This is a genomic window from Chryseobacterium urinae (genome assembly GCF_030518295.1).
Taxonomy (GTDB): Bacteria; Bacteroidota; Bacteroidia; order Flavobacteriales; family Weeksellaceae; genus Chryseobacterium; species Chryseobacterium mucoviscidosis.
Genome location: NZ_JAULSJ010000006.1, coordinates 57,672 through 169,161 on the forward strand (window position 1 = coordinate 57,672; position 111,490 = coordinate 169,161).

A 111,490-nucleotide genomic window follows, 5' to 3' on the forward strand; every position below is an offset into this window, starting at 1 on the left:
CATCTTGATCACCAATGTTTTCAAACAGGTTGTGAATTGCTTTCAAAAATTATTATCTTCGTGATGAAGAACAACTAAATAACAATTTTTTTTTTAAATTTCTTTGTTGTGAATTGCTTTCAAAAATTATTATCTTCGTGATGAAGAACAACAAGTCTTCCACATTTAATAACACCAGATGGGTTGTGAATTGCTTTCAAAAATTATTATCTTCGTGATGAAGAACAACCTCTTCAGTGTAGTTCTTTTGAGTGACAATGTTGTGAATTGCTTTCAAAAATTATTATCTTCGTGATGAAGAACAACCCAGTCATACCAGTGATAAACGTTTTCATAGTTGTGAATTGCTTTCAAAAATTATTATCTTCGTGATGAAGAACAACATGCTTACTGCGATGGCTCTTACAAGAGCAGTTGTGAATTGCTTTCAAAAATTATTATCTTCGTGATGAAGAACAACATGAAAATAAAAAACCAATTAGACTTCATAGTTGTGAATTGCTTTCAAAAATTATTATCTTCGTGATGAAGAACAACAAAATTTCAACAAATGAAAAAATCCGGGAAGTTGTGAATTGCTTTCAAAAATTATTATCTTCGTGATGAAGAACAACTTATTAAAAAAAAAAAAAAAGTTTTTGTTTGTTGTGAATTGCTTTCAAAAATTATTATCTTCGTGATGAAGAACAACTAAAGGTACCTTAGTCGGCATTGCTCGGATGTTGTGAATTGCTTTCAAAAATTATTATCTTCGTGATGAAGAACAACAAGTGTGTTTAAAGAAGTTGGTGTGCCGTCGTTGTGAATTGCTTTCAAAAATTATTATCTTCGTGATGAAGAACAACGGCTGCTCCCATATTTATTTAGATTTAATTGTTGTGAATTGCTTTCAAAAATTATTATCTTCGTGATGAAGAACAACGCAAGAGTAAGGGTAGGAAGCTCTTTAGTTGTTGTGAATTGCTTTCAAAAATTATTATCTTCGTGATGAAGAACAACATTAGGAGTAGTAGGTTCATCACCATTAGCGTTGTGAATTGCTTTCAAAAATTATTATCTTCGTGATGAAGAACAACACACGAGGGTTGCAGTCCATAAATTGGGGTGTTGTGAATTGCTTTCAAAAATTATTATCTTCGTGATGAAGAACAACTAACTAAGGCAAAAGTAGAAAATGAGAAGCGTTGTGAATTGCTTTCAAAAATTATTATCTTCGTGATGAAGAACAACCTACACATAGTACTCGCTTTGACTCTCGAGGTTGTGAATTGCTTTCAAAAATTATTATCTTCGTGATGAAGAACAACAAGAGTATTTAAAGAAGTTGGAGTACCATCGTTGTGAATTGCTTTCAAAAATTATTATCTTCGTGATGAAGAACAACAGTACCATCTTTGACGTCAAAGTACTTAAGGTTGTGAATTGCTTTCAAAAATTATTATCTTCGTGATGAAGAACAACCTCAAAATCTAATCCATTGGTTTTCAATGGATTTTTTTTATATTTTAAAAATAACAAAATCTCTAAAAGTTAATTATAATCTATCTCTAATTATCTTTTTTGATTTTCTATTTGGGAATTGCTTTGACTCAGCCAAATCGAATCCAACGCTTTTCGTCGAATCCGCCCACGCTTATCCGGCTGCGGATTTCAAAATTATTATCTTCGTGATGAAGGACAACCTCAAAAAATAATCCATTGGTTTTCAATGGATTATTTTATATTTTAAAAATAACAAAATCTCTAAAACTTAATTATAATCTATCTCTAATTATCTTTTTTGATTTTCTATTTGGGAGTTGCTTTGACTCAGCCAAATCGAATCCAACGCTTTTCGTCGAATCCGCCTACGATTATCCGGCTGCGGATTTCAAAATTATTATCTTCGTGATGAAAGACAACCTCAAAAAAATAATCTACTGGTCTTCAGTAGATTATTTTTGTTTTCAGGATTTAAAATTCAGAACAATTCGAGCTGTTGGAAGGTCGGTGGCGGTTCTTCTTTATTTCTGGCAAAAAAGATTTCGATGTCTCCAAACTGTTTATCGGTAATGCACATAATGGCTACTTTTCCGGCTTTTGGAAGCATAAATTTCACTCTTTTGATGTGTACTTCTGCATTTTCCCGGCTCGGACAGTGACGCACGTACATCGAAAACTGGAATAAAGTGAATCCGTCATCAATCAAAGCCTTCCGAAAACGGTTTGCATCTTTCATATTCGCTTTCGTTTCGGTCGGGAGGTCATATAATACTAAAACCCACATAATTCGGTATGCATTAAACCTTTCGGCGTTCATTTTTGGTGACTATTGTTTGTTTATCGTAACGTTTGCAGCCCGACCTGAGTGGAGCTCTTTTTGCAGATTTTTATCCTTCGACACCGCTCAGGATAAACTACAGGCGGATAAAGCTGCCATAAAAAAATTACATCAATTCCGGATAAGAAATCAGCCGCTTTTCTCCTGTGTAGCATTTGTAAAGCGATGATGTGGTCATTTTTACAGCAACCAGCAACGGTCTTGTTTTGTCATCAATATGCACATCTTTGGTCGCAATCTGGAGAATATGCGCTTTAAATTCTTTCGTCAGTTCTTCGGTATCCGGATGAATTTTCAGCCATTGCATCACAAGCAGATCAACAAACGGACGATAAGGTTCCATTAAATCATCGGCAAGGCAATACGGATTGTATTTATTTTTATGAAAAATGCCGAGAACAGGCAACAGTCCGGTTTCTACAATGGCTCTTGCCACAATGCTTCTAAGCACGGCATATCCAAAATTAAAAAACTGATTGGGTGAATCTCCAAAACGCTGTCTCAAAAAGTCCAGACTGATGAGGTATTTCCAGTAATGCTGCGCCGCAATCCCTTCCATATTCGTTATATCGCCGGATTTTACGTTTCTCTGATATTCAATCATCGGTTCGTAGTAATTCCCCAGTTTCATCAGTACATTTTTCTGGTTTTCGATCTTACATTCTACTGTCTGTTTCCAAAGCTGTTTTTTCAGCGGTTCACTGGCTTCCAACTGATCTTTTACGCGATCGGAATGCTCGGTATGCCCATACAGCGGAAGCATTATTCCGTGCGGTAAATGATGGGAATCACAACTCACCACCACGACATTATTTCCCATCATTTTCTGAATCAGATGGTGCGAAATGGTAATCTGATAATGATCCAGCATCAATAACCCCAAATCTTCCACAGGAACACTCCCCTTTTCCGTTTTGGTTTCCGGACAGAGAATTTTTAATTGCTCGTCTTTGAGTTTAAGATAAGCAGGATTGCCGATGTAGATGGAGCGGGTGATCATACTATAAATGTTTTAATATTCTCCTATTTGAACTATCTTACCTAAATGATTAAGCCTTACTTTTACAATAGATCTCAAATTATTAGAGCTTTGAATTACTTTATATGACGTACCTCTTAACACAGAATTTACATCTACACTTGTTTCTAAATGATGTCTAAACCAAAATCCAGAAAGCAATGATCCGAACTTCTGCACTCTAAAAAGATTTTTAGAAATCAAACTCAGGTTTTTATCATCAAACAAATCAACTTCTTTCGGATCAAAATCTTCTGAAGGAAATAAAAACATTTCATTCTGTTTCATTGTAAATAAGAATTTCCAACCTAACTCAGAATTATATTCTTTGTCAATAATTGGTAAATTTTGATTTACTCTTTCAACAGCTTCATAAAAACTCACAACTTTCTCCTGTAGGTTTCCATTTTCATCTTCATAAATTGCAACGTGATGATTATTTCCTGTACTCACGAAATCAACAGCTATCCTTTGACCATTTTTATCTAAAATTTCTCTTCCTAAATGATCTTTTTTATAATGTAAAGCTTCGGCATTATTAATTCCCGTAATAGTAACGGTCTTTATTGAAATTCCCTTTGATTTGTTAAGCCAGATCGGATTCTTTTCCAAATCTGAAAAGGCTTCTTTAGAGTTTCCGTTAAATTCTTTTAATCTTTCAGTTAGAATATCACGAACTCCTTTATCAATAACTTTTTCAATATTTTTGAAATCTTTAAAATTATCTGGATTAACAACTTTTCTGATGGTATAACCCGTTTCATACCAAGCTAAAGTTACGGTTTCAGGTAATTGCTCCGTTTTTTCAGCATTAAGAAATATTGGATTTTTAGAAATAACATTTTTTCCGGTGAATGCTTTTTTAGAATCTCCGCCAAACTCCTGCAATCTTTTTAACAGAGCATTTCTGTATTTTTCATTTTGAACTTTCTGAATCGTTTCTAAATCAGATTTCCCAGATATTTTTTCTTCTTTTGTTTTAAGAAATTTCGAACTTCCGTAAATTGTTTCTTTATGAAGTTGTCCTCTCGGAGTAAGTTCTGTTTTTGTAATTATACTTCCTTTTTTCTTAATTTTATTGATATTTTTGGTAACTACTTTATTTTTAGTTTTATGGGAAATCAAGACTTCTTCCAATTGTTTTTTTGCTTCAGTACGGAAATTTTTAATCGGTAATTTGAATCTTCTTTCTTTTGATCCGTTTTTCTTTTCTACAATTTCTGTAATTAAACTTTCAATAGCAAAAATATTTTGATGTTCTTTGTGTTTTTCGTTACCTCTTGCATTCAAATAATTCAGATATTGGATGTGACTGTGGGTGGTAAAAGCAACCGTTAAAGCATCCATTGCGTGATGGCGATGGTCATTTCTCTTCGTCCAATCAATGATTCTTTCTTTTTCCTCTCCTTTGGAATTTGCAATTAATTCCGTTAAACCTAATTTTCTGTACTTTTCGATATTAAGTTCTTTCATTGTGTTGACAAGATTCCAGTCTTCCCGAAGTTTATCGGTAATTCTTCCCGAAGTGGAAACCACAGAATTAGTAATTCCGAAAAGAATTTCTTTTGCTTTTTTAGCGATATATTGTGTATTTCTTAAATCTCTTTCAATGAATCCCTCTCCTATTTCAGAACCTTTTTTTTGTAGCTTTTCATATTTCGCTTTGGTTATAATACTTTTATCATAAAGATCTTTTATGACATTAAGAAATTTCTCTAATTTTTCCTTTCCTTCATTCTCAAGATAGTCGAAAGCCGTAAAATTTCCTTTTTTAAGATTAGCACTTCTCGGAACTAAAACTTTATTGGAAAAACTGTCATCAAAAAATCGAGATTGAGGAATGATGTGGTCAATATCGTATTTATCTGTAAATAAATTTTCTCTTTCAATTTTTACATCTGTATACAGATCTTTAAAGCCGTTATTTGCCAGTTCCAAGTATAATTTATAGCGAATAATATCATTTCTTGAAGGACTTTTTATGCCAAATTCTCTTTGCAAAACTTCTGCATATTTCTGATGCTGTATAGTCGCTTTGTTAATTTCAGAAGTCATCTTAGCGCGTTCTTCCGCATTAAGTTTGAGTTCTCGCGCCAATTCAATTCTTACTTCATCTGGTTTTCCGTATTCTTTGATTATTTCATTGACCAGATTGATCATTTGATTCAAAATCTTTTCAACGACTGGATTTCGTAAAGAATTTTTAGGAAGAATATCTAATTGTTCTTTCAAAATCCGGTTCTCCAATTGCTCCTTGGTCAAAGAATTTTTAGAATGATTGTAACCTGCATAATTACATGCTACGCTGTATTTATGTTCTTTAATGTAAGGATAAATCTTTCGCATTGCCTTAGAGCTCAAACTTCCATAATCCTGAGAAAAACTAATTTCAGCTAATATTTTGGAATGTTCTTTTTTGAAACCAAATTTCCTCTCCAATAATTCATACAATTTTTCGTTTCCGGAAGGAGAATCATCGCCTTCATAGGAATATAATAAATGCCATAGCTGATAAGAAGCCTGTTTTTCAAAATTACTTCCTTCCAACTCCGGATTAAAATCCAGAATAGATGTATCGATTCCTAATTCTGAAAGCTTTTCTCTGACAAATAATTTTATGACTTCTGCCGAAGCATTTATTTTAGAAACTTTAATTTCGTCATCAATGGTTAATTTAAATTCTTTTGGAAATTCTATCCCTTCACTCGCAATAATCTTTAAAAAAGCAGTATATAAATTTTCATTAGTATAATTTCCTTCAATATCTTTGAAATTAGTTTTCCATTCTTTTCCTGAATATCCAACAAGATCTAAAACATCTTTTGCAGAAAGCTTTCCTTTGATATTCACCTCATCAAAAATAGATTGCTTGAAATCTAAATCTACTGGGAATATTTCCTTTGTATCTAAATTTTGAAATTGTAAATTATTCAGAACCTGCCAGATTTTAAATTCCTGAAACAAAGGAGATGATTTTGGAGCAACTTTTAGCCCAACGGTTTTCTTTTTTGTTTTTCCATTTTCTGTAATTTCAATTTCCCTGTTTTCAAACTCACAGATACTGATTAATCCTTTCTGAGATTTGAGTTTCCTTTGATAGAAAATGATAATATCCCGAATTTCTTCCTTTAATTCTTTCGTTAATTCTTTATAATGTTTTGATTGAGTTTCCCATATCTTCTCAAATTCATCTAAGTAATCCTGTCTGTAGAAAACCTGATTTTTAAGCTTTGTATGAGGGTTTTCTTTCAACTGCTGAAATAAATACTCTCCAACTGTTTGATTATGAAAATAAAGCTCTTTACTTCGATCACTAATCGCACCTAAATAACCGCTAGAATTATTCAGATTGCTGTTAATTTCCTGAAATACAACAGCCAGACTTTCAAAATCCAATTGCTTTTTTACCGCTTCGCTTCTCCAAAAGTATTTTTCAACTTTCTTCTCCTGCATTGTTCCGGTTTGCTTGATTCCAACGAGAGAAAATGGCTCTTTCAGAATTGCCCAAGTTGCATTTTTATTTTTGCCTTGTAATTCTTTATAAAGGTCATCGGTTAAAATTTCTGAATAATATTGTTTCTGAAAATCCCATACTTTATTAAATTCAGCCTGTAAATCTGAACGGTAAAAATCTGGCAACTGTTTTTTCCCCTGCTGTAAAAGTTGATATGAATATTCTCCAGGTGTTAAATTTTCTTCATACAATTTTTTGGCAACAGCCATTCCGTCTACAATCTGTCCTTCATCTTCATTTTTAGCTTTGCGGCTGCTTTTATACCCTCTTTTTTTATTGATAAGAAGCAAAACTCTAGCAAATTCTGAAAGTTCTATTTTTTCTTTTGCTGCTTTCGCTCTTAATTCATGAGTTTGGAATGTTGAATTTTCACCAACTTCGGCAAGTAAGTCAGATTCTTTAAGAATATTATTTTTCTTTAAAACATCAATAAGATTGGCTCTTCTTAACTTAAATCTCTGAAGATTCCTTCTTGCACTTCTGGCTAAAGTTCTTCCCGCATTAGTTGTAATTGGTTTTCCTTTTTCAAAATTTAGTTGTTCATCAACAGTTAATGGATTTACACGAACTCCCAATTTGATAATTTTACTGTTTTCTAAATTTTCAGAATCCTCCTGAACGTAAGCCCAGCCAATTGATGAAACTCCTAAGTCCAGTCCGAGTATATTTTTAATCATAAGTATCAGTTTTTTGAAGTAAATAAAAATAGTAAGAAAAAAAATATTAAAAATGAGGTTTTCCGTAAACCATTCAAAGAAATTTTCTTTTATATTTGTACCAATAATTTTGAAAGCAATTCACAATAAGGATTATTCCGTTGTGAAAACATTTAAGGCGGGGTAACTCGCCTTCTTTATTTTATAACAAATCGTACAATTTTAGTATATTTGCAAAACAATTAGGCAGCTAAAAAAACTGCCCAATTGAAATATTTTTATTTACGCTTTTTGCAATAAAAACAGAAAGGCTTAGATAGATGAACTATCTTTTTGCTTCGCCAATGTCTAAATGAACGAAAGCAAATAAGGTTTTTTAATTCCATTTCAATAAATTAAAAAATTAAACATTTAATTCTAAGTTACAATCCTTTGATGCGCCAACATCGAGGGATTTTTCGTTTTATCCATCTCCAAATTATGGAGGTTATCATTCTTAATAATTTAAAAGCAAGTCACAACCGATTCAATCAGCCTAATGAAGTAAGTTATTGAATCATTGGAATTACAAATATATAAAAAAATTAAATACATACAACATAAGGCTATTGAATCGGAAATTATAAAAAAGCAACAGTTATAAAATAAACTATATTATAAAAAAAGCCGCCTCAAAAAAGGCAGCTTTACAAGTCTGAAATATCTAACAATATTATTTTTTAGCTATTACGTCTACAGCGATTTCGATGTCTTTGCTGATCATCCATTCTGCAGGATCCGCTTCGGAAGTTCCGAATTTAATTCCCCAGTCTGCTCTGTTCACCGTGAATTTAGCCTGGATTGCCGCTGAATTTTCCGTTACATCCACTTTTGCAGGGAATGTTACATTCATTGTTTTTCCGGATAAAGTAAGGTTTCCGCTTACTGTTTTGTTAGCTCCTGCTACTGCATCTTTTGGAGCATCTTTAAGATCTGCTACGCTTGTAATTTTGAAATCAGCCGTCGGATTTTTTGCCGTGTCGAAGAAATCAGGGTTTTTAAGGTGCGCTTCAAGGTCTGCCGGTTTTTTATCTTTTTCCGTTACAGAAGCCGGATCTACTTTAATAGAGTTCATATCGATTACAAAGTTTCCTGCCGTTACGCCTCCGTTTTCAATGCTCAAATCTCCCGATTTTACCATTAAAGTTCCCCAACGCGGAGCCATTCCCCCTTTGTGGAATGCTTTCCAGTTTACCACAGAACCTACCGTATCTACAGGCAAAACTTCTCCTTTGCTTTCTGCTACTTTCTGCTCAGTAGAAGTCGCTGCATTTTCAGCCGATTTTTCTTTGTTACAAGACGCTGCAAGCAATCCTACTGCAACCAATGCAATAACACTTAGTTTTTTCATATTATTTAAATTGTTTAAAGTTTATTCTGAATTCTAAATTCCGGAACCAAAAATAGAAAACATCCCACACTTTTATCTTATCATACATCAAGAAATCAAATTTCAGGGTTTCCATTACTGACCTTTCCGCTAAAATAAGAATTATTAAATGTACATGATACATTTAAAATCTTTGTATCAGGTTTAAATTTATTTTTACCATTAAGGAATTAAGACTTTTTAGCTAAAAAACTAAATAAAAATAAACTTATTAATTACAATTAACTGAACTAACTGAAATTCTTAGTGTTAAAATTAAGAAAAGCTATAAAAACTTTTATTTAGCAATATTAAATGAGCTCTTAAAGTAAAGTTGTTTAAAGTAAAATGGCAGAAAACTCTATAGAGTTTTATCTGTGTAGACCCCATATTCGCAAGGCGTTCTGCGTTCCGTAGGAACGCTATCTTTAGAAAATTTATCATATTTAAGATATCAATCCTATGGATTGATTGATGGATTTATTCTTATTTCCACACAGATTCTGCTCCTAAAGGAGCAAACTCTTTTACTTTAAACAACTTCATAATGTAGTTAAATTTAAAATGTGTTTACAAAATACATTTTGATTATTTTAGCCGTTTAAAATTTACAATGAACACAACACAATACATACAGCAATCCCTCAACATATCCGAAAAAAGCATCAATGCCACTTTAGAACTATTGGCGGAAGACTGCACCATCCCTTTCATTTCCCGCTACCGAAAGGATAAAACCGGAAACCTTGACGAAACACAGATTGAACAGATTTCGAAACTCAGTAAACAGTTTGAAGAAATTGCAAAAAGAAAAGAATCGATCTTAAAATCGATTGAAGAACAAAATGCCTTAACACCGGAACTGAAACAGAGAATTGAAGAAAGTTTTGATATTCAGGAAATTGAAGATCTTTATCTGCCTTTCAAAAAAAGAAAGAAAACCAAAGCCGATGCCGCGAAAGAAAAAGGGCTGGAACCTTTAGCGAAAATGATTATGAGCCAGAAAGTTCAGGATCTGCAGTTTTTGGCTTCAAAATACCTGAACGATCAGGTTGCCTCCGAAGAAGAAGCTTTGCAGGGCGCACGAGACATCATGGCAGAATGGATCAACGAAAATATGTATGTGAGAAAAAATCTCCGCCGATTATTTCAGCGAAAAGCAATGGTTACTTCAAAAGTAGTGAAAGCCAAAAAAGATGAAGAAGAAGCCCAGAAATTCTCGCAGTATTTCGAATGGGAGGAAAACCTCAACAGAACACCTTCTCACCGCCTTTTAGCCATGTTAAGAGCCGAATCCGAAGGTTTTGTGAAAACCAATGTCGGAATTGATAAAGAGGAAGCGATTGAATTTATTGAAAAAGCGATCATTAAATCCAACAACGAAACATCGGAACAGATTTCACTGGCAATCAAAGACAGCTACAAAAGATTACTGGAACCCGCAATCTCCAATGAAACCTTACAGGAAGCGAAAGAAAAAGCTGATAAAAAAGCCATCGAGATTTTCTCTGAAAACCTCACGCAGCTTCTTCTCGCGCCGCCTTTGGGAGAAAAAAGGATTCTGGCAATTGATCCGGGTTACAGAAGCGGCTGCAAAGTAGTATGTTTAGACGAAAAAGGCGATCTGCTCCACAACGAGACCATTTATCCGCACGCTCCGCAAAATGAAAGCGGAATGGCAATGAAAAAAATCCGCTCTATGGTGAATGCCTATAACATTGAAGCCATTTCCATCGGAAACGGAACCGCAAGCCGCGAAACCGAGTTTTTCATCAAGAAAATTGCATTCGACAAACCTTTACAGGTTTTCGTTGTTTCAGAAGCCGGAGCTTCGGTGTACTCTGCAAGTAAAATTGCGCGTGAAGAATTTCCAAGCTATGACGTGACGGTTCGAGGATCGGTTTCTATCGGAAGAAGACTGGCGGATCCGTTGGCAGAACTGGTAAAAATAGATCCGAAATCCATCGGAGTCGGACAATATCAGCATGACGTAGATCAGACTCAGTTAAAAAATGAACTGGATTCTACGGTGATGAAATGTGTAAATTCTGTAGGAATCAATCTCAATACAGCGAGTAAATCTTTATTAAGCTATGTTTCGGGAATCGGCGAGAAAATGGCAGAAAATATAGTGAACTACCGTACAGAAAACGGAGCTTTTGAAGATAGAAAACAACTTAAAAAAGTTCCGAGACTGGGAGAAAAAGCTTTTCAGCAGGCAGCCGCATTTGTAAGAATCCATAATGCCAAAAATCCGCTGGATAATTCTGCCGTACATCCCGAAGCCTACGGAATTGTTGAAAAAATGGCAAAAGATTTAGGCATAAAAACCAATGAGCTGATCGCCAATAAAGAAAAAATTGCAGTGATAAAACCCGAAAACTACATCACAGGAGACATCGGAATTTTAGGAATCAAAGACATTTTAAAAGAGCTGGAAAAACCGGGACTGGACCCAAGAAAAGCGGCTAAAGTTTTTGAATTTGACCCGAATGTAAAAAGCATCAAAGATTTAAAAGCAGGAATGATTCTGCCCGGAATCGTCAATAACATCACTGCCTTTGGCTGTTTTGTAGATCTGGGAATCAAGGAAAGCGGATTGGTTCATATTTCCCAGTTAAAAGACGGCTTTGTTTCTGATGTGAATGAAGTGGTAAAACTGCATCAGCACGTTCAGGTAAGAGTAACGGAGATTGATGAAGCGAGAAAAAGAATTCAGCTGAGTATGGTTTTGTAAGAATGATTAAGGTTTTAAATTCAAGTCTGTTTAGATGGTTATTTTATTTACGAAATTGTCATTTTGAGCGAAACGAAGTGGAGTCGAAAAATCTAAAATAACTGAATTTTAAATGATTTTGCCTTTATCATTACTAATAAAATTCTGTTCAGCATAACACAAAAGGTTTAAATGGAAACACATGGTAAGATGAAAATTTCAGAGCTTAAAGAAAATAAGACAACAAGAAGGGCAACCCGAAATTTTGATTCGGAAGGAAGACGCATCTATGAATTTTTTGAATATGAAATCTCTTATGATACTACCTACGAAAAGAACCGCAGGGACAGATTCTGTTCCAAAATTATAGACATGATTCCCTTTACCCTGCTTTTTGTTTTCATATTGCATAAACCTCTGATTGTCGCTGTGATTCTTTCAATTCCGTGTGCAATTGTTTTAGGATCAGTAACAGAACATTTTTTCGGGTGTACTCTTGGCAAAAAGATTTTTAAAATAAAAGTGATTGATGATTACGGTAACTATCCCAATATTCTGAAATCATTTGCAAGAAATTTACTTTGTCTGGCAAATCTTTTCTTTTTTTGGATCAATTATGAACATCCCGAAAATGAATCATCAAACAAATCCATGCGGATGGATTTTCATATGCATTTCAACAACGAGATCTGTAAAACCTACATTGTAAAAGAAATAAAAATGGAAGAGATCAGAAAGGTTCTTCATAACCGGTTTTCTCTAAATAAAAAGTGACTCATGAATTGAGTCGCTTTTTTTATTATAAAAATTTTGATTGTCCGTTTATTAACCTAAAGCTTCGACAGGCTCAGCTTGACATCGCTAGAAATCAAGCATTTAGCATTAGAGGTGTCACACTGAGCTTGTCGAAGTGCCTGTTATAAATAATTGATTTTCATATCAGTGCATAGTAATAGGTTGTTTAACGGATATTCAATTAAAAATTTAAAGTAAAAAAGTTTTGCTCCTTTAGGAGCAGAATCTGTGTAGAAATAAGAATAAGTCTATCAATCCTACGGATTGATATCTGTAATTCTCAATAAATTTTCTAAAGATAGCGTTCCTACGGAACGCTGAATGCCTTGCGAATATGTTTTCTACACAGATAAAACTCTATAGAGTTTTCTAACTTTTACTTCAACTTTATTAATAATCTTTAGAATCTCTTACCGCTTTTCTCACTTCCGGCCATTTAGTAATCTGTCCTTTATCGTCCAGAGGCATTGCTCTTTTTTCCCGGTTCGAAAATTCGGGATCTTCTGAAGCCATATACGCTAAAGTTGCCGTTAGAATCACATTGCTTTTCACCTCATCAAAAATGATTTTGTCGTACGTATCTTTTGTCGTATGCCATGTGTAGCCAAAATATCCCCAGTTTAAAGAACCCAATCCGAATGACGGAACTCCCGCTGCCACGAAAGAAGCATGATCAGAACCTCCTCCACCCGGAGTTCCCGGAAAGTCTGTTTTAATCTGGCTTTTAATATTTTTAGGAACCGCATTCAGCCATTTCCCAAGATAATCGTAAGCATGTACAAAACCCTGTCCGCCGATGTTTACTACTCTACCCGTCCCGTTGTCCTGATTGAAAACCGCCTGAACTCCCTTTACAATCTCCGGATGATCTGCTACAAAACTTCTCGATCCGTTCAGTCCCTGCTCTTCACTTCCCCAAAGTCCGACAATAATCGTCCTTTTGTTATCAGGATAATATTTCTTAAGAATTCTCATCGCTTCCAGCATGGTTAAAACTCCCGTTCCGTTGTCTGTAGCACCTTGCGCGCCGTCCCACGAATCCAGATGCGCAGAAAGAATGACGTACTCATCAGGTTTTTCTTTTCCTTTAATCATTCCGATGGTATTGAACGATTTGGCTTCGGGAAGGATCTTTGATTTCAACTCCATCCTGATCTTGGGTTTTGCGCCGTTTTCTGCCATTCTGTACAACATTCCGTAATCTTCAAGCTCAATATCGAACATGGGAATATTCTTCGTTTTTGCCTCAAAAATTCTGTTGGCTCCCATAATTCCTGTCCAGTTGGAAATCGCAATTCCTGCCGCTCCTGCTTTTTCCAGAGCTTCGGGAAGCGTTTCGTTATTATAGCCAATGCTTTTTATATAATTCTGATACTCTTTTGAAGCCTGTTCTTTCTCTTTTTTAAGCTTTTCATACAGTTCAGGCGTGGCAAATTCTTTAATCTGATCGTCGGAACGACCGATTTTCTGGTATTGTGCGATCAAAACAACCTTTCCTTTGACGGAAGAAATCCATCGGTCAAACTCAGCTTTGGAAGAAACTTTCGGGAGAATAACAACTTCTGCTTCCACTGCTTTTTTGGTTGCCGGACTCCATGCTAACTGGGTTGCCGATAAACTTTTCATCCGCGGAAACATCATATCCACATGAGTAATCCCTCTTTGCCATCCTTTCCATGTTCCAAACTGTTGCAGACTGGCTTCAATATCCCATGATTTCAGTTTATTTGCCGTCCATTCATTGGCGGCAAGCATTTCCGGAGTTCCGATCAGACGCGGACCTATTCCGTCCAAAAGTTCATATGCCATCGTTTCAAGCTGGGAACTATTGTTTACCTCATTCACGAAATTCTGAACAACGGGATTAAGTTTTTCCTGAGGAACGGCATTCTGAGCCAAAGAAAATTGAGTCATTGCCATCATAACAGGCAACGTAAGAAATCTGTTTATCTTCATATTAATCATTGATTCGTTAAAGATAAAGAGATTCTGGAAAATGGGAAAATGCAGAAAGGATTTGGTGATGGTGAATTGTTGCTGTGAATGGTGAAAAAGTCAATGGTGAATGTGAGATTCGTTTTTGATTTACAATCCACAAATCAAGACTGTATGAAAGTGATGATTTTAAAAACTGAATTTCTTATTTAAAATTCAAATAAAAAAAACCGACTGAAAGCCGGTTTTGGGAACAACTATTTTTTTGATTCTTCAACAGAAACTTTTCTGAATTCCTTGAAAAGCTTGCTTAGTTCCAAAGCTGCTTTACGAGCTCTTGTTCCGGCTGCCTTGTTTCCTTTTTCTGCTTGTTGGTTTGCTTCAGTTGTGAAAGCTTCAAATTCTGCGTTGATTTTTTCAATTAGTTCTTTCATTATTTTTAAAATTTAGGCTGCAAATATAGCTTTTATGGTGATTCCAGCCTAATAGTGATGAAAAAATTTCCAAGAATTCACAAATAATTTCAATTTTACTACAAAATGCCTGAGATTACTGTAAAATGTAGGGATGTAAAAGATATCAGGGATTGCAAAAGCAAGTTATGATCAACCAATATAATTAAGTAAAACTACTGAGTTTTTTGTTTCTTTAACTCATTAATTTTGGATGCATAAACTGATGATTCCGAAAAGATTCAGAACTCTATTTTGAAGTTTGAATCATTTTCCGAATCAAAAAACTAACCATTACAAAAACGAAATTACCATGCTGAAAAGACAAAAAGAAAGTATTGAGCAGGAAAACCTGTTTCTGAGAACATCCGCAGACAGTTCTCAGGGTCTTCTGGAAAACCTTATGAAAGGGTATTCCAAACTCACGATTGATGATCCGCTGATTCCTTTCAGAGAAAAAAATCTGAACCAGATTGTAGATAATGTAGACTATGGAATTTTAAAGGCTCTGGACGGAACCTGGGTGAGCTACAACGCCGATTACAATAAAAATATCGACAGAACAATGAACGGAAGCGGCGTTCATACCACGATTATGCCTTCACCGGGAACCAATTCGGGAACAATTCCGGGAAAGTTCAGCTTCGAATGTGAAGAATACATTGAAAAACTGGTTTTTTCTCTTGTTCCGGGAGGTGTGCGCAATCGTGGCGGGGCAAATGAGCTTTTCTGCGGGGCTATAAAGTACGAGCAAAGCATTAAAAGTGTAAATACCCAAAAAGATAATCCGGATTTGCTGTACACGCCTATTCATGAAGAAAACGGGATGTATCTCTGGCTGAGTGATGTCTACAATCACGCAGCTACAAAGGAATCTATAGAAAGAGACCGCGGAATTCATGCTTTTGATGAGGAAGATTACAAAAACTACGGGTACAAAGGCGAATACAGAAACGAGCCTTTGGTTCAGGTGAAAGATGAAAACGGAAATCCTCAGTATATTCTGATGAGTGAACTGAAGGAAGGACAGGAATATTATGAGATCATTCCGGCAAAAGAACTGAAACCGGGAGCGGGTAATCGCGGACCGTATTTTATTCCGGATTATTCTATTTCACGAAGCGGAGTGATTCCTCACGGAAGCACGATTACTTTACTGGGCGACATCGTGCCATCCCAATCCAATTATCTTGTTCAGGGAGCTCCGCAGTTTCCGGAAGGCGATAAGGCATGGAATTACGATTTTCTATCTGTTTCGCCAACGATGGGAGGAGCAGGAGCGAGTGAAACGCATCCTATCAATCTGGATGAGCCCGCTCCGGCTTGGGTTCACGAAACGCTGAATGACCAAAATGATCCGGGAGAAAATAAAATTTATACGCAGAGAATTCTTGCACACGATCTTTATCCTTATTCGGTAAGACCGGATCTGAGATTAAGAGATACGCTCAGCGGACAGGAAGTTAAGAATTATGTTTTTCTTCAGATGTCTTCCAAAAACAAAACCGGCGCACAAGGCGGGATCTTAAATGTTCCTTTCGTAAACCGTTTTGTTCCGACAGTAGAGGTAAATTTCAGAATGTGGATCGAAACGGTGGTGGAAAACGGAAGAGAGATTCTTCAGCTTCAGTATGAGCAGATTATTCTTTTCGAATTCCATTTCGGAGATGATGGCGGAACGACAAGCTGGCCGCATATTCAGGTGAATACGCTTCGAAAACTGGAGGATATCCCTGAAGAGCAGAGAAAAATTATAGAAGAGCAGTTTTTTGAAGGAACAAAAACTCCGGAAAATATATCCTTAAATACTCCGGCTGCGACATCAGGCTGTCCGTATCACAAAGGATAAGTAAATATTTATACTATGGTTTTAAAGAAAGCAGCGACGGCACAAGTGCCGTCGCTGCTTAATATATGCAATACCTATTTAAACAATTATTAATTTAACGATAAAATTAAACATCAATTCTTTATTGAAAATCTTTGATTTTCTTGCGCCTTAAAGATTTGAGACTAATAGAAATCTTGCGTCTTTGCATTTTCCAACAAGAATATTTTTGTTTTAAAAAACTTTAAAAAATCTTTATTAACTTTAACTACAGCAGCTCAATCTTTTGTCCTTTTTTGTGGTTCAGATAAAAAGTTTAAAAAAGTTTAAATTTAATGATTATCCTTTTGCTTTTTCGTCTGTGAAAAGTTCTACACAATCTCTTTTTTCAATGAGCTGCATCGGATACTGTTCGGGATTGTAAACCCCGTTCAAAACTTCATTCAGAGCGTGTTTTTTGCTTTCTCCAAAGGTGACGATTAAAATATTTTCAGCGTTATTGATGACTGGAGCTGTAAGGGTAATTCTGAACATTTCCTGAGGTTTCAGATAATACGCATCGACCCACTTTTCCTTTTCCCAAAGCACTTTTTCTCCCGGAAACAGTGATGCTGTATGTCCGTCGTCTCCCATTCCCAAAAGAATAAAATCAAAACGTCCGTCATTTCCCAAAACGTTTCTGATCTGATTTTCATATTCCGCAGCAAATTCTTCCGCAGAAACTCCGTCTTTATACATTGGGAAAATGTGATCTTTATGTACGGAAACATGATCGAGAAGTGTATCGAATGTCATTTTAGCATTGCTTTTCTCGTCATTCAGCGGAACCCATCTTTCGTCTACCCAGAAAAAAAAGACTTTGCTCCACTCTATTTTATCTGCATATTTCCCGGAAGCCAACAGCTTAAAGATAGCTTTCGGAGAAGAACCTCCACTTAGCGCCACCACAAAACGTTCGTGATACTGAATAGACTTTTCAGCCAAATCTACAAAACGGTCTGCTGCTTTTTTATATAATGTATCTAAATCGTTAAATACGGTAATCTTCATTTTTACTTTTTTCTTTATTAAATTTTAAACCCAGTGATGTCCCTGTCTTTCTACCAAAGCAGTGCTTTCTTCAGGACCCCAACTTCCGGCTTCATAATTCGGGAAAGAGCTGTCTTTTTCATTTGCCCACGCTTCCTGAATGGTTTTCACCACATCCCATGCTTCTTCCACCTGATCGGAACGCATAAACAGGGTTAAATCTCCTAAAAGAGCATCCAGCAATAAGGTTTCGTACGCTTCCGGAGTGTCTTCCTGACAGGCAAAATTATCAAAAATCATTTCTACAGGTTTTAAAACCAGAGAAAGTCCCGGTTTTTTTGCCATAAACTGGAGTCTGATATCCATTAAAGGCTGAATATTGATAATCAGTCGATTGGCAGACAATTGTTGCGAGCTTTCTGAAAACGTAGAATGCGGAAGCGGCTTAAACTGAATGGTGATGTAAGAATGTTTTTCTTTCATCTTTTTCCCTGTCCTTACGTAAAACGGAACATCCTGCCATCTTTCATTATCGAGATAAAACTTTACGGCGGCAAAAGTTTCTGTGTTGGAATCCGGCGCAATCCCTTCTTCCTGCCTGTAACCTTTCGCTTTTTCGCCATTTAACTTTCCTTTTCCGTACTGTCCTCTTACGGCATAATGGTCTACTTTTTCCGCAGGAATTCTTCGGATAGATTTCAGGACATCTACTTTACGATCCCTGATCTCTCCGGATTCCAGTGAAGCAGGCGGTTCCATTGCAACCATACAGAGAATCTGCAAAAGATGATTCTGAACCATATCTCTGAGCGCACCGGTCTGCTCGTAGAAGCTTCCTCTGGTTTCCACTCCTACTTCTTCGGCTACCGTAATTTGTATAGATTCGATATGTTTATTATCCCATAAAGGTTCAAAAATAGAGTTTCCAAATCTGAAGGCAAGAATATTCTGTACGGTTTCTTTTCCCAGATAATGATCGATTCTATAGATCTGCTCTTCTTCAAAAGCATCTGCCAAAAGGCTGTTCAGTTCAATCGCAGACTGTTTATCGTGTCCGAAAGGTTTTTCGATGATAATGCGGTCTTTTTTAGGATCTGAAGCAAGCGATGCATTTTTGATATGATTGGAAATGGTAGCGACAAAATTAGGACCTATTGAAAGGTAAAAAAGTCTGTTCCCTCTTGTTCCGTAGACTTTGTCAAAACTTTCCAGTTTCTGATTAAGATTTTTATAGGAACTCTCTTCATCAAGCTGATGCTGTACATAGGTAATATGTGCCTGAAAACCCGCCCAGTCTTCCGAAGTTACTTTTTTTCTGGAAAAGCTGTTCAGGTTTTCTCTGATGTAATTTTTAAAATATTCGTCGGAATTATCTGCTCTTCCCAAAGCGATGATGTTAAAGCCTTTCGGCATTCTTCCATCTATATACAGGTTGTAAAATGCAGGAAAAAGTTTTCTTTTTGCTAAATCTCCTGTTGCGCCAAAAATGATAATTGTGGTGGGCTGCAAAACTTTATTTTCGCTCATTTCTGAATTTTAATGATTAAAACTTTCCCAGTTGGTGTGAAAAACTCCCTCTCTGTCGGTTCTCTGGTAGGTATGCGCTCCGAAATAGTCTCTCTGTGCCTGAATCAGATTCACCGGAAGAGATTCCGTAGTATAGGCATCGAAATATCCTAAAGCCGTCTGAAGTCCTAAGCTTGAAATACCGTTTGAAACTGCAAAAGCTGCTGTTTTTCTCAATGAAGAAACCTTTTCTTTAACGATAGCTGCGATATTTTCATCAAGCAGAATATTGGAAAGCTGAGGATTTTTTGTGTAGGCAGTATAGAATTTCTCCAATAAAACAGAACGGATAATGCATCCTCCTCTCCAGATCTTTACTACATCTTTCAGAGGAATTTCAAACTGATATTCTTCAGAAGCTTTTACCAGTAAAGCCAGACCTTGTGCATAGCTGATTAGTGTAGATAAATACAGAGCTTCTCCCACTTCTTTAATGAAAATTTCTTTGTTCTCAGGAGTTACAACCTCACTGTGAGAATATAGTTGCGACGCTTTTATTCTTTCGTCTTTATAAGCTGATAAAATTCTGGACGTTACCGCAATATCAATCGTCGGAATTGAAACGCCGATTTCCATTGCCTGTTCGGAAGTCCATTTTCCGGTTCCTTTTGCACCTGCTTTATCTAAAATCTGATCAACAAGATAACCATCGGTTAAAGAATCTTTCTGCTGGAAAATGTCTCTTGTAATTTCGATCAGGAAAGAATTCATCTCTCCGTTATTCCATTCTTTAAACACTTCATAAAGCTCATCATTTGTAAGCTTTGCTCCTTTTCTCAGCAAATCATACGCTTCGCTAATGAGCTGCATAATGGCATATTCAATCCCGTTGTGAACCATTTTCACATAATTTCCGGCAGAACCTTTTCCCATGTAAGCGGTACACGCATCACCATCTACTTTTGCAGCAATGGCTTCCAGCATCGGCTGTAAAAGTCCGAATGCTTCCTGATCTCCGCCCGGCATAATGCTTGGTCCCGTTCTCGCTCCTTTTTCGCCTCCGGAAACTCCCATTCCCATAAAATGAAGCTTTTGGGAAGCCAGATCTGCCACACGTCGGTCGGTATCTTTGAAATAAGAATTTCCGGCATCTATTACGATATCTCCTTCGCTCAGAATCGGTTTAAGATTTTCTAATACCGCATCTACCGGTTTTCCGGCAGGAACCATCAGAATAATTTTTCGCGGTGTTTCCAACTGCGATACAAAATCTTCCAGAGAAGGTATTCCTTTGATATTCATATTGGAAGTTTTCTGTTCTTCCAAATCTTTTATTTTTTCATGATCAAGATCAAATCCTGCAATAGAAAATCCGTGATCGGCGATGTTGTACAGGAGATTTCTCCCCATAACTCCCAGTCCGATCATACCATAACTGTATTTTTCCATTATGATGATGTATTAGTAAATGTTTAAACGTTTAAAGCTTTAAAATTAAGCATTATGAAAGTGATATAGAAATAAGATTAATAAAAATTTTCTATCTGATGTTTAAGGCAATATTTAAAATTTGCTTAAAAATATAATCCTCAATTGTTTACTACAGAAATGTCATACAAAAACTGGCAACACGTTTATGTGCTGCCAATTCTTAAAAAATAATCGGATCAAGAAATTTTTCCTGCCAGTCTTCTTACCATTCCTTTAAAAATAATTCCGTGAAACGGCAAAACAGAATACCAATAGAGTCTTCCCGTTAATCCATGAGGTCGGAAAACCGCTTTTTGCCAGAGTTTTCCTTTATACACTTTAAACATTAACCACGCTTCTCCGGGAAGCTTCATTTCTGCGAAAAGAATCAGTTTTCCTTCTTCTTTGTTGGCATACAGAACACGCCAGAAATCCAGCGCATCACCTTCGTGAAGTTTATCGGGATGCGTTCTTCCGCGTCTTAGTCCCGGTCCGCCAACAAGCAGATCCATAAATCCGCGGATCTTCCAGAGACTTTGACCGTACCATCCGTTTGCACCGCCCAAAGAAAAAACTCTGTGGAGACATTTTTCACGGTCATCATATTCTTCAGTTCTTAAATCTACAAAACAGCCGTATTTCGGGACATCGAGATAATCTTTCAGACTGGAATCGCTTCTGCTGCTGATAAAGCTGTCTTTCCAGCTTGAAGCAATTTCATTGTCCTGAATTTTAGCCAAAGTTCTTCTTAACGCCGTATCATAAGAAAAAGGCTGAACTCCGGTAATCTGTTTAATTTCCGCAAGGCTTTCCGGTCTGCAGATGACTTCAATCTTCATACTTCCGACCAAAGCAGAAGCTAAATTATAGGATGTTGAAGTAATAAAATACAGCCAGTACGAAGACAATTTCGGAGTCATTACGGGAACGGTAAAAATTTTTCTTTTCAGTCCTCTGATTTTAGCAAATTCCAAAAGCATTTCTTTGTAGGTCAAAACATTATCGCATCCGATATCAAAATTTTTATGATACGCCTGTTCTTTAAATAAAGTAAAAATCAGAAAATCCAGAACATTGGCAATTCCAATCGGCTGACATTTTGTGTGAAGCCATTTCGGAGCCACCATCACCGGTAATTTTTCTACCAGATCTCTGATGATTTCGAACGATGCACTTCCTGAACCAATGATGATTCCAGCCCTTAAAACCGTTGCCGGAACTTTACATTTCATCAGGATTTTTTCAACTTCAAATCTTGAACTCAGATGTTGTGATAATTCTTTTTCATTTGCCAGACCCGAAAGATAAATGATGTGTTTACAATCGGTTTTTTCAATATAATTTGAAAAATTAACGGCGCATTGTCTTTCAATTTCTGCATAATCGTTGCTGTTGCTCATCGAATGCATCAGGTAATACGCTCCGGAAATATCCTTTGGAATATTTTCCAATGTTTCAGGTTTCAGAAAATCCACTTCCACTACTTCAATCTGGGCATCATCAATATCCACACTTTTAGAAAAACGATTTTTGTCTCTGCAGCAGCAGATTACCTGATAACCTTGTGCAGCGATTACGTTTATCATTCGTTTCCCGATATATCCGGTAGCGCCGGTAAGCAGAATTTTTTTCATAAGATTGGTTTTGGTGACTGGAATTTGTTTCTCAGCGTAATGAGAAAATTATACCTTTTCTAAGAGATGTCCAAAATAATCTTTCTTTTTTGAAAGATAACTTTCATTCACTTCGTTAGATTCTATTTCCAAAGAAACTCTGTTATTGAGAATAATTCCGCTGTTTTCCAGAGATTTAAGCTTATCCGGATTATTGGTCAGCAAATTAATTTCTTTCACATTCAGAATCTTAAGCATTTCCACCGCTACATCAAAATTTCTTCCGTCTGCGGGCAAACCCAGCTTTAAATTGGCTTCCACCGTATCAAAACCTTTTTCCTGAAGTGCATATGCTCTTAACTTATTAATGATTCCGATATTGCGCCCTTCCTGTCGAAGATAGATAATCATTCCGCCGTTTTCCGACATATATTTCATTGCAGCGTCTAATTGCTGTCCGCATTCACATTTTTTAGAATGAAAAATCTCGCCTGTAATACATTCCGAGTGAAAACGCACGTTTACCGTTTTGCTGAAATCTGTGTTTTCTGCTACCCAAACCAAGTGCGGATTCCAGTCTTCTTCGTGTTCTGAGAATGCATAAACAGTAAACATCCCAAAATCTGTAGGTATATTCGATTGTGCCTGTATTGTCAACATAATTCAAAAATTAAATGGTTTATATAGTACAAATTTATACTTTATTTTAATTAAATGTAAATTTATTTACTAAATTTGTCAATAAATAAATTCTATTATGCAAGAACAAGCCAATATCACGCAGGAAAAAATATTTGAATTATACGGAGATTATCTTTTGAATCACGGAGAAAAACCGAAAAATGTTTACCTTTTTGCGAAAGAAAACAATTTTGAGGAGAAAGAATTTTACCACTATTTCTCAGGATTCGAGCAAATCGAAAGAGAAATATTGAATCATCTTTTCACGAAATCTCTGGAACTCGCTTCGGAAGTAAATTCCTCGAGCGAAGTGACAACCAAAGAAAAACTCCTGAATGTGTATTACATTTTCTTTGAAAATATGACGATGAACCGTTCTCTGGTATTATCAATTTTGGGAAGTAATAAAATTCAGAATATCAAAACGCTCCAGAATCTTAGGGAAACGCACAAACAATTTGTCAACACGCTCGATTTCAACGAATGGGAAATGATTGAAAAAGCGAAAGAAGACATCCGAAAATTCAACGAAAAATCGAGACAGGAAGCACTTTGGCTGCATTTGATTTCTGCCATTGATTTCTGGAAAAAAGACACTTCTCCGGATTTTGAAAAAACGGATATTTTCATCGAAAAAACCATCGATACGGGTTTTGAACTGATGGACAACGAGCCATTGAGAAAAGTTTTCGACCTTGGAAAGTTTCTTTGGAAGGAAAAATTTAAAATGAGTTGATGAATGGCGATTGGCAATTGGTTTTTGGTTTCGAATAAGCTAATATTTATTTGGGCAGCTATTTCCGCTCGAAGTTTATCCTGAGTCTGTCGAAGGATTCCCGCTTTTTTGTGCCAATGCTTTTCCTAGTCTTACAAAAAGAGCTCCACTCAGGTCGGGCTGCGAGATTCGCCGATTCAAGAAGTAAAGATAAAAGAATGAGGTAATTCGGCTGCGAAAATGAATGAAAATAATCTAGAGAATAGTGCGCTCCGTAGGTGCGGAATCTGTGTAGAAATTATGAATAATCGTCTTGAAGAGAACTCCGAAGGAGTTTAATCTTAAAGTGGAAAAAAAGAGATTGCACTCCTACGGAGTGCCTTAAAATGGAAAATAAATTCTTTTTCTACACAGATAAAGCTCCCAAAGGAGCTTTGATTACCAAACAAATAAAAATAAGATTTAAAAATGAAAACATTAGATAAAATTCCAACAGGAAAAATTGAACGGACAAGCAGCCTGCTTAAAGCAGGAGCGAAAGTCGGTGTCAATTACCTGAAATATTACGGAAATAAAATCACGAAAGATGAAGATGAGGCACGTAAAATTCTGAACGAAGACAATGCAGCAGACATTTACGATTCGTTAAAAGAATTGAAAGGTTCTGCTTTGAAAGTTGCCCAAATGCTGAGTATGGAAAAAAATATTCTTCCGGTGGAATATGTGGAGAAATTCTCGCTTTCTCAGTTTTCCGTTCCGCCTTTGTCGGGTGCCTTGGTGAAGAAAACATTCAGAAAATATTTCGGGAAAAATCCGGAAGATATTTTTGATGAATTTTCCGCAGAATCGGTTAATGCCGCGAGTATCGGACAGGTTCATACTGCAAAAAAAGACGGCAAAAAACTGGCTGTGAAAATCCAGTATCCCGGCGTAAGAGAAAGTATTTCGAGCGACCTTAAAATGGTAAAACCGATTGCTATGAAAATGTTCAACATCAAAAAAGAAGGTTCGGAATCTTACTTTCAGGAAGTGGAAGACAAATTGTTTGAAGAAACTGATTATAATCTGGAACTGAAACGAAGTCAGCATTTTGCAGAAGAATGCAGTCATCTTCCGAATGTAAAATTTCCGCATTATTATCCTGAATTTTCGTGTGAGAAAATCATCACAATGGACTGGATGTCCGGAATTCATTTCTCTGAGTTTACCAAAAAACAGAATTCGCAGGAGGATTTGAATAAAATAGGACAGACACTTTGGGATTTTTATATGTATCAGATGCATATTCTGAAAAAAGTTCACGCCGATCCGCATCCGGGAAATTTCCTGATTTCGGAAAACAATGAATTATTGGTTATCGATTTCGGCTGTATCAAGGAAATTCCGGAAGATTTCTACATTCCGTATTTCGAATTGGCAAAAGAAGAAAATCTGAAGAATCCTGAGATTTTCCGTGAGAAATTATTCACGTTGGAAATTCTTCGTGAAGACGATTCACCACAGGAAAAAGAGTTTTTTGCTAAGCTGTTCTATGAATTACTGGAACTGTTTACAAGACCGTTTAATCAGGAAAAATTTGACTTTTCAGATGAGTCGTTCTTTCAGGAAATTGCCGATCTGGGACAAAAATATGCGAAAGCAAGTGATATGAAAGGAATGAATACCAACCGCGGTTCCCGACATTTCATTTACCTGAACCGAACATTTTTCGGATTGTATAATATGATGCACGATCTGAAAGCGAAAGATGTAGCAATTAATAATTTTAAAAATTATTGTAAGTGATATTTAACCGCAAATCGAAGATTCGACGGAGTCAAAAGTCACAAAAGATTTTGATGAATTACAGGTTATTAAAAGAGCTGAAAGGTTTGAAAACGATTTTGTTGGAATAAATGAATCATTAACAGGTCGCTCCTACAGAGCTCCTGCTTACATAAAATGGTTTCCTATTAACAGTCAGCTCCTATCGGAGCGTTATAAAATTCCGTAGGAATGTACTGTTAATAGAAAATAGAAAGCCGTAAAAAGGAAGCTCCTTAGGAGCGACCTGTTAATATTACAATTGTATTTGAATTAAAGTTTAATATAAAAAATATGCCTTCAGGATTACCTTCCAAAATCTGTGAAGTCTGCGGACTGCCCTTCAACTGGCGGAAAAAGTGGAAAAAAAACTGGGACGAAGTAAAATATTGCAGCGAAAGATGCCGAAAAAACAAAAAATCAACATCCTCTGGTTCACCAAAGATTTAAGAACAAGAGATTCAGAATCCTTATACAATGTGATGCAGGAAGAGTTACCTTTTGTTGCGGTGTATGTTTTTGACGCTGAATTTTTTGCTCAAAAACAGTTCGGCTTCAGAAAAATCGGAAAATACCGTGCAAAATTTTTGCTGGAAAGTGTAGAAAATTTAAAGCAAAATTTAGCGAAACAGAAGATTCCTTTTTTAGTTAAATACGGCAAAACGGAAGACGTTTTTAAAGAAATTTCTGAGGAATTTGAAATTGTGAAGATTTTCTGTCAGGAAGAATGGACTAAGGAAGAAGTTGATTTACAAGCTAAAATTGAAAAAATAATTCCAAGCGCCATTTGGGAAAAATCGTATTCACAGTTTTTGGTTCATCCGCTTTTTGTTTTTAAAACTTTGGATAAAATTCCGATGCTTTTTAGCGCTTTCAGACAAAAAATTGAAAAAAATCTGCTGATCCGCCCTGAATTTGAATCGGAAGATTTGATGTACGATAAACCGGAAATTCATTTTAAAAGTGATACCATTTCGTTAAAATCGCTCGGTTTTGAAGATTTTGAAACGGACGAAAGAACTGCTTTTCCCTTTTCGGGCGGAGAAAATGAAGCATTGAAAAGATTGCATCATTATTTCTCGGAAACACAGAATCTGAGTCAGTACAAGCAAACCCGAAACGGTTTGATGGGAACAGATTACAGTTCGAAATTTTCGGCTTGGCTGTCGGATGGAAGCCTTTCTGCGGTAACCATTTACCACGAGATAAAAAAATATGAGGAAGAATTCGGAGCCAACGATTCAACGTATTGGTTGATTTTTGAGCTGCTTTGGAGGGATTTTTTCAGATATGTTTCTTTACAGTATAAAGATTTGATTTTCTGGAAAAGCGGAATTAATCATCAAAAATATTTCGCGGAAAAAAATAAAACATTGATTCAAAAATGGAAGGATGGAGAAACGGATTCCGATTTCGTGAATGCCAATATGCTCGAACTGAAAAATACAGGCTGGATGAGCAATCGCGGTCGTCAAAATGTAGCTTCCTATTTCTGCAAAATTGTGAAACAGGACTGGAGAATTGGAGCGGCTTATTTTGAGGAAATGCTGATTGATTACGATGTTCACAGCAATTATGGCAACTGGATGTATCTCGCCGGAGTCGGAAATGACAACCGTGACCGAACTTTCAACCCTGAAAAACAGGCAGAAATGTATGATTCTAACCAAGAATTCAGAAAATTATGGCTAAAACAGTAAAACATACCGCCCAATTGATTTTTCCGCATCAGCTTTTTGAGGATACGGATTATCTGGATAAAAGTCAGCCTGTATTTTTGATAGAGGAATTTTTGTTTTTTAAGCAGTATTTATTTCATCAACAGAAGATTGCGTTTCACCGTTCGACAATGAAATTTTATGAAAGTGAATTAAAAAAGGCAGGTTTTGAAGTTGAATATGTTGAAAGTTCATCGAAATTCAGCGACATCCGAAATTTAATTCCGAAACTTGAAAAAGAAAATTTTACAACGATAAAAACAACGGATGTTTGCGACAACTGGCTGGAAAAAAGATTAAAGGAAACAAAACTGGAACTCGAAATTTTGGATAGTCCGCTTTTCATCAACAGCAAAGAAGACCTGAAAGATTATTTTGAAGGTAAAAAAGCCTGTCATCAGACTGATTTTTATAAGCAGCAGAGAATTACCCGAAATATCCTGATGAAAGCCGGAAAACCTTTGGGCGGAAAATGGACGTACGACACCGAAAACCGGAAAAAATATCCGAAAAATAAAAAAGCGCCCGCGATTCATTTCCCAAAAAACAATGAATTTTACGAGGAAGCAAAACAATATACCGAAAAGCATTTTGCAAAGAATTACGGAACGCTTACGGATGAACAGCTCTACCCGACTACTTTTAAGGAAGCGGAAAATTGGCTGGAACAGTTTCTTGAAAACCGCTTTCTGGAATTTGGCGTTTACGAGGACAGCATCGTGGAAAAGGAACATTTTCTGCATCACAGTGTGCTTTCTCCATTAATGAACGTCGGACTTTTAACGCCTGAAAATGTGCTGGAAAAAGCGATTTCGTTTGCAAAAGATCACGATATTCCGGTGAATTCTCTGGAAGGTTTTGTCCGCCAGATTTTGGGTTGGAGAGAATTTGTTCGCGGGGTTTATGTTTATCAGGGAACGTATCAGCGGAATAAAAATTACTGGAAACACAAGCAAAAACTTCCGGAATCTTTTTACACCGCGAAAACAGGAATCCGCCCGATTGACAGTTCGCTCCAGAAAATCCTGAAAACCGGCTATGCCCATCACATCGAACGACTGATGATTTTTGCCAACTTTATGAATCTTGCTCAGTTCGATCCTGATGAAGTGTACCAATGGTTTATGGAAATGTTCATCGATTCTTACGATTGGGTGATGGTTCCGAATGTGTATGGGATGAGCAGTTTTTCAGACGGCGGAAAGATGAGCACGAAACCGTACATCAGCGGAAGCAATTATATTAAAAAAATGAGCGATTATCCGGATGGAGAATGGAATGAAAAATGGGATGCTCTGTTTTGGAACTTTATTAATAACCATCAAGATTTTTTTGCACAAAATCCAAGATTGGGAATGATGCTGAGAACACTGGAGAAAATGCCGGAAGAAAAACGAAAACAGCATTTTAAAACGGCGAAGGAATTTATTGAAAATCTGAAATGATATTTTAACCACAAAAGACACAAAAGAATTGATTGGTAAAAAGTTTTCAAAAGAGCAAAAAAGATTCTATAAAAAGACTTTGCTGAGTGAAACGCCTTTGCGAACAAAAAATATTTTCAAAGTTTTAAAGAAAAATCTTTGCGGACTTTGCGTTAAAAATCAAAAAAAATGAATAAAAACCTCAACATAAAAGAGATCGACAGAATCATAGAAATGGCGTGGGAAGACCGAACGCCGTTTGAAGCGATAAAATTCCAGTTTGGAATCAGTGAATCGGAAGTAATTGAACTGATGCGTTCAGAACTGAAGGAATCGAGTTTTAAGCTTTGGAGAAAAAGAGTGAATTCGAGAGTAAGCCAAAAACATCTGAAAAAAAGAAGCGAAGAAATCGATCGCTTTAAATGCAGCAGACAGAGAATTATCAGCAATAATAAAATCTCGAAAAGGTAGTTAATTTAACCGCAAAAGACACAAAAAAATTGTTTGAAGATAGAGTGTCTTCAAAAGAGCAAAAAAGGATTCAATATCAATAAGAACGGGTTTTAACCCGTTTACAAAAAGAAAAAAATTGATTGGCTTTAGCCAAAATTAATAATAAATTTCGGCTAAAGCCTTTTGAAAATACAACTTTTCATCGGGCTAAAGCCCGACGCAATTGAATTTACAGCTTTGCTAACTGAAATCGAAAATTCAATGTAGTTAAAAGAAACAAAAGAATTAATTGGTAAAAAGTTTTGCAAAAAAGCAAACAAGCTTGGTATGACAATGCGGAAATACTTCTTTGAGTGAAACGCCTTCGTGAAACTTAAAACAATTGTAATAAAAAAAACTTAGTGAGCTTAGTGTTCAAAAAAATAAAAATTATGAAAAATATCGTCATCATCGGTTGCGGAAAGGGAATCGGATTAGCAACGGCAAAAATTCTTGCAGAACAACACAAAATCATTGGAATTTCCAGAACGGAAAATCCTGAACTGAATCATCCGAATATTGAATTTCATGCAGTGGATATTCTTTCGGGAAATTTAGATGAAATTACTTTCCCTGAAGTGGTGGATGGATTGGTTTATGCACCGGGAAGTATTAATTTAAAACCTTTTAACCGGCTTTCTGTGGATGATTTTAAGAATGATTTTGAGATCAATGTTTTGGGAGCGGTTAAAATTATTCAGAAACTGTTGCCGAATCTTAAAAAGTCGGAAAGTGCCGCTATTGTGCTTTTCAGTTCCGTTGCGGCAAAACTGGGGATGCCTTTTCACGCTTCGATTGCGGCGAGCAAAAATGCAGTGGAAGGTCTTACGAAAAGTCTGGCGGCGGAATTTTCGGCTCAGAAAATCAGAGTGAATGCGATTGCACCTTCTTTAACGGATACGAATTTAGCATCACAGCTTTTAGCAACGCCTGAAAAAAGAGAAGCCTCTGCAAAAAGACATCCGTTGCAAAGAGTGGGAACGGCTGAAGAAATTGCGGAAATGACGGCTTTCCTTGTTTCGGATAAATCTTCGTGGATCACAGGACAGGTTTTCGGAATTGATGGCGGAATGGGAAGTGTTAAGCTTTAGGGTTGGAGAGTTTTAGGGGTTTTAGGGTTGGAGAGTTGGAGGGTTTGAGAGTTGGAGCGTTGGAGGATTTAGATTCTTAAACCTCTTTATTAGATTATAAAAAATATTTAAAATACTTAGATTAAATTTGCACTATGAATACTGATTTTTTCATTGATTTGCTGCATCAGGTTAAAGAATTTGAAAATTCCGAAGCTTATAAACCTCACTCTACGGTCGAGGATTTCCGTCTTTGGCTGAATGATAAAAAATACAGAAAAGAGAGTCCGACCAAGCTTTTTAAAAATGAACAGCATCAGGTTTCTTTCACAGAAAATGAAATCTGCAAACAGGTTCTGCTTTTGGGACGATATTCTAAACAATTAATTAGAAAGGGACTGAATGATTTTCCTGAACTCGCCAATGAAGAATTTACCTATCTCTACCGACTGAAAGATGAACCGAATCTGACTAAAATTCAACTCATTGAAAGAAACGGGCACGAAAAACAGACGGGAACCCAAATCATCAAACGTCTTCTGGAATATGGCTTAATCGAAGAAAAGAACGACAGCGAAGACAAAAGAAGCAAGCGTCTCAACATCACCGAAAAAGGTGAAGATTATTTCCACCGTTCCGTTGAAAAGGTAAATATGACGTCGAGAATTCTTGCCGGAAAACTGGAAAACAAAGAAAAAACCGAACTTCTGGAATTGCTCAGAAAACTGAATGATTTTCATTCGCACGTATACTCGGAGTACAGAAATGAAGATATTGGAAAAGTAATGGATTTGGTTGCCCAAAAAAGGCATTCATAAATATATTCTACCAACAAACTTTAAAATTCGTAAAAACTTTCAGACATTTTTGTTTTGTTTGAAAGTTTTATGCGGAGTTATACATTCACATAGAAAAAATAAATGTCTGAACCTTAGCATAATTTTCCCAATCAGATAACAGAAATTGTGATATTCTTTATAATGGTACGATTTTTTTATTTTTAAATTTAATTAATCCGCTTCCGCCAATACCATTATCATCACAAAATCTTATATATACTAATATCAGAAGAACTTTTACTCCACTATGGCGCAGAAGAAGAAACTTTCGATCGCCATCAAACCATTTTTAATGAAGGGGAAAAACCGAAGTATTATTATCAGGTTGTAGAAGGCAGAATAAAACTGAACCATTATAATGATGAAGGCAGGGAACTTATTCTTGCCATTCTGGACAAAGGACTGAGTGTATGCGAACTTTTGCTGTTCATTGATCAGACCTATCCAGTAAATGCCGTTACTTTTGAAAAATGTACTGGATTAAGACTTTCAAAACAAAATTTCGTAAAGCTTCTTGACGAAAATCCTGAAATTTCAAGAGACATCAACAAATTCTTGTCCGAAAGACTTTATTACAAATATATTATGCTGGAAAACAATTCGTCTCTTCGTCCGGAAACACGAATCGTAGGCGTTTTAGATTATCATAAAAGTTTTTATGAAGACCAGTCGAAATATTCCTACGAAGTTCCGCTAACCCGACAGCAAATTGCCGCTATTACCGCCTTAAGAGTTGAAACAGTGGTGAGAGCTGTGAAAAAGCTGGAAAAAGAGGAATATCTGAAAATCATCAACAGAAAAATCTTTGTCTGATCTTTTCATACCACAGTTGTGTGTTTTGAGCCAAAGTGGTCTTATAGTTGCAGATTCACCAGCAACCAAACACTAAAATATTATATTATGGAAACAAAAACCGCAACTAAAAAAACACCTGCGAAAAAATCAGCACCAGCAAAAAACGCAGCAAAATCAAATGCCAAAACTCCAACAAAGGCAACCTCGAAAACTTCAACAAAAGCAACCTCTAAAACTCCGGCAAAGAAAAACGCGGCAAAAGAGCTAAAAGATCTTTTTGAAGATTCTTTGAAAGACATTTACTGGGCAGAAAAAGCTTTACTGAAAGCGTTGCCTACCATGATGAAGAATGCAACGCATGAAAAACTGAAAAAAGCAATAGAAAATCATATAGTTGAAACCGAAGGTCATGTGGAAAGACTGGAAGAATGTTTCAAAGCTTTAGGCAAAAAAGCTCAGGCTAAAAAATGTGATGCGATGCAGGGTTTACTGGATGAAGGAAAAAGCATTATTGAAGAAACAGAACCGGGAGCTGTAAGAGATGCCGGAATTATTGCCGCAGCACAGAAAGTGGAACATTACGAAATTGCAACGTACGGAACTTTGGCAGCCTTCGCAAAAGTATTGGAAGAAAAAGACTGTCTTCAGCATCTTTTAAGTACTTTGGAAGAAGAAAAAAAGTGTGATGAGCTGCTTACAAAAGTTGCAGATACCAATCTTAACAGCAAAGCATTGTAAAATATTTTACGGAAGGTAAAAGAACTTTTAAATCAAATAAATAGAGCTTGATCATTCAGGCTCTATTTATTTTTACTTGCTATGAAAACAATATGGTTAATAAAAAGCAGCCCTGAATGACTGCTTTCTGACACTCTATTGAATTTCATTAATTTTTACGAGATACTCTCCAGACGATTCCTCCTACATCATCTGCGACCAGTAAAGATCCATCTGCCATCTGCAAAACACCAACCGGTCTTCCGTACACATCTCCTTTTGCTTCATTTGCTATAAAACCTGTAAGAAAAGGCTGATATGAACCGGAAGGTTTTCCGTTTTTAAAAGGGACAAAAGCAACCTGATAACCTACCAAAGATGAGCGGTTCCATGATCCGTGCTGTCCTATAAAAGCTCCGTTTTTATATTTTTCCGGAAACTGAGAACTTGTATAAAATGTTAAACCTAAAGATGCGGTATGGCTTCCCAAAGGTACATCTGGAACTATTGTTTTCTGTACAAGATCGGGTCTTTCTCCTTTTCTTCGCGGATCTTCGTTTTTACCGAAGTAAGAATACGGCCAACCGTAAAAAGCATTCTGTTTTACACCGGTAAGATAATCCGGAACTAAATCGTCTCCCAATTCATCTCTTTCATTTACAACAGTCCAGAGATCTCCAGTTACAGGATTCCAACTCATCCCGACAGGATTTCTGAGACCTGCTGCATAAATTTTCTCACCGCTTCCGTCGGGATTTACTTCTAAAATATTGGCTCTTCTCACCTCTTTATCCATTCCGTTCTCCCCTACATTGCTTCCCGATCCTACAGAAATATAAATTTTAGACAGATCTTTATTGGCAATGAGATTTCTTGTCCAGTGATTGTTGTATCCACCCGCAGGAAGATTTACGATCTTTTTTCCCGGTTTTGTAATCTTCGTATCTCCCAGTTTGTAAGGATATACCCATAATCCGTCTGTATTGGCAACATAAAACTGATCATTAATGATGAGCATTCCGTATGGCTGATTTAAATTGGCTAAAAATACGCTGGAAGATTCCGGAATACCATCTTTGTTGGCATCGCGGTAAAGGATTATTCGGTTGGCAGATTTTCCGTCTACTTCAGCATCACTCTTACCACTGATGTCATTTTTAATTTTCTCCGAAACAGTACGTTCAGAATTAGACAACACCACAAATACGTCTCCATTCTCAGCCTGAATCATATTTCTGGGGCTTTTAATATTTTCTGCAAATCTTGTCACGGTAAATCCTTCAGGAGCAACAGGCGCTTTTCCTTTAGACCATCCCAATACGTTGCTGAATTTTGTCTTGCTGTTTTTTTCATCCGGTGCAGGAAGCTTCAGCGTATCGGTTTTGGTAACGGCAGTATTGCCCTCTGTTTTTTCTGTTTTATTTTCTTTGCAGCTCAACGTGAGTAAAGCTAAAATGGGTAGAATGTAGTTTTTCATATACTTTAAGTTGTGATTTTCTGTCTCAGAGATTACAAAAAGTATTCCTTTAAGAAAATAACTTATATCGATGAATATTGTTAATCAATTTATTCCGAATCAGATAAAATTGATCTTCAATTTTTCATTAATTTAAGATTTCGTTTAAGATTGGCTTTGTTTTTGCGATGCAACGGATATGAAAACAATTTTTATCGTTGAAGATGAGACAGGCATCAGAGATGCATTGCAGCTACTCCTGTCATTTGAGAATTATGACGTTCGTTCTTTCGCCAATGCTGAAGCATTTAACAACAGAGATCAATCCGTAGTTCCCGATATTTTTATCATGGATGTGAAATTACCGGATGGTTTGGGAACAGATTTATGCAACCAGATCAAAGAAAATCCCGCAACCTCTCATATTCCCGTAATGATTATCAGCGCTCATGCAAAAGCGGCAAACGTTGTAAACTCATGCAAAGCGGATGTTTTTATCCCAAAACCTTTTGATATTGATGATGTTATTTTGAAGATTGAAGATTTGATAAAACAGCCTAACCTTCAATAAATTAACATTGCCTTACTATAAATAGATCCTCCAAATTTAAATTTTGGAGGATTTTTTAATTGATAATATTATGAATTTCCGTAAACAGATTTGGAAAATTTAACATTTAAATAATTATAAAACCTGGTGAGTTTAAAAATAAGTACTTGTAATATTGATTATTTTTAAATTTTAGAAAATTTAACTGGCAGTAAAATTTATTCTCAACTGCTTTTTTTAACAGATTTTATGTTCAATAAATCAACAAAAAGGCTTTAATTTTAAATAAGTTAAAATACTTTATATTATTTATTTATGATTTTAATTTAGTTGTACAATTTTCTAAAAAATCGTAATTTTACGAATCTTTTTTACAAACAAAATCTAATAAATAAAAATGAATACAGAACAGTTTGTGAGCCGTCACATTTCCTTAAATGAAGCCGATAAACAGGCAATGCTGGAAAAAGTTGGCGTTTCAAGTATCGAGGAGCTTCTCTCTCAAACCATCCCTTCTTCTATCCGTTTAGAAAAAGATCTTGAAATCTCAGAACCGCTTTCAGAATACGAAATGCTGATCCATTCTAAGGAATTAGCATCGAAAAACACTGATTATACAAGCTACATCGGGTTCGGATATCACAACACGTTGCTGCCATCGGCTATTCAGAGAAATATCTTTGAAAATCCGAGCTGGTACACCGCTTACACTCCATATCAGGCGGAAATCGCACAGGGAAGACTGGAAGCTCTTCTTAATTTCCAGACTGTTGTGTGTGATCTTACAGGTTTTGCTCTGGCAAACGCTTCATTGCTGGATGAATCTACTGCGGCTGCAGAAGCAATGCATATGTTCTTCAATAACAGAACGAAGGATCAGAAAAAAGCGGGAGCAAACAAGTTCTTCGTTTCCGATCTTGTTCTTCCTCAAACGGTTTCTGTATTAAAAACAAAAGCAGAAGGTCTTGAGATCGAAATTGTAGAAGGAGATCACAAAACGCATGAGTTTGACGGTTCTTACTTCGGAGTTTTATTACAATATCCCGGGAAAAACGGAATTGTTTTAGATTATACAGAAAACATCGTAGAATATAAAAAATTAGATCTTCAGGTAGTTGTTGCCTGTGATCCGATGGCTTTGGTGAAGTTAAAATCTCCGGCTTCAATGGGAGCAGACTGTGCAGTGGGAACAACGCAGAGATTTGGTATTCCATTGGGTTATGGCGGTCCTCACGCAGCATTTTTCTCTTGTAAGGAAGATTATAAGAGAGATATTCCGGGAAGAATTATCGGGGTTTCTCAGGATATGTACGGAAAACGTGCTTTAAGAATGGCTTTACAGACGAGAGAACAGCACATTAAGAGAGAAAGAGCGACTTCAAACATCTGTACCGCCCAGGTTCTTTTGGCAGTTATGGCAGGAATGTACGCTGTTTATCACGGTCCGAAAGGATTAAATTATATCGCAGATCAGATTCATTTCAAAGCCAACGCTTTGAAGGGAGGTCTGAAAGCTTTAGGATATGAAATCGTGGAAGAGCCGATCTTTGATACGGTAAAAATCACGATGAATGAAGATGAGAAAGGAAGACTGATGAGAATGATGCTTGATCACAAATTAAACTTAAACTACTTCACGGAAGGGGTTGTAAGTATTGCGATCAACGAAAGTACAACATTGGATAAGTTAAATTATCTGATGGCTTCTTTTGCCCAGTTCAAAGACAAGCAGACTTTCAAATTAGAAATTAAAGAAGGATACAGCATTCCGGAAGAGAATTTAAGAAAAGACGAAATTCTTACGGAAGAAGTATTCAACAAATACCATACGGAAACGGAATTGATGCGTTACATCAAGCGTCTTGAAAGAAAAGATTTATCATTGACCCACTCAATGATTTCTTTAGGTTCCTGTACGATGAAACTGAACGCCGCAACGCAGATGTTACCGCTTTCATGGGACAATTGGGGTTCTGTTCATCCGTTTGTACCGGTTGACCAAGCGGGAGGTTATCAGGAAATGATCCGTGAACTGGAGAAAGATTTAGCTGAAATTACAGGTTTCGCAGGAACTTCTCTTCAGCCAAATTCCGGAGCTCAGGGAGAATACGCAGGACTGATGGTCATCAGAGAATATCACATTTCAAGAGGTGAAGGTCACAGAAATGTGGTTTTAATTCCTCAGTCTGCACACGGAACCAACCCTGCTTCTGCGGCAATGGCAGGAATGAAAATTGTTGTGGTTAAAAACCTTGAGAACGGAGAAATCGATTTCGAAGATTTAAAAGCAAAAACAGAACAGCATTCTGAAAATCTTTCCTGTGTAATGATCACATATCCGTCTACATACGGATTCTTCGATGCCAACATTAAAGAAATTACAGCTTTGATCCACGAACACGGAGGGCAGGTTTATATGGACGGAGCGAACATGAACGCTCAGGTTGGATATACAAGTCCCGGAAACATCGGAGCAGACGTTTGTCACTTAAACTTACACAAAACTTTCGCAATTCCTCACGGAGGAGGAGGTCCCGGAGTTGGCCCGATCTGTGTGGCTAAACATTTGGTTCCTTTCTTACCTTCCAATGCCAATATCAGAATCGGATCTAAAGACGCGATTGAAGGTATTTCAGCAGCGCCTTACGGTTCAGGTTTAATTCTGAATATTTCTTACGCCTACATTAAAATGCTAGGAAATTCAGGATTGAAAAAATCAACGGAGCACGCTATTTTAAATGCTAATTATTTAAAAGAAATTTTAGCAGAACATTTCCCGATTTTATATTCAAACGAAAACGGAAGAGTTGCCCACGAATGTATCGTAGATTTCAGACAGTTCAAATCTTTAGGAATTGAAGTTGCCGATGTAGCGAAAAGATTGATGGACTATGGCTTCCACGCTCCTACCGTTTCTTTCCCGGTTGCAGGAACTTTAATGATTGAACCGACTGAATCTGAAAGCAAATCTGAAATTGACCGTTTTGCTGAAGCTTTAATTTCAATCAAACAGGAAATTGATGAGATTGCAAACGGTGAAGCAGATGCAGCTAACAACGTATTGAAAAACGCTCCTCACACGGAACAATTGGTAATCTCCGATTCTTGGGATAAACCATACAGCAGAGAAAAGGCAGCTTATCCTTTAGATTGGGTAAGAGACCACAAATTCTTCGCTACAGTTTCCAGAGTGGACGAAGCTTATGGAGACAGAAACTTAGTTTGTACCTGTGAGCCGATTGAAGCTTATATGTAATTAAAAGTTTTAGATACAGTAAATCCCTTTCAGTGATGAGAGGGATTTTTATGTCATTGCGAGGAGCGAAGCGACGAAGCAATCTCGTTATAATTTAATAAGACTGGAAACCAGATAAGTAATCTATATTTTTATCTGACAATTTGGAAGCGCTTTTTGCAATTTATCCAATTCATTTTTTTCTATATTATTCCCTTTCAAGTCTAATTGTCTTAAATTTAATAGATTAAAAAAATTATCCGGCAAATGGGTTAGTTTATTATCTCTCAATTCTAGACGATGTAATTTTTTCAAATTACAAATTGATATTGGTAACCATCTAATATTATTTTCACTTAGTAATAAAGACCTCAAATTACTCAGGTTTCCAAACTCTTCAGGAAGTGATTCTAATTCACAATTAATTGCTGCAAAACTTTCTAAATTATCGCACTCTGTAAGCTCAATTGGTATTGATCTTATAGGGTTATCGTTTATCGTTAAAATTTCAAGTTCTTTTAATAAACCTATAGATTTTGGGATTTCTTTAATTCTATTATTATTAATATAAATTTCCTCAAGTTTCAATAAACTTCTAAAAATACTATCCGGTAAAGTCTCAAATTTATTATAACCAATTTCAAAACAAGTAATATTTATATACTTCTCCATATCCTCCGGTAAGTGAGACGAATTTCCTGTCCAATTTTCATCATTTCCCAAGTCAAATGAAAAATGATCTTCAGGTAAAATATTCACATTGATGATATCTCTGAATTGTTATTACTAATAATTTTTACATAAAATATATTACGTATTATTATCAATTATTTCACACAAAGCCGTCACCACTTCGCGATACTTTCCATCCGGATAGTTTTCCGAATAGTTTTGCTTCAATGCCGAAGAAGTATGATTATTCTTTTCCTGCAATTCCTTTGTCAAATTAAAAATGTAATTGAGTTCTTTAGCTTCATCAGCATATTTTCCATTCGGGAAAAGATTTTCGTATTTTTTAATTAAATCATTGGCGGCAATAAATTCGTGCGTGTCTTTAATCATCAGTGAGCAGAAACCTTCTTCACTGTCGATAAGGAATTTATAAGAATCTACCGCAGATTCCCAGATATTATCTTCACATACATCCGCATCAAAAACATATTCTAAAGCTTTGGTATAGTTCGATGTTGCGCCCCAGTAATCATTCTTGGAAAGATAGATCATTGCGCCGATCTGGTTATGGTAGACCGCTTTATTGCCAGGAAATCTTTCAAGTAAATTTTTAGAAAGATTTAAAGCTTCTTCATAGTTTCCTGCCTGAATGGTATTAGAAAGTTCCCAGAAACCGTTTTTCTCTTCTTCTGATGCAAAATTGATTGCCATGGTATTAGTTTTAAATTTAGAGCCCTAAAGTATTAAAAATGTTTAATTTCAGCTATTATTTAATGAAAACTTTTATATAATTCTAAGATTTTCAATTTATCGTGAAGGTATTTCAGATGATTTTTTAATCGCATCTCCTAATTTGGTCTTTGAATGATTATTGCTGGAAAAATGTACAAAATAACCTCCTCTTTCTCTCAAGCCGTGGAGATTTAAAGTTAAAGAAACATAATCAGTAAAGCTCATTGTTGAATGGTCTGTAAAAGAATTGCCGTAGTTATCTCCTTTATACACGGTTGGATCGTCATCAGAATTAAGATCTAAAGCAATCATATTGTACTCCGAATAAAAATCAAATATTTTCAGGTCATCATCCACATCGAAATGCTCTTCCCATTTTTCAAACAAAACCGTTTTTAAAGGCAGTATCTGAATGGAGCCGATGTGATTATCATAAGCATCTAAATTCCAAGCTTTGCCCGCTCTTACTCTTCTGTCCACGTAAGGTTCCTTATAATCCCATAAAATTTGAATGTGACCGAATAGGCTGTAAAACTCTTTGACAGCCGAAGGAATTTTCCGTTTTAATTTTTTCTCATATTTTTCAAAATCCTCATTGCTTAGAGGTTTTCCGATCGAAAAATAGTGGATGTAAAGATCTTCACGCTGAAGCAGACTTCGGATCATGTTGTAGAAATCTCTTTTAAGATTCGGGAAAAAGCTGAGTGACAAGTGATTTTCCAGCAGTTCATCTTCAAAAAGATAGTTGCGGTTGATGTAACTGTAATTACCGGAAACAAAAAAATCCCGACCAATCAGCAAATAAATATCCTGCTCTTTATTAAATTTTTTCACTACGGCTCCATAATTCTCAAGCCTATTTTTAACATCACCTTTCTTACCGGCAAGGATAAATTTTTTCGATTCTGTATATACTTCAATCTGTCTTCCTTCGGTTTCTTTTCTGATCAATTTCAATTCCATTCCGCTATTTTTTTTCAGTTATTGAGTTTAGAGTGAATTTTGCAAGCTCAATGTTGGCTGTGGTAGCATCAGATGAAAAAATCAGATGTCCTAAAAGGTTTTTGGCTTCTTCCTTTTTTCCATTTTGGTCTAATAAAATTGCCTTATTTATTTCCAGAATTCCTTTGGTATCTGCATCAGGATTTTTTAACAGACCTTGTTCAATAGCGTTAAACTTTTCTGCTTTGTTATCCATAAGATTAGCAAGCTCTTTCCATGCAGGAGCAAAATCAGGAACTTTTTCGGTCAGGGTTTTGGTAATTTCTAATTTCTGTTCCTTATCATCCGTCCATTCTATTTGCAGATAAGCTAAATAGATACCTTTAGGAAATTTTCCCGACTGTTCACCCTGAAGAGTGTATAAAGCTGTTTTTGTAGTGAAAAATCCTTTGGGTGAAAGATCATCAGTTTTTTTATAAAATTTTAAAGCATTATCGAAATCCCCTTTTAAAAGATATGTAAAAGCAAGATCATAGATAGGATATGACCAGTCGGGTTGAATTTTTATGGTTTCTTCAAGTTTCGCAATGGCAAGATCATACTTTCCTGACTGCCCGAGTTCTCTAGCTTCTGTATGCAGTTTTCTTGCTGTTGGATCAATATTTTTATTATCCATAATTTCATAATTTATTTTTCCTGTTGTATTTTTTAATTCGCTTTTCGTAATCATGTGACCTGCTTTATCTTTAAAAACAATATCAATTGTCGCAGATTTTGCTTCCTCTGATTTATTTTGGCAGGAATTGAAAATTAAAAGAACATACCCGAAAATAAGGATTGTTTTTTTCAACATTTATATTATTTTTTACTGTAGAAGCTTAACAATTTCTGCGTTATTTTTCTCTTTTGCCATATCCAAAGCTGTTTTGCCGTCCTTATTTTTAATTGTTAAATCAGGCTTATATTGAAGCAGAAATTTTACCGTTTCCAAATTTCCACCCTGAGCACAGTACATAATCGGGGTTTCATGATCAGCATCGATATTATTAATATCAGCGCCGTTTTTTATAAGATATTCCGCGATATTTAAATAGCCTTTGCTGATTGCGCTTGCGAAAGGTGTTGCAAGATCTTTTGCTCTGGAGTCTACCGTAGCTTTATTTTCGACTAGAAGTTTTACCACCTCAAATCTGTTATTTCTTGTGGCAAAACGTAATGCAGTCCATCCGTTAACATCCTGGAAATTTGGATTTGCTTTATTGCTGAGAAGTAATTCTACAATCTTTACAAATCCTTCCTGAGAAGCAAAATTCAGCGGAGTTGCGGTGCTTTCTAAAGGCGTATTAACATCGGCGCCTTTTTTTATTAAAAGTTCAACCAGTTTTACGTTTCCTGTTCCTACTGCAGAATATAAAGGCGTTAAACCATCTTCTTTTGATTTTTGGTTTATATTTTCTCCTTTCTCCAATAATTTTGTTACCTTTTCGATGTCCTGACTTTCAATAGCATTAAAGATTTTTTGAGAAAATACAGAGTTGAACGTAAATAGAGATAAAGCGACAAACAGGCTTTTGGTTTTCATAAGGTTAAAGTTTTATTTGAAATTTAAATTTATAAATTCCAAATATAAAACAATATCTTATTAATCAACGATCATTGCCGGATCAAAAATTCTTTTCCTATTCATTAAAATAGAATCAAAATTTATTTTCTCAAAAGAATCATTTCTGTTATAATATTCAAATTTATACTTGTAGATTTCAATAATCTTATCTTTGATTTCCTTAGTAGGTTTCCGATCGTATTCATAACACAAACAAAGTGCTAATTCGCGCAAAGCAGACTCATACTCCCATTGATTTGTAACAGCTTCATCATTAATTTTTCTTTCTTTTTCCTCATCATGTAAAGGATAGTTGACTTTACAGTTTTTAAAAGTAATTTCTCCACTATATTTTTCAGAGCACGAAAGCAAAAACATCAGAAAAACTGAAAAAAATCCTGATTTCATTTAGCACACTATATCTTTTCCGTTTTAGCTTCCAATGATTTAATCAAATTCCCTTTCACCAACGTAAAAGCATGATCTTTCGCCTCAGCAAAAGAAACATCATATTTCCTGTCTATATTTCTTAAATCTGCCGGAAACTTCATCAGTAAATCGCCATAAAAATCATCTAAAAATTGTTTTGAAGGCAGTGCATAATCTATTTTAAGCTGAAAACGTCTTAATAAAGCCGTGTCAATGATTTCAGGATGGTTTGTCGCACACAAAAGCAGGGCGTTTTCCGGAAAATAATCAATCAACTGAATAAGAGTATTTACGAGACGTCTCATTTCGCCAACATCTTTATCATCGCTCCCTCTTGCTTTCCCGATCTGGTCGAGCTCATCAAGGAACAGGACGGATCTTTCTCTTGCCGCTTTATCAAAGATCATTTTAATATTCTGGGAAGTTTCCCCGATTCTGGAGGAAACGATATTGCTTAAATTCAGGATGATGATGCTTTTTCCCAAAGCATTGGCAACGGCTTTTGCGGTCATTGTTTTTCCGCAGCCAGAACTTCCCTGAAGAAGAATTTTGTTGTTTACCGGAAGTCCGTATTCCAGAAGCTCTTTGGAAAATGTATTTTCTTTAATAAGCTGTACAAGCTGTTCTTTATTTTGGGGATCAAGGAAAACATCATTAAGGCTAACTTCTTCTTTGTCTTGAATAATAAGATTGTACAGATTCATTTTGCTGAAATTATATGCAAAGATAAAGGTTATCCAACAAAAAAGCCGAACAAATGAATGTTCGACTTTCTATCGGCTATTATAAAAATTAAAATTTGTCTTCCTTAGTGTAAAATCTTGTGCTATGTTTTTTGTGCCCTTTTACTCACGCTGAGTAAAAGAGCAGTCAATCTTTGCAGATTGAAAACATATAACAATATAATTTCGTCTTTTTGTTCAGGAACTGAATTTCTCCAGATCAGAACTTTCTAAATTAGTTTCTTTCTCTTCTTGCTGCTGCAAAATAAGAGGCGAATACTACTAAACATGTTGCAATTCCGATGTAAGTGATCATTTTGTTTAATTTTTAATTATTTGACTATTTATTATCAATTTTACATTTGCAATATTACGACTTTCCAACAACGTTCCAAAATAAATAATCATGATGTATATCAGTGTTTTAAGCGGTTTTTGTTTAAGATTATGATAAAAATAGTTTACAAATAATTAATATAAAAATGAAAAAATAATACGGCTTTTTTTGATTTATGTGTAAAAATTTATTGATCTGTTAATTATTTCACAGCTTGTATTTAAAAGTTGATAATCCAAAAAAGAAAAAATGCAATACATAATAACATTTTCGGGGACAATAATATCTCACTTATTTTTGATATCTAACCTCCGGAATATTAATAAATGTTAGCATAAAAACTCTACAAGGCACATTTTCGAGTATTTTTTTTGAATAAAAATTTTTAGAGCAGAACAAAAAGATGTTTTTTGGTATGAAAAATCAATGCTGCTTTTAACAATTTAGTAAGAATTCATTGTCATTTTTCAAGAGAAAATATATATTGTTTAGAAATTCATGGAGTATAATAAGAAATTCAGATTTTTAACTGGAAAAATTTAAGTACATCGACAACAATTAGATTTTACAAGTATATGATTTGAAATAATTCATATTATTAAGAATTATTTTTTAATTTTAGGTTTTAATTAAATGCTGCTAAGAGAAACTTACAGTCGAAAATTCAAACCAAATCCATCATGAAAAATTTGAAAAAATTAAAAAGAAAAGAATTGAATGAAATCTTGGGAGGAGATAAAGTTTTACCTCCTGTAGACCAGTGTACCGGACAATATCCTTACGCAATTCCACCCAGTAATGGAGGCTGCCCTTCAGGCTATATCTATTGTTCATTCCCCAATTGCTGCTTTAAATCCGGGCAGATTATCGTTTGTTACGATTAATAGAAAATAAACCCTTTTCCGGTACTGTTTCTATAAAGAATTCTGTACCGGAATTTTTCAGTTATCTAATACAATTTCTGATCTTTTTCACAGAAAAAACTCGTCCTTTTCCCTTTTCCGGTTTCTTTTTTTACAATTTCAAGACCACATTTCGGACACTTTTCCTGATGATATACCTCAAAATGTTTTCTCAGAATATTCGCTTTTTTCCATTTCTTAAAATCGAAACTGTAATTTCTGGCTTCTGCAATCAGTTCCTTTAATTTTTTTGAAGATAAATTTTTAATAAAAGTTTCAGGATGAACTCCAACTCTGAACAAAGCTTCATTTTTAATAATATTCCCTACTCCCGCAAAAATATCCTGATCCATCAAAGCATCACAAACCATCATTTCAGGATTTGCTTTCAGCCTTTCTTCTGCCTTTTCGGGATTCCACAGATCACTCATTACATCGGCTTCCCAATCGATATCTTTTAAAAATTTATCTTTTACCGTTTTTACATTGCAGGTATAGAAATACATTCCGCCGTTCTTAAACGTTAAGCCCAGACGAAGATTCTGCGCCTGATCTTTTCTTTCAAACAAGCTGTAAGAACCAAACATCAGCAAATGAATTCGGATATTTGCTTTATCAAAAATTAAAAACGTCTGCTTTCCGAAGGTTTTGATTTCGCGTAAAAAATGGTCTTTAATTCCTGTAGTTTCAGTAATCGAATTTCCTTTTACCTCCATTACTTTTTCGCCTGCAAATTTCTGCAGATCTTCTTTCATCAGAACAATTGGTGGACCTTCGGGCATATTTTAAATTTTATATTGCAGGTCTTCAAAAATAGACCATTTTTCATTTTTAAATTCTGCAATTATTCTGCCACCGCTTGATTTTTTAGAATAAGGAATATAAAATGTTCATCGAATCCTTTTTTTATTCTGCCATAAAAAGTGCCCAATAAGCCTCTGTAATCATCGTTAAATTGATATGCTTGAGTTTTTGAGAGAATCAAAACTCTTCTTTTCTGAGGATTTACTTTTTGAAAATATTCACAATCCGAATCGTATAATTCAAACAAATAATGATTTTCCGAATTGCAATAAATGCTTGCATCCAGATCAATAATTTCTTCGTAAAGACTTATAAATTTACCTTTTTCAGATTTATGCAGAGGATTTAAATCCTCAAAATCAGAAATTCCATCACCATCAGTATCTTTAGATTGTGGATTTAAATAAATTAATTTTTCAAAAAAATCATTGTATCCGTCGTTATCCGAATCTTTTTTTATATCATCAAGATTAACTTCAAAAGTTAGATAATCTTTTACGGCTTCCATTTCTACAAACCGAATTTTTGATTTCACAGTAAGGAAACTTCCATCCAGATAAAGTTTATTATCCTTTATGAATCTTTCTTTTTGATTTCGATTGATATAAGTATTCTTACTGAATCCAATATAATATGCTTTCGATTTTTTATTCTTTATTTCCAAAAGCCAATATCCAAACTCATTTTTTGCAACAGCATATAATGAATTTTTATCTTTCTGAAACTGAATGTAGCTAAATTGGTTATTAAAAAAAGAACTAAATTTTTCCTTTCCTTCCTTATTTTCTGCCTGCTTTTTAATAGATAGTTCCTGCGAAAGTGAGTCACCCAAACCATACATTTCATCATTTTCATAACTCGTATTGTTTCTGTTTTCCTGAAACTTTACATGTGAAGGATTATTAAACAGAATAGATTCCAGTGTATCTGTACTATTTAATAAACCCATTCCTGATCGGTAATGTTTTTGCCCGTCATCAAAACAGTTTTCCTGAGAAAACAAACAGACTGGAAATAACAGCAAAAAGATTTTCTTCATCAATTAAAATTTAGAACAATAATATTGATAAATTTTTTATTTATGCAATTCATTAAACATTTCAACATATTTTTCTTTGAAAAGCTTTTCGGCATTTTCAGGGAAACGGAAACCATCCGGTCCTACGTAAATTTGTTTTGAATTAAAATCTTTATCCAAAATTCTTGTTTGATTGTATTTCGTTAACCACACATCGAAATGTTCGATCAGTTTTGTGGCTTCGTCCAGTAATTCAGGAGGCAAAGCATGACCGTTACTGATGAGCAGATCTCTGATGTGCTGATTGGATTTTAAAATAATTTCATCTTCATAAAATCTGTCATATTCCTGTATTTTAGAATATTTGTTCTGAAAAGCAAGCTTTAAACGGTTCAGATGGATGTAAACCTGTCCCAACAATTCTACGGTATTTTTCCGCCATTCAAAATAAGCCGTATCTTTTTTTGATAACGCTTCAAATTCCCTTTTCAAAACGGAATTGTATTTTTCTGTTCTTTTGTGAAAGAAATAAGCGATTACTGCGGTGAAAAATCCTGTAACAATCGTGCTTCCAAGGATTTGTTTAAAAAATTCGGACATGATTTCAGTTTTTTGGAGTTAGTTCCTTTAAAATTACGATGAAAATCTGCAAAATTTCACAGGTATTTTACGGAAAAACTAAAGCGGGAAACACGATATTTTTCAGAAAAATTCTTCCGATTAGTTCGTAAAAAATAAAATTTGAAGTAATTTTGAAAAATGATGAACTTAAACCAGATTTTCACGAATCAGCGTACCGGAAACAATCCACATACAAAGGCTTCAAGAACGGATTTTCAGAGGGATTTTGACAGAATTATTTTCTCTTCAGCTTTTCGCAGACTGCAGAATAAAACGCAGGTTTTTCCGCTTCCGGGAAGTGTTTTTGTACACAACCGTTTAACGCATTCGCTTGAAGTTTCTTCTGTCGGAAGAAGTCTGGGAAGTGTAATGGGTGAGTTTATTCATGATGAATTTAAAAATGATCTTACAGAAGATTCCAAAAACTTTTACCTTCACAATTTAGGCAACGTTATTGCGGCGGCGTGTCTGTGTCACGATGTCGGAAATCCTGCTTTCGGGCATTCCGGAGAAGATGCAATTGCGAGTTATTTTGAAAGAAACGAATCTGATCTAAAACCGAAATTCAATGAAAAAGAATGGGCGGATCTGGTGAATTTTGAAGGAAACGCCAATGCAATAAGGGTTCTGGCGCAGCAACAGCAGGGAAAAGATGCGGGAGGAATTCAACTTACCTTTTCTACTTTGGCAAGTATCGCCAAATATCCGTGTGAAGCCATTGCTAAAAAGAAAGGAATCATTCACCGCAAAAAGTTCGGATTCTTTCAGAACGAAAAAGATATTTTCCTTGAAATTGCAAAAGGCACGAATTTAATTTCAGAAAGCGAAGAACCTTATATTTTTAAACGACATCCTTTTGTCTGGCTGGTTGAAGCTGCGGATGACATCTGTTACAATATTATCGACATGGAAGATGCGCACCGATTGGGAATCGTTTCCACGGCGGACTGCAAAAACCTGTTTTTTGAACTGGTAAAATCTGAAACCGACGATATAAACAGAGTAAAAGACAAGCTGGATTCCATCGGAAATGAAAACGAACAGATTTCTTATTTAAGAGCTAAAGTAATCAATGCATTAATCAACAAATCGATTGAGCTTTATAAAAATAACTTTAATATCATTCTGGAAGGAAATTTAGAAAAAGGTCTTCTTGATATTTATAAATCTGAGAATAAAGCTTTACAGGATATTGAATCTTTTTCGATAGAAAAAATCTACAACCATAAAGCGGTGGTGGAAATTGAAAATGCAGGTTATAATGTAATGTACGAATTGCTGGATCATTTTATTCCCTCCATTCTAAAATCACATGATGAAAGAAAATCTTACGACAAAAAAGCGTTAAAACTATTACCTAAACAGTTTGTATACGACGATGGAACCGATTACCAGAAAGTTTTGGGCGTAATAGATTTTGTTTCAGGAATGACGGATAATTACGCAACCGATCTTTACCGTAAAATTAAAGGAATCGACATCGGAATGACGGTGTAATTGCTTTTTAGTTATACAAAAACGACTATCAGGATTTAAAAAATCAGGAACTTCTTCAATTTAAAATTGTTGAAGTTTTTTTATGCCCTAAACTCACCGTAAATTTCTTTTTTCTCTGTGCATATCAACTGTTGATTGTCATAGCGTAACGTTTAAATTATTTTTTATATATTTAAACAAACACAGATAAGTGTTTTTCAGTTAATTAAAAAATTTACACCCCATAAAAAAATCAAATTATGACATATTTAGGAATTATTGTTTTTATCGGATTGGTAACCTTATTTGCTTCTTTTTTCACAGTGAAACAGGAAACTGCGGCAATTGTAGAGCGACTCGGAAAATTTCACTCCGTCCGTCATGCAGGTTTGCAGCTTAAAATCCCTTATCTGGACAGAATCTCAAAAAGGATGAACCTCAGAATCCAGCAACTGGATGTAATGATTGATACGAAGACTCTGGATAATGTTTTTGTGAAAATGAAGATTTCCGTTCAGTTTCAGGTCATCAGAACTCAGGTTGCCGATGCTTTTTACAGGCTGGAAAGTCCGCACGACCAGATTACATCATATGTTTTTGATGTCGTAAGAGCCGAAGTTCCGAAATTAAAACTGGATGATGTTTTCTTAAAAAAAGATGATATTGCCATCGCTGTAAAAGCAGAACTTCAGGAAGCCATGCAGAGTTACGGATATGATATCATCAAAGCTCTGGTTACAGATATCGATCCGGATGAGCAGGTAAAACACGCCATGAACAGAATCAACGCTGCCGAAAGAGAAAAAACAGCCGCAGAATACGAATCTGAAGCCCAGAGAATAAGAATTGTAGCCGTGGCAAAAGCCGAAGCAGAATCCAAAAAACTGCAGGGACAAGGTATTGCAGACCAGAGAAGAGAAATTGCAAAAGGTCTGGAAGAATCTGTAAGAATGCTGAACAACGTTAATATCAATTCTCACGAAGCATCTGCTCTTATTGTTGTTACACAGCATTATGACACGCTTCATTCTGTAGGAGCAAGCAACAGAAGCAATCTTGTTTTACTGCCCAATTCTCCTACCGCAGCAAGCGGAATGCTGAACGATCTGGTTGTTGCCATGACTACCGCCAATACTGTAGGAGAAGCAACCAAAGGAAATTATCCCAAACCGCCGAATGATCACGATCACAATACAAACAACAGCAGATAAAGCAAAACCTCCGGAAATTCCGGAGGTTTTATTGTTTATTTTTTAGTTTTAGATATTTGCTTTACCAAAGTGTATCTTATGGAAGATCCGTCTGCCGGAGGATTTTCTATTTTTTCTGTTTTTACTTTTAAAACATATTCATAACCCGGTTCATAAGTGAAGCCTTCGATATTGGTATAAAAATTCGTCCATGAATCTGAAGCATTTTCTTTTACCTGAAGGCATTTCATGGGTGCAACTCCGGTGCAGTCTGCGGTTTCAGGACCTACAATAAATGTCTTTTCATTCGCAGAAGAAACGTTGGAAGAAGTTGTACATTGTGTAAGAATCATAACAAAAATTGCCGAAAACGTTACTTTTAAAAATGTTGTGAAATTTTTCATAAATAAAATTTTAGGACAGGGTTGCAATTACTGTGCCGTGAAATGATCTTAAAATTTACTTTTCAGCAGTTTTTTTATCTGAAACTCCCCAAAATTTCTGTCTCCCGATCAACAGTTCGAAAAACAGCCTGAAATCTGAGATCAGCGACCAAAGCGGATATTTGAAGGTTGCAGGTCTGTTTTTTTCAATCACTGCATGACTGAACCATGCAAATCCGTACCCAAAGATCGGGACGTACCAGAGAAACCGTTCTTTTCCGGAGCTGATAACATATCCTATGACGAAAAAGACAAGCAAGGTTCCCAGAAAATGAAAGATGCGGGTTCCTGTTTTACTGTGTTCCGTAAGATAAAACTCATAGAACTCTTTGAAGGTTTTAATTCTTTCAGACATGATTATTTGTACTTTAAAGTTCCAATCATAAAAGTTTCAGAAGCATTCAATGCACGTGAATTTTTAGTCAGTTCCTTTATTACCCCTTCATTCTTAATGTAATTGGAATGAATAAAATAAGTGTCTCTGTTTTCGCGGGTAATGTAACCTGTATGAAAATCCAGTCCAACAATATAAACCTGATTTTTATTTTTCCCTAAAATATAATGCTCCAGATCCTGTCTTTTGCTGAAATATTTTATCTCTGTACAAAGCTTTTTAATCATTACAGAAGAAGCCTGCTGCGCAAGATACGTTCTGTTGATATCAAAACCGTAATCCGATAAAGTATTCGTTACAAAATATCCGCAGGCAATACTTCCCTTCTTCGGCTCTCTGGAAGTTCCTGCAAAAGACCATGGCGTTTTTGCCCAGAATTGAGGAACATCATTATTGATAAATTTAAAAAAATACTGCTTTTTCTCTGCTTCTGTCTTTTGATGAATTGCTGTTAAACATTCCTTATAACTCCGTTTCACTTCTGTACGGTTTCTTTGGGAATTGCCTTCATGATCAGATGTCTTTTTACAGCCTCCCAATATCAGAAGCGAAAAAACAAGCAGATATTTCATCATACAATTAAGCTTTACCCAGTTTGCTGTTTCGATATCCGTAGCAGAAATAAATTACTAAACCTATAGCAAACCACAGTCCAAACCAGAACCAGTTGTCATGGCTCATTCCGGTAAGAAGATATAAACATGAGCTTAATCCGATTAACGGAATCAGAGATAGATTTTTAACAAATGCCAATACACAAAGCAGTAAGTTGACCAGAATAAAAAAGAAAATAGAAGCTCTGAATTCTCCTTCTTTAGGATCTTTCCAGTCCATTAAATTATGGAAAAAATCAGGCTGCCAGAAATAGAAAACCACTAATCCGCCAATAAAAATAAGAGGAAAAATAATCTTTCCGTTGATGTAAGGCAAGTGAAATCTTCCTTTGATCTTTTCTTTTGCCGGAAGCATTAAAACTCCTGCACAAACCAAAACAAACGCGAAAATAGTTCCGATACTTGTAAAATCGAGGATGAAAGATTTATCGGTAAATAAAATCGGAATTCCGACAACAATCCCTGTAACCAAGGTCGCAAACGAAGGTGTTTTATATTTGGGATGTACTTCCTGAAATTTCTGCGGCATCAGTCCGTCACGGCTCATGGCGTACCAGATTCTCGGCTGTCCCATCTGGAAAACCAAAAGAACGGTTGTAATCGCTACAATGGCTACAAACGAAACGACAAGTTCCATCCATGCAACATTGGCATTTCCTTTTTCAAAAATAAAGGAAAGCGGATCTCCAACACCGTCAAATTTTCTGTAATCCACCATTCCGGTAAGAACCAACGTTAAAGCAATATAAATAAATGTACACAATACCAGAGAAATAATCATTCCCTTCGGAAGCGTTTTCTGAGGATCTTTTGTTTCTTCCGAAAGCACACTTAAGGCATCAAACCCGATATAAGCGAAGAAAACTCCCGAAACCGCACTCATTACGCCTGCAAAACCATTCGGCATGAAAGAAGTAACCTGAGTTTCCGGATTTAAAGGCGTCCAATTATCTGTATTGATGTAAGCAAATCCTACTAAAATCACCAAAACAATCACCGCTAATTTCAGGATTACCAAAGCGTTATTGAAGTTTTTACTTTCCTTAACTCCTACATAACACAGCCATGTAATCAATCCGTTGATGACCAAAGCCGGAACATCAACGATGAATTTTAAACTTCCTATTAACGGAGCATTCGTCCATGCATTAATAAGTTCTTTGTTTTCGGAACCGCTCATAAAAGCTTTCTTAGCTTCGGTATAACTGCACGTAAGATAATCAGGAATATGCATTCCTAAACGGTGCAGTAAACTTGTAAAATAATCCGACCACGAAAATGCGACGTAGATATTTCCGAAAGAATATTCCATAATCAGCGCCCAACCGATGATCCAGGCAATTAATTCCCCGAAACTTGCATACGCGTAAGTATACGCGGAACCCGCTGTCGGAATTCTGCTGGCAAATTCTGCATAGCAAAGTGCAGTAAAACCGCACGCAAAACCACAAATCAAATATAGTAAGATCACACCGGGACCTCCTCTGAAGACGGCTTCGCCCAAACTGCTGAAACTTCCGGCTCCGATGATGGCGGCAATACCAAAAAATACGATGTCCCAAACACCCAAAACCCTCAATAAACTCGTAGATGTGTCTGTATCTGAATAGATTTTTCTTCTAAAAAGTTGATTCATTCAATTCTATATTTGATTCGAAAAAAGCAAATGTAATTATTTCTCCGAAATAATTTTTATTTTCTTAATCTTTCTTATCAAAAAGTTAAGAAGTCTTAAAAAAAATTTTGGTTACTAACAATGTGTTAAAACGCTTGCTTATACAATATCTTTTCAATATTTTCGTTGATAAATTGTGGATAAAAATTCCCGTAATTTTAAATATCTGAACCTGATTTTCAGGCTTCTTCATGTTAAAATTTAAAATTAATGAAATCGAAAAAAATACTTTTAGCGGCTGCTGTAATGTATTTCGGGATCTCCGATGCGCAACAGTCTCAGTACTTTACCCAAAAAGAAAACTACAGATTCAATCTCGCTGAAAATCTTTATCAGACCAAAATATACAACGCTTCACAATACGAATACGCCAGACAATACTTCTACAATCAGCATTTGTCGCGTTCAAGAAAAGAGGCTGCGCAGTTTTTTGATAATGTGATCGGCGTTATTCTTCAGAAAAATCATGCGGAAGAAGGATTAACCGCTTTCATGAAAGAGTATCCGAACTCTGCGTATTTTGCACAGGCAAATTTACCGTTGGCTGATTATTATTTGGCTAAAAAAGATTTCGCCAAAGCTCTGGAAACTCTGAAAAAAGTAAACCAGTATCAGCTTTCAAAAGAGGAAAATACACAATACATTCTGAAATTAGGATATGCCAAATTCATGATGGGCGATTCCAAAGGTGCAACAGATGCACTGGAAGAAGCTTATAAAACGGCAGACCAATCTCAAAGAGGCGATATTGCTTATATGTTGGGACATTTGTATTATTCCAACAGACAGAATGATAAAGCGTTCCGTTATTTTGATTCCATTAAAGAAGAGCCGAAATATTCTAAACTGGTGCGTCCTTACTATGTTCAGATGTACTACAATGACAAAGATTATGATAAAGCGATTTCCGAAGGAACTGCTTTACTGAATGAAGATATTTCGGAATCTTACAAAGCAGAAGTTCACAAGATCATCGGTGAAAGTTATTTCATGAAAGATGATTACACTTCTGCATACCCACATTTGAAAGATTATCTGAGCGTTCAGCAAAATCCATCTGAAAATGATCTTTATGAGATGGGATTTGTAGCGGCTCAGCTTAAAAAATATGACGAAGCAGTTTCTTATTACAATCAATTACTGAACAGCAATTCTGCATTGGCTCAGAATGCTTATTATCAGCTTGGAAATGCTTATCTGGCGGTTGGTAAAAAACAGGAAGCACTTTCGGCTTTCCGTTCTGCGTATCAGATGAATTATGATAAGAATGTGAAAAAGCTTGCGCATGAACAGTACGCCAAATTAAGCTATGACATCGGAAATCCGTTTGAAAGTGCTTCAACGGTAATTCAGAATTATATTAATGAAAACCAAAACGGCGCGAATGCTTCGGAAATGAGATCGCTTTTGGTGAAATCCTATTTATATTCCGGAAATTATAAGGAAACGCTGAACGCGATTGACCGTTTACAGAGCTCAACGCCGGAAATCAATAAAATCGATCAGGAAGTTTCTTATCTTTTGGGAACGGAAGAATTCAACAAAGGAAATTATGATGAAGCGGAAAATTATTTCTTAAGAAGTTTAGGATTCAACATCAATAAAGAATTCAACAACAGAGCTTTATATTGGTTAGGACAGGTGTATTATCAGAAAGGAAATTATCCTTCCGCAATCGCCCGCTATGAAAAATTACTGGGTGAAAATTTCCCTGAAAAACAACAATTACCTTATGATTTAGGCTATGCTTATTTCAAATCTAAAAAATTTGATCAGGCGGAAACGTATTTTAAGCAATATTTAGCAAATCCGAAACCTGAGTTTAAAAATGATGCAGAACTTCGTTTGGCAGATATTAATTACGCAAACAATAACCTGAACGAAGCGATTGCCATTTATGATAAAAATGAAGACGCAACAGATTATACACTGTATCAGAAAGCAATGGCTTTAGGATTTAAAGGTGATACTCAGGCGAAAATTACCAACCTGAAAAACCTTTTATCCAAATATCCGGATTCTGATTATTATGACGATGCGCAGTACGAAATCGGGACAGCTTACGCAGCACAGGACGATTTCACTAACTCGAATGATTACTTTAATAAAGTGATTAAAACTTCATCTGATAAAGATTTGGTTGCCAATGCATCGATTTACAGAGCACAAAACTACATTGACCAGAACCAGAGTGATAAGGCTTTATCTGAACTGAGATCGCTTGGCGAACAGTACAAAAATACAGCCTATGCTGAAAAAATCGTTCAGGCTGCAAAACCGATCTTTACAAAGAACGGAGATGTTTCCGGTTACGAAACTTTCGCAAGAAATTTAGGAGTTAATATTGATGCTTCAGAAATTGATGAAATTAATTTATCGACTGCAAAACAGTATTTCACGAAAAAAGATTACAAAAACGCGATTTCTTACTACGAAAAATATTTAACGCAGAATCCTACCGGAGAAGGGCTTTATCAGGCAAAATATGAGCTTGGTGAAAGTTATTATCAGACCAAAGATACTACAAAAGCATTGTTGGTTTTACAGGAAGTTGCCAATGTTCAGAACGATTATCAGGATGATGCACAAACCCGTTTAGCACAAATCTTTGTCAATCAAGGGAATACGGCTGAAGCTAAAAAATATCTTGAAAATATTAAAAACTCATCAGACGTCAACATTAAAAATTACGCCAATGTTGAACTGATGAAAGTTTATGCCGATGAAAAAAACTTCTCTCAGGCTGAAAAATTAGCCGATGCGGTGATTGCAAACAATAAAAACTCCGCGGCGGTTATTGAGACGGCAAAAGTAATTAAGGCAAGAAGTCTGATGAATTCAGGAAAAGACAAAGACGCACAGTCGGCTTACGCTTCTCTTGAAAAATCATCAAACACCTCGGTTGCCGCAGAATCTCTGTACGCGAAAGCTTATTATCAAAACAAAGGAAAAGCGTTTAAATCCTCTAATGAAACGATCTTTAAATTAGCCAATAATTATGCTTCCGAAGAATATTGGGGAGCAAAAGCGCTTGTTCTGATGGCGAAAAACTACGTTGGTCTGAAAGACAATTATCAGGCAAGTTATACCTGTGATCAGATCATTGAGAACTACAAGGATTTCCCTGAGATTGTTGCAGAAGCGAAGGAAGTTAAAAAGCAGATTAAAAAGTAAAAATATATTTAATGTATCAATTTATCAATGTAACAGTTTACCAATCAAACTATACATTGCCAGATTGCTGCATTGATAAATTGGTACATTATTAATACAAAAAGTAATGAATAAAAGAATTCAATTATTATCCATCATATTTTTAGGGGTTTCGTCGGTAGCGTTTTCCCAGATCAAAGAAGAAAAACTGATTCTCAATAAAAAAAGGGAACCGGAAGTAAAGAAGATCGAAAAAAAGAAAACTTCGGTAGAAACCATTAAAAATTATCCGCCGGAAGAAAAATCTCAGAATCCAGTACAATACAATATTACGGATGTTCCTGCGGTTTCGGATTTTAAAACGTCAACCATTCAGGGAGCAGATGTGACCCCGAAATTCGAAGGTTCGGCGCAAAACAACTACATCCAGTTCGGAATGGGAAATTTCGGTAAAATTCTGGGCGATGCAAATATTTCGAAAACGCTGGAAAATAAAATTGAGGTTGGAGTGGATGCTCATTTTCTCTCAACACAGGGTTTAAAAAAGGAATACGACTGGGATTCTAAGCAAAGTTCAACCACTTTAGGAGCTTTTCTGAATTCTTACGGAGATAAAGGAAAATTCAATCTGAATGCGGAATATGGTTTGAACAGCTATAATTATTACGGAATTTATGCGCTGACTCCGAGCAATGATGTTGATCTGGATCAAAGAGTCAATCTGTTTAAAGTAAACGGTTATTATGATTTTTATTCGAACGAAATTCTGAATGATGTAAGGGTAAAATCTTCATTCTTAAAAGATCATTTTGATGCTCAGGAAAATCAGGCTTCCGTTTTGGCGAATTTCTCGAAACATGGGGTTGAAATCGGCAAATCAGGTATCAGCTTAAATGCTGATTTAGGCGTCGGTCTGGAAACGGTAAAAACTGAATTTTCAATCAGAGATAAAAATTCGTCCAACTTTTTCAATACAAGTCTGAGCCCGAAAGTTACTTTCAGAAAAGGGGATTCTTACCTGAAATTAGGATCTCAGTTCGCGTTTCTGAATGGTAAAAACCAAAATGATCTGATGGCTGAGCAAATGAAAAACAATAAAACCTATTGGTTTCCGGAAGCGGAATTTCAGGTTGCTGCCGCGCAGGAATTTAAATTTTACGGAGGAGTTGACGGAGGTTTAAAGCTGAATACGTATTCGGATTTACTGCAGCAGAATCCTTTCATCGTTTCTGACCAGTATTTAAGACCAACTGAAACAAAATATCATTTTTATGTAGGTTTAAGAGGAGATATTGATGAAACTTTTAAGTATGATGTTTCCGCAGGGTACGGAAAAATGAGAGACATTATGTTCTTTAAGGCGAATGATCTTTTTGACACGAATTTCACCCTGAACCGTTCTGCCTATAACTTCGCAAATACTTTTTCTGCGGTGTATGATGACGGAAATGTAGGAGACATCAAAGGTAGTTTACAGTATTTTCCTCTGGCAAATTTAGTGTTGGACGGAGAAGTGAAATTTACTAAGTTTGATCTTAAAAATTACGAAAATATCTACAATGTACCCTTAGTTACGGCAACAATCGGAGCAAAATATACGATGTTGGATCAAAAATTATTATTAGGTTTTAAAGGGATTTTTGCCAGCGACAGAACTACCAATTCATTTATGATTCAGGGAGTTGGAAGTCCCATGTTCTATCAGTCTACAGAGAACACCAACGATAAAGTGGGAGGTTATGCAGATTTAAATTTATCGGCAGAGTATAAAATTCACAAAAATTTCAGTATTTTCGCGCTTGGAAATAATCTTCTGAGCTCAAAATATCAAACTTACAAAGGCTATAAAGTTCTGGGTGCACAGATTTTGGGAGGCGTGAAGATTACTTTCTAGAGTCTTAGGGTGGGAGATTTTTTGTGTTTGAGTGTTTATTTATTCAGATTTAAAACTCTCTTAGTCTCAAACTTTTCGACTCAATACGGCTGCATAGTTTAATGGATAGAACTTCGGATTTCGGCTCCGACAGTGAGGGTTCGAATCCTTCTGCGGTCACTTTTAAGGACAGACATTTGATGTTTGTCCTTTTTTATTGATTATCATTGCTAATCATTTTAGTCTCTTTGATATATATCATTAATTTTTTGTCAAATTTATTATCTGGATTTATTCTAAATTAATATATTTGCATCATGAATATGATCATTCCTTTCAAAGTAGCTCCATTGGCTCCTGCTTTTTCAATGAATACCGAAGAAATGTACTGCGGCGACAAGAAATCATGTTGCAAAAAATTTAAAAAGGGAAAAAGATGTAAAAAGTGCCCGGGAAGAAAGAAAATAGCTTAATTAAAGCTTTTTAACAGGAAATAGACCGCCAGAATTAATAAGACAATCCCGATAATAATTCTCGCGATTTTTGGCTGTCCATGAGGATTTGCAACAGTTCTTGGCTGTGACTTAAATAATTCCTCTGCCTTATCTTTAAATTTTTCCGAATTGTTTTCGAAAACTTCGGTAATCGTAATTCCCTGAACGGCTGTTTTGTGCAGTAGTGAATTCGTAGCGTGAAGCAAAATCTGGAATTTACCGTCTTTAAATTCTGTTATTTTAAAAACTCTTTCTCCATAAGGTTTTGCCAGTCCGAAAGGTAACACTTTCACCACATCGGCATTTTGAGTCTGCCAATTAATGATGATCTCCTCCCCTTTTTTCGCATGAATTTTGTTTGCCGTAAAAGTCTTGATGGATGGCGGAATATTGTACCTGAAGCTTTTCTGATGACTTTCTAAATTCTGATCGTAAGAATGTCTTCTGCTTTTGTCGCTCAATGTTTCGTAAGCTTCCTGAATTTCACGGAACCGGTCTGCAAAAAAGTCATCGTTATCATTTTTATCAGGATGATATTTTAAAGATAATTTTCTATACGCTTTTTTGATGTCTTCTTCCGAAGCATCGTGAGAAATCCCGAGAAAATAGTAGTAATCTTTCATTAAGCTATGCAAAAATAAGGATTTTATTTTCTTTTTTAAACGCAAATGGCACGAATAATTTCACAAATAGCCCGAATAATGTTGTGTTATGCTTTTAATTTTTTTCTTTTAAAACAAAAAGTCGTATAAAGTAAAATTCCTAAAAACTCTTTGGAGTTTTATCTGTGTAGAAATCATATTAAGAGGACGTTCGGCGTTCCGTAGGAACGCTATCTTTAGAACATTTATCAAAATATCTCAAGCTTGCTTGTTTAAATCTTTTTGAGGTTTCGGTTCAGGCGGCTTTGCCGCCTGAACCGAAACCTATTTCCGAGATCGTTTCTTCGTTTTGCTTATTGCAAAGAATGTAAAAAATTCCGGCTCGGGAAGCGAAGCTTCCCGAGCCGGAATTAAACAATTTCAATTGAGTTACTTTTATTATGCTTCTGCGACGTTTTCTTTTCTTTCGAAACCTCTGTGGCGGCATCTTGAAGCGAATTCTTTTTTAAACTTACCTTTCAGCTCCTGATATTGCTCGTCGTTCATTTCTCTGATTTTATCCGCCAATCCGAAAGGAGATTTTTCTTTGATTCCGTATTCCTCAAAAATACCCTTTACAAATCTTTTTCTCTGCGCTGCTTTTTTAACAACTGCTGCAACTCCTACTACGGCTAAAGCTGCCAAAGCGCCTTTTAATACTGAATTTTTCATTTTTCAAAATTTTAAATTTTACTACTTCTTGTTTTTTTATATAGACGAATAGATTTCCATTTTACTTTACTACTTCTAAAATTTTTACTATTCGTTGGTTCTGTTGTGCCTGTTGAAAAACCCTGCTGAACAACGGTCTCTCCAAACTTCTTTGAATTTTTCTCTTTCTTCGGGTGTAAGATGCATCATTTTTTCTCTCATTTTCTTTTCTTTAAAATCTCTCATCCCTTTTCCGAAATGGAAACCTCCGAAAAGAATTTTACTAAGAATAAGAATTCCCATTGCCTGCCAGAAAGTAATAGATTTTACGCCCAAAATTTCAGGGAGAAGGCAATTCCAGAGCGCCATCACGATCCATGTAACGCCTAAAAAAATCAATGGCGGACAAAGAATCAGAAAAATCCAGCCTTTTTTATGTTTATAATTCATATCTTTTTATTTACTAACTGTTTAAATCTTCGTATAATTTTTTCAATCGGTTTCTTAAATGTTTTACGGCGTAATTTTTACGGCTGATTATCGTTTTAATGTTTTCGCCATGCTCATCCGCAATTTCCTGAAGGGTTTTGTCATTGAGTTCGTTTTCCACGTAGACCAGTCTTTGCTTTTCCGGCAGTTCATCCAGAGCTTCAAAAAGTTTTTTCCAGATCTCATCCTGAAACATTTTGATTTCGGGACCTGCGCTTTCATCCATGAGCAGAATATCTTTAATGGAAAAATCGCCGTCCTCATCTTCGTACACGAAATCTTCAAGATTCTCAGTTTTCTTCTTGCGGTATTTGTCCGTGATTTTATTTGCCGTTACTCTGTACAGCCAACCGCCAACATTCACAATCTCGGAAAGATTGGTAAGACTACTGAACTGATACCACACTTCCTGCAGAATATCCTCCGCATCCTCCGTATTTTTCACTTTCGGACGAATGTACGACATCAGCTTTCCTCCGTACTTTGAAACGGTCTGTGAGATGATATTTTCCTTCTCCTTCTGTGGCATTGTTATTTTTTCGACAATCTCCATATTGCTATGACGATTGAAAATTTTGTTTTACTTTAATAAATTTAAAATAATTTTTGAGAAATTAAGATTTTGTTTTACTCATCAGTATTTTGAAACACGAATAACACAAACTTTTTTCGCTAATTACACAAATTATCCAAGATATTTTCTTTTCTGATTGTGAAATTCGTGAAGCAAAATTTGGTCATGACTAATGTTTTAAAAAAAAACGAAAAGCTAAGCCTTCCGTTTCTATTTCAAATGATATGTTTTAATTCAGATAAATTCCGAAGTACCAAGTCCAGAGAATTAAAATAATCTGCATCGGAATTCTTTCTTTATACAGATAAGTCATTCCGGGACCTGTGAAATCCGCTTTAAAAATATTGATCTTTTTTCGGGATGAATTAATATTGGCAATGAATACCAAAACGTAAAAAACTATCAATAAAATGGCAGTCAGTTCACGAATGGAAGGAATCATCAATCCGATTCCGGCTGCAACTTCAATAATTCCTGTAAAATAAACCCAAAATAGTTTTGCAGGGATAAAATCCGGAATCATCATTGCCATTCCTTTCTGGAACTTAAAATGAGAAAATCCTGTAAATATGATGAAAACAGCCATTCCCAAATTTCCTGAAAACAAAAAATTCCAGTCGCCCTGAAAAATTTTGGTTGCTACTAAAGACAAAACGAATGTTGTAAAAAGAATGGTGAGTAATTTCATAAGATGTCTTTTTGTTTTCAGTAGATAATTTACACTATGATTAATCGTAATTTTATAGCCAGTAAATATAACTTAAAATAATTAGACAATCATCGAAAATAATTATTTTTCAGCAAGTTCTTTTACAATTTGCAAACCTTTTGTAAAACCTGTATTCATATGCTCTTCCCAATCTTTTTCAGTCTGTACTTCGGCATGAAGTTTTGTTTTGCCATCAAAATCGATTAAAAAATATTTTTCAAAGCAGCCGCTCCACTGTTTCACCTCCATGCTTTCTGTATCTTCGTTACCTGCTTCATCTCGCATTCCCAAATGTTTAAAAACAATCTGATCCGGCTTTTCCAGACTGTCTATTGTAGAAACCGTTCCTGCTCCTTCTGCATTTGTAAAATAGGTTTTCCCGTTTACTTTCCAGTCAGATTTCATGAAAGAAGCAGAGTTCGGATTAAAAAATTTTGTCCACTCACTGTATGTATTTTCATTCCACAAAACGTCCCAGACTTTTTCTTTGGAAGCGTTGATGATGATTTCATATGATAAAGTTTCCATAATATTTTTTTAAAGTTTAAAGCTGATTTTCAGACAAATGCTTTACATTAGATAAGGCATCAGGAAATTTTTCTTCAAAAAAGCTTTTAAACTCTTCTGAAGTCTGGATTTCGACCTGAAGATGGGTTGTATTTTCATCTTCAGTCAAAATGTATTTTTCCGTGGCTTCACCCCAGTTCTGCGGTGCTTCTACTCCATTGTAAATCTCACCGAGATGGAGAAATTTAATTTCCTGATTGGGAATTAATGCAACAATTTTACTGAACATCCCGTTGTTTTGGGGATCCAGAAATTTAATGATCTCATTTTCTTTTAAGTTTCCCTGATAAAAAGAGCCTTCCGTAAATGCTGAAGTCCACTGTCTGAAAGAAAAATCATCCCAGAGCACACTCCACACTTTTTCCGGTTCAGCATTGATCTGAATATCAAAATGTAATTTTTCCATAAAAAATATATAAACTAGCTGTTATTTTAAATACTACGTTACCCGCCTACAAAATCTCCTCCGTTAATATGAATAATTTCTCCCGTAATAAAACTTGAATCTTCCGAAGCCAGAAAAACATAAGCGGGAGCAACTTCCGATGGCTGTCCTGCTCTTTTTAACGGATTGTCCTTTCCAAAAGTTGACAGATCGTCGAAAGTTTCCTTCACAAGAGGAGTCCAGATTGGACCCGGAGCAACGCCGTTGACCAAAATTCCATTTTCAGCAATATTTACCGCCAGAGAACGGATGAAAGTGGCAATCGCACCTTTCGTAGCTGAATAATCAATTAAATGATCGCTTCCGCGGTATGCTGTTACGGATGTGGTACAGATAATTCTCCCCCCTTTTTTCATTAATGATAAAAAATCTCTGGTGAAAGCAATCATAGAAACAATATTGGTATCAAAGGTTTTCCGGATCTGATCGTCTGAAATCTTTTCAATATCATTTTTAGGAAACTGAATTCCCGCATTGTTTACAAGAATATCCACTGTTTTCCAGTCTTTTCTGATCTTCTCCAGACATTCTGTTCTGAAAGTTTTTTTTGAAACATCCCCTTTCAGCAAAATACATTTTCGACCTTCTTTTTCTACGAGTTTTTGTGTTTCTTTCGCATCCTTGTCACTTTCTTTATAAATAACTGCAACATCGGCTCCTTCTCTCGCAAAATGAACCGCAACTGCCTGTCCTATTCCACTGTCTCCTCCGGAAATTACCGCTTTTTTATTTTGAAGTTTTTTACTTCCCAAATAGCTTTTCCGTATAATTTCGGGATAAAGTCCGTCTTTAGGAACTTTAGATTTTGAGTCTGACTTGTTCTGTGTCTTCATAAGCAAATCTTTTATGAATACCCATCAAACAGCAAGCCGAAAAGGAAAATTAAGAATTTGAAGAAGATAAGCAGAAAGTTTTTAAACGGTTAAAAAGCTTCAAACCTTCTGCTTTCTTATTTTATTTGAATACTAAGAATTATAAGCGTCTTCCAGATCCTGAATAACAATTTTCTGCATTCCCATCATCGCCTGAAATACTTTTTGCCCTTTTACCGGATCTGATCCGTTCATCAATTCAAGCAGTCTTTTGGGAACAATCTGCCAACTGAAGCCAAATTTATCTTTCAGCCAGCCACACATACTTTCCCTTCCTCCGTCAATCGTTAAGGCATTCCAGTAATGATCGGTTTGTTCCTGATCATCAGTCATTACAACCATTGAAATTCCTTCATTGAAATCGAACTGATGATCGTAAGAATTGTCCATGCAGAAGAAACTATAGCCATCAATTTCAAAATGAGCATGCTGAATATTTTCAGCAGGTTCGGGAGCAGGATGACCTTCGCTTCCATCACCGTATCTTAAAATATTTCCGATTTTAGAATTCGGGAAAACTTTAGTGTACAATTCCATCGCTTCTATTGCTTTACCATTATTTTCATGGATAAACATCAAAGTAGGAATAATCTTTTGGTCGCTTTGCTTTTCGCCTAAAAATATTTGCCAGGTTACGTCATATTTATCTTTCAGCCAGCCATATTTTTTGCTCCAGGAATAAGAATCCAAAGGCATTAAAGCCGTTCCGCCTTCCAATAACTGATCCCAGTATCGTCGTACCTCATCTTCCGTTTCGCAAATGACCATAAAAGAAACCGAAGCATTTTTTTTGAAATGAGGACCGCCATTCAGGAGCATCATTTTCTGCCCAAAAAGTTCGATGTTCATCACCATCGGAGTATCTGTGGTAATTTTTCCGTCAAATATTTTGCAGTAAAAGTCTGCAGATTCTTTCGCGTCTCCGTCGTACCAAAGACACGGGAAAATATTTTTGTTCATAATTTTAAATTTATTTTTTTGTCTTAAACACGAGTAGCTGCAAATATTTTTCACGAATAATCATCAATAGTTCAACAGAATCTGTACTATCGATGAAGCATTTAATCAAAATTTAGAGTGAAAATTTTGTAGATCCCGGTATAATTTCTATTCAGTATCAATTTTAAAAGAAACGTGGTTTTCTTTCATATAAGCTTTCAGTTTCTGCATTGCATTTTTTCCAAAACCGTGAAGCTGCATGATTTCCTTTTCAGAATACTCTGAAAGTTTTTCAAGAGAATCAATCTTTTCTTTTGCCAATGCTCTTTGCGCAGGAGCGGCCAGAATTCCCTGTAAAAAAGTTCCGTTAACTACATGACTCACCGCGCAAATGGAACTTAAACATTTTGCCATTATCACTAAATTGATCATGATTCTGAAAATTAAAATCGTTCTTAATTGTTTTCTACATACTTATGAAAATTGTTCAGAATTGCATACCATCCTTCTCGTTGCATTTCGACAGGATTCTGTGTTTCCGGATCGAAAATAATCTGTACGCTGGTTGTATTTTCGTCCATTTTATCAAAAGTTACTTCTGCATTTCTTCCGTCTTCCATATGATACCTGATCTTCTCATACGGAATCACTTCATCATAAGTTCCCACAAAATCGAATCCGAAGCTTTTATCTTTGGCCTCCATCCTGTTTTTGAACTGTCCTCCGACTCTGAGATTGTTTTCTGAACTCGGGCATTCCCAGGATTCGTGGGCAAAATTCCATTTTGTAATATGTTCAGGTTCGTTGTAATAGTCCCAAACTTTCTGAACAGGCGCCAGAATTGTAATATCGATGTGAATTGGTTCCATATTATTATTTTTAAAGGTGTAAAAGGCAACCAAAGTTCAGTTGCCCTTTCAATATAATTCAGTTTAAAGATAAGTCTATTTTACGTATTCTTCATTATAATTGATCATCCAGTGTACACCATATTTGTCCTGAAAGCTTCCGAAATAATCTCCCCAGAACTGGTCTTCGATTGGCATTTCTACATTTCCGTCCTCAGAAAGCCCTTTAAAAAGTCGGTCGGCCTCATCTCTGGAATCCGGAAAAACAGAAACATAATTGTTATTTCCCACATTCAGTTGTTGTCCGAAACTTGGAACGATGTCTGAAGCCATCAGTAAATCTCCGCCTATCGAAAGTGCAATATGCATTACCCTGTTTTTCTCTTCTTCCGATAAATGTTCAGTTCCGGGAGCATTGCCCATTCTGTAAATTTCACCCACGAATTCTCCGCCGAAAACGGATTTGTAAAAATTGAAAGCTTCTTCCGCTTTCCCGTCAAAATTTAAGTAAGGATTTAATTTAGCCATGATTTTTTTTATTTTTTTTAGTTAAACACTGATAGCACTAATTTTTTCACTAATACCACGGATAATATTTGTGGAATTTGTGTATTAATATTTTAAACACAAATAGCTCTAATATTTTTCACAAATAACACGAATGTTATTTGTAGAGCTTGTGGATATATTTGTTTAATGATGTTTTTAAACACAAATTGCTCTAATATTTTTCACGAATAACACGAATACTATTTGTGGAATTTGTGTAGAGCGTTTGTGTGATTAGTATTTTTATCAAACGTATAATTGTCATTCTGACGAAGGAAGAATCTATTTTATCATTTTTTTAATATCAGATCATTCAAGAGAATTTCTGTTAAAAATGACAAAGAAATATCCCCACAAATTTTATTTTACCAAAATTTATGTAAGAATTAATTGTATTGATTTAAATTTTACTCTTTAGGCATTTGGGAAGGATCTGCAAACATTACATTCCAGCCATGTCCGTTGATATCCCAAAAAGAATTATGATACATCCATCCGTAATCCTGCGGTTCTTCATGCTGTGTTGCACCATTCGCCACAGCGGTATTTACCATCTGATCTACCTGTTCACGGGTATCTAAACTGATGGCGACCAAAACCTGCGTTGTATCTCCTTTCGGAACCGGTCTTTCTAAAAAAGTCTGGAAAAATTCTTCCGTTAAAAACATAACGTAAGTATTATCGTTCATAACAACACAAACGGATTGGTCATTTGACATTTCATCATTAGTTGGGAAGCCTAATTTTGTCCAAAATTCTTTGGTTTTCTGTACATCTTTCACCGGAAGATTCACATAAATCTGATTGATTTTCATTTTGTTGTTTTTTTCTGTTAAAATTATACTCAAAGTTATCAAGTTAAAATAAAAATCAACTTGCCATAAGACAAGATTTAAATTTTCTTCGGATGGGAAACCAGTTCTTTACGAATTCTGCTTAAGGAAGTATCTGTAATTCCCAGAAATGAGGCAATCTGCTTTAAGGGAGCAAACTGTACTACATGCGGCTTCTGTTCTAAAAGATTGAGATAACGTTTGGTTGCGGAAAGAGTAAACATCTCTACGGAACGCTGTTTCCCTATGAAAAGCTGCTGCGACATCCAGGCTCTTCCCCATTCTCTGAGGTTCGGAATTTTATGAAACAATTCCTGAAAAGTCTCAAAATCAAATTTCCAGCATTCGCAGTCTGTAATGCAGACAATATTTTCCTGAGTGGGAATTCTCTGAAACAGTGAAGAAACTTCGATGATGATTTCATTTTCAACAAAAAAGTTGATCGTTACTTCATTTCCGTTAAAATCGTTGACAAATGAGCGAGCCAGACCTTTCTCCAGAATATAATATTCGTTGGCGGTTTTTCCTTCTTTCAGTATAAAATCTCCTTTATGAAAAGAAACTTTTTCATGTGCCTGAAATATTTCCTCAAGCTCATCATCCAGAAAAAAAGGAAAATCGTAGCAGATTTCTAAGGCTTTATTGCTCATCAAGTGAATGTTTTTCAAAGCTTTAAAAATAAAATTTTTATTGGAAATGATGAAGTAAATCTCTAAGAAAATAACATTTTGTGGGATGATCTACTAAATTAAACGTTGAATTTCATTGTTTCCATTTAACCCCAAATAAAAACGTAAAGATTACTAAAAGATTTTAAAACAACGAAAGCTGGATCGGTTTTGGATTTGTCGGTTTCTTAGCATCACCGAAAACAGTTTTCCCTCCAAAACGCCAGGAATTCTGTCTTTCTTCTTCAATTACTTCCTGAATATCAAAATCGGGAGTAAAATCTTTCTCAGTCGATTCGATAATCTGATGTAACTTGTTTAAGGTTTTTAACTTGTCTGAATTGCCAAGTTTAGATTTTTCAATTCCTGATTTTAAAATCTGTAAGCTTTCATCATAGACTTTGGTAGGAACAGGAAACGGATGACCGTCTTTTCCGCCATGAGCAAACGAAAATCTCGCAGGATCTTTAAATCTTGACGGCGCACCATGAATGACTTCACTTACCAAAGCCAAAGACTGCATGGTTCGCGGACCAACGCCTTCCAGCATTAGCAAATCTTCGAAATTTTGTGGCTGCTGTTCTCTGGTTACATATAAAAGAGCACCAAGTCTTTTCAGATCAACATCCGAAGCCTGAACATCGTGATGATTGGGAAGAATTAATCTTGAAAAATCGCTCATGATTTCCGCGGAATCGGTGTGGGAAATTTCCAGAATTCCTTTTCTGTTTCCGGAAGCTTCTGCATCTGTAAGGTTTAAAATGGTTCCTCTTGAAATTCCGTTGATTCCGGTGTGAGGCTCTTCTACAAAGGATTTTATATTTTCCGAATGCCAATGATAGCGTCTTGCCGTTCCGTCCGATTCGTGCATTCCCTGCTGAACAACACTCCAGTTTCCGTTATCCGACAGAATAAAATTATGCAGATAGAGTTGATATCCATCCTGAATTGCGGTGTTATCTACTTTCGCCGAAAGTTTGCTGGCTTTTACAAGATCATTTCCGTTTAAACCCGTTTTATCGGCAATCTGAAGGAGTTCTGAAGGTGTTTCGCGGGAAAATTTTCCTTTTCCGCCACAAATATACAATCCTAACGACTGGGAATTCGGATTGATGGAACGCTTCAAAGCACCCATTACGGAGGTTGTAATTCCTGAAGAATGCCAATCCATTCCCATCACCGCGCCAAAACTCTGAAACCAGAAAGGATCTGCCAGTCGGCGGATAACTTCGTCTTTTCCATACTCCATGAGAATAACCTCAACGATAGAAAGACCGAGGATCGACATCCGTTCGTAAAGCCAGGGCGGCACTTTGCCATAGTGAAGGGGTAAATCTGCGGTTCCGGAACGTTTCATGATGTAAAGGTAAGCGGAAAGTTTTTAATTTTTAATGATTGTGATCAGGAATTTTATGGAAAATAGGAAAGAAAAAAGTCCTGCAGACTGTGCAGGACTCCGATTTTTTATGGATCGGTTTTTACTTCAACGCAGCTAATGCAGCCTCATAATCCGGTTCATCTGCAATTTCTGAAACCTGCTCTGTATAAACCACTTTATTGTTTTCATCTGCTACAATAACCGCACGGCTTAAAAGACCTTTCATCGGAGAGTCTGTAATCGTTACTTCGTAATCGTCTCCAAAACTGCTTCTGAAATCGGAAAGGGTTTCTACATTGTTCAGACCTTCCGCAGCACAGAATCTTCCCAAAGCAAAAGGTAAATCTTTAGATACATTAATAACGACTGTATTTTCTAAAGCTGAAGCTTCTTCATTGAATTTTCTTGCAGATGATGCGCAAGTCGGGGTATCGATACTCGGGAAAATGTTGAACACTTTTTTCTTTCCTTCAAAAGTTTCCAGAGTTTTCACATTCAGTCCTGCATCTAAAAGAGCAAAATCTTTGATTGTACTTCCTACTGACGGAAGGTTTCCTATTGTGTTTACCGGGTTTCCTTTTAATGTAATACTTGACATAATTTATTTTTTTGTTTTTCAAATTTAGCTAAAAAAGAAAACTTTTCCCATCAAATAATGGTTAAAAAATAATTAAACCGGAAATAAAATAACATAAGTCTGAAAAACCTTTTTGTAATGGAAAATTTATTTATATTCGCAGTCCTTAAAAATGATTAACCATGAGAAAAAAAATTACTCTACTTTTATTCGGAGTGCCTTTTTTTGGTTTTGCCCAGTCTGTGGTAGGAAATATCAATTCAGGAGCGGTTTCTGCTGATAACTTCACGCATTCAGTGGGAGAAATTTATGTGATTCCTACAGATCCGGACAAAGCCAATTCCGGAACAATGGGAATGTTTTACCAGTCTGTTTTACAGGTTTTGGGTGTTTCAGAACTTGAAAAAGACGATGTGAAAATTTATCCGAATCCTACTGCTGATTTCATTTACGTTAAACTGAATTCAAAATCGAAAATCGAAGGTGCAGAAATTTATGATCTTTCCGGAAAACTTGTTTTTAAAACCAAGTTAGATGCTGAACAACTGGATCTCAGATCGCTTCAACAGGGAGTTTATATGATCGTTTTCAAAAACTCCGACATCAAACCTATTAAAATTATCAAAAAATCTTAAAAAAACTATTTGAACATGAAAAAGCTTTACGCAACTATAGGATTATTTTTAGCAAGTTTAGCAAGTTTAGTAAGTGCGCAGGTTCCGCAGGCTTTCAGCTATCAGACGATTGCTTTCAATGCAGCAGGAGCTCCGATTGCTAACGGAAACGTTTCTTTGAGAATCAGCATCCTGGATAATGCAGCCAACGGAACGGTTTTATATACAGAAACTCAAAACAAAACTACCAACGCCAAAGGTCTGGTAAACCTGAACATCGGACAGGGAACAGCTACGACAGGAAATTTCGGGGCGATCAACTGGGGAACCAACGCCAAATTTGTTAAGGTGGAAATGGATCCTGCAGGAGGTTCTAATTATACGAATGTTGGGGTAAATCAGCTAATGAGCGTTCCTTATGCACAAGTGAGCAAGACAGTTGTAACGGGTGCAGGACAGGGAATTACGCTAACTTCTCCTAATGGAACAAGTTATATTTTGGGAGTTGATAATTCGGGTAATTTAAATTTGCCTGTTGCGTCTGGATCATCAAATACTACATTTCCTGCAAATCTATATATGTTCGGAACTTATAATAATTTTAACGCCTCTTCTGCTGAATTACTTAGAAATAGTTCTTCTAATCAGAAAACAGGATACAAATATTTTCCAGCAAATACACAAATTAAATTCATAGCTGGACAAAATTCTTCTGCGCAGGTTTATGGATCAGATAATCAAAATAATTTAATAGCGAATGGAAGCAGTTTTAATATCACCTCTAATGGATTTTATAGAATAGGCCTTTCTAATTATGGAATGTATTCTATCGTTTCAACAGAGAATATAAATCCTTCAACGAGTAATCTCAGTTCGTCCATTATTGTATCTAACACTACTTACAATACAGCAACAAATAAATTTACCATAACATTTTCCGGAGTTACTTCATCAAATTTCTCAGGATTTGTAATTACTTTAAATAATGGTGAACAATTAGGCGATAATCTTAGTGATGGAAGTTTTGATGTAAATGGAAGCAGTATAACAATTCCAAATTTAACGTTAACACCTAAAAATTTCAAAATGGAATTCAGTATCAATTTCGATGCAACAGGAACATACACAATCACACAAATATAAGCAAGAAATTATCTATTCATAATTTAACAGAAGCTCCTTTCATAAAGGGGCTTTTTCTATTTAAAAATTACTTTAAAATATGAAAGGTAAAAACAAATCCTCCCGAAAATGAGAGGATTTATTATGAAAACTATGTCGTAGAAAATTTAAATAAAAAGTCTGTTTAAACTTTTATTTAACCGCAAAAGTCACAAAAGATCTACTATTTTTTTATTTAAAGCTGATCATTATAAATGAAAAAGCTCACAATAGTTTTTAAAAATCTTTGATTTTTATTCTTTTGAGCGCTTTGATTACTCTGGAAATTCGTTTTAAATTATCTTTTGTCCCTTTTGCGGTTAATTCTGAAATTAGTTTAAACAAGTTTAAATATAAACTTTTAAGCATGAGCTTTTCTAAATTTAATCATGCTTAAAATAAACAGTCCTAAAAGTCCCAGAATAAAATAGCCTTCCGCAACCTGAAGCTGAATCTGAGGTTTTATGAATGCGGCAATTCCATAGCTTAATGCTGAAGTAATAATGAAGGCTACTCCACCCGTTAAACCCCCTGCAATTCCGGCAGAATTGGGAAATCTTCCGATACAGTAGGAAAAATAATTGTTGAAAATAAATCCTGCTGTTACGTGAATTAAAAAAGCAAACGCAACCAGACTGTAAATATTATTGGAGAAATACGAAGCGGCAAACATAACAGCAATCAGAAGCAGTTGAATAAAGTTAGCGTTTCTTATTTTCGGTAAAAAAGCTTTGTTAATTAATGCTTTTCCTAAAAATCCGCCCGTCATCCATGCAAAACCGAGAATGAGAGAAACATATCCTGCCACAACTTCGGAATAGCCCATTTTATGCTCAATAATAAAGGAACCACAAAGATTAAAAAACATAATCATTGAGTAGCTCAAACCGCACATAATCATTCCGTAGAAAAAATCTTTAGCTTTGAACATGGAATTGTATTCTTTAATCAGGAATTCCACATGAAAAGGATTTCTCTTTTTTAATGTTTCACCGGAGAATATAAATTCAAGAATCAGCAATAACAAACTGTACCCTGCCAAAACGTAGAAATTTGACTGCCATCCAAAGTTTTTCTGCAGATATCCTCCGATAAACGGTGCAACAATAGGTCCTACCGACCAGACAATCGTCATGATGCTGAGATAATGTTTCCGCTCTTCTCCTTCATAAACATCCACAAAAAAAGCTCTCTTGGCAACGACAGCAAAGCCCGATAAAACTCCCTGCAAAACACGCATTGCATAGATCACAAAAATGTTCTGCGTTGTAGCGGTAATTAAAAAAGAGGCGACAAAAAGTGCCAGAGAAATCATGGAAACTTTATATCTTCCGAAAGAATCTACAATACTTCCGGCAAAAAACTGGGTAAGGCCGTAACTGATTAAAAATATGGATAAAGTAAGCTGGATATTACTTTCCGTCTGGTGCAGTTCCGTTGCCATACTCGGCATAGAAGGCAGATAAATATCCGTTGCCAGTCCGGACATCGGAATAACCGCAAATGCCAAAACTGTAGCAATAAATTTGTTTTTTTCTTTAAGGATAACCATTGCTGATGTTAAAAATTATCAATTGAAAATCCAGATTTCCGGAAAAATATGAAAAACTGGATTGATGCAATTTTAATTATTGACTAATTTCATTGATCCTTCGCTGTATCTTTCACCAACGTCGGGATATTTTTTTAAGATAGAATCTATTGTTTTTAGATCAGATTCTGAAAGCTCAATTTTGGCTGCTCCAATATTTTCTTCGAGATATTGGATGCGTTTTGTTCCCGGAATCGGAATGATATCCTCACCCTGATTCAAAATCCACGCTAAAGCAAGCTGAGTTCCTTTTACGCCTTTTGAAGCCGCAAAATCATTGATTTCCTGTGCTAAATTTCTGTTATTTTCAAGATATTTTTCCTGATAGCGAGGTAAAGATTTTCTGAAATCTCCATCCGTAAAGTTCTGAGCTTCATTAATATTTGAAAAAAGTCCCCGTGCTAAAGGTGAATAAGGAATTAAAGTGATTCCCAGTTCACGGATTACAGGCAGAACTTCACGCTCCACATCTTTCGTAAGCAGGGAATATTCTGACTGCAGCGCGGTAATCGGATGAATTTTATGTGCTTTTCTGATCGATTCCGCAGAAGCTTCGGATAAACCTAAATACTTTACTTTTCCAGCCTTTACCAAATCCGCCATTGCTCCTACCGTTTCTTCCACAGGAATATTCGGATCTACTCTGTGCGCATAATACAAATCGATTTCATCAATTTTGAGGCGCTGAAGGCTTAAATCCACTGCCTTTTTAATCCATTCCGGTGAACCGTCGAAATACGTTCCCGGAGCGCCGCTGTGACCGGCTTGTCCGTCTTTAAAACGGAATCCGAATTTGGTTGCGATAAAAATTTTGTCACGGTTCGGAACCAAAACTTTTGAAATCAGTTTTTCATTTTCTCCGTTGGCATACATATCGGCTGTATCCCAAAAGTTGATCCCAAGATCCAACGATTTATGGAGGGTTTTGATGCTTTCCTGTTCATCTGTGGGTCCGTAAGCAAAGCTCATTCCCATACATCCTAAACCGATAGCCGATAATTCTACACCTGTGTTTCCTAATTTTCTAAATTTCATGATAGCTTGTGATTTAAAAGTTGCAGTACAAAATTATAACAGCCGCTGAATGATTTCAATATAGAATTCAAACGAAGAATTATAAAATTCAAACAAGCGCAGTTCTTACCGCATTGGGTGTCATTCCGGTTTGTTTCTTGAAGTAATTGGTAAAATAGGCAGGTTCTTCAAAGCCTAATCCGTAGGCAATTTCAGAGACATTCCAGTCGGTATGCTTTAATAAGGCATGAGCTTCCTGAATAATTCTTGCCGCAATCTGCTGACTTGTCGTTTTTCCCGTAATTTCCTTTACGGAGCGGTTTAAAGAATTGACGTGAATGGAAAGGCTTTCGGCATAATCTACCGGACTTTTCAGTTTTAAAAATCTTTCGGGACTGTCAATGGGAAATTGTCTTTCTAGCAATTCCATGAATAAGGAAGCGACTCTCTGCGAAGCATTCTGATAGGGTTCAAAATTTTCCGCAGGATGCATTTTCATCGTTTCATGAATCAGAAGATGAAGGTAAGCGCGCAGCATATCATATTTATGAAGATAATCGGACTGTATTTCGTTCATCATTTTAATAAAGATATCGGCAACGGTTTTCTGCTGTTCTTCATTGATAAAGAAGACAGGAGTTCCGCCAATTTTGAAGAGCTGGGAATCCTGAAGATTTCCCAGACGGTTTCCGTCATGCACAAAATGATCTGTAAAAAGGCAGAAAAAACCTTTCTGATCATTATCTTCTGCTTCCCATGAGTAAGGAATCACCGGATTTGAAAAGAGCAAAGCCGGCTCATCCACATAGATCCATTTATCGGCATAATGCAGTTTTCCTTTCCCGATAATCAGAGAAATTTTATAATAATCTCTTCTGCTGTACGGTGTAATGAGTGAGCAGTTTTCGCGTGAAAAGACATTAAAATGTCCTACTCCGAGAGTTTTGATACATTCCAGACCGACGCGCTGGTAAAATCCTTTTACGGTTTCATTAGATTCCATTTTTCAAAATTATAAAATTCAAACAGAATTTCAGTAATGAAATAACAGCGATAGATAAAATAAAAACGACTGATCTTCCGACCAGCCGTTTAAGATTGAATATAATTGATTAATTGGTTTTAATGATGTCCTCTTCCGTTGCCATGATTCTGTTTGTAACCTTTGGCTTTTTTATCCATGGGCTTGTAGCGCTTATCATTGTTTTTATTTCTGTTGTAAACTGCTACCGGATTCTGCCCTTTGTAATATCTGTTTTTAAACTTAACATATTTATCCCTTCCTAAAATTCTTTCCAACTCTACATAACGGTCATTTCTCCATCGATCAGGATTATTATCATATACTCTGTTCCAGGAATCGTAATCTCTGTAACGGTCATTCAGCGCATAAATCTGGTTTGCCTGTGTTGTTGAAAGCACCAGATCTGAAATTACACTCTGCCAATTGACATCGGTAATACTTCTTCTGTAGTCGTTATAATAGTCTGTCTGTGCGTAGGATAAACCAAAAGTTCCTACCAGCATCATTGTTATGATTAACTTTTTCATCTTTCATTCAATTTAAATTTTACTGTACAGAAATTTTCAATTTGAATGCCAAAATATTTTTATCATTTTTAAAGATCATCAAACCATATATAAATCATTGATTTCCTTACATTTATAATCTATTCATAAATTTTTCTTAACGGTTTTAAAAATCCTTAAAACTTTCGCAGATTTCAGTTTTAATTTGTAATTTTAAAAGAAGAAAGTTTTCAATACTTCTTACTCACCAAAAATCTCAATCGTATGGAAAATATAAAATTTGAAGTATCTCCTTATCAGGATGAATTGCAGATACTTATTGACGGAAAAAAGTCGGGCTATATGTCCATTGAGATCGATGGCAGACTTTTAATTGTCTACTACACCAAACTTGAAGAGGAGCACGAGGGAAAAGGCTACGCCAAAATGCTTCTGGATGAACTTGTTCGCTATGCCGAAGAAAAAGATCTTCTGGTAGATCCAGAATGTGATTTTGTAAGACAGCAGTTTGAAAATCATCCAGCCCGTTACAAAGACATTTGGCACGCGTAAATTAATCTTTCCACCAGACTCTGAACTTATTATCTGAAGCATTTAGATCAACAGGTTCGCCGATCATGGGTGTTAAAATATTAAGATTTTTATCTTTTCCGAATTTTGTTACTTTTTCCAGCGGTTCGTTCCATGCGTGGAGCGCCAATGCAAATTTAGACGAATGTACCGGAATGATATTTTTCGCCTTTACATCAATACTTGCGTGAATAACATCTTCCGGCAATGCATGAATGTATTTCCACGCTTCATTATACTGTCCGTTCTCCATAAACGCATAATCGAAAGGTCCGTATTTCTCACCGATCATTTTGAAGTGGCTATCGTAGCCGCTGTCACCGCCTAAAAACAGTTTTTTTGTAGGAGTTTCCAAAACATAGGAAGTCCAGAGTGTAACATTTCTTTTGACTTTTCTTCCTGAAAAATGTCTTGCAGGAGTATAAATTATTTTAAGACCATTCTTCAAAACAACTTCACTTCCCCACTCTTCTTCGACAAGCTGTTCCGGTTCATAACCCCATCTTTCCAGGTGTGAACCGACTCCCAATGGCAAAATGACCTTTTTTACTTTATTTTTAATGGTTTTTACCGTAGGATAATCCAGATGGTCGTAATGATCGTGGGTAATCACTAGATAATCAAGCTCCGGAACATCTTCGGGCTTAAAAATATCGGCTCCGGAAAAGGCTTTATTGAAAAACTTAAACGGCGAACCGTAAGAACTTAGCACCGGATCTATAAGAAATGAAACGCCATCAGTCTGAATGTAATACGAAGAATGTCCCAACCATACAAAAATATCTTCCTTTTTAGGAAGATTTTTTAAATCTGTATGAATGGATAGAATATTTTTCAGTGGCTTTAAAAGCGGATTTTTTTTAGCAAAGAAGAAATCAAACATAACTTTCGGCATGGAATATCCTTCTGCAAGAGAGGGTGTTTCACTGAGATTTTGAAACTGACCGTCTCTGTAATGAGCGGACTGCTGCATTCTTTTTAACCTCTCTCCTTTTGCTTCCGCGCCAAAGACTTCCTGCCCTGTAATTACAAAATATAATAAAACCACTAAAACTGCGACTGCAATAATTGTATAAACCATTTCTTAAAATAATTGTCAAATGTATGACTTTATAAGCTATGACGATTTAAAACTGAAATTCCTTTATTTTTTATCTGAATAATTTTTAGTAATTGTTTTTAACGTCAAATTCGCAAAGTTTTTTTTCGGAGTTTTTGTGAATGTTTTTTGTTCGCAATTGCGTTTGATTTATTAAACTTATCTAAACTTTTTTACCGCAAAAGATGCAAAAAATTGTAACACTTTAGTTGTTCAAGTTGAATACGTAAATGGAAAAAAAGAGGAAGAATTCAATATCAATTATGAAGAAAATAAAAATACAGACAGGGTTTCGCCTGTCTGAACGGGATAAACAATAGTTTTCCCAAAAAATAGTTTAAACAAATTTAAAAAATAATTTGCATATTAACATACCTTTTGAGGTTAAATTTAAAATGAATTTAAACGACTTCATTTTAATAATAAGTCTGTTTAAACTTTTATTTAACCGCAAAAGTCACAAAAGATCTACTAAATTTTTTATTTAAAGCTGATCATTATAAATGAAAAAGAACACAATAGTTTTTAAAAATCTTTGATTTTTATTCTTTTGAGCGCTTTGATTATCTTAGAAATTCGCTTTAACATCATCTTTTGTCCCTTTTGCGGTTAATTCTGAAATTAGTTTAAACAAGTTTAATACAAACTGGCGAAATCCAAAATGCTTTATTTAATTTGAAATATGTTAAAATTTTAAATATTTTGATTGTTTTTGGTAAACATAAACAATTCATTGTGTTAAAGTAATTATTTTAGCGTTGGTAAAATTTAAAATGCGCCTTAGAAATTATTTCATATTACTATTAATTGTCTCGCTATGCTCTTGTGTGTCTGTAAAAAAGCACAATGAGCAGCAGAAAGTATGTATTTCCCCCGAAAAGCTGAAAGAGGATGTTGATTTTGCTTATTCCAAACTGAAGGAAACGCACCCAAATCTGTATTGGTACATCACCAAGGAAACACTTGATTTTAAGTTTGACAGTCTTAAACAAACGCTTCGGGAGCCGCTTACGCCGCTTCAGTTTTATTTTAAATTGCAGCCTGTAATTGCCGAAATCCGTGAAGGTCATCTTTCGCTGAGAATTCCGTCTAAAAGAATTAGCAAAAAGGAAATTAAAACGCTGGAAGGAAAGAAAGGAATGTTCAGCCGTTTTGAATATTATGTGAAAAACGACAGGCTTTACATTAGCGAAAATAAAGATTCGATCCAAAATATAAAGCCGGGAACAGAAATTCTCTCGATCGATAAGGTTCCTGTTTCTGAATATATTAAACGGTATAAAAAACTAATCAGCAGTGATGGTTTCAATACGACTTTTCAGCCTTATTTCCTGAAGGATGTTTTCTTCAATTATTATGTTGCGGAAAAAGGCTACGAAGACCACGCGACTCTGGAAACGGTTTATAAGGGAGAAAAAAAGACTTATGAACTCACAAGAGAATCAAAATCTGAAGAGGATCTTAAGAAAGACAAGGAAAACAAAAAGCGGACACAGGAGAAAAAAGTGAATGATTACGTTGCTTTCAGCAATTCTTATAACCGGAATTTTAAATTTTTAGATAAAGACAATTCGATTGCTTACATTCAGGTGAAAAGTTTTTCGGGGGTTTTTTCTTCGAAGTTTTATAAGGAAACGTTCAGAAAGATTAAAAAAGCAGATGCAAAATATTTAATTATTGATATTCGGAACAATTACGGCGGTTCGCTTGAAGAAATTAATAATCTGTATTCTTATCTTAGTTCTGAACCTTATACTTTGATAAAACCGTCACAGGTAATCTCGAAATCGTCGCCTCTGAAAACCAATTATTTCAGAAAATCCAGTTTTTTGCAGTATGCTTTCAAAACATTGATGTATCCTGCATTTTTCTTCGGACAGACTTTCAGCACGTATAAAAAAGACGGCAAATTTTATTACAAAACGAGAGCCGACAAAGTATCAAAACCCAAAAATGATGTTTTTAAAGGGAAAGTTTTTGTACTGATTAATGGCTCGAGTTTTTCAGCATCTTCTATTTTAACCTCAAAGCTTAAAAATGATAAGAAAGCAGTTCTTGTAGGAGAGGAAACAGGAGGAGCCAATGACGGTACGGTTGCCGGATTTTACTCTTATCAAACGCTGCCTAATTCCAAGATCGATCTGCCCATCGGTGTTCTTTTGGTACAGCCCAATATTACGTTTACCGATACTAAAAAGGGGGTTGTTCCGGATGTAAAAGTTTCTGAAACCATGGAGGATATTCTTGAGAAAAAAGATCCGCAACTGGATTGGATCATGACAGAAATTGAAAAAGAAAACCACCCATAACTGATGCAAAAAAGTATTTTAAAAATCTTAAAAATCATAATTACGGCTCTGTTTTTATGGTTCGTCATTCACTCCATTTATATTGTTACCGATGGTCTTTCTGATCAGGGAAAACGTGCCGATCTTGCCGTTATTCTGGGAAATAAAGTGAATGAAGACGGGACTTTATCAACAAGGCTTGAAAAACGTCTGGAAACCGGAATTGCGTTGTATCAGCAACACAGAGTCCAAAAGATTCTCGTGAGTGGCGGATTGGGAAAGGAAGGATTTTACGAAGGGGATAAAATGAAAGAGTTTCTCCTTAGCAAAGGAATTCCTGATTCTGTAATTATTGTTGATAATAAAGGAGATAACACAAGATTAACCGTTGAAAACACGCTTAAACTTGAACCAAAATTACATTTTAAGAGCATTATCGTTGTTTCCCAATATTTTCATGTTACCCGAACCAAAAAACTGTTTGAAGATCAAGGTTTTGAAAATGTAAGTTCAGCAAGTCCGGCTTATTTTGAATGGCGGGATCTGTATTCGATTTTGCGTGAATTTCCGGCTTATTATACGCAGTAAAGGTTTTCGGCGGCTTCGCCGCCGAAAACCAATCAAAATTTATTTTTTCAGTTCAGAGAAAAGCGTTTCAATCTGTTTAATATATTTTCCGTAGAAACCATTGAACCAAACTTTCCCAAGTAAAAACAGCAAAGGCATCGTGATGATCATCGTGGAAATCAGCGTAATGGCAATCTGCGTATCCGTTAAAGGAACCGGTCGCGGAATAAATTCCAGAACGATAATAAGTTCGCACACCAAAAACGGAACAAAAGCAAGGTAAAAAGACAGATAGTACTGCTTATTCAGGTTAAACTGATGCAAAAGATCCTGCAGACTGTCATAGGTTTTCATCATCGTTTCGCTCATGTTTTTATACAGCTTAAAAAACTGACTGTAAAAGAAAAACGTTACAAAAACCATAGATCCTATAAGAATCGTGATGTAAAATTTAAACTTAAAAGATCCTGCACAGACAGCAATTAAGGCAAAAGCAAAAACGAAAATAGCCACGGTGGACCAAAATTCCATCCGCATATTTTTACGGATTTTTTCCAGCGGAAGATGGATTCTGTTTTTCTGCTCAATGCTTATTTCAGGGGTTTCGTCGAAAGAATGATCTTCATTCCATGTATTTTTAAGGTCGTCTATATTCATGATGTCTGATTTAAATGTTATTGTGTATTTGCGTTTAAGATATCTTTCAGCTTGTTTTTGGCGCGGTTCATTTTTACCCTTACATTTCCTTCGGAAATCCCCATCTGTTCGGCAATCTGCTTTCCGGAAAAATCTTCGAGATAATAGAAAATAAAAGCTTTATCAATAGGATTCAACTGATGAATGGCTTTGTACATGGCATTCAGTTTTTCTTCTTTTTCATGATCAAATTCTTCCTGAATAATTTTATATTCCGAAAAATCTTCATTTCCTATAAAACTCCTTCTTTTTTCGTTTTTAAGAAAAATAATGGCTGTATTCAGGGCAATTCTGTACAGCCAGGTCGAAAATTCGCTTTCTCCTTTAAATTTGGGATACGCTTTCCAGACCTGATAGGTGATCTCCTGAAAAAGATCATCGCGGTCTTCTTTTTCGTCCATGTACATTTTAGAAATCTTAAAAATGATTCCTTTATGCTTTTCTATTTCTCTTAAAAATTCGTGTTCTAATGAGGTCATAATTTTACGCTCTATAGAATTAGTTTGCCCTTCATAAAAATGTTACAGTTTTTTTATTTAAAAACAGCGTAATTTCATCATGAAAAGCTTTAAAAGCATTTAATATTCAAATGATTGCATTTTACTAATTGTATCAGACTTCTGTTTGATGTAAAGATTCCAAATCAAAATGAATTTATGTTTTGGCTGCAGCTAAATCTTTCTGATTATTAAAATGGATTAAAGCCCATTTCTATTAATATTTCTAAATGCTACATTTTCTTACAATAATTGTTTTAAATTTTTACATACCACATTGTTATTTATGGCTTAATATTTGAAATTCATTAGTAACACCAAAAATATAAATATGCCTTACATTACAAAACAGGACGATCAGAACGTTCAGCTTTACTATGAAGATTTCGGATCCGGACAACCCATTATTTTAATCCACGGATGGCCGTTAAGCGGAAAATCGTGGGAAATGCAGATTCCGATGCTTTTAAATTTAGGATATCGCGTGATCGCATACGACAGAAAAGGTTTCGGAAAATCTTCACCAACTTATGACGGATACGATTATGACGGACTGTCAAAAGACCTTCATGAAATCATCTCACAGTTAGATCTCAAAAATGTTATCCTCTTCGGATTTTCTATGGGAGGTGGAGAAGTCGTGCGTTATTTAACGAATTATGGTTCAGAAAATGTAGACAAAGTCGCTTTAATTTCATCCATCATTCCGATTGTAAAACAGAAAGAAGACAATCCGGACGGAGTTCCGCAGGAAAAACTGGACGAGATCATGAATGCGCTGAAAACAGACCGAATCACTTTCCTTGAATCTTTCCACAAAGATTTTTATAATTTCGGAATGCTTTCAAAGCCTGTAAGCCAGAAACAACTGGATTTCGACTGGGCAATTGCTTCTTTCGCGAATCCTATTGCCACCATAAAATGTGCTGAAAGCTGGGCAAATACAGATTTCCGTCCCGAATTAGCCAACGTTAACGTAAGAACACTGATTGTTCATGGAGACTCGGATAATATTGTTCCGATTCATACTGCGGGAAAACAGGCTGCACAGGGAATTGCCAATAATGAATTTGTTATCATTGAAGGTGCGCCTCACGGTTTAAATGTAACCCACGCAGATGATTTAAACAGTATTATCAGCAGATTTTTAACGGAAAAATAACTTTTCTTCCAAATATATGTTTTTGATTTTTACTAATCAAATAATCCGCAGTCCTTTCAGATTGCGGATTTTGTTTTATGGTCTTTATTTAACTAATTTCAAATTAAACCCCAAAAGGCTCAAAAGATAATGACAAAGCTCAATTTCAGAGTAATGAAGACGCTCAAAAGAATAAAAATCAGAGATTTTTTAAAAACTATTGTGCTTTTTTCTTATTACTTTTATTAACTTTAAGAAGTATCAAAATCTTTTGTGACTTTGTGGTTAATTAAAAGCCTTATTAATTTATAAAAACTATCATCTTTGAGCGGAACAAAGTGGAGTGAAAAAATCTCAGATTAATAGATTCTTCATTGCATATTGCTGTGTAAAATTATATTCAGAATGACAGATTTTTTACTGTTTTAAAGTAAAACACATAAGTCACATGAGTTTTTATTTTAAATATTAAAAGATCACATGAGAAGAAAATCAAAGATTTTCATAAACTAATGTGTTCTGATATAAAGTTTAGAAATTATTATAAAATCTTATGTGACTTATGTGTTTAAAAAAAACTCTTAAGCCTGTTAACTTTTAATAAAGTTTCAAAATCAGGTTAAAAGATCAGAAACTAAAAAATATAATCCGTACTCAGGAAATTAGAATCATGATCTCTTACAATCGTGTTCAGGAGATTTTTATTAGAATCTGTAACTTTTGCAGCAACCAGAGAACGGATTGAGAACGAACGAAGCGCATCAAAAACAGAAAGCGTTCCTTCCGCACTGTCTTTTCTTCCGGTGAACGGAAAAACATCCGGTCCGCGCTGAGCCTGACAATTGATATTCACTCGGCTTACCAGATTCACAAAAGGATCGATTAATCTGGAAACTTCCATCGCATCTTCACTGAAAATACTCACCTGCATTCCGTGATCTGCATGAACCTGATAATCGATGGGTTCCTCGATATCATCAAAAGGAACCACCGGAATTACAGGACCGAACTGCTCTTCATGATACAGCTTCATTTCATGATTTACCGGATAAACGACTGCCGGAAAAACAAAAGATTCTTCTGTAAAACCACCGTTTTCATTTAAAACTTTAGCACCTTTCGACAGCGCATCATCTATACACTCTTTCAAGTAAGAAGGCTTATTCACTTCCGGAAGCGGAGTAATTTTCACATCCTTTTCCCATGGAAGTCCCGGTTTCATTGCCGAAACAGCTTCCGTTAATTTGCGGGTAAATTCTTCTGCCACTTCTTTCTGAACGAAAATTAATTTTAAAGCGGTGCATCTCTGTCCGTTAAAAGAAAGAGATCCCAAAATACATTCACTCACCGCAACATCCAGATTGGCGTGTTTTGTAACAATAGCCGCATTCTTAGCATCTAAACTTAAAATCGCTCTTAAACGATTAACTTTCGGATGAAGTTTTTTCAGTCCGTTCGCAACTTTACTCGATCCGATGAATGCAAGAACATTCACCTTTCCGCTTTCCATAATCGGCGTAATAATTTCAGAACCTTTTCCGTACAACGTATTTACAGTTCCTTTCGGGAAAGCTTCTTTAAAAGCATTTAATAAAGGGTAATGTGCTAAAACACCATGTTTTGGAAGTTTAAACAGAATCGTATTTCCCATAATCAACGCAGGAATAAGCGTCGTGAAGATTTCATTTAAAGGATAATTGAAAGGTCCCATGCTTAACACCACACCAAGCGGCGCTCTTCGGATCTGGGCAATCGTACCTTCCGCCTGCTGAAAACGGGAAGATTCTCTGTCGAGATCTTTCAGCGCATCAATCGTCTGGTTGATGTAATCCACCGTTCTGTCGAATTCTTTGGTTGAATCTGCTAATGTTTTTCCGATCTCCCACATCAGCAATCTGATCACAAGATCTCTCTGCTGAATCATTAAGTATACAAATTTCTGCATACATTTTATTCTCCCTTCCACAGACATTGTTGGCCACTCTCCCAGTCCGTTGTCATATGCTTTTACACAGGCTTCCAAAACTTTCATGGCTTCATCGGGACCGATATTCGGGATACTTCCCAACAGTTTTCTCTCCAGACCTTTTTCTGTACGAATACAGACAGGGGAATAAATATTCTGCACATCGCCATTCCATTTCACCAGTTCTCCGTTGAGAAGATATTCACGCTGATGAATTTCAGGAACTTTATATGCTTCGGGAATTTCGTTTTCGGATTTGAATATTTCATGAAATAACGGTCTGTTTGCTGAACTCATAAATCTTTTATTTTTTTAATATTGGTAAGGTTAAAATTTGTCTATACTAAAGGTAGACCTAAAAATTGGTTTTAAAATACTCCGTGTAATAGATTTGCTCTATTTAAAACAAAAATTAACATTCCGTTTCCAGATTAAAGAAACCTATCATTTTCTTTTTGTGTGATCTTGTAAGTATTGAAAATAAAAACTCATGTGATTGATGTGTTACATCTTGAAACAGTAGAGTTACTCCGTTATTCAGAATGGAATTTTCCGGAGCTTGATGCAATGAAGAATCTCTTAAAATACAGTTGTTTTAGATTTTTCGACTCCACTTCGTTGCACCCAAAATAACAGCCTTGCAGGTTGATGAGTTTTTAAACACTTAAGTCACATAAGATTTTAAATAGATTAAGCATTATATTAGAACACATTAGTTTATGAAAATCTTTGATTTTCTTCTTATGTGATCTTTTAAAATATTTAATTAAACTAAACTTATGTGACTAATGTGTTATATTTTAAAACAGTAAATCTGTCATTCTGAATGGAATTTTGCGAAGCATTATGCAATGAAGAATCTTTTAAAATGTAGTTTTTGAGATTTTTTGGCTCCGCTTCGTTGCGCTCAAAATGACAGTGTTGCAGAGTGAAATATAAAAGTTTTTAAACACATTAGTCACATAAGATTTTAAATAATTTCTACACTTTATATCAGAGCACATTAGTTTGTGAAAATCTTCGATTTTCTTCTTATGTGAACTTCTAATTATTTTATTAAACTAAACTTATGTGACTAATGTGTTATATTTTAAAAAAGTAAAACTGTCATTCTGAAAGGAATTTTGCGAAGCATTATGCAGTGAAGAATCTCTTAAAATGGAATTATTTGAGATTTTTCGACTCCACTTCGTTACGCTCAAAATGACAGCCATATCAATTAAAAATTTTTGATTAGTATAGTATTTTGCTATTATTATTTACATTGAAAAAATCATTTCGTCTTTACCAGAATAACTCCGTTTTTTCCTTTCTCACCATAAATTGCAGTTGCTGAAGCTCCCTTCAAAATATTCATTGTTTTTATGGACTTCTGGTCTAATTTCCGGAACTTCTTTTCACTGATGATCTTTCCGTCCAGAACATACAAAGGTATGTAATCATCAATTTTGACGGAATGAATTCCTCCGAGAATCAGCCTATCCGAATGAATTGTATCACTTATCTTTACACCAGAAGTCATTCCTCTTAATTGAGCTGCAGATTTTTCAGCCGGATGTTCTTCAGAAGTTACTGTTGTAATACCGGTAACCATTTGTTTACATTCTTTCTTGGTAGTAAATCCTGTGAGAATAACCTCATCTATCATTTCCGCTTTTACAGAATCATTAACCATTTTCTTCTGCGCATTCAGTGCGACAAAGCCCGCTGTTGTAAAAACAAAGCCTACTGCAAATTTGGTAAGGAGCGAATTGAGGTAAGAATACTGCAGATCTCTGTCGAGTTGAGATTCGTTGAAATTTCCACAGATATTTTCTGATGTGGTGGAAAAAACATTGATGATTTCTTCATCCGAAGCGTTGGTGAAGTCTCTTACGGTTTTTGAACAGACTTCACAAAATCGTCCTTTGTCTTCGGGTGTCATCAGTTCCCAGTTTTCGTGACATGGTTTTGGTATCGTGATTTTCATACTGATCTTTTCTTATAAAGATGCATGGTTTGATGAAAAGGTTGGAAAAGGGAATGATTTTTTTAAACCGGATCAAAATTTTCATTAACAGCAAACCGACGGTTCAAATAATGAAGACAATAATCTAAGTTACATTTAAGCTAAAGATAAAGAATACATAAGCTTTAAAAATCTTTGATTCATGCTTTCGAAAACTTTGATTATGCTGACAATTTTTTTATGAAATTATTTTGTTGTTAAATTTAAACTGATTCAATTTATATCAATCTACTCAAAAAATTTTACGATATTTCGGAACCCAAAAACAGGACAATTATTTATTGATTTTTAATTACCATGAAGGAAGAAAATATAGAACGGCTCAATTCTCTGTTTTCCAATTTAAAAACGGAAGAACAAAAACTGCAGGAAAGTCTTGCCAAGAAGAAAAGCGAGGAAGATATGTTTATTGAAGGGTTCAGAACGCTGAGTAAAAACCTCATCGAACCCAAAATGCAGGAATTCAGAAGGATGCTGAGAGAAAACGGATTTGGCTGTAAAGTAACTTTTAATGAAGAAAATAAAAACGGTTTGGGCATTAATTCACAAACCCATATGAAACTTCAGATTTCCAGAAATGTGGAATCTAATTTTTACGCGAATGATAAATTTCCGCACATCATGTTCGTTGCCGATAAAAATCTGAAACGCATCGGAATTCATCAGGACACCATCTTCCAAAACGGAACAGGAACCGCTGCTTTTAAGGAGCAGAAATACACTCTGGAAACAATTACCGAAGAAAATATTGAAAAAGAAATTTTAGAATCGATTGAAAATATACTGATGAACAGATAAAAATAAATTGCCCGTCAATTATTTTATCATAAACCTTCTACAGGCTCAGTGTTACACCGTTGAAAATAACAGTCTGCACCGGAGAAGTCATGCTGAGCTTGTGGAAGGATCTTTTTACTTAAAAAACACTCTAAAATTTAAGTCAAAAACTCTAAAAATTTTTGGTATACCAGAAAACAATGGCTGTAAACACAAAGGTGAGAATAAACCAGACAAAAGCCGTCACTACAATTCCTGCTGCACCATACAGAATAATACTGAAGGTTTTGTTCGCGGTTCCTGAATTTTTCAACAGGGTATAAGTTTCGCCTTTAAAGAAACGAACCGCTAAAAATATCAGAATTCCAATACAGCTAACCGTAGAAAACAGCCCCCCCATTAAAGGCTCAAAAACAGATCCGCAAGATAAAACAGTCATCATTTTCATTAATTATTTACATTCAGGTGAAAATATCTCGGATCGGGATAATGAAATTCAAAATTCAGCTCTTCCATTAATTTTGCAGGGGAAATTATTCTTCCGCTTGTTCTTCTCTCCCCTTCATAAGTCAGACCTTTCTGCGCATTGATTATTTCTTCTTTGTTGGGATGAATCGGAGCAACAATATTATAAACTTTAGCCTGAGATTTCTGGTCTAACATTTTTTCAACAACCGAACAGATGTCTGCATAATGAATATGATTCACCAACTGATCCAGATGAGAGATATTGTAGTTTTTCAGCAGTCTTTCACCGCCCATTAAACCGCCTAATCTCAGGATATTGGTTTGAGGAAATTTCTCCAGAATAAAGCTTTCGCTTTCCACTTCCGCTGCCGGAAGATCATCCTCTGTAAATTCTTTTTCGATATCCGGATAAACGCCTGTGGAACTTGTATAAAAAATCTGACGGTTAAAATTTCCTATAAAACGAAGCAGATTTTCCCTTTTCCCCGTCATCGGAATTCTGGAACCTCTGAGTCCAGAAAAAGGAACGGCAACAATAATGGCGTCCAGTTCAGAAGCTGTTTTCCACGGTTTCATGTAAGCATCAATTTCATCGGAAAATTTTACCAGATCCACATGATATCCTTTAGATTTCAGAATATCCAGTTTTGATTCTGTTGTAGTGGTCGCAAAAATTTCATAGTTTTTAGACAGATGCTCCGCCAAATGATTTCCCAACCAGCCACAGCCGATGATCCCGAGTTTCTTCATATTTTTTATTTGCCGAAAATTACAATTTTATTATGGTTTTTCAGCGCTGAAAATTGTAAAAAACAAGCTAAGTATAATCATCAAAATTTCAACTTTTTATAGATAAAATATTCTTTTTGGAAAACGCAAGGACGCAATATTTTTATTCGTCTCAGATCTTTAAGGCGCAAGAAAATCAAAGATTTTCATAGACTAATGTGTTCTGATCTAAAGCGTAGAAATTATTATAAAATCTTATGTGACTGATGTGTTTAAAAACACTGTCATTTAATCTGCAACACTATCATTTTGAGCGCAACGAAGTGGAGTCGAAAAATCTAAAATAACTTCAGACTAAAGATTCTTCATTGCATAATGCTTCGCAAAATTCCATTCTGAATAACCGGAATAGTTTTGAAATGTAACCATGAAGTATTTGTATTAAATTAAAAATTTAAAAGGACCTTTCATTCATTTCCCTTCTCAACTTTTCATTACATTTGTTTCTGCAATTCAATAATCACGAAACTGCTTTCTTATTCTATGCAAAAAATTGTCATTCTGTTGTTTTTCGTTTTATCGGCATCTGTTTTCGGTCAGGACTATTTAAATAAAACCGAAAAATATGATGTGGAACTGTTTAATTATTTAGACAGTTTGACGGTGGAACGTAAAGTTCCTCTGGAGGAGTATCTGAAGTTTTCAAAGCCTTTTTCGAAATGGGATATCCGACCTTTGCAACATGAGAAAATCTATGCGCTCGATTCTGTACGCACATCAAGTGAAATCTCCAATTTCTTCTGGGGTGGTTTTTCTCAGCGGTATGAACTGACGGAAAAGGAAGCAGCAGACAAACCGAATCAGTTTTTAAAACAAGGCATGATTAACGAGGACAGGCATATTCAGTTTCTGAAGGATCATCTTCCGGAGTTTAAAACACTGGCTGCACTAGTGGGGAAAAGCAGAAATTTAATTTATGTAAACCAAAGTTCTCTGCAAAGGGTAGATGGTATTTTTAAAGAAAACAATGGATACTGGTCTTATTTGATTCCGCAAAAATCGCCTTTCCCGATCTCGGCAAAAATAAAAGCGGAAGGGAACTACCGTTTCAGCTCGTTGCAGCAACAGATCCTTGAACAGATGAAGAAAGTAAATATTTATTCGATTGTAAAAACAGACTTGGGAATGTTCTTTCTTCTGGACGGATTTTCAGATAATTCTTACGGCTATTATTTTTCTCAGTCGGGAATGCTGGAAAACAACAATCACTTGTTTGAGATCATGAGTTCCCGGAATATCAGCGACGGATTTTACTATTATATTGCGAATTAGGGAGGATTCTACAATTGAGAGATAAAAGATACGGTTTTCGACTTTGGATATGTGATCTGTAATGGCGAAGATGATAACGGAAACACTGTTGATTTTGACAAGGAATATAATAAGATATTATCGAAAGTTTTAAAAAACAAAGATTACTCTAGATAAAAAAACTGCCTAATGAAAGGCTTCTTTTATATTATGTTATCATAAAGCACGAAATATTACGTTTGGCATATTGAAAAACTCTTCATTATCCCTCCTCATAATTGAAGCAGAAAATGCACATCAGATTGTTTCTTTAAAATAATCCACTATTTTCTGAATAACAGGAGGTTGAAACCAGAAAATATCTCCATGTCCCGCATCTTTTACCATAACAAGTTTAGCATCGTTATTTTTTGCTTTCAATTGCTCGAACAACTGGATACTCTGTACAGGAGAAACAAGCTGATCTTTGGTTCCGTGCATGATCATAAAAGGAGGATGTCCGGATTTAATATGTCCTACAGGACTTGCAAATTTTGCTTTATCCAGATCCCCGAATACAGTGTTGCCCGGAGAATTGTAAAATGCAGGACCATGAAGCAAAAGAGCCTCCGTAGAAGCCGGTGAACGGTGAAATGCCTTTAGTTTTTCTTCATATCCTTCTCCAATATTAGTAAGATCGCTTATGCCAAACATAGATACAACAGAAGCCACATCGCTATTCTCATCAAGGTACTCTCCTTCTTCGAAAAAAGTTTCGCCCATTGTGGTTCCAAGCATCTGAACGAGATAGCCTCCCGCAGAATCGCCGAGAAGCCCTATCCGTAATGGATCAATTCCAAAATTTTCAGCATGTGCCTTTAGATATCGTATCGCTGCTTTACCATCAACCACAGGCGCAGGAAAAGTATCGGGAATGGTTCTGTATTCTGCTCCTGCAACTACAAAACCTGCCTGAGCTAATGCGTGTCTGATTTCATAAAACTTATTATAATCTGCTGATGTAAAACCACCTCCGGGAAAATAGAGAATAGCCGGTTTCGGTTCGTCGTTTCGCGGAACAAGCACCGTCATCTGCAATGATTTTACAGAACGCTGAGAAATAATCTGGCGGTAAACGATTCCGGTAATCATATCAATCTGTCCGTTGCTGATCTCGACACAGATTTCTTCTTTATTCTGGCTGCTCATCTTTAAGGTTTTTAGAGTTAAAAAAAGAATTAACAGATGTCCTGTAATTTTCAAATTCTTATATCAGGAGTTACTCTTGTACACTTAAAAAAGTGCCAAACTTAAAATGATATTGATTTAATGATAATTCTGGTACTGTTATCCGATGTAATTTAAAAAGGAATGTTTTGGTTTTTAGCAACTCCAACCACATAAACTATTAAAAACAGACCATTAAAACCCTTTACTTTAGCTCAGAATTTTGTTCAGAAGCCTTACATTTTAGTTCAGAATGAAACTTTTTGAAAGTCTCTGAATAAAAAAACCGGTTTTGAAGCCGGTTTGTTGTGAAACTTTGTCAAAGTTCTTAAACTTTGACAAAGTTGATTTCATTTCTAAATTAAAAAAGATTTTCATCCACAAAATTAGGGAGCGTTACTTTCAGATTCGGTTCCATTTCCATGGCTCTTTTGATGGCGAAAACAGCACCTTCATTTCTTGCCCAGCTTCGTCTTGAGATTCCGTTGTTCACGTCCCAGAACAGCATGGATTTTAATCTTCTGTCGGCATCATCGCTTCCGTCCAGCAGCATTCCGAAGCCACCGTTGATGACTTCTCCCCATCCTACTCCGCCTCCGTTGTGGATCGAAACCCAGGTTGCCCCACGGAAACTGTCGCCAATCACATTATGGATCGCCATATCTGCCGTAAATCTGGAACCGTCATAAATATTGGACGTCTCTCTGTACGGCGAATCTGTTCCGGAAACATCATGATGATCTCTTCCCAAAACTACCGGTCCGATTTCTCCGTTTTTAATGGCTTTATTGAAGGCTTCTGCAATTTTCATTCTTCCTTCGGCATCGGCATATAAAATTCTTGCCTGCGAACCGACCACCAGATTATTTTCCTGTGCTCCTTTGATCCACTGAATATTGTCTTTCATCTGCTGCTGGATTTCTTCAGGGGAATTCTGCTGAATTTCTTCTAAAACCGCACAGGCAATATCATCCGTTTTCTGTAGATCTTCCGGTTTTCCGCTCGTACAAACCCAACGGAAGGGGCCGAAACCGTAATCAAAACACATCGGCCCCATAATATCCTGAACATACGAAGGGAATTTAAATTCTCTTCCCAACGTAGGATTTTCCGCCATTACATCGGCTCCTGCTCTGGAAGATTCCAGTAAGAAGGCATTTCCGTAATCGAAGAAATAGGTTCCTTTTGCAGTATGTTTGTTGATGGCTTCTGCATGTCTTCTTAAACTTTCCTGAACTTTATCTTTAAACAGTTCCGGATCTTCCGCCATCATTTTATTGGATTCTTCAAAGCTCTGTCCCGCAGGATAATATCCTCCCGCCCAAGGATTGTGAAGCGAAGTCTGGTCTGAACCGATGTCGATTCTTAAATTCTCCTGATCGAATTTTTCCCAAACCTCAACAATATTTCCCAAGTACGCTAAAGAAACAGATTCTTTATTTTCCTGCGCCTGTCGAACTCTTGCAACTAATGCGTCAAGATTTTCATGAATTTCGTTCACCCACTTCTGCTCATGGCGGATTTTGGTAATCTTTGGATTGACTTCGGCACAAACGGTAACACAGCCTGCAATATTTCCTGCTTTCGGCTGCGCGCCGGACATTCCGCCTAATCCTGAAGTCACGAACAGTCCGCCTTTCGGATCTTTATTGATTTTTCTGAACGCGTTCAGTACCGTAATGGTTGTTCCGTGAACAATTCCCTGCGGACCGATGTACATATAGCTTCCCGCAGTCATTTGTCCGTACTGTGTAACGCCCAATGCATTGAATTTCTCCCAGTCGTCCGGTTTGGAATAGTTGGGAATCATCATTCCGTTCGTTACCACTACTCTCGGCGCATCTTTATGGGAAGGAAACAATCCCATCGGATGACCTGAATACATGACCAAGGTCTGCTCGTCCGTCATTTCAGATAGGTATTTCATCGTTAAAAGATACTGCGCCCAGTTGGAAAATACTCCCCCATTTCCACCATACGTAATCAGTTCATGAGGATGCTGCGCTACGGCATAATCCAGATTGTTCTGAATCATCAGCATGATGGCTTTTGCCTGCTCCGATTTTCCGGGATATTCAGAGATTGGTCTCGCTTTCATCTCATAATCCGGACGGAAACGGTACATATAAATTCTTCCATATTTCTCGAGCTCTTCCCTGAATTCCGGCAGTAATTCGGCATGAAATTCTGGCTCGAAATAGCGCAAAGCATTCTTCAATGCCAATTTTTTCTCTTCTTCTCCTAAAATTTCTTTACGCTTCGGCGCATGATTGATGTTGGCTTCGTAAGGTTTCGGCTGTGGCAAACGGTTGGGTATGCCCTGCTGTATCTGTTGTTGGAATGTCATGTATTTGTTGATCGTTGTTAGTTTAGTAGATTTATTTTTGTGGTTTTAAAGATATTCAAATTAGAAAATCCCTGCAACTTATGTGATAAAAATTGAAACAGCATGAAAGATTCCCCTCCTCTGGAGGGGTGGCGAAAATTCTGAAGAATTTTTGACGGGGTGGTTTTAATAATCACGAGTGATGTTTTTGTCTATGATTTTACCACCCCGTCTTCTCCCTTTGGTCGAATCCACCCCTCCGGAGGAGGGGAATTTTGTGATGAATATTTTACTTGTATTTATAATGTTCAACAATGAAATATTCTAAATCTTTCATCACAACAGACAAATTATGTCGTACATCAAAGTCTGTTATCCTGAATATTGTCAGACCTAAAGATTCCAGATATTTCTGCCTTGCCTCATCATCAACTTCTTTTCCTTCGTGGCTCCAGCCGTCAATTTCTATAACTAACCCCAGCGTTTTCACATAAAAATCAACAATGTAATTTCCGATGATTCTCTGTCTGTCAAAATCAATGTTATGAAATATTCTTGCGCGAACCTGTTTCCAGAAAATGACTTCACTCAAAATTCCGGCTTTACGTTTTCTGTGCAACAGAGGTTTTAATTTTGGATTGTAGGGAAGATTTTCCACAAAATTCCTTCGAACAGGAACTCCATTGATGATGGTAAGGATTTCTTTCATTATTTGTTGTTTTTATTGTTTTGTGTTCTTCAATTAAACCACCCCGTCAAAAATTTTCATCAATTTTTGCCACCCCTCCAGAGGAGGGGAATTTCCATTATGGAAATTTCGAAGGTTTAAGATTTTCAAAAATAAAAAACCTCACTGAACATTTCAATGAGGTTTAGTATGAAAGGATTTTTTAGATTTAATTATGATTTTTCACCACAACCCAGCCGGTAAATGTTCTGCCGTCCGGTATGGTAATTACATACCAGTAACTTGCGGTTGGAAGCACTCTTCCTTTTATCATTCCGTCCCAATAGAACTGGGTATTTGAATTCTGTTCAAAAATCAGCATCTGATAACGGTCGAAGATTTTAAGGTTAGACATTTTTGTTCCGAATACCTGAAGATCTTTAATTATCCAATGGTCATTAAGTCCGTCACCGTTTGGTGTAATTGCATTGGTGATATCCAATACCAGACCGTCTTTTTTCACAATACAGTCGCTGTCGGCAAATCTCACGTAGAATGTGGTAATTCCTGTAGGTAAATTATTGAAGCTGTTGCTTACCTGCCAATTGATACCGTCGATAGAATACAGTATTGATTTTGAACCTGTAGCATAAATAATTACATTATTGCCATTAAACTGAATGCTTGTAATAACGGGAACTTCATAATGTTTGATTTCGAAAGTCTTGGTGTAAGAACATCCGTTGTCTGCCGTCACGGTTAATGAATAAGTTCCTACTGTGTTAATTCCTGTAATCGTATTCGTTGTAGAGATGGTCTGCCCTGCAGGATTAGTCCACTGATAGCTTACAATGGTATAGTTGGTAATGTTTACAGTATAACTGCTCAATGAGCCTTCCGGACAGAAATACAATGTCGGGATATCGAAAATAGGCGTTTTCTTCAGTGAAAGCTGAATCTGAACAAGATTCGAGCAAAATCCCGGAACGCTTACTTTTACATAAATGGTACTGGAACCTGAAACCTGATTATAAAGATACGCTGAGGGATTGGCAATGGCATTGGTTCCCGCATTAAGATCTGCTAATGAAGCATAATACGTAAAGGTAACATTTGCCCCGTTATAAATCTGTGTCTGGAACTGTGTTAAATTGACCGTTTCAGATCCGTCATTTCCGATATCACAGGTTGCTAAAGGGAAAGGTCCGTTGTTCAGTAGGGTTACTTTATTTCCGTAAGTAAAGGTTATGGTTGCAATATCGTTACAGCCCGGAATATTCTGCACATTCACCCACATCTGTGCAGGGAAAGGATTGGCGGTAAAGTTGGAAGGATTGGCAATAGGATTGGTTCCGTTCTGCGCATCCAGAAGTGTAAGATAGAAGGTAAATGTATTTGCAGGATTCGGTGCATCAACCATTAAATTGGTAAAATTCAAAAGGTTCACTTCATAACTTCCGTCGAGATTTTCATCACAAACTGAAATGGTAGAATTGATGGCTTTCGGAGGGAAATACGTATTCAGCTCAATTGACGCTACGGAGTAACATCCCGTTGTATTCACCTGAAATCTTGCCCAGACCTGAACGGTAGATATATTGGTTGTAACGGTATTTCCGATCTGGTTGGCAGGATTTCCTGCGTTGGCTTCCGCCTGTGTATTATAATAAGTAACGGTGATATTCGATAAAGGATAGGTGTTCTGAGCAGGAATAAACATCTGAGAAGTAGCATCACTCAACTGGAAAGTTTCACTTAAATTAAAATCTTCATCACATTTGTTTAATACCGCATTATTAAGAACTACAGGAGGTAAGAATGACATCTGAATGGTTAATTTAACGGCTGAAAAACAATCGTTGTTATTAAATTTAACCTTTACATAAACTGTTGCAGTTCCTCCGGTAACTACAAACTGGGTAGGGTTTGTAATTTCATTGGTGAAAATGTGTGTCACCGGATCATAGTTCAGATAATACGTGAAATTCACATTGGAACTTGTTGTAATCTGGCTTTGTGCCTGTGTAAGATCATAGATTTCCGTATTGTCATTATTGTTGTCACAAATATTGGTCAGGTTAACTGTTACCTGAGGATTTACGGCAGGTGTAGAAGTTAATCCTACGGTGAAAGGATAAATCTGCTCACAGTTATACGAGTTGATTTTCACAAAAAACTGCTGTGTTCCGGTGAAGGTAACGTTATTCACAGGATTGTTTCCACTTGCAGCGTCTGCAGCAGTAAGGTAGAAAGTTACCGCAGCATTCTGGCTTCCAATCATCGCAGATGAAAATTGAGACAACTGTACATTTTCTGTATTGTCATTATTAAAATCACAAACCGTAAAACTGGACTGTTCGATCACCGGATGAACCAAATTGATCGTGATAGGTCTTATGGTATAACACGAATCTGAAATTTCGAAACGTACATAATAGGTCTGCGTAACAAAGTTTCCGTTGGTCGTGATGATCTGATTCGGGCTTATAGGATTTATTCCGAAACTTGCATCGGGATAATTTGAATAAAACTCTACCACAGGAACTGTTGCCGGAGAAACCAGCATTCCGTTTGAAAGGGTATTTAAATTGATACTGATGTCATCCGTTCCGTTAAAGCAGATGTATTCTGTTTTAGAATTCACCACAATTTTATTAAACGTAATATTCAGATTTACGGTAGCAACCGCAATACATCCGTTCGGAATCTGAACTCTGATAAAAATGGTATAAGTTCCTTCATGCACAGTACTTAAAACTCCTCCTGAACCTGTAAGTGCCTCATTGTAGGTGGCGTATGCGGTAAAAACAGCTCCCGGTTGTGATGAAATCAGCGGTCCGAAAGTTAAAGGAAAATCAAAAGGCTCTGCATCATCATTGTTGATATCACACGTTGAATAGTTATAGTTAATCGGAGAATTGAGATTAACTCCCGGTTTGAACTGGAAAGTGACCGGACCTAAAACATAGGTACAGTTTCCTTCCTGCAATCTTACCCAAACCGTTGTTCCTGCCGTTACATTGATGGTGCTGATTGCATTGGTGTTGTTCTGAGCATTTGCCTGTGTTGCAAAATAAGAAATTCCTGTAGTTCCGGGTGGGAAAAGTTCAGGATCCAGAAACGATAAATTATAGTTCGCTTCTACTCCATCGTTATTGGTATCACAAATCTCAACTGTATTTTTGAGTAAGCTTTTCGTCTGTAAATTTAACGTTAAAACAGCAACCCGGTAACAGCCCGGAACATTGGGATTCTGAATTCTTACATATAAAACCGTACTGGCTGTTAAAGTATAATTATTCGGCAGCGGACTGACGTTATTTTGGGCATTCTGCAAGCTTGTATGAAAGCTGAAGACAAAATTCGCCGGATTCTGTGTGGTTACATTTCCCTGAAAGCTGCTTAAAGTAAGGTTTACGGGATTGTTTCCGCAGTAATCCTGTGTGAAATTTTTAGCAGCGGGATAAGTAGGATCAAATGTTAAAGGAAAATCATCTGTTAAAGTTAGGGTGCTGGTTCCGCAGGTATTAAATACCGCAGTTGCCGTATACACTTCATTCTGGGTAGGGCAAATTGTTGCCTGAATTCCTGTAGCAACCGTCTGACCTGCGGAATTCGTCCACATTACATCCGGTTGAATGGCATTTCCAAGCGGATTAAATCTATATCCTTCCTGCAAAGCCTGCCAAACGCCCGTATTTCTGTTGGGAGGAGAAACACCGAGTGTTCCGTCTGCATTAATTACGCCTATTAAAGCATTTTCAAATTTTCTTGTCGGACACGGCGTTGGTTTTTTATCCACGAAAACCTCAATCACATTCGTGGTTTCATGCAAAACAATCTGCGAAGAAACTCTTTCTGTACATCCTGCAATTCTTCCTTCATAAAAACTGATTACGAATTTTCTGTAGGGAGCCGTTCCGATGGTGGAATAATATATTTCGGAGGGATCATTTGCAGAAAAAACCATGTCGTTGTACACTCCGAAAATAGAATTTTTGGGAAGACTGACATTGGGATTCTGCCACTGAACATTGGGATAGTTAATGTTTCCCAACTGGCTCAGATCAAAAGTAACCATTCCGTTCGAGCCGACAACCAAGGCATTGAAATTCTGATTGTAAAAACAGAACTGAAAAGGCAGATCCAGTTTGGTAGGAAAAGCATCATCATAATTAGCATTAAGCGGAGTTCCCTGATTCAAAGCAATGGGAGGGGCAAAAGCCTGTGAAACGACTTCATAATTTGTGGTCTGCTTAATGACAGGATACTCCACATGAAGATCAATACAGCCGTTTGCATTAAGACCATTGGTACAGGTAACATTAAAGCTCTCGTTGCCGACTGCGTCTTTGATGATGATATTTCCGGGAGTTTGGGCAAGCCCGAAAACACTCATCCATACAAGGATAAATTGTAAAGGTTTTATCATAATCAAGCTTTCTTTTTAATCACTATTTATTGATAAATTTACCATTTTTTATGACACAATTATCAATTGTAAACAATTATTTACATGGTATTCATAACAAATTTTTAAATAAGTTCATAATATAATAATTTACAATATAAATATAGACAAAAAAAACCTTGCCTGAACAGCAAGGTTTACAATTATTTGATACTGAGTTGATATTATCTTAAAACATCGTCATTTTCCTCTTCATGATCGTCATCATTATCACTCAGACTCCAGTAGTTATTTTCTTCATCTTCACTCCCGATTTCTTCCATTTCATCATCATCTTCCACTCCGGGAATATCCAATCCTTTATCCAGTTTGTCATCATCATTTTTTTCATTAAAAATTGGTTTTCCGTTTCCGTCTAAGGAAATATGCTCTTCCTGATTAAAAATATCTTCACTGGATTTATACTCTCGTTGTTCCAGTCTTCTTTCCTGTTCCTGTTCGCTGTTTTCGGGTATCATAATGCTATTTTTTTGGTGTTACTTATCATTAAACAAAAATAGTTCCAAGATATTAACCGTAAATTTCCGGATTTACACAGGCAGGCATTTTTTCTCCTTTCGAAAATGCGATAAGATTTTCAGCCGCCAGTTTCGCCATACCATTTCTTGCTTCTTCCGTCGCAGAGCCAATGTGAGGAAGCACACAAACGTTAGAAAGTTCTAAAATAGGATCATCTTTAAAAATAGGTTCAGGATTAGTAACATCAAGTCCTGCTCCCCAGATTTTGTGTCCTGAAAGTGCATCGTAAAGATCTTTCTGATGATGAAAGCCTCCTCTTGCGGTATTGATGAAGATTGCATTCTTCTTCATTTTATCGAAAACAGAAGCATTAAAAAGCTCTTTCTGCTCTGTTTTGAAATTGGCATGAATGCTCAAAACATCGGCTCGTTCAATAAGTTCGTCAAAAGAAACATATTGGGCTCCCAAATTCTTTTCTGCTTCTTCATTGCGGTGACGATTATGATAAATAATATCCATATCAAAAGCAGCTTTGGATTTTTTTGCCATTTCGTACCCAATTCTTCCGAGACCGAAAATACCTAAAGTTTTTCCGTATAATTCCTGACCTAAAGCTTGGAGAGGATCAAAATCTCCCCAGTTTCCGGATTTTACTTTTTCAAAATTATAACTTGCTCTTCGGGCAACCGACTGCATAAGTAAAAATGCAACATCTGAAGTTGCCTTGCTTAACACATCGGGTGTATTTCCGACTGGAATCTTTCTTACATCGGCTTCCTTAATATCCACATGATCAAAACCTACGGAATATAAAGCGATCGCCTTAATATTCGAGCATTCGTTGAAGAAGTCTTTATCGAATTTAAACTCTCCTCCCACGCTTAAAATGGCATCATTGCTTTTGCAGTAACTCAGCCATTCTTCATGTGAGAGGTTTTCATGTTCAGGAATGAACATTTCAAGATTTGCGTCTTTAAGAAGCTGCATTCCTGCTTCAGGAATTTTTTTGTTGATGAATATTTTCATATTTTTTTGTGATGGTTAAATGATTTCTTCAAGTAAAAAACCTCACTTTTCGCAAGCAAGGTTTTTCAACTTTAATATTAAAAATTATACATTAAATTTATTTTTTCTAAGATTCGGATGCCAGTTCTTCTATTTCTTCCCAGATTTCCAGTGCAGATCTTCTTACTTTTCTTTTCGGTTCCGACTTTTTAGCTTTGAAATCCTTTATCTGAAGATTATTTTCGGATTCTTTTTTATCCTGATTAACTTCTGCTCTGTTTCGGAAATTCATTTTAAAACTGTTCTGAATATTACTGAAATCTTGTAATATTTTAAATCTTTTGGTATTCATCATATTAAGATTTTAGTTAATTAGACAATTATGACTATTCAATTTTCGTTCCGAATTTTGAAGAAATGTTTTTTTTGAATTAAAATTAATTCACCTTTCCTCTTCACTATATTTTTATAATCCCACTGAATGGTTTTAGATTTTTTTAAAGCTCTTTTCAGATCTTCTTCATTAATTTCTGAGACACTATTATAAAAAACAGACGCATCCTGAAATTTTCCTCCATGAACGTTCAGAAATTCTTCATTGAAAGATTTGCCGCTCCAAAACATAAGTCTTATTCCATTTTTTTGTTTGCTATATCCTGCAATCGGATTTCCGTCTAAAAACCAGACAGGATGAGAATGCCAGATTTTAGATTCAGCATCAATAAGATTCTCAGAGAGAATTTCAGAAAGTCTTTCGCAGATTTCCCGATCGGATTCCGCTTGAGAACTGTTATATTTTGAGATTTCAGAATTCATTTTTATTTTTTAACTCTTTAAAATTAAAAAATTTATTCTGTTTTATTTTATGTGTTGAAGCAAGTTTGGGCTAAAGCAAAATTGAATGAATTTTTACTGTCCGAAAAGATATTCTTCAATTTATTTCTGAAAACGGTCTTACCCTTCATCCATCCCAATTAAACAAACATCACTGATTTGTATTTCCAAGCATCGGAACAAATTTATAAGCCCCGAATTCCTCTTTTTCAAATTCGGTCTGTGAGATTTTTGTAAATCTGTATAAAACCTGCTCATCGGTTGGTCCGAGAGGAATAACCATTTTTCCTCCGACTTTAAGCTGTTTCAGAAGTTCGGTTGGCAAAACGGAAGCGCCGCAGGTCACGATAATTTTATCAAACGGAGCAAAAGTAGGAAATCCGGCAAAGCCATCTCCGAAACTCTGAAATTTTGGATATAAATTCATTTCACGAAGTTTCTTTTTGGAAAAATCGAAAAGATCTTTTTGTCGTTCAACCGTATAAACATGGGCTTTCATTGCCATTAAGACGGCGGTCTGATAGCCACAACCGGTTCCTATTTCCAACACTTTTTCTCCTTCTTTCACCTGCAGAAGTTCAGACTGTTCGGCAACGGTTGAAGGATGCGAAATCGTCTGATGCGCAAGAATAGGAAAAGCTCGGTCTTCGTAGGCAAAATCTTCGAAAATACTTTCAATAAAAAGGTGTCTCGGAACTTCATTCATCGCTGAAAGTACGTTTTCATCCGAAATCCCGATTCTGTTTCGGAGATATTCCACTAAAATCTTTCTTTTTCCTTTATGTACAAACGAATCTTGCGCCATTATAGATAGTAGTTATTAGGTTGCAGGTAACAGTTTGCACAAAAATATGAAATTTTGTCGGGGGTTAAAAACTGTTGCACGCAGTTTTTAATTTTCTGATAGGGGTCTACGTACAACCAACAACAAATTGTTATATTTACAGAAATTTAATACAGCTATGTTGAAAGCAGGTTTGGTAGGAGCCGGACATTTAGGAAAAATACATTTACGACTTTTAAATCAGTCAGATAAATACGAATTCATCGGTTTCCACGATAAAGACGTAGAAAACGGAAAAAAACTGGAAGCGGAATTCGGGTATAGATATTTTGAGAATTTTGAGGAATTGCTGGAGCAGATCGATATGCTGGATATTGTAACGCCCACCATTTATCATTACGATTATGCGCTAAAAGCAATTGAAAAAGGTCTGCATTTTTTCATTGAGAAACCGGTTACCCAAACATTGGAACAGGCGGAAGAAATTCTTCAGAAATGTCAGGAAAAAGGTATCAAAGCTCAGGTAGGACACGTTGAAAGGTATAATCCTGCGTTTATTGCAACGAAAGAGTATATTAAGAATCCAATGTTTATCGAGATTCACCGGTTAGCAGAATTCAATCCGCGCGGAACAGATGTTTCTGTGGTTCTGGATCTGATGATTCATGATCTGGATATTTTATTAAGCATTGCTAAATCTAAGGTTAAAAATATTCACGCAAGCGGCGTTTGTGTGGTTAGCAAAACACCGGATATTGCGAATGCGAGAATTGAATTTGAAAACGGATGCGTTGCGAATTTAACGACTTCCAGAATTTCGATGAAAGCGATGAGAAAGAGCCGTTTCTTCCAGAAAGACGCTTATATTTCCGTTGATTTTCTTGAGAAAAAAGCGGAAGTGATCCGCATGAAAGATGCACCTGAACACCCTACTCCATTCGATATGATTATTGAAAACGCAGAGGGAGAGAAAAATCAGATTTTATTTGAATATCCGAATATTCAGCCGAATAATGCCATTTTGGATGAACTGAATTCTTTTGCAGACTCTATTACAGAAGACAAACACGTAGAAGTTTCTATTGAGGACGGAACGGAAGCGCTGAAAGTGGCTTTGGAGATTATGAAGTTAATTTCTTAAATTTTTTAACACAAACCGCACAAATATTTTCACGAACAACACGATAATTTATTGATAGAAACGGGCTAAAAACCCGTTTTTTTATGCTCAATCGGCTTTAACCAAACTTAAAGAGCCTATTTCCATTTCATCGAAACAGCACTAATTTTCTCATTCTTCCCGATCCGGAGGTGCACCACACAATATTCGTAATCATCATTATTTTTTTCAATTCAATTTCTGTTTTTAATATTATTCAACATATTTTAAATATATTTGCCATTATTCAACAATAATTTCTTTATAACAATCCCTTAACAATTCAATAATTAAAATCACTATGAAAAGAGCCATCCTATTATCCGCTTTTTTATTGTCTCAATTTGGGACATCACAACTTTTAAAAACACAAGGTGAAAGAATTATTAATGATAAAGGTGAAAATATTCAGTTGCGAGGTCTCGGCTTGGGAGGCTGGATGCTTCAGGAAGGATATATGCTGAAAACAGCCGACTTTGCAGGTCCGCAATACAAAATCAAGGAGAAAATTGCTGAACTTATTGGTGAAGACGGAATGAATGAGTTTTATAAGGCTTATCTGAAAAACGGAATTACCAGACAGGACATTGATTTTCTGAAAAAAGCAGGATTTAATTCGATCAGACTTCCAATGCATTATAACCTGTACACTCTACCGATTGAAAAAGAATCTAAAAAAGGAGAAAATACATGGCTGGAAGAAGGTTTTAAAATGACTGATGATCTTCTGAAATGGTGCGCGGACAATAAAATGTACCTGATTCTCGACCTTCACGCAGCACCGGGCGGACAGGGAAATGATGTGAATATTTCTGATAACGACAAATCGAAACCTTCTCTTTGGGAAAGTGAAGAAAATCAGAAAAAAACAATTGCACTATGGAAGAAACTAGCCGAAAGATACAAAAATTCTCCATGGATCGGTGGTTACGACTTAATTAACGAACCGAATATCAATTTTACAGGAAAAAATATAAACGGAACGGATGAAATGTCGAATGCTCCGCTTTGGAAACTTCAGAAAGAAATTACGGAAGCGATCCGTACTGTTGATAAAAAACACATCATTATTATCGAAGGAAACGGATGGGGAAATAATTATAACGGTTTAACGCCGCTTTGGGACGATAATATGGTCTTCAGTTTTCATAAATACTGGAATAATAATGATGACGCCACGCTGAAATTTGCACTGGATTTAAGAGAGAAACACAAAATCCCGATCTGGCTGGGCGAAACAGGCGAAAATTCAAATGTATGGTTTACAGAGCTGATCCGGCTTTTAGATAAACACAACATCGGTTACGCATTCTGGCCAATGAAAAAAATCGATAATATCGCAGGAATTACCAACGTAAAAATTACTCCGGAATACCAGAAATTATTGGATTATTGGAAGAACGGAGGTGAAAAACCATCTAAAGAATTCGCCAGGAAAGCTTTGATGCAAATCGCCGAAAACTACAAATTCAGCAATGTTGAAGTTAAAAACGATGTGATTGATGCGATGTTCAGGCAGACAAAAGACGGTTCCACAAAACCTTTCAAGAATCTTCAGGCTCCCGGAAAAATCTTTGCAACCGATTATGATTTGGGAAGAATGGGTTCTGCTTATTCGGATAAAGATTTCATTAATCTTTGGGTGAGCGATCCTGCAAAAAGATCGGAATGGAATTCAGGAAATCAACTGAGAAATGACGGTGTTGATATTTACAGAACAAAAGACAATGAATATTACGTCGGAAAAACGGAAAGCGGAGAATGGCTTCAGTATACCATCAACTCAAAAGCAGATAAAACGTATACTTTCGACATAAAATATGCCAGTGAAAACGATGTGAAAATACGGATTGAGGATGCTTCCGGAAAAAAATTAGCTTCAGTTTCGTTGGCTTCAACAGGCGGAAATGAAATTTGGAAAACGGCTTCTGCAAAAGGAATTCATCTTAAAAAAGGAGAAAATAAAATCAGAATTTATTTCGAAAATGATGGGGTTAATCTGAATTATTTTGAAGTGAGATAAAGAAAAAATCATAAATTGCAAATCCCTTTTAGTTTCTAAGAGGGATTTATTTTTAAAACTATTTTAAATTTTATTTTAACCGCAAAAGAAGGAAATTTTTAACACTTTAGTTATTTTAAGTTCAATACTTAAATAAAAAAAAGAACACATAAGTTTAAAAATCAAAGATTTTTATCCTTTACAAACTTTTGATCAACTAAAAAGTATTTAAACATTACAGAATTTCTTTTGCTTCTTTTGCGGTTAATAAAAATATGATTAAACAAATATTATGAAAAAAATCACCTTATTATTTCTTTTGATTTCGGCCTTTGTTTTTGCCCAGAAATCCTCTTTAGAAACGCAAATCAACTCCATTATTAAAAATAAGAAAGCAACGGTCGGAATTTCCGTTCTGGGATTCGAAAACGGCTTTACGTACAATAAAAATGCTGATAAAAAACTTCCGATGCAGAGTGTTTTCAAGTTTCATATTGCTGCTGCGGTTTTAGATTATGCAGATAAAGGAAAACTTTCTTTGGATCAAAAAGTTACCCTTAACCAATCGAATTTACATGAAAATACATGGTCGCCTCTTCGCGAAAAATATCCAAATGGCGGTACTGTTCCTCTAAGTGAAGTTATTGAATACACCGTTGCTAAAAGTGACAATAACGGCTGTGATATTCTTTTAAAATTATTAGGCGGAACGCAGGTTGTTCAGAAATTTATGAATGCTAAAGGGGTGAAAAACTTTCAGATCAAATACAATGAAGAAGCGATGCATAAAGACTGGAACGCACAGTATGAAAATTATAGTACAACGAATTCCGCGGTTGATGTGCTGAAAAAGTTTTATGACGGAAAATTATTATCAAAAAAATCGACCGATTATCTGATGAAAGTAATGCTTTCCACTTCCACAGGAACAAATAAATTAATTGAGCAGCTTCCGAAAGATACACCTGTAGCCAGAAAAACGGGATCTTCCGGCAAGAATAATGCAGGTTTAACGGGTGCTGAAAATGAAATTGCGATCATCACTTTACCGAATGGCAAGCATTATGCAATAGCTGTATTTGTCAGTAACTCAACGGAAACAACCGAAGTGAACTGTAGAATGATTTCAGACATTTCAAAAACAGTCTGGGATTATTTTAATAAGTAAAAATTTAAGCTTAATTTTAAAACCATTAAAAATGAAAAAAATAGTATTAATAATCGGGTTATTCACTTCCGCAGTATTTTTTGCACAGAAAAGCGAAAATTATCTGCAGGTAGGCTATCACAGTATTTGCTGCGGAACACCATCGGATAAACCTGTGATGAATTTTATTAATCAGTTTCAGAAAAAAAACAAAATAAAAAATTTCGAAGTGTACAAACAAAGCGGTTTGGGAAGAGAAGGTGAATTTAACATTTATATCGGAACAGATACATTCTCCAGAACCCAGAAAACCAAATTTGTAGAAGGACTGAAAGCTGCCATCAATACTCAGAACCAAATGAAAAGACCTAACAGAGACGGGAATGTAAGTTTTGATGAAACGTTGATGGTAAAAAAAGCAGATCTTTCCAATGCACGAAATTTAACTTTAATCAACAGCAAATAATTAAAACTTAAATAAGGAAAAATGATCAAAAACATTGTAGTTATCGGAGCCGGAACCATGGGAAATGGTATTGCGCACACATTTGCACAAAGCGGTTTTAAAGTAAATCTTGTAGATGTATCTCAGGAAGCTTTAGACAGAGGTCTTAAAACCATTACCACCAATCTCGACAGAATAATTGCAAAGGGAAACCTTACCGAAGAACAAAAAGCAGAAACTTTAGGAAACATCACCACATTTACAGCACTTCAGGATGCGGTAGGTTCTGCGGATCTTATTGTGGAAGCAGCAACGGAAAATCAGGAATTAAAACTGAAAATTTTCGGACAGATGGATGAGTTTGCTCCTGAAAACTGTATTCTGGCAACGAATACTTCTTCTATCTCAATCACTAAAATTGCGGCGGCTACAAAAAGAGCAGATAAAGTAATCGGAATGCACTTTATGAATCCGGTTCCCATTATGAAACTGGTTGAAATCATTAAAGGCTACTCCACTTCCAAAGAAACGTTCGACGCGATCTATGAAATGAGCAAAACGCTTGGAAAAGTTCCTGTAGAAGTAAACGATTATCCCGGATTTGTAGCCAACAGAATTTTAATGCCGATGATTAATGAATCTATCGAGACATTGTACAACGGCGTTGCTGGTGTTGAGGAAATCGATACGGTAATGAAACTGGGAATGGCGCATCCGATGGGACCGCTTCAACTTGCCGATTTTATTGGTCTTGATGTTTGTTTAGCGATCTTAAACGTAATGTACGATGGCTTCAAAAATCCTAAATATGCTCCGAATCCATTGTTGGTAAACATGGTAATGGCAGGAAAATTAGGCGTAAAATCAGGAGAAGGTTTCTATGATTACTCCGAAAGCAAAAAAGCAGAAAAAGTAGCGAAAATGTTTTCTAAATAATTTTTAAGTTGTGAATTATAAGTTATAAATTTAGACTCTAAATCTGCAATCTATAACCTAATAACTGCAACCTTGATAAAATTTAAAGAAAAAAATATTCAGATATCAATGGTCATCATTACTTTAGTGATGACCATTTTGCGTTTTCTGCTTAATGAAAAAGGGCGTGTAAATCCGGATTCCATCCGTTATATGAGATTTGCGCACGTTTTCCCGACGATCGACAATACCACGACTCCTTTAGGATATCCTTTAGCAATAAAATTTTTTACGTTTTTCGGGTTTGATGAATTCTGGGGAAGTAAAATCGTAGGAATTTCCGCATTTTTCTTCATTCTTTTTTTCACCTGGAAAAAGAAATTTTTCTTTAGAGAATCCGTTGTTTTATGTGCTTTATTCAGCTTTTTGTCAATTTTCTCATACACTATGAGCGAACCGTTGATTTTGCCGTTCGTAGTTTTATTTTTATATGTTTCCACATTAATTATTGAAGGAAAACTAGAAAAAGGAAAAGCTGTTTTTTATCTTTCGTTAAGCCTTATTGCATTGTATAACATAAGATACAGTGCTCTTTTCATTATGGGCGGAACCGGACTTTTCGGATTGATTTTCTGGAAAAGAAAATATTCGGGAATATTTATTATTTCAGGACTCATCGGAGGAATTTTTGTGGTTTTGTATAAATTCCTTTTTATCGATTACTTTAACGAAAACTATGTCAGTCAATTTCTGGAAATCGGTCTGCATCCTACCTCTAAACTTCTTGTTGAATTGTTTCAGGGATTGTGTACCACTTTCAACCCTTTTATTCACATTGCAGATCCGGGAGGCGGAATGATCAATTATGCGATCTACGGAATCGGCTTTTTAAATATTCTTCTGATTGTATTTTTGTTTATTAAATACAAACTCTCAGAAACGGAGGCATTTTATATTTTTGTAAGTATTTTCGGGATGATCTGCTCGTATTTTATTCAGTATTTTTATTCTGTGAATGCGATCGATTACAGATTAATGGCTCCTTTCAGTCTTCCGGTCTGGCTGGTTTATTTCAGGAAATTATTCATGGTTTTTGAGGTTAAAACGTACGCTTTAGGCTTTTTAAGTCTGCTTTCCGGAATGTTATTTACATGGCTTTCCAAAGGCAATTATCTGGAAAACAGAAAGGAAATGAAGCAGTTTCTGCAATCTGAAAAACTTGATAAAATACCTTTAAAATTCTATCTTGAAACCACGGAAGATCTTGATAAAATACAGGTTGCCGAACTGATGAGTACCATCAATCCGAATATTACGTTAACTTTTAAACCGAAAGATACGCTTCAGAAAACAACGTTAACAAGGTATAAAGTTTTACAAAAAATAAAGATTGACAAGAACAAATACCAATAATTTTATTATCTTTGATTTAAAGTTAAAACATTAAAAAAATGAAATTACCAAAGTTTTTATTAGCAGATAATTCGGAATTTCCAGAAGATTTATTCGTGGTTCATACAGAATATCCAAGATTTATCTTAAACGTTGAGGAAGAAGAAGTTGAGTGGCTGGATGATCTGGAAGGTGACGACGAAGAAACAATGGCAGACGAGGCTACAAAAGTAGTAGAAGCTGCGTTTAAATGGTGTGATGAAGAGTTGGCTAAGTACGACGAAGAAGAGGAAGATTAATAACAATTTAAACATAAAAAAGGAACTCGATTGAGTTCCTTTTTATTTTATTCAGCTTTATTGAATTTTAAAAGTAAAAGATTGTCCTGATACAATTCCAGAACATTTCCGGTTACTACATATTTATTGGCTTTTCCTACCATATCCATAAAGTTTTTCTCCACGCTCATATTATCGCACGCCATTCTTGTAGAACCTAAAGCTCCCGCAGAAAAATTTCCCATAGAAGGATCTACTTTTGCCGTTCCGAAGTAATTGTTGCATCCCGCATTACCACTGATTTTTTCTCCTTCAATATTCAGGGTAGGAATTTTCCCTTTCACATTATCAGCCAAAGCCCATTTTGTACCCGCAAGAGAAGGCTGTGCTTTTCCTACTTTGGAAGCAGAAGAACTCGACATTGTTCCACATGAAACCAAAACTGCAGCAGTACATATACTTAAAAAAAAATTCTTCATTGTTTACTTTTTGATTTAAACCAAATTTACGGAATTATTATTATTTAAACGGGTTTCGGAAGATTTTATTATTCTTTAACACTTCAGATAAAATTGTAATTGAATATGATTTATCTGAATTTAACCTAAGTTCGGGATAAGTATTAAACGCAAGGTTAAACAAAGAGATTCAATTATCAGGAATTCAGCTTTTAAGATATACAAAGGCGTAAAACTTATCAAAGTAATACCATTTTTGTCTTTTTTAAATAAACGAAGTGTCTTTGTTTACCTTACAAACTTTCAATAAGTAAAAAAAATCTTTTGTTTTTCTTTGCGATAAAATAATACAACACTATAAATCAATTATTTAAAATTTTTCTTATCCCGAACTGAGGTTAATTTAATAAAACATTCAATCTTTAAATTGCTGTCAATTTTAATTTTACCCATAAAAAAAACGGACAAATGTCCGTTTATATTGTATTCGAAAGGTATTTTTTTTACCCTCTTAATTCTGCATTGAATTCTTTCTGGAAAGATTTGATTAAGGAATCCATTACCGCAGTAATTTCTTTTTCTTCCAGTGTTTTCTCTTCGTTTAAAAGTTCGAAACTCATTGCATAAGATTTCTTGCCTTCCGGAAGATTTTTACCTTCGTAAACGTCAAATAAATTAATATTTTTCAGGTACGGAGATTTATTTTTCTTTGCAGTCTGATAAAGATCTTCGTAATTCACGTTTTTATCAATCAGTAAAGCAAGGTCTCTTCTGATTTTATTGAATTTAGGAATATCTTTGAATTTCAATTGATTTTCAGAACGTAATTTCTGTGCAAATTCAAGTTCGATTTCAGCGTAGAAACATTCCTGCTCAATATCGAAATCTTTCAGCATCTGAGGAGCTACTTTCCCGATCCTTACCAAAGCTTTTCCGTCCGCTTCATACGCCAAAGCATCAGAAAATCTTTCATCAGACAAAGCCGCTTCTTTATAATCAATGGATAATCTTTCAAGCAAAACTTTTACATAAGCTTTCAGGTTATAGAAGCTTGTCGCAGATTTCGGCTGCAGCCAGTTTTCTGCAACGTCTCTTCCGGAAACAAGGATAGCCAGTTGCTTTCTTTCCTCGTATTGATCTCTCTTATGATAGATTTTCCCGAATTCGAAGAATTTAATATCCTGATTTTTTCTGTTGATATTGTAGATTGCATTCTGCAAAAGCCCTTCCAGTAAAGACTTTCTCATAAATGCCAAATCATTGCTTAAAGGATTTAATAATTTTACAGCATCCGTTTCATCTTTCAGTGAAGTCAATGAGTTGTTCATTACTTCATTGAAACCTAATCCCTGTAACGTTCTTGCCCAGTTATTTTCAAGCTCATCCTGATCCTGTGCAGCCAGTTTTACCGGCGTAAACGAAATTTTTTGAGGTGCATCGATCTTATTGTATCCGTAGATTCTTAAAATCTCCTCGATAACGTCAATTTCTCTGGTAACGTCTGCTCTGTACGCAGGAACAGAAATTTCATACCCGTTCTGAATTTCATTTAAAACCTGAATTTCAAGGGCTTTTAAAATTTCTTTTACTTTTTCTCTGTGAATTTTCGTTCCTAAAATCTGCTCGATTTTTGAAAATCTGATGATGACATACTGATCTTCAATTTTCTTAGGATACTGTTCCAGCAATTCTCCCACAAGTTTTCCTTCAGTAAGTTCCTGAATTAATTTAATAGCGTGCGTAATTGCTGTTCTTGTAATATTAGGATCCACTCCTCTCTCGAATCTGAAAGAAGCATCGGTATTCAATCCGTGAAATTTTGCCCCTTTTCTCACCGCAACCGGATTGAAATAAGCACTTTCCAAAAAGATGGTAGTTGTTTCAGCAGAAACCCCTGAATTGGCACCTCCGAAAACTCCGGCAATGCACATCGGCGTATCTTTTCCGTCTTTAATGATGATTTCAGAACCGTTTAAAGTTCTTTCAACGCCGTCTAAAGTCGTGAATTTTGTTCCTTCTTTTACTGTCCCTACTTTTACTTTTTTATCTGCAATTTTATCTGCATCAAAAGCATGAAGCGGCTGTCCGTAACCGTGAAGGATATAGTTGGTAATATCTACAACATTGTTGATCGGGCTTAATCCGATGGCTTTCAGTCTGTCTTTCAGCCAAGCCGGAGAATCTGCCACTTTTACGTTTTCGATTACCGCTCCGATGTATCTCGGACATAATTCTGCGTCTTCCACTTCTAATGTAAAATCGTGAGAACCTTCGTTGTTCAGTGCAACAGAAGATACTTTTTCGAACTCAGATTTCTGCTTGTTTGTGGAAAGATAAGCATGAAGATCTCTTGCAACACCGTAATGAGACATTGCATCGGTTCTGTTCGGCGTTAAACCGATTTCCAGAACTTCATCGTTTGTTATTTCAAAGTAATCTGCGAAATTTTTTCCGATTTCAAACTTTTCTTCATCCAAAACCATAATTCCGCCGTGATCGTCGCTAAGACCCAATTCGTCTTCTGCACAGATCATTCCCTGAGAAACCTCTCCCCGGATTTTTGCTTCTTTGATCTCGAAAAAGTTTCCGGTTTTATCATAGATTTTTGTTCCGACAACTGCAACGGGAACGGTTTGTCCGGCTTCCACATTGGGAGCTCCGCAAACGATGTTTAAAATCTTTCCGTTTCCTACTTCTACGGTTGTCTTTTTTAATTTGTCTGCATTCGGATGTTTCTCGCAGGTTAAAACTTTACCTACAACAATTCCTTCCAGGCTTCCTTTTATGCTTTCAAATTTTTCTATCCCTTCAACTTCAAGTCCTATATCTGTAAGGAACTCACCGATTCTTTCAGTTTTCAGGTCCGTTTTGATATAATCTTTAAGCCAGTTGTTTGATATTTTCATCTGATAATTTATTATTTTTCAAGGTTAAAAGAAACCTTGCTTATTTTGAAAATTTTACTTGAATTTTTCGCGTTACAAATATCGTGTTTTTTTAAGAAACAGAGAAATATGAAAGAAACTTTAAGAGTTATTTAGCAGCTTTCTTTTTCCTACCGGAGCAGCAAGACATTGTCATTGCGAAGAGCGACGCGACGCGGCAGTCTAAAAACCTTCTTTTTAACGCTAAAGATCGCTAAGAAAAGAATTGTTAAATTTCGAATATTTTTGTTCGCTATGGCGTTCTAATCAGCAAGTGACAGCGGAATTTAAATCTGTCATTACTGTTTCTAAAACTAAGCCTCGATTTCTACTTGTAGATGTATTCCGGAGATTACTTCTTCTCTTTGTTCATTGCAAAACGGCGGACTGCAATTCTAGCCC

Annotated in this window: 99 protein-coding genes, 1 tRNA gene and 1 CRISPR repeat array (1 of these 101 running past the window's edge); of the genes, 36 read left to right on the forward strand and 64 right to left on the reverse strand. The window is 35.8% G+C overall.

Annotated elements, in window-relative coordinates:
* Positions 1 to 1,461: a CRISPR direct-repeat array (repeat unit 47 nt; unit sequence GTTGTGAATTGCTTTCAAAAATTATTATCTTCGTGATGAAGAACAAC) (it extends 4,208 nt beyond the left edge of the window).
* Between the two features lie 499 nt (positions 1,462 to 1,960).
* The 4 genes from cas2 to QWT87_RS05240 form a co-directional block, all read right to left on the reverse strand.
* Positions 1,961 to 2,299 carry a CRISPR-associated endonuclease Cas2 gene (gene cas2 / locus QWT87_RS05225; RefSeq protein ID WP_007842732.1) on the reverse strand — a complete coding sequence of 113 codons (339 nt, stop codon included), beginning with the start codon at positions 2,297 to 2,299 and terminating at the stop codon, positions 1,961 to 1,963.
* 127 nt (positions 2,300 to 2,426) lie between these two features.
* Entirely contained in the window at positions 2,427 to 3,320 is an 894-nt protein-coding gene (gene cas1, locus QWT87_RS05230; RefSeq protein ID WP_302714394.1) for a type II CRISPR-associated endonuclease Cas1, read from the reverse strand.
* A gap of 12 nt (positions 3,321 to 3,332) precedes the next feature.
* Positions 3,333 to 7,526, reverse strand: coding sequence for a type II CRISPR RNA-guided endonuclease Cas9 (gene cas9 / locus QWT87_RS05235; protein WP_302714638.1), 4,194 nt, complete (start codon positions 7,524 to 7,526; stop codon positions 3,333 to 3,335).
* 694 nt (positions 7,527 to 8,220) lie between these two features.
* Positions 8,221 to 8,898, reverse strand: a complete 678-nt coding sequence (locus tag QWT87_RS05240) for a YceI family protein (RefSeq protein WP_302714396.1) — start codon at positions 8,896 to 8,898, stop codon at positions 8,221 to 8,223.
* A gap of 631 nt (positions 8,899 to 9,529) precedes the next feature.
* Between QWT87_RS05240 and QWT87_RS05245 the strand changes: the two genes are divergently transcribed.
* Both QWT87_RS05245 and QWT87_RS05250 read left to right on the forward strand, forming a co-directional pair.
* On the forward strand, positions 9,530 to 11,653 hold the full coding sequence (locus QWT87_RS05245) for a Tex family protein (RefSeq protein WP_302714398.1): 2,124 nt from the start codon (positions 9,530 to 9,532) through the stop codon (positions 11,651 to 11,653).
* A gap of 171 nt (positions 11,654 to 11,824) precedes the next feature.
* Complete coding sequence (locus QWT87_RS05250; RefSeq protein WP_302714400.1) at positions 11,825 to 12,406, forward strand: RDD family protein; 582 nt, start codon at positions 11,825 to 11,827, stop codon at positions 12,404 to 12,406.
* A 411-nt stretch (positions 12,407 to 12,817) separates the two neighbouring features.
* Here the strand turns inward: QWT87_RS05250 and QWT87_RS05255 are convergent, their stop codons facing one another.
* Together QWT87_RS05255 and QWT87_RS05260 are read right to left on the reverse strand one after the other, a co-directional pair.
* Positions 12,818 to 14,383, reverse strand: a complete 1,566-nt coding sequence (locus QWT87_RS05255; protein ID WP_302714402.1) for a M20/M25/M40 family metallo-hydrolase — start codon at positions 14,381 to 14,383, stop codon at positions 12,818 to 12,820.
* Between the two features lie 236 nt (positions 14,384 to 14,619).
* Complete coding sequence (locus QWT87_RS05260) at positions 14,620 to 14,796, reverse strand: histone H1 (protein ID WP_076394683.1); 177 nt, start codon at positions 14,794 to 14,796, stop codon at positions 14,620 to 14,622.
* 331 nt (positions 14,797 to 15,127) lie between these two features.
* On the opposite strand from QWT87_RS05260, the gene QWT87_RS05265 reads away from it, so the two are divergent.
* Complete coding sequence (locus QWT87_RS05265) at positions 15,128 to 16,663, forward strand: peroxidase, FMP-type (RefSeq protein ID WP_302714408.1); 1,536 nt, start codon at positions 15,128 to 15,130, stop codon at positions 16,661 to 16,663.
* 318 nt (positions 16,664 to 16,981) lie between these two features.
* Here the strand turns inward: QWT87_RS05265 and pgl are convergent, their stop codons facing one another.
* From pgl to ribA, 5 genes are all read right to left on the reverse strand, one after another.
* The gene (pgl, locus tag QWT87_RS05270) at positions 16,982 to 17,692 is read right to left on the reverse strand and encodes a 6-phosphogluconolactonase (RefSeq protein WP_302714410.1); all 711 of its coding nucleotides are present in this window, start codon (positions 17,690 to 17,692) and stop codon (positions 16,982 to 16,984) included.
* Between the two features lie 24 nt (positions 17,693 to 17,716).
* Complete coding sequence (zwf, locus tag QWT87_RS05275; protein WP_302714413.1) at positions 17,717 to 19,198, reverse strand: glucose-6-phosphate dehydrogenase; 1,482 nt, start codon at positions 19,196 to 19,198, stop codon at positions 17,717 to 17,719.
* Positions 19,199 to 19,207: 9 nt separating this feature from the next.
* Positions 19,208 to 20,626, reverse strand: coding sequence for an NADP-dependent phosphogluconate dehydrogenase (gndA, locus tag QWT87_RS05280; RefSeq protein WP_076394671.1), 1,419 nt, complete (start codon positions 20,624 to 20,626; stop codon positions 19,208 to 19,210).
* A gap of 218 nt (positions 20,627 to 20,844) precedes the next feature.
* Complete coding sequence (locus tag QWT87_RS05285) at positions 20,845 to 22,281, reverse strand: SDR family oxidoreductase (RefSeq protein ID WP_302714416.1); 1,437 nt, start codon at positions 22,279 to 22,281, stop codon at positions 20,845 to 20,847.
* Positions 22,282 to 22,329: 48 nt separating this feature from the next.
* Entirely contained in the window at positions 22,330 to 22,920 is a 591-nt protein-coding gene (ribA, locus tag QWT87_RS05290) for a GTP cyclohydrolase II (RefSeq protein WP_302714418.1), read from the reverse strand.
* Positions 22,921 to 23,017: 97 nt separating this feature from the next.
* Between ribA and QWT87_RS05295 the strand changes: the two genes are divergently transcribed.
* From QWT87_RS05295 to QWT87_RS05340, 10 genes are all read left to right on the forward strand, one after another.
* Positions 23,018 to 23,677 carry a TetR family transcriptional regulator C-terminal domain-containing protein gene (locus tag QWT87_RS05295; RefSeq protein WP_302714420.1) on the forward strand — a complete coding sequence of 220 codons (660 nt, stop codon included), beginning with the start codon at positions 23,018 to 23,020 and terminating at the stop codon, positions 23,675 to 23,677.
* A gap of 447 nt (positions 23,678 to 24,124) precedes the next feature.
* Complete coding sequence (locus QWT87_RS05300) at positions 24,125 to 25,441, forward strand: ABC1 kinase family protein (protein WP_302714422.1); 1,317 nt, start codon at positions 24,125 to 24,127, stop codon at positions 25,439 to 25,441.
* A 312-nt stretch (positions 25,442 to 25,753) separates the two neighbouring features.
* Complete coding sequence (locus QWT87_RS05305; protein WP_082423549.1) at positions 25,754 to 25,909, forward strand: DUF2256 domain-containing protein; 156 nt, start codon at positions 25,754 to 25,756, stop codon at positions 25,907 to 25,909.
* Complete coding sequence (locus tag QWT87_RS05310; protein WP_302714425.1) at positions 25,861 to 27,159, forward strand: DASH family cryptochrome; 1,299 nt, start codon at positions 25,861 to 25,863, stop codon at positions 27,157 to 27,159. Before QWT87_RS05305 ends, QWT87_RS05310 begins: the two co-directional genes overlap by 49 nt.
* Positions 27,144 to 28,622 carry a cryptochrome/photolyase family protein gene (locus QWT87_RS05315; protein ID WP_302714427.1) on the forward strand — a complete coding sequence of 493 codons (1,479 nt, stop codon included), beginning with the start codon at positions 27,144 to 27,146 and terminating at the stop codon, positions 28,620 to 28,622. The genes QWT87_RS05310 and QWT87_RS05315 overlap by 16 nt, the downstream gene beginning before the upstream one ends.
* A 168-nt stretch (positions 28,623 to 28,790) precedes the next feature.
* Positions 28,791 to 29,072 (forward strand): TIGR03643 family protein, encoded by a 282-nt coding sequence (locus tag QWT87_RS05320; RefSeq protein WP_302714429.1) that lies wholly within the window; start codon positions 28,791 to 28,793, stop codon positions 29,070 to 29,072.
* A gap of 413 nt (positions 29,073 to 29,485) precedes the next feature.
* Positions 29,486 to 30,184 carry an SDR family NAD(P)-dependent oxidoreductase gene (locus QWT87_RS05325; RefSeq protein WP_302714431.1) on the forward strand — a complete coding sequence of 233 codons (699 nt, stop codon included), beginning with the start codon at positions 29,486 to 29,488 and terminating at the stop codon, positions 30,182 to 30,184.
* A gap of 134 nt (positions 30,185 to 30,318) precedes the next feature.
* Positions 30,319 to 30,981, forward strand: coding sequence for a MarR family winged helix-turn-helix transcriptional regulator (locus tag QWT87_RS05330; protein WP_185204811.1), 663 nt, complete (start codon positions 30,319 to 30,321; stop codon positions 30,979 to 30,981).
* A gap of 243 nt (positions 30,982 to 31,224) precedes the next feature.
* Entirely contained in the window at positions 31,225 to 31,815 is a 591-nt protein-coding gene (locus QWT87_RS05335) for a Crp/Fnr family transcriptional regulator (RefSeq protein WP_302714640.1), read from the forward strand.
* A gap of 87 nt (positions 31,816 to 31,902) precedes the next feature.
* A complete protein-coding gene (locus tag QWT87_RS05340) occupies positions 31,903 to 32,535 on the forward strand; it encodes a YciE/YciF ferroxidase family protein (protein WP_302714433.1) in 633 nt (210 codons plus the stop codon).
* Between the two features lie 148 nt (positions 32,536 to 32,683).
* On the opposite strand, the gene QWT87_RS05345 is transcribed toward QWT87_RS05340, so the two are convergent.
* Positions 32,684 to 33,991, reverse strand: a complete 1,308-nt coding sequence (locus QWT87_RS05345) for a PQQ-dependent sugar dehydrogenase (RefSeq protein ID WP_302714435.1) — start codon at positions 33,989 to 33,991, stop codon at positions 32,684 to 32,686.
* Between the two features lie 178 nt (positions 33,992 to 34,169).
* Between QWT87_RS05345 and QWT87_RS05350 the strand changes: the two genes are divergently transcribed.
* A complete protein-coding gene (locus QWT87_RS05350) occupies positions 34,170 to 34,541 on the forward strand; it encodes a response regulator (RefSeq protein WP_087710717.1) in 372 nt (123 codons plus the stop codon).
* Between the two features lie 376 nt (positions 34,542 to 34,917).
* A complete protein-coding gene (gene gcvP / locus QWT87_RS05355; protein ID WP_302714438.1) occupies positions 34,918 to 37,776 on the forward strand; it encodes an aminomethyl-transferring glycine dehydrogenase in 2,859 nt (952 codons plus the stop codon).
* Between the two features lie 123 nt (positions 37,777 to 37,899).
* Here gcvP and QWT87_RS05360 read toward each other — a convergent pair whose 3' ends face one another.
* The 7 genes from QWT87_RS05360 to QWT87_RS05390 form a co-directional block, all read right to left on the reverse strand.
* A complete protein-coding gene (locus tag QWT87_RS05360) occupies positions 37,900 to 38,514 on the reverse strand; it encodes a leucine-rich repeat domain-containing protein (RefSeq protein WP_302714440.1) in 615 nt (204 codons plus the stop codon).
* A gap of 51 nt (positions 38,515 to 38,565) precedes the next feature.
* Positions 38,566 to 39,138: a hypothetical protein gene (locus QWT87_RS05365; RefSeq protein ID WP_302714442.1), complete on the reverse strand. Its 573-nt coding sequence runs from the start codon at positions 39,136 to 39,138 to the stop codon at positions 38,566 to 38,568.
* A 96-nt stretch (positions 39,139 to 39,234) separates the two neighbouring features.
* Positions 39,235 to 40,122 carry an SMI1/KNR4 family protein gene (locus QWT87_RS05370; protein ID WP_302714443.1) on the reverse strand — a complete coding sequence of 296 codons (888 nt, stop codon included), beginning with the start codon at positions 40,120 to 40,122 and terminating at the stop codon, positions 39,235 to 39,237.
* Between the two features lie 4 nt (positions 40,123 to 40,126).
* Positions 40,127 to 40,954: a tetratricopeptide repeat protein gene (locus tag QWT87_RS05375; protein WP_302714445.1), complete on the reverse strand. Its 828-nt coding sequence runs from the start codon at positions 40,952 to 40,954 to the stop codon at positions 40,127 to 40,129.
* 12 nt (positions 40,955 to 40,966) lie between these two features.
* Complete coding sequence (locus QWT87_RS05380; protein WP_302714447.1) at positions 40,967 to 41,683, reverse strand: ankyrin repeat domain-containing protein; 717 nt, start codon at positions 41,681 to 41,683, stop codon at positions 40,967 to 40,969.
* A 60-nt stretch (positions 41,684 to 41,743) separates the two neighbouring features.
* Complete coding sequence (locus QWT87_RS05385) at positions 41,744 to 42,112, reverse strand: hypothetical protein (protein ID WP_302714449.1); 369 nt, start codon at positions 42,110 to 42,112, stop codon at positions 41,744 to 41,746.
* An 8-nt stretch (positions 42,113 to 42,120) separates the two neighbouring features.
* On the reverse strand, positions 42,121 to 42,837 hold the full coding sequence (locus QWT87_RS05390; RefSeq protein WP_337250570.1) for an AAA family ATPase: 717 nt from the start codon (positions 42,835 to 42,837) through the stop codon (positions 42,121 to 42,123).
* 1,035 nt (positions 42,838 to 43,872) lie between these two features.
* Here QWT87_RS05390 and QWT87_RS05395 point away from each other — a divergent pair.
* The gene (locus tag QWT87_RS05395; protein WP_302714451.1) at positions 43,873 to 44,076 is read left to right on the forward strand and encodes a hypothetical protein; all 204 of its coding nucleotides are present in this window, start codon (positions 43,873 to 43,875) and stop codon (positions 44,074 to 44,076) included.
* Positions 44,077 to 44,141: 65 nt separating this feature from the next.
* Here QWT87_RS05395 and QWT87_RS05400 read toward each other — a convergent pair whose 3' ends face one another.
* The 3 genes from QWT87_RS05400 to QWT87_RS05410 all read right to left on the reverse strand — a co-directional run bounded on the left by QWT87_RS05400 (position 44,142) and on the right by QWT87_RS05410 (position 46,516).
* Complete coding sequence (locus QWT87_RS05400; protein WP_302714453.1) at positions 44,142 to 44,876, reverse strand: endonuclease; 735 nt, start codon at positions 44,874 to 44,876, stop codon at positions 44,142 to 44,144.
* A 62-nt stretch (positions 44,877 to 44,938) separates the two neighbouring features.
* Positions 44,939 to 45,937, reverse strand: a complete 999-nt coding sequence (locus QWT87_RS05405) for a hypothetical protein (protein WP_302714455.1) — start codon at positions 45,935 to 45,937, stop codon at positions 44,939 to 44,941.
* 36 nt (positions 45,938 to 45,973) lie between these two features.
* Complete coding sequence (locus QWT87_RS05410; protein WP_302714456.1) at positions 45,974 to 46,516, reverse strand: hypothetical protein; 543 nt, start codon at positions 46,514 to 46,516, stop codon at positions 45,974 to 45,976.
* A gap of 162 nt (positions 46,517 to 46,678) precedes the next feature.
* Between QWT87_RS05410 and QWT87_RS05415 the strand changes: the two genes are divergently transcribed.
* Entirely contained in the window at positions 46,679 to 48,034 is a 1,356-nt protein-coding gene (locus tag QWT87_RS05415) for a deoxyguanosinetriphosphate triphosphohydrolase (RefSeq protein WP_302714644.1), read from the forward strand.
* 239 nt (positions 48,035 to 48,273) lie between these two features.
* Positions 48,274 to 49,224 carry an SPFH domain-containing protein gene (locus QWT87_RS05420; RefSeq protein ID WP_302714458.1) on the forward strand — a complete coding sequence of 317 codons (951 nt, stop codon included), beginning with the start codon at positions 48,274 to 48,276 and terminating at the stop codon, positions 49,222 to 49,224.
* Between the two features lie 35 nt (positions 49,225 to 49,259).
* Here the strand turns inward: QWT87_RS05420 and QWT87_RS05425 are convergent, their stop codons facing one another.
* Genes QWT87_RS05425 through QWT87_RS05440 form a run of 4 tightly spaced genes read right to left on the reverse strand, consistent with a single transcriptional unit; the run spans position 49,260 to position 52,290 of the window.
* Positions 49,260 to 49,607, reverse strand: coding sequence for a DUF4377 domain-containing protein (locus QWT87_RS05425; protein ID WP_302714460.1), 348 nt, complete (start codon positions 49,605 to 49,607; stop codon positions 49,260 to 49,262).
* Positions 49,608 to 49,662: 55 nt separating this feature from the next.
* Positions 49,663 to 50,001, reverse strand: a complete 339-nt coding sequence (locus QWT87_RS05430) for a DUF962 domain-containing protein (protein ID WP_302714462.1) — start codon at positions 49,999 to 50,001, stop codon at positions 49,663 to 49,665.
* A 2-nt stretch (positions 50,002 to 50,003) separates the two neighbouring features.
* The gene (locus QWT87_RS05435) at positions 50,004 to 50,615 is read right to left on the reverse strand and encodes a hypothetical protein (RefSeq protein WP_302714464.1); all 612 of its coding nucleotides are present in this window, start codon (positions 50,613 to 50,615) and stop codon (positions 50,004 to 50,006) included.
* A 4-nt stretch (positions 50,616 to 50,619) separates the two neighbouring features.
* Positions 50,620 to 52,290 carry an APC family permease gene (locus QWT87_RS05440; protein ID WP_302714466.1) on the reverse strand — a complete coding sequence of 557 codons (1,671 nt, stop codon included), beginning with the start codon at positions 52,288 to 52,290 and terminating at the stop codon, positions 50,620 to 50,622.
* 249 nt (positions 52,291 to 52,539) lie between these two features.
* Here QWT87_RS05440 and QWT87_RS05445 point away from each other — a divergent pair, with 249 nt between their 5' ends.
* From QWT87_RS05445 to QWT87_RS05455, 3 genes are all read left to right on the forward strand, one after another.
* Entirely contained in the window at positions 52,540 to 55,503 is a 2,964-nt protein-coding gene (locus QWT87_RS05445; protein ID WP_302714468.1) for a tetratricopeptide repeat protein, read from the forward strand.
* A gap of 106 nt (positions 55,504 to 55,609) precedes the next feature.
* Positions 55,610 to 57,376, forward strand: coding sequence for a TonB-dependent receptor (locus QWT87_RS05450; RefSeq protein ID WP_302714470.1), 1,767 nt, complete (start codon positions 55,610 to 55,612; stop codon positions 57,374 to 57,376).
* 87 nt (positions 57,377 to 57,463) lie between these two features.
* Positions 57,464 to 57,535, forward strand: a tRNA-Arg gene (locus QWT87_RS05455).
* Between the two features lie 289 nt (positions 57,536 to 57,824).
* Here QWT87_RS05455 and QWT87_RS05460 read toward each other — a convergent pair.
* The 16 genes from QWT87_RS05460 to tpx form a co-directional block, all read right to left on the reverse strand.
* Positions 57,825 to 58,472, reverse strand: coding sequence for a J domain-containing protein (locus QWT87_RS05460; protein ID WP_302714472.1), 648 nt, complete (start codon positions 58,470 to 58,472; stop codon positions 57,825 to 57,827).
* Between the two features lie 417 nt (positions 58,473 to 58,889).
* Positions 58,890 to 59,162, reverse strand: coding sequence for a hypothetical protein (locus tag QWT87_RS05465; RefSeq protein ID WP_214590121.1), 273 nt, complete (start codon positions 59,160 to 59,162; stop codon positions 58,890 to 58,892).
* Positions 59,163 to 59,249: 87 nt separating this feature from the next.
* Entirely contained in the window at positions 59,250 to 59,591 is a 342-nt protein-coding gene (locus QWT87_RS05470) for a hypothetical protein (RefSeq protein ID WP_302714476.1), read from the reverse strand.
* A 13-nt stretch (positions 59,592 to 59,604) separates the two neighbouring features.
* Positions 59,605 to 60,183: an RNA polymerase sigma factor gene (locus QWT87_RS05475; protein ID WP_076394604.1), complete on the reverse strand. Its 579-nt coding sequence runs from the start codon at positions 60,181 to 60,183 to the stop codon at positions 59,605 to 59,607.
* Between the two features lie 250 nt (positions 60,184 to 60,433).
* Positions 60,434 to 60,892, reverse strand: a complete 459-nt coding sequence (locus QWT87_RS05480; protein ID WP_116098834.1) for a DoxX family protein — start codon at positions 60,890 to 60,892, stop codon at positions 60,434 to 60,436.
* Positions 60,893 to 60,994: 102 nt separating this feature from the next.
* On the reverse strand, positions 60,995 to 61,441 hold the full coding sequence (locus QWT87_RS05485) for an SRPBCC family protein (protein ID WP_302714480.1): 447 nt from the start codon (positions 61,439 to 61,441) through the stop codon (positions 60,995 to 60,997).
* Positions 61,442 to 61,457: 16 nt separating this feature from the next.
* On the reverse strand, positions 61,458 to 61,886 hold the full coding sequence (locus tag QWT87_RS05490; RefSeq protein WP_302714483.1) for an SRPBCC family protein: 429 nt from the start codon (positions 61,884 to 61,886) through the stop codon (positions 61,458 to 61,460).
* A 38-nt stretch (positions 61,887 to 61,924) separates the two neighbouring features.
* Entirely contained in the window at positions 61,925 to 62,758 is an 834-nt protein-coding gene (locus tag QWT87_RS05495; protein ID WP_302714485.1) for an SDR family oxidoreductase, read from the reverse strand.
* 132 nt (positions 62,759 to 62,890) lie between these two features.
* Entirely contained in the window at positions 62,891 to 63,757 is an 867-nt protein-coding gene (locus tag QWT87_RS05500; protein WP_302714487.1) for a VOC family protein, read from the reverse strand.
* Positions 63,758 to 63,904: 147 nt separating this feature from the next.
* Positions 63,905 to 64,150, reverse strand: coding sequence for a helix-hairpin-helix domain-containing protein (locus tag QWT87_RS05505; RefSeq protein ID WP_302714489.1), 246 nt, complete (start codon positions 64,148 to 64,150; stop codon positions 63,905 to 63,907).
* A 41-nt stretch (positions 64,151 to 64,191) separates the two neighbouring features.
* Complete coding sequence (locus QWT87_RS05510; RefSeq protein WP_302714491.1) at positions 64,192 to 64,605, reverse strand: SRPBCC family protein; 414 nt, start codon at positions 64,603 to 64,605, stop codon at positions 64,192 to 64,194.
* A gap of 75 nt (positions 64,606 to 64,680) precedes the next feature.
* Positions 64,681 to 65,112: a VOC family protein gene (locus QWT87_RS05515; RefSeq protein ID WP_302714493.1), complete on the reverse strand. Its 432-nt coding sequence runs from the start codon at positions 65,110 to 65,112 to the stop codon at positions 64,681 to 64,683.
* 428 nt (positions 65,113 to 65,540) lie between these two features.
* On the reverse strand, positions 65,541 to 65,948 hold the full coding sequence (locus tag QWT87_RS05520; RefSeq protein WP_302714495.1) for a VOC family protein: 408 nt from the start codon (positions 65,946 to 65,948) through the stop codon (positions 65,541 to 65,543).
* Between the two features lie 77 nt (positions 65,949 to 66,025).
* The gene (locus QWT87_RS05525; protein ID WP_302714497.1) at positions 66,026 to 66,616 is read right to left on the reverse strand and encodes a Crp/Fnr family transcriptional regulator; all 591 of its coding nucleotides are present in this window, start codon (positions 66,614 to 66,616) and stop codon (positions 66,026 to 66,028) included.
* A 163-nt stretch (positions 66,617 to 66,779) separates the two neighbouring features.
* A complete protein-coding gene (locus QWT87_RS05530; RefSeq protein WP_302714499.1) occupies positions 66,780 to 67,991 on the reverse strand; it encodes a DUF763 domain-containing protein in 1,212 nt (403 codons plus the stop codon).
* Positions 67,992 to 68,112: 121 nt separating this feature from the next.
* Positions 68,113 to 68,610: a thiol peroxidase gene (tpx, locus tag QWT87_RS05535; protein ID WP_302714501.1), complete on the reverse strand. Its 498-nt coding sequence runs from the start codon at positions 68,608 to 68,610 to the stop codon at positions 68,113 to 68,115.
* Positions 68,611 to 68,771: 161 nt separating this feature from the next.
* On the opposite strand from tpx, the gene QWT87_RS05540 reads away from it, so the two are divergent.
* Together QWT87_RS05540 and QWT87_RS05545 are read left to right on the forward strand one after the other, a co-directional pair.
* Positions 68,772 to 69,224 (forward strand): T9SS type A sorting domain-containing protein, encoded by a 453-nt coding sequence (locus QWT87_RS05540; RefSeq protein ID WP_302714503.1) that lies wholly within the window; start codon positions 68,772 to 68,774, stop codon positions 69,222 to 69,224.
* Positions 69,225 to 69,239: 15 nt separating this feature from the next.
* Positions 69,240 to 70,346, forward strand: a complete 1,107-nt coding sequence (locus QWT87_RS05545) for a cadherin repeat domain-containing protein (protein ID WP_302714505.1) — start codon at positions 69,240 to 69,242, stop codon at positions 70,344 to 70,346.
* 379 nt (positions 70,347 to 70,725) lie between these two features.
* Here the strand turns inward: QWT87_RS05545 and QWT87_RS05550 are convergent, their stop codons facing one another.
* The 4 genes from QWT87_RS05550 to QWT87_RS05565 form a co-directional block, all read right to left on the reverse strand.
* On the reverse strand, positions 70,726 to 71,916 hold the full coding sequence (locus QWT87_RS05550; RefSeq protein ID WP_302714507.1) for an MFS transporter: 1,191 nt from the start codon (positions 71,914 to 71,916) through the stop codon (positions 70,726 to 70,728).
* A gap of 72 nt (positions 71,917 to 71,988) precedes the next feature.
* Complete coding sequence (locus tag QWT87_RS05555; protein WP_302714509.1) at positions 71,989 to 72,990, reverse strand: aldo/keto reductase; 1,002 nt, start codon at positions 72,988 to 72,990, stop codon at positions 71,989 to 71,991.
* Between the two features lie 88 nt (positions 72,991 to 73,078).
* The gene (locus QWT87_RS05560; protein WP_302714511.1) at positions 73,079 to 73,972 is read right to left on the reverse strand and encodes a helix-turn-helix domain-containing protein; all 894 of its coding nucleotides are present in this window, start codon (positions 73,970 to 73,972) and stop codon (positions 73,079 to 73,081) included.
* 119 nt (positions 73,973 to 74,091) lie between these two features.
* A complete protein-coding gene (locus tag QWT87_RS05565; RefSeq protein WP_302714513.1) occupies positions 74,092 to 74,520 on the reverse strand; it encodes a hypothetical protein in 429 nt (142 codons plus the stop codon).
* A gap of 243 nt (positions 74,521 to 74,763) precedes the next feature.
* Here QWT87_RS05565 and QWT87_RS05570 point away from each other — a divergent pair, with 243 nt between their 5' ends.
* A complete protein-coding gene (locus QWT87_RS05570; RefSeq protein WP_087710810.1) occupies positions 74,764 to 75,051 on the forward strand; it encodes a GNAT family N-acetyltransferase in 288 nt (95 codons plus the stop codon).
* A 1-nt stretch (position 75,052) separates the two neighbouring features.
* Here the strand turns inward: QWT87_RS05570 and QWT87_RS05575 are convergent, their stop codons facing one another.
* On the reverse strand, positions 75,053 to 76,150 hold the full coding sequence (locus tag QWT87_RS05575; protein WP_302714517.1) for an MBL fold metallo-hydrolase: 1,098 nt from the start codon (positions 76,148 to 76,150) through the stop codon (positions 75,053 to 75,055).
* Between the two features lie 845 nt (positions 76,151 to 76,995).
* On the opposite strand from QWT87_RS05575, the gene QWT87_RS05580 reads away from it, so the two are divergent.
* Positions 76,996 to 78,477, forward strand: coding sequence for a S41 family peptidase (locus QWT87_RS05580; RefSeq protein WP_302714519.1), 1,482 nt, complete (start codon positions 76,996 to 76,998; stop codon positions 78,475 to 78,477).
* A 3-nt stretch (positions 78,478 to 78,480) separates the two neighbouring features.
* Entirely contained in the window at positions 78,481 to 79,044 is a 564-nt protein-coding gene (locus QWT87_RS05585) for a YdcF family protein (RefSeq protein ID WP_302714521.1), read from the forward strand.
* 39 nt (positions 79,045 to 79,083) lie between these two features.
* Here the strand turns inward: QWT87_RS05585 and QWT87_RS05590 are convergent, their stop codons facing one another.
* Both QWT87_RS05590 and QWT87_RS05595 read right to left on the reverse strand, forming a co-directional pair.
* The gene (locus QWT87_RS05590) at positions 79,084 to 79,680 is read right to left on the reverse strand and encodes a hypothetical protein (RefSeq protein WP_302714523.1); all 597 of its coding nucleotides are present in this window, start codon (positions 79,678 to 79,680) and stop codon (positions 79,084 to 79,086) included.
* 17 nt (positions 79,681 to 79,697) lie between these two features.
* Positions 79,698 to 80,198 carry an RNA polymerase sigma factor gene (locus tag QWT87_RS05595; protein ID WP_108409771.1) on the reverse strand — a complete coding sequence of 167 codons (501 nt, stop codon included), beginning with the start codon at positions 80,196 to 80,198 and terminating at the stop codon, positions 79,698 to 79,700.
* A gap of 349 nt (positions 80,199 to 80,547) precedes the next feature.
* On the opposite strand from QWT87_RS05595, the gene QWT87_RS05600 reads away from it, so the two are divergent.
* Positions 80,548 to 81,378 (forward strand): alpha/beta fold hydrolase, encoded by an 831-nt coding sequence (locus QWT87_RS05600; RefSeq protein WP_302714526.1) that lies wholly within the window; start codon positions 80,548 to 80,550, stop codon positions 81,376 to 81,378.
* A 613-nt stretch (positions 81,379 to 81,991) separates the two neighbouring features.
* Here QWT87_RS05600 and QWT87_RS05605 read toward each other — a convergent pair.
* Together QWT87_RS05605 and QWT87_RS05610 are read right to left on the reverse strand one after the other, a co-directional pair.
* Positions 81,992 to 83,620 (reverse strand): NADP-dependent glyceraldehyde-3-phosphate dehydrogenase, encoded by a 1,629-nt coding sequence (locus QWT87_RS05605; protein WP_302714528.1) that lies wholly within the window; start codon positions 83,618 to 83,620, stop codon positions 81,992 to 81,994.
* Positions 83,621 to 84,596: 976 nt separating this feature from the next.
* Positions 84,597 to 85,292 carry a TonB-dependent receptor plug domain-containing protein gene (locus tag QWT87_RS05610; RefSeq protein ID WP_302714530.1) on the reverse strand — a complete coding sequence of 232 codons (696 nt, stop codon included), beginning with the start codon at positions 85,290 to 85,292 and terminating at the stop codon, positions 84,597 to 84,599.
* 336 nt (positions 85,293 to 85,628) lie between these two features.
* Here QWT87_RS05610 and QWT87_RS05615 point away from each other — a divergent pair, with 336 nt between their 5' ends.
* On the forward strand, positions 85,629 to 86,129 hold the full coding sequence (locus QWT87_RS05615; protein WP_302714531.1) for a hypothetical protein: 501 nt from the start codon (positions 85,629 to 85,631) through the stop codon (positions 86,127 to 86,129).
* Between the two features lie 151 nt (positions 86,130 to 86,280).
* On the opposite strand, the gene QWT87_RS05620 is transcribed toward QWT87_RS05615, so the two are convergent.
* Together QWT87_RS05620 and QWT87_RS05625 are read right to left on the reverse strand one after the other, a co-directional pair.
* Positions 86,281 to 86,550, reverse strand: coding sequence for a hypothetical protein (locus QWT87_RS05620; protein WP_302714533.1), 270 nt, complete (start codon positions 86,548 to 86,550; stop codon positions 86,281 to 86,283).
* Between the two features lie 5 nt (positions 86,551 to 86,555).
* Positions 86,556 to 87,326: a Rossmann-fold NAD(P)-binding domain-containing protein gene (locus QWT87_RS05625; protein WP_302714535.1), complete on the reverse strand. Its 771-nt coding sequence runs from the start codon at positions 87,324 to 87,326 to the stop codon at positions 86,556 to 86,558.
* A gap of 522 nt (positions 87,327 to 87,848) precedes the next feature.
* On the opposite strand from QWT87_RS05625, the gene QWT87_RS05630 reads away from it, so the two are divergent.
* On the forward strand, positions 87,849 to 88,637 hold the full coding sequence (locus QWT87_RS05630) for a hypothetical protein (RefSeq protein WP_302714537.1): 789 nt from the start codon (positions 87,849 to 87,851) through the stop codon (positions 88,635 to 88,637).
* A gap of 276 nt (positions 88,638 to 88,913) precedes the next feature.
* On the opposite strand, the gene QWT87_RS05635 is transcribed toward QWT87_RS05630, so the two are convergent.
* The 9 genes from QWT87_RS05635 to QWT87_RS05675 form a co-directional block, all read right to left on the reverse strand.
* Complete coding sequence (locus QWT87_RS05635) at positions 88,914 to 89,804, reverse strand: alpha/beta hydrolase (RefSeq protein ID WP_302714540.1); 891 nt, start codon at positions 89,802 to 89,804, stop codon at positions 88,914 to 88,916.
* Positions 89,805 to 90,183: 379 nt separating this feature from the next.
* Entirely contained in the window at positions 90,184 to 92,169 is a 1,986-nt protein-coding gene (locus QWT87_RS05640; protein WP_302714542.1) for a urocanate hydratase, read from the reverse strand.
* A 268-nt stretch (positions 92,170 to 92,437) separates the two neighbouring features.
* On the reverse strand, positions 92,438 to 92,857 hold the full coding sequence (locus QWT87_RS05645) for an endonuclease domain-containing protein (RefSeq protein ID WP_302714544.1): 420 nt from the start codon (positions 92,855 to 92,857) through the stop codon (positions 92,438 to 92,440).
* 187 nt (positions 92,858 to 93,044) lie between these two features.
* Positions 93,045 to 97,247 carry a T9SS type B sorting domain-containing protein gene (locus tag QWT87_RS05650; protein ID WP_302714546.1) on the reverse strand — a complete coding sequence of 1,401 codons (4,203 nt, stop codon included), beginning with the start codon at positions 97,245 to 97,247 and terminating at the stop codon, positions 93,045 to 93,047.
* Positions 97,248 to 97,450: 203 nt separating this feature from the next.
* Positions 97,451 to 97,744 carry a hypothetical protein gene (locus QWT87_RS05655; protein ID WP_288458833.1) on the reverse strand — a complete coding sequence of 98 codons (294 nt, stop codon included), beginning with the start codon at positions 97,742 to 97,744 and terminating at the stop codon, positions 97,451 to 97,453.
* 52 nt (positions 97,745 to 97,796) lie between these two features.
* Positions 97,797 to 98,771 (reverse strand): 2-hydroxyacid dehydrogenase, encoded by a 975-nt coding sequence (locus tag QWT87_RS05660; protein WP_288458835.1) that lies wholly within the window; start codon positions 98,769 to 98,771, stop codon positions 97,797 to 97,799.
* Positions 98,772 to 98,877: 106 nt separating this feature from the next.
* Positions 98,878 to 99,105 carry a prevent-host-death protein gene (locus QWT87_RS05665; protein WP_288458837.1) on the reverse strand — a complete coding sequence of 76 codons (228 nt, stop codon included), beginning with the start codon at positions 99,103 to 99,105 and terminating at the stop codon, positions 98,878 to 98,880.
* 35 nt (positions 99,106 to 99,140) lie between these two features.
* Complete coding sequence (locus QWT87_RS05670; RefSeq protein ID WP_288458839.1) at positions 99,141 to 99,566, reverse strand: DUF1801 domain-containing protein; 426 nt, start codon at positions 99,564 to 99,566, stop codon at positions 99,141 to 99,143.
* A gap of 169 nt (positions 99,567 to 99,735) precedes the next feature.
* The gene (locus tag QWT87_RS05675; RefSeq protein WP_302714550.1) at positions 99,736 to 100,389 is read right to left on the reverse strand and encodes a protein-L-isoaspartate(D-aspartate) O-methyltransferase; all 654 of its coding nucleotides are present in this window, start codon (positions 100,387 to 100,389) and stop codon (positions 99,736 to 99,738) included.
* 157 nt (positions 100,390 to 100,546) lie between these two features.
* Between QWT87_RS05675 and QWT87_RS05680 the strand changes: the two genes are divergently transcribed.
* From QWT87_RS05680 to QWT87_RS05710, 7 genes are all read left to right on the forward strand, one after another.
* Positions 100,547 to 101,509 carry a Gfo/Idh/MocA family protein gene (locus QWT87_RS05680; protein WP_288458842.1) on the forward strand — a complete coding sequence of 321 codons (963 nt, stop codon included), beginning with the start codon at positions 100,547 to 100,549 and terminating at the stop codon, positions 101,507 to 101,509.
* A 319-nt stretch (positions 101,510 to 101,828) separates the two neighbouring features.
* A complete protein-coding gene (locus QWT87_RS05685) occupies positions 101,829 to 103,550 on the forward strand; it encodes a cellulase family glycosylhydrolase (RefSeq protein WP_302714552.1) in 1,722 nt (573 codons plus the stop codon).
* A gap of 271 nt (positions 103,551 to 103,821) precedes the next feature.
* Positions 103,822 to 104,697, forward strand: a complete 876-nt coding sequence (bla-A, locus tag QWT87_RS05690) for a CGA/CIA family class A beta-lactamase (RefSeq protein WP_302714554.1) — start codon at positions 103,822 to 103,824, stop codon at positions 104,695 to 104,697.
* Positions 104,698 to 104,728: 31 nt separating this feature from the next.
* Positions 104,729 to 105,142 carry a hypothetical protein gene (locus QWT87_RS05695; protein WP_302714556.1) on the forward strand — a complete coding sequence of 138 codons (414 nt, stop codon included), beginning with the start codon at positions 104,729 to 104,731 and terminating at the stop codon, positions 105,140 to 105,142.
* 24 nt (positions 105,143 to 105,166) lie between these two features.
* On the forward strand, positions 105,167 to 106,057 hold the full coding sequence (locus QWT87_RS05700) for a 3-hydroxybutyryl-CoA dehydrogenase (RefSeq protein WP_175608832.1): 891 nt from the start codon (positions 105,167 to 105,169) through the stop codon (positions 106,055 to 106,057).
* Positions 106,058 to 106,129: 72 nt separating this feature from the next.
* Positions 106,130 to 107,449, forward strand: a complete 1,320-nt coding sequence (locus QWT87_RS05705; RefSeq protein WP_302714559.1) for a hypothetical protein — start codon at positions 106,130 to 106,132, stop codon at positions 107,447 to 107,449.
* A 38-nt stretch (positions 107,450 to 107,487) separates the two neighbouring features.
* Positions 107,488 to 107,727, forward strand: coding sequence for a hypothetical protein (locus QWT87_RS05710; RefSeq protein ID WP_002977986.1), 240 nt, complete (start codon positions 107,488 to 107,490; stop codon positions 107,725 to 107,727).
* A 47-nt stretch (positions 107,728 to 107,774) separates the two neighbouring features.
* On the opposite strand, the gene QWT87_RS05715 is transcribed toward QWT87_RS05710, so the two are convergent.
* On the reverse strand, positions 107,775 to 108,185 hold the full coding sequence (locus tag QWT87_RS05715) for an META domain-containing protein (protein WP_302714633.1): 411 nt from the start codon (positions 108,183 to 108,185) through the stop codon (positions 107,775 to 107,777).
* A 482-nt stretch (positions 108,186 to 108,667) separates the two neighbouring features.
* Positions 108,668 to 111,070: a phenylalanine--tRNA ligase subunit beta gene (gene pheT, locus QWT87_RS05720; protein WP_302714635.1), complete on the reverse strand. Its 2,403-nt coding sequence runs from the start codon at positions 111,068 to 111,070 to the stop codon at positions 108,668 to 108,670.
* Between the last annotated feature and the right edge of the window lie 420 nt (positions 111,071 to 111,490).

Bases quoted from the DNA above. Each gene is read 5' to 3' on its own strand.
- cas2 (WP_007842732.1), bottom strand. From the start codon at position 2,299: ATGAACGCCGAAAGGTTTAATGCATACCGAATTATGTGGGTTTTAGTA.
- cas1 (WP_302714394.1), bottom strand. From the start codon at position 3,320: ATGATCACCCGCTCCATCTACATCGGCAATCCTGCTTATCTTAAACTC.
- QWT87_RS05240 (WP_302714396.1), bottom strand. From the start codon at position 8,898: ATGAAAAAACTAAGTGTTATTGCATTGGTTGCAGTAGGATTGCTTGCA.
- QWT87_RS05245 (WP_302714398.1), top strand. From the start codon at position 9,530: ATGAACACAACACAATACATACAGCAATCCCTCAACATATCCGAAAAA.
- QWT87_RS05250 (WP_302714400.1), top strand. From the start codon at position 11,825: ATGGAAACACATGGTAAGATGAAAATTTCAGAGCTTAAAGAAAATAAG.
- QWT87_RS05255 (WP_302714402.1), bottom strand. From the start codon at position 14,383: ATGAAGATAAACAGATTTCTTACGTTGCCTGTTATGATGGCAATGACT.
- QWT87_RS05260 (WP_076394683.1), bottom strand. From the start codon at position 14,796: ATGAAAGAACTAATTGAAAAAATCAACGCAGAATTTGAAGCTTTCACA.
- QWT87_RS05265 (WP_302714408.1), top strand. From the start codon at position 15,128: ATGCTGAAAAGACAAAAAGAAAGTATTGAGCAGGAAAACCTGTTTCTG.
- pgl (WP_302714410.1), bottom strand. From the start codon at position 17,692: ATGAAGATTACCGTATTTAACGATTTAGATACATTATATAAAAAAGCA.
- zwf (WP_302714413.1), bottom strand. From the start codon at position 19,198: ATGAGCGAAAATAAAGTTTTGCAGCCCACCACAATTATCATTTTTGGC.
- gndA (WP_076394671.1), bottom strand. From the start codon at position 20,626: ATGGAAAAATACAGTTATGGTATGATCGGACTGGGAGTTATGGGGAGA.
- QWT87_RS05285 (WP_302714416.1), bottom strand. From the start codon at position 22,281: ATGAAAAAAATTCTGCTTACCGGCGCTACCGGATATATCGGGAAACGA.
- ribA (WP_302714418.1), bottom strand. From the start codon at position 22,920: ATGTTGACAATACAGGCACAATCGAATATACCTACAGATTTTGGGATG.
- QWT87_RS05295 (WP_302714420.1), top strand. From the start codon at position 23,018: ATGCAAGAACAAGCCAATATCACGCAGGAAAAAATATTTGAATTATAC.
- QWT87_RS05300 (WP_302714422.1), top strand. From the start codon at position 24,125: ATGAAAACATTAGATAAAATTCCAACAGGAAAAATTGAACGGACAAGC.
- QWT87_RS05305 (WP_082423549.1), top strand. From the start codon at position 25,754: ATGCCTTCAGGATTACCTTCCAAAATCTGTGAAGTCTGCGGACTGCCC.
- QWT87_RS05310 (WP_302714425.1), top strand. From the start codon at position 25,861: ATGCCGAAAAAACAAAAAATCAACATCCTCTGGTTCACCAAAGATTTA.
- QWT87_RS05315 (WP_302714427.1), top strand. From the start codon at position 27,144: ATGGCTAAAACAGTAAAACATACCGCCCAATTGATTTTTCCGCATCAG.
- QWT87_RS05320 (WP_302714429.1), top strand. From the start codon at position 28,791: ATGAATAAAAACCTCAACATAAAAGAGATCGACAGAATCATAGAAATG.
- QWT87_RS05325 (WP_302714431.1), top strand. From the start codon at position 29,486: ATGAAAAATATCGTCATCATCGGTTGCGGAAAGGGAATCGGATTAGCA.
- QWT87_RS05330 (WP_185204811.1), top strand. From the start codon at position 30,319: ATGAATACTGATTTTTTCATTGATTTGCTGCATCAGGTTAAAGAATTT.
- QWT87_RS05340 (WP_302714433.1), top strand. From the start codon at position 31,903: ATGGAAACAAAAACCGCAACTAAAAAAACACCTGCGAAAAAATCAGCA.
- QWT87_RS05345 (WP_302714435.1), bottom strand. From the start codon at position 33,991: ATGAAAAACTACATTCTACCCATTTTAGCTTTACTCACGTTGAGCTGC.
- QWT87_RS05350 (WP_087710717.1), top strand. From the start codon at position 34,170: ATGAAAACAATTTTTATCGTTGAAGATGAGACAGGCATCAGAGATGCA.
- gcvP (WP_302714438.1), top strand. From the start codon at position 34,918: ATGAATACAGAACAGTTTGTGAGCCGTCACATTTCCTTAAATGAAGCC.
- QWT87_RS05365 (WP_302714442.1), bottom strand. From the start codon at position 39,138: ATGGCAATCAATTTTGCATCAGAAGAAGAGAAAAACGGTTTCTGGGAA.
- QWT87_RS05370 (WP_302714443.1), bottom strand. From the start codon at position 40,122: ATGGAATTGAAATTGATCAGAAAAGAAACCGAAGGAAGACAGATTGAA.
- QWT87_RS05375 (WP_302714445.1), bottom strand. From the start codon at position 40,954: ATGTTGAAAAAAACAATCCTTATTTTCGGGTATGTTCTTTTAATTTTC.
- QWT87_RS05380 (WP_302714447.1), bottom strand. From the start codon at position 41,683: ATGAAAACCAAAAGCCTGTTTGTCGCTTTATCTCTATTTACGTTCAAC.
- QWT87_RS05385 (WP_302714449.1), bottom strand. From the start codon at position 42,112: ATGAAATCAGGATTTTTTTCAGTTTTTCTGATGTTTTTGCTTTCGTGC.
- QWT87_RS05390 (WP_337250570.1), bottom strand. From the start codon at position 42,837: ATGAATCTGTACAATCTTATTATTCAAGACAAAGAAGAAGTTAGCCTT.
- QWT87_RS05395 (WP_302714451.1), top strand. From the start codon at position 43,873: ATGAAAAATTTGAAAAAATTAAAAAGAAAAGAATTGAATGAAATCTTG.
- QWT87_RS05400 (WP_302714453.1), bottom strand. From the start codon at position 44,876: ATGCCCGAAGGTCCACCAATTGTTCTGATGAAAGAAGATCTGCAGAAA.
- QWT87_RS05405 (WP_302714455.1), bottom strand. From the start codon at position 45,937: ATGAAGAAAATCTTTTTGCTGTTATTTCCAGTCTGTTTGTTTTCTCAG.
- QWT87_RS05410 (WP_302714456.1), bottom strand. From the start codon at position 46,516: ATGTCCGAATTTTTTAAACAAATCCTTGGAAGCACGATTGTTACAGGA.
- QWT87_RS05415 (WP_302714644.1), top strand. From the start codon at position 46,679: ATGAACTTAAACCAGATTTTCACGAATCAGCGTACCGGAAACAATCCA.
- QWT87_RS05420 (WP_302714458.1), top strand. From the start codon at position 48,274: ATGACATATTTAGGAATTATTGTTTTTATCGGATTGGTAACCTTATTT.
- QWT87_RS05425 (WP_302714460.1), bottom strand. From the start codon at position 49,607: ATGAAAAATTTCACAACATTTTTAAAAGTAACGTTTTCGGCAATTTTT.
- QWT87_RS05430 (WP_302714462.1), bottom strand. From the start codon at position 50,001: ATGTCTGAAAGAATTAAAACCTTCAAAGAGTTCTATGAGTTTTATCTT.
- QWT87_RS05435 (WP_302714464.1), bottom strand. From the start codon at position 50,615: ATGATGAAATATCTGCTTGTTTTTTCGCTTCTGATATTGGGAGGCTGT.
- QWT87_RS05440 (WP_302714466.1), bottom strand. From the start codon at position 52,290: ATGAATCAACTTTTTAGAAGAAAAATCTATTCAGATACAGACACATCT.
- QWT87_RS05445 (WP_302714468.1), top strand. From the start codon at position 52,540: ATGAAATCGAAAAAAATACTTTTAGCGGCTGCTGTAATGTATTTCGGG.
- QWT87_RS05450 (WP_302714470.1), top strand. From the start codon at position 55,610: ATGAATAAAAGAATTCAATTATTATCCATCATATTTTTAGGGGTTTCG.
- QWT87_RS05460 (WP_302714472.1), bottom strand. From the start codon at position 58,472: ATGAAAGATTACTACTATTTTCTCGGGATTTCTCACGATGCTTCGGAA.
- QWT87_RS05465 (WP_214590121.1), bottom strand. From the start codon at position 59,162: ATGAAAAATTCAGTATTAAAAGGCGCTTTGGCAGCTTTAGCCGTAGTA.
- QWT87_RS05470 (WP_302714476.1), bottom strand. From the start codon at position 59,591: ATGAATTATAAACATAAAAAAGGCTGGATTTTTCTGATTCTTTGTCCG.
- QWT87_RS05475 (WP_076394604.1), bottom strand. From the start codon at position 60,183: ATGGAGATTGTCGAAAAAATAACAATGCCACAGAAGGAGAAGGAAAAT.
- QWT87_RS05480 (WP_116098834.1), bottom strand. From the start codon at position 60,892: ATGAAATTACTCACCATTCTTTTTACAACATTCGTTTTGTCTTTAGTA.
- QWT87_RS05485 (WP_302714480.1), bottom strand. From the start codon at position 61,441: ATGGAAACTTTATCATATGAAATCATCATCAACGCTTCCAAAGAAAAA.
- QWT87_RS05490 (WP_302714483.1), bottom strand. From the start codon at position 61,886: ATGGAAAAATTACATTTTGATATTCAGATCAATGCTGAACCGGAAAAA.
- QWT87_RS05495 (WP_302714485.1), bottom strand. From the start codon at position 62,758: ATGAAGACACAGAACAAGTCAGACTCAAAATCTAAAGTTCCTAAAGAC.
- QWT87_RS05500 (WP_302714487.1), bottom strand. From the start codon at position 63,757: ATGAACAAAAATATTTTCCCGTGTCTTTGGTACGACGGAGACGCGAAA.
- QWT87_RS05505 (WP_302714489.1), bottom strand. From the start codon at position 64,150: ATGGCAAAATGTTTAAGTTCCATTTGCGCGGTGAGTCATGTAGTTAAC.
- QWT87_RS05510 (WP_302714491.1), bottom strand. From the start codon at position 64,605: ATGGAACCAATTCACATCGATATTACAATTCTGGCGCCTGTTCAGAAA.
- QWT87_RS05515 (WP_302714493.1), bottom strand. From the start codon at position 65,112: ATGGCTAAATTAAATCCTTACTTAAATTTTGACGGGAAAGCGGAAGAA.
- QWT87_RS05520 (WP_302714495.1), bottom strand. From the start codon at position 65,948: ATGAAAATCAATCAGATTTATGTGAATCTTCCGGTGAAAGATGTACAG.
- QWT87_RS05525 (WP_302714497.1), bottom strand. From the start codon at position 66,616: ATGAGCAATAAAGCCTTAGAAATCTGCTACGATTTTCCTTTTTTTCTG.
- QWT87_RS05530 (WP_302714499.1), bottom strand. From the start codon at position 67,991: ATGAAACGTTCCGGAACCGCAGATTTACCCCTTCACTATGGCAAAGTG.
- tpx (WP_302714501.1), bottom strand. From the start codon at position 68,610: ATGTCAAGTATTACATTAAAAGGAAACCCGGTAAACACAATAGGAAAC.
- QWT87_RS05540 (WP_302714503.1), top strand. From the start codon at position 68,772: ATGAGAAAAAAAATTACTCTACTTTTATTCGGAGTGCCTTTTTTTGGT.
- QWT87_RS05545 (WP_302714505.1), top strand. From the start codon at position 69,240: ATGAAAAAGCTTTACGCAACTATAGGATTATTTTTAGCAAGTTTAGCA.
- QWT87_RS05550 (WP_302714507.1), bottom strand. From the start codon at position 71,916: ATGGTTATCCTTAAAGAAAAAAACAAATTTATTGCTACAGTTTTGGCA.
- QWT87_RS05555 (WP_302714509.1), bottom strand. From the start codon at position 72,990: ATGAAATTTAGAAAATTAGGAAACACAGGTGTAGAATTATCGGCTATC.
- QWT87_RS05560 (WP_302714511.1), bottom strand. From the start codon at position 73,972: ATGGAATCTAATGAAACCGTAAAAGGATTTTACCAGCGCGTCGGTCTG.
- QWT87_RS05565 (WP_302714513.1), bottom strand. From the start codon at position 74,520: ATGAAAAAGTTAATCATAACAATGATGCTGGTAGGAACTTTTGGTTTA.
- QWT87_RS05570 (WP_087710810.1), top strand. From the start codon at position 74,764: ATGGAAAATATAAAATTTGAAGTATCTCCTTATCAGGATGAATTGCAG.
- QWT87_RS05575 (WP_302714517.1), bottom strand. From the start codon at position 76,150: ATGGTTTATACAATTATTGCAGTCGCAGTTTTAGTGGTTTTATTATAT.
- QWT87_RS05585 (WP_302714521.1), top strand. From the start codon at position 78,481: ATGCAAAAAAGTATTTTAAAAATCTTAAAAATCATAATTACGGCTCTG.
- QWT87_RS05590 (WP_302714523.1), bottom strand. From the start codon at position 79,680: ATGAATATAGACGACCTTAAAAATACATGGAATGAAGATCATTCTTTC.
- QWT87_RS05595 (WP_108409771.1), bottom strand. From the start codon at position 80,198: ATGACCTCATTAGAACACGAATTTTTAAGAGAAATAGAAAAGCATAAA.
- QWT87_RS05600 (WP_302714526.1), top strand. From the start codon at position 80,548: ATGCCTTACATTACAAAACAGGACGATCAGAACGTTCAGCTTTACTAT.
- QWT87_RS05605 (WP_302714528.1), bottom strand. From the start codon at position 83,620: ATGAGTTCAGCAAACAGACCGTTATTTCATGAAATATTCAAATCCGAA.
- QWT87_RS05610 (WP_302714530.1), bottom strand. From the start codon at position 85,292: ATGAAAATCACGATACCAAAACCATGTCACGAAAACTGGGAACTGATG.
- QWT87_RS05615 (WP_302714531.1), top strand. From the start codon at position 85,629: ATGAAGGAAGAAAATATAGAACGGCTCAATTCTCTGTTTTCCAATTTA.
- QWT87_RS05620 (WP_302714533.1), bottom strand. From the start codon at position 86,550: ATGATGACTGTTTTATCTTGCGGATCTGTTTTTGAGCCTTTAATGGGG.
- QWT87_RS05625 (WP_302714535.1), bottom strand. From the start codon at position 87,326: ATGAAGAAACTCGGGATCATCGGCTGTGGCTGGTTGGGAAATCATTTG.
- QWT87_RS05630 (WP_302714537.1), top strand. From the start codon at position 87,849: ATGCAAAAAATTGTCATTCTGTTGTTTTTCGTTTTATCGGCATCTGTT.
- QWT87_RS05635 (WP_302714540.1), bottom strand. From the start codon at position 89,804: ATGAGCAGCCAGAATAAAGAAGAAATCTGTGTCGAGATCAGCAACGGA.
- QWT87_RS05640 (WP_302714542.1), bottom strand. From the start codon at position 92,169: ATGACATTCCAACAACAGATACAGCAGGGCATACCCAACCGTTTGCCA.
- QWT87_RS05645 (WP_302714544.1), bottom strand. From the start codon at position 92,857: ATGAAAGAAATCCTTACCATCATCAATGGAGTTCCTGTTCGAAGGAAT.
- QWT87_RS05650 (WP_302714546.1), bottom strand. From the start codon at position 97,247: ATGATAAAACCTTTACAATTTATCCTTGTATGGATGAGTGTTTTCGGG.
- QWT87_RS05655 (WP_288458833.1), bottom strand. From the start codon at position 97,744: ATGATACCCGAAAACAGCGAACAGGAACAGGAAAGAAGACTGGAACAA.
- QWT87_RS05660 (WP_288458835.1), bottom strand. From the start codon at position 98,771: ATGAAAATATTCATCAACAAAAAAATTCCTGAAGCAGGAATGCAGCTT.
- QWT87_RS05665 (WP_288458837.1), bottom strand. From the start codon at position 99,105: ATGATGAATACCAAAAGATTTAAAATATTACAAGATTTCAGTAATATT.
- QWT87_RS05670 (WP_288458839.1), bottom strand. From the start codon at position 99,566: ATGAATTCTGAAATCTCAAAATATAACAGTTCTCAAGCGGAATCCGAT.
- QWT87_RS05675 (WP_302714550.1), bottom strand. From the start codon at position 100,389: ATGGCGCAAGATTCGTTTGTACATAAAGGAAAAAGAAAGATTTTAGTG.
- QWT87_RS05680 (WP_288458842.1), top strand. From the start codon at position 100,547: ATGTTGAAAGCAGGTTTGGTAGGAGCCGGACATTTAGGAAAAATACAT.
- QWT87_RS05685 (WP_302714552.1), top strand. From the start codon at position 101,829: ATGAAAAGAGCCATCCTATTATCCGCTTTTTTATTGTCTCAATTTGGG.
- bla-A (WP_302714554.1), top strand. From the start codon at position 103,822: ATGAAAAAAATCACCTTATTATTTCTTTTGATTTCGGCCTTTGTTTTT.
- QWT87_RS05695 (WP_302714556.1), top strand. From the start codon at position 104,729: ATGAAAAAAATAGTATTAATAATCGGGTTATTCACTTCCGCAGTATTT.
- QWT87_RS05710 (WP_002977986.1), top strand. From the start codon at position 107,488: ATGAAATTACCAAAGTTTTTATTAGCAGATAATTCGGAATTTCCAGAA.
- QWT87_RS05715 (WP_302714633.1), bottom strand. From the start codon at position 108,185: ATGAAGAATTTTTTTTTAAGTATATGTACTGCTGCAGTTTTGGTTTCA.
- pheT (WP_302714635.1), bottom strand. From the start codon at position 111,070: ATGAAAATATCAAACAACTGGCTTAAAGATTATATCAAAACGGACCTG.